The organism is Wolbachia endosymbiont of Folsomia candida (assembly GCF_001931755.2).
Lineage (GTDB): Bacteria > Pseudomonadota > Alphaproteobacteria > Rickettsiales > Anaplasmataceae > Wolbachia.
The window spans coordinates 807,399-922,741 of the sequence record NZ_CP015510.2 but is presented as its reverse complement, the minus strand read 5'-3'; the positions used below and the strand labels follow the sequence as shown (position 1 = coordinate 922,741).

The 115,343-nt window shown below is 34.5% G+C and carries 105 protein-coding genes, 1 tRNA gene and 3 pseudogenes (2 of these 109 cut by a window edge); 53 read left to right on the top strand and 56 right to left on the bottom strand.

The genetic code is table 11. From position 1 onward, the window contains the following. The 5 genes from ASM33_RS04220 to guaB all read left to right on the top strand — a co-directional run. Nucleotides 1-191, top strand: partial view of a hypothetical protein gene (locus ASM33_RS04220; protein ID WP_110410238.1) — the end only. 1,522 nt of this gene lie to the left of the window's left edge; the window shows 191 of its 1,713 coding nt (coding positions 1,523-1,713); the start codon falls outside the window, past its left edge; the stop codon is at nt 189-191. A gap of 174 nt (nt 192-365) precedes the next feature. Continuing rightward, nucleotides 366-1,547: a 2-oxoglutarate dehydrogenase complex dihydrolipoyllysine-residue succinyltransferase gene (gene odhB / locus ASM33_RS04215; RefSeq protein WP_110410239.1), complete on the top strand. Its 1,182-nt coding sequence runs from the start codon at nt 366-368 to the stop codon at nt 1,545-1,547. Nucleotides 1,548-1,555: 8 nt separating this feature from the next. Further along, nucleotides 1,556-1,628: transfer RNA gene (locus tag ASM33_RS04210), tRNA-Lys, on the top strand. 115 nt (nt 1,629-1,743) lie between these two features. Then, the gene (locus ASM33_RS04205; protein ID WP_110410240.1) at nt 1,744-2,394 is read left to right on the top strand and encodes a protocatechuate 3,4-dioxygenase; all 651 of its coding nucleotides are present in this window, start codon (nt 1,744-1,746) and stop codon (nt 2,392-2,394) included. 232 nt (nt 2,395-2,626) lie between these two features. Further along, nucleotides 2,627-4,120 carry an IMP dehydrogenase gene (gene guaB, locus ASM33_RS04200; RefSeq protein ID WP_110410241.1) on the top strand — a complete coding sequence of 498 codons (1,494 nt, stop codon included), beginning with the start codon at nt 2,627-2,629 and terminating at the stop codon, nt 4,118-4,120. Nucleotides 4,121-4,168: 48 nt separating this feature from the next. Here the strand turns inward: guaB and ASM33_RS04195 are convergent, their stop codons facing one another. Then, nucleotides 4,169-5,209, bottom strand: coding sequence for a hypothetical protein (locus ASM33_RS04195; RefSeq protein ID WP_110410242.1), 1,041 nt, complete (start codon nt 5,207-5,209; stop codon nt 4,169-4,171). A 146-nt stretch (nt 5,210-5,355) separates the two neighbouring features. Continuing rightward, entirely contained in the window at nt 5,356-6,354 is a 999-nt protein-coding gene (locus ASM33_RS04190) for a pyruvate dehydrogenase complex E1 component subunit beta (protein WP_110410243.1), read from the bottom strand. A 146-nt stretch (nt 6,355-6,500) separates the two neighbouring features. Between ASM33_RS04190 and ASM33_RS04185 the strand changes: the two genes are divergently transcribed. Beyond that, complete coding sequence (locus tag ASM33_RS04185; RefSeq protein WP_112477214.1) at nt 6,501-8,486, top strand: hypothetical protein; 1,986 nt, start codon at nt 6,501-6,503, stop codon at nt 8,484-8,486. A 41-nt stretch (nt 8,487-8,527) separates the two neighbouring features. Here the strand turns inward: ASM33_RS04185 and ASM33_RS04180 are convergent, their stop codons facing one another. Further along, nucleotides 8,528-10,153, bottom strand: a complete 1,626-nt coding sequence (locus ASM33_RS04180) for a hypothetical protein (RefSeq protein ID WP_110410246.1) — start codon at nt 10,151-10,153, stop codon at nt 8,528-8,530. A gap of 288 nt (nt 10,154-10,441) precedes the next feature. Here ASM33_RS04180 and ASM33_RS08580 point away from each other — a divergent pair, with 288 nt between their 5' ends. From ASM33_RS08580 to ASM33_RS08870, 4 genes are all read left to right on the top strand, one after another. Next, complete coding sequence (locus tag ASM33_RS08580; RefSeq protein ID WP_218937019.1) at nt 10,442-10,549, top strand: GIY-YIG nuclease family protein; 108 nt, start codon at nt 10,442-10,444, stop codon at nt 10,547-10,549. 196 nt (nt 10,550-10,745) lie between these two features. Then, nucleotides 10,746-11,393, top strand: coding sequence for an exopolysaccharide biosynthesis protein (locus ASM33_RS04175; RefSeq protein WP_110410247.1), 648 nt, complete (start codon nt 10,746-10,748; stop codon nt 11,391-11,393). Further along, nucleotides 11,386-12,759 (top strand): cysteine--tRNA ligase, encoded by a 1,374-nt coding sequence (cysS, locus tag ASM33_RS04170; RefSeq protein WP_110410248.1) that lies wholly within the window; start codon nt 11,386-11,388, stop codon nt 12,757-12,759. Before ASM33_RS04175 ends, cysS begins: the two co-directional genes overlap by 8 nt. Before the next feature lie 6 nt (nt 12,760-12,765). Next, nucleotides 12,766-13,179, top strand: coding sequence for a YqaA family protein (locus tag ASM33_RS08870; protein ID WP_110410249.1), 414 nt, complete (start codon nt 12,766-12,768; stop codon nt 13,177-13,179). 9 nt (nt 13,180-13,188) lie between these two features. On the opposite strand, the gene dnaG is transcribed toward ASM33_RS08870, so the two are convergent. The 11 genes from dnaG to ASM33_RS04115 form a co-directional block, all read right to left on the bottom strand. Beyond that, nucleotides 13,189-14,949, bottom strand: a complete 1,761-nt coding sequence (gene dnaG / locus ASM33_RS04160; protein WP_112477212.1) for a DNA primase — start codon at nt 14,947-14,949, stop codon at nt 13,189-13,191. Nucleotides 14,950-15,065: 116 nt separating this feature from the next. Next, nucleotides 15,066-16,031 carry a hypothetical protein gene (locus tag ASM33_RS04155; RefSeq protein WP_110410250.1) on the bottom strand — a complete coding sequence of 322 codons (966 nt, stop codon included), beginning with the start codon at nt 16,029-16,031 and terminating at the stop codon, nt 15,066-15,068. Nucleotides 16,032-16,171: 140 nt separating this feature from the next. Beyond that, nucleotides 16,172-17,185 (bottom strand): COX15/CtaA family protein, encoded by a 1,014-nt coding sequence (locus ASM33_RS04150; RefSeq protein ID WP_110410251.1) that lies wholly within the window; start codon nt 17,183-17,185, stop codon nt 16,172-16,174. Further along, complete coding sequence (locus ASM33_RS04145) at nt 17,158-18,765, bottom strand: glycosyltransferase family 2 protein (protein ID WP_112477210.1); 1,608 nt, start codon at nt 18,763-18,765, stop codon at nt 17,158-17,160. Before ASM33_RS04145 ends, ASM33_RS04150 begins: the two co-directional genes overlap by 28 nt. 358 nt (nt 18,766-19,123) lie before the next feature. After that, a complete protein-coding gene (locus ASM33_RS04140) occupies nt 19,124-19,600 on the bottom strand; it encodes a F0F1 ATP synthase subunit B family protein (protein ID WP_110410252.1) in 477 nt (158 codons plus the stop codon). A gap of 8 nt (nt 19,601-19,608) precedes the next feature. Beyond that, the gene (locus ASM33_RS04135; RefSeq protein ID WP_110410253.1) at nt 19,609-20,088 is read right to left on the bottom strand and encodes a F0F1 ATP synthase subunit B family protein; all 480 of its coding nucleotides are present in this window, start codon (nt 20,086-20,088) and stop codon (nt 19,609-19,611) included. Nucleotide 20,089: 1 nt separating this feature from the next. Further along, complete coding sequence (locus tag ASM33_RS04130; protein WP_110410254.1) at nt 20,090-20,314, bottom strand: F0F1 ATP synthase subunit C; 225 nt, start codon at nt 20,312-20,314, stop codon at nt 20,090-20,092. Between the two features lie 60 nt (nt 20,315-20,374). Further along, entirely contained in the window at nt 20,375-21,100 is a 726-nt protein-coding gene (locus tag ASM33_RS04125) for a F0F1 ATP synthase subunit A (RefSeq protein WP_110410255.1), read from the bottom strand. 112 nt (nt 21,101-21,212) lie between these two features. Continuing rightward, nucleotides 21,213-21,338, bottom strand: a complete 126-nt coding sequence (locus ASM33_RS08820; RefSeq protein ID WP_257790989.1) for a hypothetical protein — start codon at nt 21,336-21,338, stop codon at nt 21,213-21,215. A 33-nt stretch (nt 21,339-21,371) separates the two neighbouring features. After that, entirely contained in the window at nt 21,372-21,872 is a 501-nt protein-coding gene (locus ASM33_RS04120; RefSeq protein ID WP_110410256.1) for a hypothetical protein, read from the bottom strand. 321 nt (nt 21,873-22,193) lie between these two features. Further along, nucleotides 22,194-22,634: a hypothetical protein gene (locus ASM33_RS04115; protein ID WP_110410257.1), complete on the bottom strand. Its 441-nt coding sequence runs from the start codon at nt 22,632-22,634 to the stop codon at nt 22,194-22,196. 221 nt (nt 22,635-22,855) lie between these two features. On the opposite strand from ASM33_RS04115, the gene ASM33_RS04110 reads away from it, so the two are divergent. The 3 genes from ASM33_RS04110 (at nt 22,856) to ASM33_RS04100 (ending at nt 27,109) form a co-directional block, all read left to right on the top strand. Next, complete coding sequence (locus ASM33_RS04110; protein WP_110410258.1) at nt 22,856-23,782, top strand: hypothetical protein; 927 nt, start codon at nt 22,856-22,858, stop codon at nt 23,780-23,782. Between the two features lie 276 nt (nt 23,783-24,058). Continuing rightward, on the top strand, nt 24,059-26,152 hold the full coding sequence (locus ASM33_RS04105) for a hypothetical protein (protein ID WP_110410259.1): 2,094 nt from the start codon (nt 24,059-24,061) through the stop codon (nt 26,150-26,152). 255 nt (nt 26,153-26,407) lie between these two features. After that, nucleotides 26,408-27,109, top strand: a complete 702-nt coding sequence (locus ASM33_RS04100) for a hypothetical protein (protein ID WP_110410260.1) — start codon at nt 26,408-26,410, stop codon at nt 27,107-27,109. A gap of 68 nt (nt 27,110-27,177) precedes the next feature. On the opposite strand, the gene ASM33_RS04095 is transcribed toward ASM33_RS04100, so the two are convergent. Next, on the bottom strand, nt 27,178-28,071 hold the full coding sequence (locus tag ASM33_RS04095; protein ID WP_110410261.1) for an IS5 family transposase: 894 nt from the start codon (nt 28,069-28,071) through the stop codon (nt 27,178-27,180). A gap of 108 nt (nt 28,072-28,179) precedes the next feature. Between ASM33_RS04095 and ASM33_RS04090 the strand changes: the two genes are divergently transcribed. Beyond that, on the top strand, nt 28,180-28,539 hold the full coding sequence (locus tag ASM33_RS04090) for an IS630 transposase-related protein (protein WP_157956363.1): 360 nt from the start codon (nt 28,180-28,182) through the stop codon (nt 28,537-28,539). Further along, a complete protein-coding gene (locus ASM33_RS04085) occupies nt 28,493-28,960 on the top strand; it encodes an IS630 family transposase (protein ID WP_110409220.1) in 468 nt (155 codons plus the stop codon). Before ASM33_RS04090 ends, ASM33_RS04085 begins: the two co-directional genes overlap by 47 nt. Here the strand turns inward: ASM33_RS04085 and ASM33_RS04080 are convergent. The 7 genes from ASM33_RS04080 to polA form a co-directional block, all read right to left on the bottom strand. After that, a complete protein-coding gene (locus tag ASM33_RS04080) occupies nt 28,951-30,426 on the bottom strand; it encodes an IS4 family transposase (RefSeq protein ID WP_157956338.1) in 1,476 nt (491 codons plus the stop codon). The genes ASM33_RS04085 and ASM33_RS04080 overlap by 10 nt on opposite strands. A gap of 272 nt (nt 30,427-30,698) precedes the next feature. Then, the gene (locus tag ASM33_RS08815; protein WP_257791015.1) at nt 30,699-30,830 is read right to left on the bottom strand and encodes a hypothetical protein; all 132 of its coding nucleotides are present in this window, start codon (nt 30,828-30,830) and stop codon (nt 30,699-30,701) included. A gap of 62 nt (nt 30,831-30,892) precedes the next feature. Then, nucleotides 30,893-32,179 carry a tyrosine--tRNA ligase gene (tyrS, locus tag ASM33_RS04075; RefSeq protein WP_110410262.1) on the bottom strand — a complete coding sequence of 429 codons (1,287 nt, stop codon included), beginning with the start codon at nt 32,177-32,179 and terminating at the stop codon, nt 30,893-30,895. A 53-nt stretch (nt 32,180-32,232) separates the two neighbouring features. Then, nucleotides 32,233-32,556: a hypothetical protein gene (locus ASM33_RS08465; protein ID WP_162297604.1), complete on the bottom strand. Its 324-nt coding sequence runs from the start codon at nt 32,554-32,556 to the stop codon at nt 32,233-32,235. Nucleotides 32,557-32,600: 44 nt separating this feature from the next. Beyond that, the gene (gene rsfS, locus ASM33_RS04070; protein WP_110410592.1) at nt 32,601-32,927 is read right to left on the bottom strand and encodes a ribosome silencing factor; all 327 of its coding nucleotides are present in this window, start codon (nt 32,925-32,927) and stop codon (nt 32,601-32,603) included. A gap of 70 nt (nt 32,928-32,997) precedes the next feature. Further along, nucleotides 32,998-34,443: a hypothetical protein gene (locus ASM33_RS08515; protein WP_179947429.1), complete on the bottom strand. Its 1,446-nt coding sequence runs from the start codon at nt 34,441-34,443 to the stop codon at nt 32,998-33,000. Between the two features lie 250 nt (nt 34,444-34,693). Continuing rightward, nucleotides 34,694-37,249 (bottom strand): DNA polymerase I, encoded by a 2,556-nt coding sequence (gene polA / locus ASM33_RS04060; protein ID WP_110410263.1) that lies wholly within the window; start codon nt 37,247-37,249, stop codon nt 34,694-34,696. Nucleotides 37,250-37,488: 239 nt separating this feature from the next. Here polA and ASM33_RS04055 point away from each other — a divergent pair, with 239 nt between their 5' ends. Further along, nucleotides 37,489-38,061: a hypothetical protein gene (locus ASM33_RS04055; protein WP_110410264.1), complete on the top strand. Its 573-nt coding sequence runs from the start codon at nt 37,489-37,491 to the stop codon at nt 38,059-38,061. Nucleotides 38,062-38,557: 496 nt separating this feature from the next. Continuing rightward, nucleotides 38,558-40,303 (top strand): hypothetical protein, encoded by a 1,746-nt coding sequence (locus ASM33_RS04050; RefSeq protein ID WP_110410265.1) that lies wholly within the window; start codon nt 38,558-38,560, stop codon nt 40,301-40,303. Nucleotides 40,304-40,322: 19 nt separating this feature from the next. On the opposite strand, the gene ASM33_RS04045 is transcribed toward ASM33_RS04050, so the two are convergent. From ASM33_RS04045 to ASM33_RS04030, 5 genes are all read right to left on the bottom strand, one after another. Next, nucleotides 40,323-41,189, bottom strand: a complete 867-nt coding sequence (locus tag ASM33_RS04045) for a ParB/RepB/Spo0J family partition protein (protein WP_110410266.1) — start codon at nt 41,187-41,189, stop codon at nt 40,323-40,325. Further along, entirely contained in the window at nt 41,186-42,028 is an 843-nt protein-coding gene (locus ASM33_RS04040; protein ID WP_110410267.1) for a ParA family protein, read from the bottom strand. The genes ASM33_RS04045 and ASM33_RS04040 overlap by 4 nt, the downstream gene beginning before the upstream one ends. A gap of 134 nt (nt 42,029-42,162) precedes the next feature. Continuing rightward, entirely contained in the window at nt 42,163-42,951 is a 789-nt protein-coding gene (locus ASM33_RS04035) for an SDR family oxidoreductase (protein WP_110410268.1), read from the bottom strand. Between the two features lie 154 nt (nt 42,952-43,105). Beyond that, nucleotides 43,106-43,405, bottom strand: a complete 300-nt coding sequence (locus ASM33_RS08360; RefSeq protein WP_157956373.1) for a hypothetical protein — start codon at nt 43,403-43,405, stop codon at nt 43,106-43,108. A gap of 34 nt (nt 43,406-43,439) precedes the next feature. Beyond that, nucleotides 43,440-44,084, bottom strand: a complete 645-nt coding sequence (locus ASM33_RS04030; protein WP_110410269.1) for an alpha/beta hydrolase — start codon at nt 44,082-44,084, stop codon at nt 43,440-43,442. A gap of 176 nt (nt 44,085-44,260) precedes the next feature. Here ASM33_RS04030 and ASM33_RS04025 point away from each other — a divergent pair, with 176 nt between their 5' ends. After that, nucleotides 44,261-48,757: a collagen-like protein gene (locus ASM33_RS04025; RefSeq protein WP_110410270.1), complete on the top strand. Its 4,497-nt coding sequence runs from the start codon at nt 44,261-44,263 to the stop codon at nt 48,755-48,757. Between the two features lie 24 nt (nt 48,758-48,781). Here the strand turns inward: ASM33_RS04025 and ASM33_RS04020 are convergent, their stop codons facing one another. Genes ASM33_RS04020 through ASM33_RS04010 form a run of 3 tightly spaced genes read right to left on the bottom strand, consistent with a single transcriptional unit; the run spans nt 48,782 to nt 52,204 of the window. Next, complete coding sequence (locus tag ASM33_RS04020; RefSeq protein ID WP_110410271.1) at nt 48,782-49,714, bottom strand: tyrosine-type recombinase/integrase; 933 nt, start codon at nt 49,712-49,714, stop codon at nt 48,782-48,784. 2 nt (nt 49,715-49,716) lie between these two features. Further along, nucleotides 49,717-51,108, bottom strand: coding sequence for a dihydrolipoyl dehydrogenase (gene lpdA, locus ASM33_RS04015; RefSeq protein ID WP_110410272.1), 1,392 nt, complete (start codon nt 51,106-51,108; stop codon nt 49,717-49,719). Beyond that, nucleotides 51,101-52,204: a PQQ-binding-like beta-propeller repeat protein gene (locus ASM33_RS04010; protein WP_110410273.1), complete on the bottom strand. Its 1,104-nt coding sequence runs from the start codon at nt 52,202-52,204 to the stop codon at nt 51,101-51,103. The genes lpdA and ASM33_RS04010 overlap by 8 nt, the downstream gene beginning before the upstream one ends. A gap of 144 nt (nt 52,205-52,348) precedes the next feature. Here ASM33_RS04010 and ASM33_RS04005 point away from each other — a divergent pair, with 144 nt between their 5' ends. Then, on the top strand, nt 52,349-52,549 hold the full coding sequence (locus tag ASM33_RS04005) for a hypothetical protein (protein WP_110410274.1): 201 nt from the start codon (nt 52,349-52,351) through the stop codon (nt 52,547-52,549). A gap of 141 nt (nt 52,550-52,690) precedes the next feature. On the opposite strand, the gene ASM33_RS04000 is transcribed toward ASM33_RS04005, so the two are convergent. Continuing rightward, the gene (locus ASM33_RS04000; protein ID WP_110410275.1) at nt 52,691-53,551 is read right to left on the bottom strand and encodes a hypothetical protein; all 861 of its coding nucleotides are present in this window, start codon (nt 53,549-53,551) and stop codon (nt 52,691-52,693) included. Nucleotides 53,552-53,604: 53 nt separating this feature from the next. Beyond that, the gene (gene pdhA, locus ASM33_RS03995) at nt 53,605-54,576 is read right to left on the bottom strand and encodes a pyruvate dehydrogenase (acetyl-transferring) E1 component subunit alpha (RefSeq protein WP_110410276.1); all 972 of its coding nucleotides are present in this window, start codon (nt 54,574-54,576) and stop codon (nt 53,605-53,607) included. Nucleotides 54,577-54,643: 67 nt separating this feature from the next. On the opposite strand from pdhA, the gene hemJ reads away from it, so the two are divergent. The 3 genes from hemJ (at nt 54,644) to ASM33_RS03985 (ending at nt 55,589) form a co-directional block, all read left to right on the top strand. Further along, complete coding sequence (gene hemJ / locus ASM33_RS03990) at nt 54,644-55,072, top strand: protoporphyrinogen oxidase HemJ (RefSeq protein ID WP_110410277.1); 429 nt, start codon at nt 54,644-54,646, stop codon at nt 55,070-55,072. A 22-nt stretch (nt 55,073-55,094) separates the two neighbouring features. After that, nucleotides 55,095-55,265: a hypothetical protein gene (locus ASM33_RS08355; protein WP_157956372.1), complete on the top strand. Its 171-nt coding sequence runs from the start codon at nt 55,095-55,097 to the stop codon at nt 55,263-55,265. An 84-nt stretch (nt 55,266-55,349) separates the two neighbouring features. Further along, nucleotides 55,350-55,589, top strand: a complete 240-nt coding sequence (locus ASM33_RS03985) for a hypothetical protein (protein WP_110410278.1) — start codon at nt 55,350-55,352, stop codon at nt 55,587-55,589. Nucleotides 55,590-55,750: 161 nt separating this feature from the next. On the opposite strand, the gene ASM33_RS03980 is transcribed toward ASM33_RS03985, so the two are convergent. Further along, a complete protein-coding gene (locus ASM33_RS03980; protein ID WP_110410279.1) occupies nt 55,751-56,659 on the bottom strand; it encodes an Rpn family recombination-promoting nuclease/putative transposase in 909 nt (302 codons plus the stop codon). 149 nt (nt 56,660-56,808) lie between these two features. On the opposite strand from ASM33_RS03980, the gene ASM33_RS03975 reads away from it, so the two are divergent. Beyond that, complete coding sequence (locus ASM33_RS03975; RefSeq protein ID WP_110410280.1) at nt 56,809-57,303, top strand: ankyrin repeat domain-containing protein; 495 nt, start codon at nt 56,809-56,811, stop codon at nt 57,301-57,303. A gap of 76 nt (nt 57,304-57,379) precedes the next feature. Here ASM33_RS03975 and ASM33_RS03970 read toward each other — a convergent pair whose 3' ends face one another. Beyond that, nucleotides 57,380-57,850 (bottom strand): hypothetical protein, encoded by a 471-nt coding sequence (locus tag ASM33_RS03970; protein WP_110410281.1) that lies wholly within the window; start codon nt 57,848-57,850, stop codon nt 57,380-57,382. 191 nt (nt 57,851-58,041) lie between these two features. Between ASM33_RS03970 and rpsP the strand changes: the two genes are divergently transcribed. The 4 genes from rpsP (at nt 58,042) to tatA (ending at nt 60,296) form a co-directional block, all read left to right on the top strand. Continuing rightward, nucleotides 58,042-58,347 (top strand): 30S ribosomal protein S16, encoded by a 306-nt coding sequence (gene rpsP / locus ASM33_RS03965; protein ID WP_110410282.1) that lies wholly within the window; start codon nt 58,042-58,044, stop codon nt 58,345-58,347. A gap of 9 nt (nt 58,348-58,356) precedes the next feature. Next, a complete protein-coding gene (locus ASM33_RS03960; protein WP_110410283.1) occupies nt 58,357-59,343 on the top strand; it encodes a polyprenyl synthetase family protein in 987 nt (328 codons plus the stop codon). Between the two features lie 61 nt (nt 59,344-59,404). Then, complete coding sequence (locus ASM33_RS03955; RefSeq protein WP_110410284.1) at nt 59,405-59,953, top strand: nucleotide exchange factor GrpE; 549 nt, start codon at nt 59,405-59,407, stop codon at nt 59,951-59,953. Nucleotides 59,954-60,128: 175 nt separating this feature from the next. Next, a complete protein-coding gene (tatA, locus tag ASM33_RS03950) occupies nt 60,129-60,296 on the top strand; it encodes a twin-arginine translocase TatA (protein WP_110410593.1) in 168 nt (55 codons plus the stop codon). Nucleotides 60,297-60,506: 210 nt separating this feature from the next. Here tatA and ASM33_RS03945 read toward each other — a convergent pair whose 3' ends face one another. The 14 genes and pseudogenes from ASM33_RS03945 to ASM33_RS08705 form a co-directional block, all read right to left on the bottom strand. Further along, nucleotides 60,507-61,559, bottom strand: coding sequence for an ankyrin repeat domain-containing protein (locus ASM33_RS03945; RefSeq protein ID WP_112477208.1), 1,053 nt, complete (start codon nt 61,557-61,559; stop codon nt 60,507-60,509). A 379-nt stretch (nt 61,560-61,938) separates the two neighbouring features. After that, the gene (locus ASM33_RS03940; protein ID WP_110410286.1) at nt 61,939-62,859 is read right to left on the bottom strand and encodes an RluA family pseudouridine synthase; all 921 of its coding nucleotides are present in this window, start codon (nt 62,857-62,859) and stop codon (nt 61,939-61,941) included. Between the two features lie 119 nt (nt 62,860-62,978). Next, a complete protein-coding gene (locus tag ASM33_RS03935) occupies nt 62,979-64,613 on the bottom strand; it encodes an ankyrin repeat domain-containing protein (protein ID WP_110410287.1) in 1,635 nt (544 codons plus the stop codon). A gap of 98 nt (nt 64,614-64,711) precedes the next feature. After that, nucleotides 64,712-66,124 carry an ankyrin repeat domain-containing protein gene (locus ASM33_RS03930; protein ID WP_110410288.1) on the bottom strand — a complete coding sequence of 471 codons (1,413 nt, stop codon included), beginning with the start codon at nt 66,122-66,124 and terminating at the stop codon, nt 64,712-64,714. A 99-nt stretch (nt 66,125-66,223) separates the two neighbouring features. After that, the gene (locus tag ASM33_RS03925) at nt 66,224-67,537 is read right to left on the bottom strand and encodes an ankyrin repeat domain-containing protein (protein WP_110410289.1); all 1,314 of its coding nucleotides are present in this window, start codon (nt 67,535-67,537) and stop codon (nt 66,224-66,226) included. Nucleotides 67,538-67,638: 101 nt separating this feature from the next. Beyond that, entirely contained in the window at nt 67,639-68,487 is an 849-nt protein-coding gene (locus ASM33_RS03920) for an ankyrin repeat domain-containing protein (RefSeq protein WP_110410290.1), read from the bottom strand. A gap of 55 nt (nt 68,488-68,542) precedes the next feature. Then, entirely contained in the window at nt 68,543-70,249 is a 1,707-nt protein-coding gene (gene argS, locus ASM33_RS03915) for an arginine--tRNA ligase (RefSeq protein WP_112477206.1), read from the bottom strand. Between the two features lie 59 nt (nt 70,250-70,308). Beyond that, on the bottom strand, nt 70,309-71,136 hold the full coding sequence (locus ASM33_RS03910) for an ankyrin repeat domain-containing protein (RefSeq protein ID WP_110410291.1): 828 nt from the start codon (nt 71,134-71,136) through the stop codon (nt 70,309-70,311). Between the two features lie 86 nt (nt 71,137-71,222). Further along, nucleotides 71,223-72,371, bottom strand: coding sequence for an ankyrin repeat domain-containing protein (locus ASM33_RS03905; RefSeq protein ID WP_110410292.1), 1,149 nt, complete (start codon nt 72,369-72,371; stop codon nt 71,223-71,225). Nucleotides 72,372-72,601: 230 nt separating this feature from the next. Continuing rightward, nucleotides 72,602-73,777 (bottom strand): aspartate aminotransferase family protein, encoded by a 1,176-nt coding sequence (locus tag ASM33_RS03900; protein WP_110410293.1) that lies wholly within the window; start codon nt 73,775-73,777, stop codon nt 72,602-72,604. Between the two features lie 45 nt (nt 73,778-73,822). Further along, on the bottom strand, nt 73,823-74,860 hold the full coding sequence (locus ASM33_RS03895) for a hypothetical protein (protein WP_157956371.1): 1,038 nt from the start codon (nt 74,858-74,860) through the stop codon (nt 73,823-73,825). Nucleotides 74,861-75,057: 197 nt separating this feature from the next. After that, nucleotides 75,058-76,035 (bottom strand): quinone oxidoreductase family protein, encoded by a 978-nt coding sequence (locus ASM33_RS03890; RefSeq protein WP_110410295.1) that lies wholly within the window; start codon nt 76,033-76,035, stop codon nt 75,058-75,060. Nucleotides 76,036-76,046: 11 nt separating this feature from the next. Beyond that, complete coding sequence (locus ASM33_RS03885; RefSeq protein ID WP_110410296.1) at nt 76,047-77,516, bottom strand: leucyl aminopeptidase; 1,470 nt, start codon at nt 77,514-77,516, stop codon at nt 76,047-76,049. Nucleotides 77,517-77,887: 371 nt separating this feature from the next. After that, a pseudogene (locus tag ASM33_RS08705) lies at nt 77,888-78,181 on the bottom strand (IS982 family transposase); the annotation flags it as partial. 113 nt (nt 78,182-78,294) lie between these two features. On the opposite strand from ASM33_RS08705, the gene ASM33_RS08350 reads away from it, so the two are divergent. The 4 genes from ASM33_RS08350 (at nt 78,295) to tatC (ending at nt 81,728) form a co-directional block, all read left to right on the top strand. Next, nucleotides 78,295-78,462 carry a hypothetical protein gene (locus tag ASM33_RS08350; protein WP_157956370.1) on the top strand — a complete coding sequence of 56 codons (168 nt, stop codon included), beginning with the start codon at nt 78,295-78,297 and terminating at the stop codon, nt 78,460-78,462. Nucleotides 78,463-78,613: 151 nt separating this feature from the next. After that, nucleotides 78,614-79,600, top strand: a complete 987-nt coding sequence (locus tag ASM33_RS03880) for an integrase core domain-containing protein (protein ID WP_157956349.1) — start codon at nt 78,614-78,616, stop codon at nt 79,598-79,600. Nucleotides 79,601-79,896: 296 nt separating this feature from the next. Then, on the top strand, nt 79,897-80,976 hold the full coding sequence (locus ASM33_RS03875) for a type I glyceraldehyde-3-phosphate dehydrogenase (RefSeq protein WP_110410298.1): 1,080 nt from the start codon (nt 79,897-79,899) through the stop codon (nt 80,974-80,976). Further along, on the top strand, nt 80,973-81,728 hold the full coding sequence (gene tatC / locus ASM33_RS03870) for a twin-arginine translocase subunit TatC (RefSeq protein ID WP_110410299.1): 756 nt from the start codon (nt 80,973-80,975) through the stop codon (nt 81,726-81,728). The genes ASM33_RS03875 and tatC overlap by 4 nt, the downstream gene beginning before the upstream one ends. Before the next feature lie 220 nt (nt 81,729-81,948). On the opposite strand, the gene ASM33_RS03865 is transcribed toward tatC, so the two are convergent. Further along, nucleotides 81,949-85,410, bottom strand: coding sequence for a class I tRNA ligase family protein (locus ASM33_RS03865; RefSeq protein ID WP_110410300.1), 3,462 nt, complete (start codon nt 85,408-85,410; stop codon nt 81,949-81,951). Between the two features lie 169 nt (nt 85,411-85,579). Between ASM33_RS03865 and ASM33_RS03860 the strand changes: the two genes are divergently transcribed. The 8 genes from ASM33_RS03860 (at nt 85,580) to ASM33_RS03825 (ending at nt 92,795) form a co-directional block, all read left to right on the top strand. Beyond that, nucleotides 85,580-85,828 carry a hypothetical protein gene (locus ASM33_RS03860; RefSeq protein ID WP_110410301.1) on the top strand — a complete coding sequence of 83 codons (249 nt, stop codon included), beginning with the start codon at nt 85,580-85,582 and terminating at the stop codon, nt 85,826-85,828. Between the two features lie 115 nt (nt 85,829-85,943). Beyond that, nucleotides 85,944-86,264 carry a preprotein translocase subunit SecG gene (gene secG / locus ASM33_RS03855; protein WP_110410302.1) on the top strand — a complete coding sequence of 107 codons (321 nt, stop codon included), beginning with the start codon at nt 85,944-85,946 and terminating at the stop codon, nt 86,262-86,264. Then, nucleotides 86,264-87,871, top strand: a complete 1,608-nt coding sequence (locus ASM33_RS03850; RefSeq protein WP_110410303.1) for a CTP synthase — start codon at nt 86,264-86,266, stop codon at nt 87,869-87,871. The genes secG and ASM33_RS03850 overlap by 1 nt, the downstream gene beginning before the upstream one ends. 36 nt (nt 87,872-87,907) lie before the next feature. After that, on the top strand, nt 87,908-88,249 hold the full coding sequence (locus tag ASM33_RS03845) for a hypothetical protein (RefSeq protein ID WP_110410304.1): 342 nt from the start codon (nt 87,908-87,910) through the stop codon (nt 88,247-88,249). A gap of 18 nt (nt 88,250-88,267) precedes the next feature. Next, a complete protein-coding gene (locus ASM33_RS03840; RefSeq protein WP_110410594.1) occupies nt 88,268-88,696 on the top strand; it encodes a nucleoside deaminase in 429 nt (142 codons plus the stop codon). Nucleotides 88,697-88,796: 100 nt separating this feature from the next. Then, complete coding sequence (locus tag ASM33_RS03835; RefSeq protein WP_110410595.1) at nt 88,797-89,963, top strand: aspartate kinase; 1,167 nt, start codon at nt 88,797-88,799, stop codon at nt 89,961-89,963. Between the two features lie 138 nt (nt 89,964-90,101). Next, nucleotides 90,102-91,496: an amidophosphoribosyltransferase gene (gene purF / locus ASM33_RS03830; RefSeq protein ID WP_110410305.1), complete on the top strand. Its 1,395-nt coding sequence runs from the start codon at nt 90,102-90,104 to the stop codon at nt 91,494-91,496. A gap of 174 nt (nt 91,497-91,670) precedes the next feature. Next, entirely contained in the window at nt 91,671-92,795 is a 1,125-nt protein-coding gene (locus ASM33_RS03825; RefSeq protein WP_110409390.1) for an IS4 family transposase, read from the top strand. A gap of 178 nt (nt 92,796-92,973) precedes the next feature. Here ASM33_RS03825 and ASM33_RS03820 read toward each other — a convergent pair whose 3' ends face one another. Next, entirely contained in the window at nt 92,974-93,504 is a 531-nt protein-coding gene (locus ASM33_RS03820; protein WP_110410306.1) for a hypothetical protein, read from the bottom strand. Between the two features lie 179 nt (nt 93,505-93,683). On the opposite strand from ASM33_RS03820, the gene ASM33_RS03815 reads away from it, so the two are divergent. The 3 genes from ASM33_RS03815 (at nt 93,684) to ASM33_RS03805 (ending at nt 96,383) form a co-directional block, all read left to right on the top strand. Continuing rightward, a complete protein-coding gene (locus tag ASM33_RS03815) occupies nt 93,684-93,962 on the top strand; it encodes a YggT family protein (RefSeq protein ID WP_110410307.1) in 279 nt (92 codons plus the stop codon). Then, on the top strand, nt 93,963-96,083 hold the full coding sequence (locus tag ASM33_RS03810) for an FtsK/SpoIIIE family DNA translocase (protein ID WP_110410308.1): 2,121 nt from the start codon (nt 93,963-93,965) through the stop codon (nt 96,081-96,083). Nucleotides 96,084-96,173: 90 nt separating this feature from the next. Then, a complete protein-coding gene (locus ASM33_RS03805; protein ID WP_110410309.1) occupies nt 96,174-96,383 on the top strand; it encodes a hypothetical protein in 210 nt (69 codons plus the stop codon). A gap of 105 nt (nt 96,384-96,488) precedes the next feature. Here the strand turns inward: ASM33_RS03805 and ASM33_RS03800 are convergent. Both ASM33_RS03800 and ASM33_RS03795 read right to left on the bottom strand, forming a co-directional pair. Then, nucleotides 96,489-96,584, bottom strand: a pseudogene (locus ASM33_RS03800) (IS5-like element ISWpi1 family transposase); the annotation flags it as partial. Nucleotides 96,585-96,768: 184 nt separating this feature from the next. Continuing rightward, nucleotides 96,769-97,518, bottom strand: a complete 750-nt coding sequence (locus ASM33_RS03795) for an IS5 family transposase (RefSeq protein WP_110409356.1) — start codon at nt 97,516-97,518, stop codon at nt 96,769-96,771. Between the two features lie 62 nt (nt 97,519-97,580). On the opposite strand from ASM33_RS03795, the gene ASM33_RS08945 reads away from it, so the two are divergent. The 5 genes from ASM33_RS08945 to ASM33_RS03770 all read left to right on the top strand — a co-directional run bounded on the left by ASM33_RS08945 (nt 97,581) and on the right by ASM33_RS03770 (nt 100,301). Further along, nucleotides 97,581-97,916, top strand: a complete 336-nt coding sequence (locus tag ASM33_RS08945) for an ECH_0659 family protein (protein WP_110410310.1) — start codon at nt 97,581-97,583, stop codon at nt 97,914-97,916. Between the two features lie 223 nt (nt 97,917-98,139). Then, nucleotides 98,140-98,670 (top strand): head-tail connector protein, encoded by a 531-nt coding sequence (locus ASM33_RS03785; protein ID WP_110410311.1) that lies wholly within the window; start codon nt 98,140-98,142, stop codon nt 98,668-98,670. A gap of 30 nt (nt 98,671-98,700) precedes the next feature. Beyond that, complete coding sequence (gene gp17, locus ASM33_RS03780) at nt 98,701-99,111, top strand: tail completion protein gp17 (RefSeq protein ID WP_110410312.1); 411 nt, start codon at nt 98,701-98,703, stop codon at nt 99,109-99,111. Then, nucleotides 99,086-99,475, top strand: a complete 390-nt coding sequence (locus ASM33_RS03775; RefSeq protein WP_110410313.1) for a phage tail tube protein — start codon at nt 99,086-99,088, stop codon at nt 99,473-99,475. The genes gp17 and ASM33_RS03775 overlap by 26 nt, the downstream gene beginning before the upstream one ends. Before the next feature lie 52 nt (nt 99,476-99,527). Next, nucleotides 99,528-100,301, top strand: a complete 774-nt coding sequence (locus tag ASM33_RS03770) for a hypothetical protein (RefSeq protein ID WP_110410314.1) — start codon at nt 99,528-99,530, stop codon at nt 100,299-100,301. Between the two features lie 67 nt (nt 100,302-100,368). Here ASM33_RS03770 and ASM33_RS03765 read toward each other — a convergent pair whose 3' ends face one another. After that, nucleotides 100,369-102,420, bottom strand: a complete 2,052-nt coding sequence (locus ASM33_RS03765) for a tetratricopeptide repeat protein (RefSeq protein WP_110410315.1) — start codon at nt 102,418-102,420, stop codon at nt 100,369-100,371. A gap of 144 nt (nt 102,421-102,564) precedes the next feature. Here ASM33_RS03765 and ASM33_RS03760 point away from each other — a divergent pair, with 144 nt between their 5' ends. The 4 genes from ASM33_RS03760 (at nt 102,565) to ASM33_RS03745 (ending at nt 107,557) form a co-directional block, all read left to right on the top strand. Next, nucleotides 102,565-105,048, top strand: coding sequence for a valine--tRNA ligase (locus tag ASM33_RS03760; protein WP_110410316.1), 2,484 nt, complete (start codon nt 102,565-102,567; stop codon nt 105,046-105,048). Nucleotides 105,049-105,150: 102 nt separating this feature from the next. Next, nucleotides 105,151-105,957: a hypothetical protein gene (locus ASM33_RS03755; RefSeq protein ID WP_110410317.1), complete on the top strand. Its 807-nt coding sequence runs from the start codon at nt 105,151-105,153 to the stop codon at nt 105,955-105,957. Beyond that, complete coding sequence (gene pyrF / locus ASM33_RS03750) at nt 105,954-106,637, top strand: orotidine-5'-phosphate decarboxylase (protein WP_110410318.1); 684 nt, start codon at nt 105,954-105,956, stop codon at nt 106,635-106,637. Before ASM33_RS03755 ends, pyrF begins: the two co-directional genes overlap by 4 nt. A 98-nt stretch (nt 106,638-106,735) precedes the next feature. Beyond that, on the top strand, nt 106,736-107,557 hold the full coding sequence (locus ASM33_RS03745) for a hypothetical protein (RefSeq protein WP_110410319.1): 822 nt from the start codon (nt 106,736-106,738) through the stop codon (nt 107,555-107,557). 330 nt (nt 107,558-107,887) lie between these two features. Here the strand turns inward: ASM33_RS03745 and ASM33_RS03740 are convergent. After that, a pseudogene (locus tag ASM33_RS03740) lies at nt 107,888-108,855 on the bottom strand (IS110 family RNA-guided transposase). 418 nt (nt 108,856-109,273) lie between these two features. Here ASM33_RS03740 and ASM33_RS03735 point away from each other — a divergent pair. Both ASM33_RS03735 and ASM33_RS03730 read left to right on the top strand, forming a co-directional pair. After that, nucleotides 109,274-109,870 carry a TIGR02217 family protein gene (locus ASM33_RS03735; RefSeq protein WP_110410321.1) on the top strand — a complete coding sequence of 199 codons (597 nt, stop codon included), beginning with the start codon at nt 109,274-109,276 and terminating at the stop codon, nt 109,868-109,870. A gap of 557 nt (nt 109,871-110,427) precedes the next feature. Continuing rightward, a complete protein-coding gene (locus tag ASM33_RS03730; protein WP_110409390.1) occupies nt 110,428-111,552 on the top strand; it encodes an IS4 family transposase in 1,125 nt (374 codons plus the stop codon). A 100-nt stretch (nt 111,553-111,652) separates the two neighbouring features. Here the strand turns inward: ASM33_RS03730 and ASM33_RS03725 are convergent, their stop codons facing one another. Together ASM33_RS03725 and ASM33_RS08345 are read right to left on the bottom strand one after the other, a co-directional pair. Then, nucleotides 111,653-114,985: a glycoside hydrolase/phage tail family protein gene (locus ASM33_RS03725; RefSeq protein ID WP_112477204.1), complete on the bottom strand. Its 3,333-nt coding sequence runs from the start codon at nt 114,983-114,985 to the stop codon at nt 111,653-111,655. Between the two features lie 256 nt (nt 114,986-115,241). Next, on the bottom strand, nt 115,242-115,343 hold the 3' portion of the coding sequence (locus ASM33_RS08345) for a hypothetical protein (RefSeq protein WP_157956369.1). Its footprint extends 57 nt past the window's final position; 102 of the gene's 159 nt are visible here — the last part of the coding sequence; the start codon falls outside the window, past its right edge; its stop codon occupies nt 115,242-115,244.

Here is a 115,343-nt window from a genome sequence, read left to right as displayed (position 1 = left end):
TTATTGGTTCTATTTCATCATTATTTTCATGGATATTTTTATTAAACAAAGAGGAAGATGACTCCATACAACAACTTCGTGATGATAATCTTCCCTTATTTGAAGATGTTGATGAGCTAATTTATGATTTTGGAAGAAGTTATATGGATCTGTCCAATGACCATTATCACTCATCTGATGAGTTAATGTAGTCCCCTACCCTCTCGGTTATGGCACACTGTAAAAGTATGTCTAGCCACCCTCTTCTCTTTCGCAACTGTTTTGAGTAGATACGCATTTTTTAATGCTTCAATACATTTATTAGTTTATTAGAAACTTTTTTTCATGTATAAATTCTATAGCGAATTTGTACAGAAAATTTTTTTATGAACAAAATTATAGAAATTAGAGCGCCAAAAACTCTTGGTGGCGAATCAGTCACGGAAGGCATAGTAAAAATAAAGAAAAATATTGGCGAGGAAGTAAAGGTAGATGATTTAATTTTCGAAATTGAAACCGATAAAACAGCGCTTGAATTAACTGCAGAAGCACCGGGAAATATAACTGAATTTTTTGTGAAGGAAGATGATGTAATAAGTCCTGATCAATTATTGGCAAAACTTTCTGTTGGTGCAGCACAGACTGTGGAGGCAAAAAAAGAAGATACAAGCGAGAACGATAGCAAAAAAGATGCGCCATCTGCTCGCAAAATGATGGAAGAAAATTCAATTAATCCAGAAAATATTAAAGGAACTGGCACTGGAGAAAGAGTAACAAAAGCGGATGTTATAGGCCATATGAACAAAAGCGCAGTTGCAGAAGAGCAGCCTGCTGCAAAACAATACGAGTTGCCTATAAAAAGCGGAGAACGAGGCGAAAAACGAGTAAAAATGAGCAAAATAAGGCAAGTGATAGCTGCTCGCTTGAAGGCATCACAAAATACCGCTGCTATACTTACCACCTTTAATGAAATTGACATGAAAAATGTGATGGATTTAAGAGCAAAATATAAAGACACTTTTGAAAAGAAATACGGAATAAAACTGGGTTTTATGTCGTTTTTTATCAAAGCAGCGGTGCAAGCACTGAAAGAGATCGCCGAAATTAACGCTGAGATCTCAGGAGATGAAATCATATACAAAAATTACTATGATATAGGAGTTGCTGTTGGAACTGAGAAAGGTCTTGTAGTGCCTGTTATTCGAAATGCTGATCTGATGTCATTTGCTGAAATAGAGTTGACTTTAGTTGCGCTTGGCAAAAAAGCCCGTGAAGGCAAATTGCAGGTGTCAGAAATGGAAGGTGCAACATTTACTATTTCAAATGGTGGAGTGTATGGATCGCTGCTTTCAACACCAATAATAAATCCTCCGCAGTCTGGGATACTTGGAATGCACTCAATACAAAATAGACCGGTTGCTGTTGGCAATTCAATAGAGCTAAGGCCCATGATGTACATCGCTTTATCTTATGACCACAGGATAGTTGATGGTAAAGGAGCTGTGACTTTTCTTATTAAAATAAAAAATTATATCGAAGATCCAAATAGATTAGTTTTGGAAATATAGACTAATACGATCCCATAGCTCAGTTGGTAGAGCGGCTGACTCTTAATCAGTAGGTCGTGTGTTCAAATCACACTGGGATCATTTTATCAACAAGCCTCGAAGTAGATTAATGTTATTCAGCATACGTTATGTAGTAAGTCTAATCTTTAACAAAAAAAAAAAGCTGCTATAATGTGAAAAAAATATTACGAATAAAATGAATGTGAAAAATATCTTATTAGTATTTTTAGCGCAAGTTATGTGTAGTCTGCCATTATTTGCAGCTGACCCTGTTTTGCTCAACTGCATTGAAACCCCAGAGATATATGACATTGATGCGAGACCAAAAACTTTTCACACTTCAAATAATTTACGAAGAAAGCCTGGTTCTCCAAACAGTGCAGTTGGGGAATTAATACATATAGTTGGTAGAGTTACCGACGTAAATTGTTTACCAATACAAAATGCTGTAGTTTCTATGTGGCATGCGAATGCGTATGGTGTGAATAATTATGATGAGAATATAGAAGATAATCAACTCGATCAGGATTTCGCTGGGTCAGGAAGATCTATAGCAAATAATCTTGGATACTATAATTTTATTACTATCATGCCAGGTAAAAGTGCTGATAGAGCGCCATACGTCAACTTCTTAGTCCAACATCCAGATTTTCCGGAGTTCACAACACAGATATTTTTTAGTGACCATAATTGTGACAATTGTGTTGATCCTGTTCTTGAGGATTTCATTGATAGCGGGCTTGCAAGCCTTCTAATAGCCCCATTTACTTATAATGATCAAGTCATAAAAACCTATACGTTTAATATTACCTTGGGTGGGTATAGTAAATTCTCTGGTACAAAATAAGTATACTTCTCTCGAAACTCTACTTCTGTGGGCAATTGCGTTGTCGCTTCAGTGCTCAAATCCTCATGTATATTCAATACACTCCGGTTTTCCGCTCCGTGTGCTCCTAGCACTTGCCTCTCAAAAGCGAGTTTTGAAAGAAGTTTAGTTCCTGTAAAACCCTCTCATCAGTTAAATTTGAAGAGCTCTGTTGCAATTTAATCAATTGGTGTATAAACTTTAAATAAAGCTTATGAAAAAGATAGAAATTTGTTACTCGTTTGACGACGTTCTCTTATTACCAGCATATTCTGACATACTGCCTCGCGACGCAGACACGAAAACTTATTTAACAAATAATATAGAACTAAATATTCCTCTCATATCTTCTGCAATGGACACTGTAACTGAATCAGGTCTTGCAATAGCCATTGCTCAGCACGGTGGAATAGGCTCTATACATAAGAATTTATCGATAGATGAGCAAGTCGCAGAAGTTAGAAAGGTAAAAAAATATGAGAGCTGGATTGTTTACAATCCCATTACGATTTCTCCAGATAAAACAGTTGCAGAAGCAATCTCATTAATGAGGGAATATAGTTATTCTGGAATTCCTGTAGTTGATCAGCATAAATTGGTTGGAATTTTAACTAACCGGGATGTTAGGTTTATCGAAGACGAAAATATGGGTATAAAAGTTTCCGAAGTAATGACGAAAGATAAACTAATCACAGTGCAAGAGAAAGTAGTAGACAGTACATCCGCAATGAAATTATTGCATCAAAATAGAATAGAAAAACTTTTGGTCGTGGATGAAAATTCTTGCTGTATAGGTTTAATCACAGTTAAAGACATTGAAAAATACAATAAATATCCAAACTCATGCAAAGATAGTAAAGGACGGCTCAGGGTTGCTGCTGCAATTGGCACTGGTAAAAAAGATGGCATAGAAAGGTGTGCAGCTTTAATTAGTGAAGAGGTTGATGTAGTTATTGTAGATACTGCTCACGGTCACTCTACTGGTGTTATTAACACTATTAAAGAAATAAAGAAAATGCATAAAGACGTGCAAATAATCGGAGGAAATATCGTAACAAAAGAAGCTGCTGAAGCTTTAATTGATGCAGGTGTTGATGCAGTAAAAGTTGGCATAGGTCCAGGCTCAATATGCACTACAAGAGTAGTTACTGGTGTTGGTGTGCCACAGTTCTCTGCAATTCAAAACATTGCAGAAACGTGTAAATCAAGGAATGTTAGATTAATTGCAGATGGTGGAATAAAATACTCAGGAGATGTTGCAAAAGCTATTGCGGCTGGTGCAGATTCCGTAATGATCGGTTCGATCTTTGCAGGCACTGACGAAAGCCCAGGTGAGATTGTTATGTATAAAGGCAGAGCATATAAATGCTATCGTGGGATGGGGTCTATTGGTGCAATGAAACGAGGTTCAGCTAGCCGTTATTTTCAAGATAAGGATTCAAAACTCAAATTAGTTCCACAAGGCGTGGAAGGAAGAGTTCCATTTAAAGGTCCAGTTTCAGGAGTGATACATCAGTTAATTGGTGGGCTACAAGCTTCAATGGGGTATACTGGCAATAAAAATATAGAGGAAATGAAGGAAAACTGCAAATTTATTGCCGTTACTGCATCTGGACTAAGAGAGAGCCATGCTCACGATATAATAATCACACAAGAGGCTCCAAATTATTCTTATCAACTGTCTAGCCTATCAGCTGATTCAGAATAATCGTAGAAATAGTGTGCGTTTTAAATTACAGAATAACTCCTCCTATGGTTAAAAATACATTGAGTCTTGAACTGTACATGTTTCGCTCTCTGCAATGGCCTTCAGTGATTCTGCACTCTCGCGAAAGTTTTCTGCGCTAGCTTTTAAAATAGAAGCTTTTGCTTCTGTCATGTCATATTCAAACTTTTCTGTGATATCCTTCATAAATTGATATTTTTCATCCATAGTCTTTTTAACTTGTTCATTTATTACTTTTTCTATTTGAAATTTCATTTCTGGCTTCAGCAGCTTTATAACTTCTGGTGCTATATTTTTTACTGCTTTTTCAGCTGCATTTCTAGCTGCATTTTCCGCATTTTCGTTCACTGACTCTACTGCCTTATTAATTTGCTGTTTAACTTGTTCACTTACTATTTTATCTATTTGCAGTTTCATTTCTGGCTTTAGCAGCTTTATAACTTCTGGTACTACATTTTTTACTGCATTTTCCGCCTTTGCGTTAACTGAATCTGCTACCTTATCGACTTGCTGTTTAACTTGTTCATTTACTGCTTTGTCTATTTGAAATTTCATTTCTGGCTTTAGCAGCTTTATAACTTCTGGTGCTAGATTTTTTACTGCTTTTTCAGCTGCTTTTTCTGCACTTGCATTAACTGACTCTACTGCCTTATCAACTTGCTGTTTAACTTGTTCATTTACTACTTTTTCTATTTGAAATTTCATTTCTGGCTTTAGCAGCTTTACAACTTCTGGTGCTACATTTTTTACTGCTTTTTCAGCTGCATTTCTAGCTGCATTTCCTGCATTTTCGTTAACTGACTCTACTACCTTATCGACTTGCTGTAATATTCTGTCCTTTGTTTGCTGAGCTTTGTCATGAGCTACCACTTTAGCTATATTTTCAGCTGATCTTAATATTTTTTCCTCCATTTTACTCAATTCAATTTTAACTATTTCTCTAGTTTCTTGTCTTAAATTATTACCCATTATGTTAAGTAACTCATAAATTCCGTAGTATCTAGCAACATCTTGCTGGTCCAAATTTTGCCTAGAATGTAGATTATCTAAATTATTCCTATATTGCGCCATAATAAATTCCCTAATAATAATTACTAATATAGTAACATAATAATATTAATATTATGCTAATAAAAACATATAGTTACTTCACTGGAACAAGTTAGAGTTTTAGATAATATATGGAATGTTCTTTTTCAGGAGTCTATGCGTAAGGCTTAATTTTTCCTAAAACAAACTTTACGTACAGCTTCAACTATATCTTCCACTTGTGGTAATGCTTTTTTTTCTAGATTTGCAGCATACGGAAGTGGAATATCTTTGCCGGTTACTCGTACAACTGGAGCGTCAAGATAATCAAATCCCTGCTCCATAACAATAGCTGAAAGTTCCGCCCCTATTCCTGCAAATGGCCATCCTTCCTCTATACTAACTAATCTATTAGTTTTTTTGACAGAGTTGATAATGGTTTCAACATCAATCGGCCTTAATGTCCTTAAATCAACTACCTCAGCTTCTATACCTTCACCAGCAAGTAAATCAGCCGCATTTAAAGCATCCATTACTTTTAGTGAAAAAGCAGTAATAGTTACATCTTTTCCTTTGCGTATAACAGCGGCTTTGCCTATTTCTACTAAATAGTCTTTGTTTGATAATTCTGAATCAGAAACTTCATGCTCATGCCCATAAGCTATCTCATTTTCTAAAAATATAACAGGATTCGGATCACGAATTGCAGCTTTAAGCAACCCCCTGCAATCGGAAGCAAAATAAGGTGCTATTACTTTTAATCCAGGTATATGTGAGTACCAGGATGCAAAGCACTGAGAGTGTTGCGCAGCAACCCTTGCTGCAGCACCATTTGGTCCACGAAATACTATTGAACATCCAAGCTGTCCACCTGACATATAATTTGTTTTTGCTGCAGAATTTACAATTTGATCAATAGCCTGCATAGAAAAGTTAAAAGTCATAAACTCTACTATAGGTTTCAATCCAGCAAATGCTGCTCCGACAGCCAGACCAGCAAATCCGTGCTCGGTGATAGGAGTGTCAACCACCCTATCCTCTCCAAACTCTTTTAGTAACCCTTTAGTTACTTTATATGCACCATCATACTCCGCAACTTCTTCACCCATGATGAATACATCATGGTTACTTTGCATTTCCTCTCTAATCGCTATGCATAAAGCTTCTCTTACACTTAAGGCTGCCATTTATAAACTTCTATAGATTTGAACTTAACTAATATATCAAAATTATCAGGTGTAAGTAAAGCAGTATATCTTCATAGCAAATAGAGTTTTAGTTGCAATAGATAAAATTTTATGGTAAACTAATTTGAGCGTAAAAGTGAGGAAATATGCTTAATATTGCTAAATCAAGTTTTATACGTGCAGTTATACGGGCTTACCTAGGTAGGAGCATCGATCTATACCAGAAAGGTTTGTTATCGTTATATTCAAATGAGGTTGATTTGGGAGAGACGTATGAAGAAGCTAAGGAATACATAGAAGAAACACTGCTTAAAAGAGAAGTAAATAATTTTACAAAGATCCTAGTAAAAAAAGATATAGATATAGATGCAGACCTTTCTCACATAGTAAATAATTTATTTAGATCTTTTGATATAAAAGATGCATTAGATAACTTACGTTGTAAAATTCCATTCCTTTTACATGCCGTAGATGAACTGTTAAGCATTTTTATTACTCTAAGGTTTGATCAAACTGGAAATATAAGAAAAAACATTACATTCGAGCAAGTTGCAAAAATCACCCAGGCTATAGCTTCAAAGATGGAACATGACTGGTTTTACATTGCACCACGGAACATTTCAACTATTGTTAGGTACCTAGAGATAGTTGCAAAAGAAGTTGAGCTTTCCAGCGGAGTAATGACACTTATCAGCGAATTAAAAAGTTGTACATCTTTAGATGACATTGGTGAATTTACCATAAAAGACCTTGTTACAGCCGATATTTTGCTAAATGTAGTACTGAGTACAGAGAACCATACAAAAAAATGCGATTACTACAGACAGCTCATAGAAATAATTGCTGAAATTTTAAGCTTTTCTGATCGCAATGAGGAAACAGAGGAAATAAAGGATTTTTTTGTTAATTTACCACGAGATGGCTTAATAAAATTAGCACATTATAAAGATAGCTTTTTGAAATTACTAAAATCAGATAAACGCTTTAGTCTGAAGCAGGTGAGTAATATAATATTACAATTAGTAGATTCACATATTTTAGACTTAACATTGAGTGCCGATAGGAAGGATTCTCCTAAAGAAATAGAAAATTTTATTATAGGGATAAATGCAATACTTTCTAATTCTCCAGCAAATGTTTATTCACAAACAGACATAGATAACTTTATTAAAAAATCTCAGATAAGAAACGGAATTGTATGTGGCAATCTACCTGGTTATGTAAGAAGTTTAAACATCTATCCCATATATTATCACTCTCATCCAATCTTCTACCATTTCTTAAATAGGCTAATAGGAATAAAAGTATTATCTTTGGAACGGATAAAAAGATTCATTCAAATTATTGCTTCTAATACCACTAATATCGTCAATAACGATACGTTCACATACCGTGAGTTTTTATTTAATGATTTTAGAAATATTATCCTTAATAAGCCAAACGCAAGTTTTGGTGTGGATTATATAATATTGCAATTAATACGTCATCATGTCTCCATTGAAGAAATAGGAGAATTTTTTTCTGAACTGTTAAAGTTACGTGGCTATTGTGGCTTATATCAATTGTTATATGAAGAGTATCACTTACTAAACACATCAGTGAAGTTATATTGCTATATGAAAAATAATGTTTCTTTAAGCATAAAAGAATTTGCCATACCATTTATAAAGCAATTTATAAATGGGGCCGAAAAGTTCAATCCTGAATTCTGGAAAAGAGAATATATCCCAGGTATACTTGCAATGCCTACAGCACTTCAGCATGCGTCTTCAGATGCAATAATGAAAATGCTAATGACTCTGAAATCAGATTTGCAAGACTGTTATTCTTATAGAGATATAATTGAGCATGCATTTACTACAGAGCAAAGTAGCTCTAGGTTTTTTTCATGGCTTGCAAATCTTAGTAAAATAGATGGTTGTGCTTTAGTTCAGAAAGCTGCTCAGCAAATTTTAAACGATGAGTATGATCCTAAAGAAGTTAGAACTTTAATTGAGCTGTCTATGAACCAATTGATTAACAATATTGCATCCTTAGCTTTAAAAAAAATGATTGATAATGAGCAGCCATCATCTTCTCTCTGTGATGTAAGATTATCTAACAATGTGAATAGAGAAAAACATGGTAGGTAAACTCTAAAATATTTAAAGAGCCTACCTGTACACCAGTATCTTTAATGTAAATGTTCATGTGATTTTGATAAGTTCTGTTCTTCTATCCTATGTGCCCATGTATCATTTTTTATAGCTTGTTTATTGTTTACTTTTTTTTCTTGTTCAACAATTGCCTTACTTACCTTCTGATGAATTGCATCAATTGGATTAATCGCACCTTCTTTTTCATATATTTTCCTTTCCCCAGCAGTAATTAACTTGGTAAAAATACTTGCAACAGACTGCACTTGATTATGATTAACCTGATCTCTTATCAAAGAAGGTAAAGGGCTTAATTCCTTCAATACTTCTGATTCTGTTTTATCTTGAGTAGAAAGCCCTAGATTATCCGCTACTTCATTTATTAATAACTCTCTGCTTTCTTTATTATCTTCCAATTTAGCATAATCACTCAATAGATCCATAACTGTAGATACTCTAACTTCAACAATATCATCAACATCTTCACCTTCTAGAGCAACTCCTGACTCCAATAACTTCTCTCTGAGATCTTCACTTAATAACACCTCTTTGAGATTTTCGCTTAAAAGCTCGATAAACTTTTCATTTGCATGCGATCCTGTGGTTGATATTGTCTCATCTAATACTTTCAATGATGGACCTAAGTCATGCTCTATTTGTATTTCTGTATCAAACTTAAATCCTAATTTTGTACAGAATGTTTCAAAATATTCTTTAATAATATCAAACAAGCTTTTGCCATTATCTTTATAATTTTTTAACTGTTCAGGAACAGTAAGTGACATTTCACCATCTATGTATGTTACACCACCTTTACCACACTTAAGTGTAAATTTTAGTGAATGAGAGAGATCACAAATCTTATCGCCACGCATACCGTTGCTTTCTAAAAAGGATACCGGTAGTTCTATATCAGATCTAATGCTCACATTATCTTTGTCAATACAATCAATGTTTATTACTTTTTTAGTACCTTCTACTATGAACGACTGCCCAAGTGCAAGTTGAGTTTGCATAAAGGGACCAGCCCCATACCCTGCTTGATTACAATTTGTGATTAGCTCATTTAAAATAGCATCACTTGGGACTTCTGCTCCAACATGTTTAAATATTTTTTTAAACACTTCTTTTGCAAATGAACGGTAATCTTTGTTTTCATCTTTCTCTTTGGGTAATAGATGGATATAACTGTGGCCATCATTGTAAAATTCTTTAAATTTTTCCTTATATGACTCAGTTTTTTTATGACCATCAACCTTGGGATCTTCGCAATGTTCATTCCACACTTCATCCAATCCAACACTTACAAGTTCTTTTTCAATATCTTCAAGTACTGAAGCAATAAAAGCTTTGCCTTGATCCGTATCTATTTCTCTTGTTCCTTTTTCATGAGATATATCGTCAATCTCAGTATTATATATAGCATCACTGTTAAAAAGTTCGCTTTTGCGGTGCCTCGCTCCTTCCTTAAATGCAATAATAAGACTTTTATCTATTGCTTTTCCGTTAATAACAAAATCCATCCTTTGAAAATCTAAGAACATTGTTTTACCAGAATTTGCTAGTTCATTATCTCGACCTGCTCTTAAATTATTAAAATTAAACTTTTCAGCTCCGGCCTTTAATCTAACTACTGCACTATTATTTCCCTTTACACTTTCCATAACTCATACCCTACTATAAACATAGTGTAAGTGATATCATGTAATGATGAATAATTTGATAATATATAAAAAAATCGATAGTATATTTAAGAATCTGTCTTCATTGATAATGTTGTCATACAATGACATAGCACAACTGTACAAACGTCTAATTTAGCGAGAAAGTAAACTAAAAACATCAACCTTTGGTGTCATTCCAGTGCGTGACACTGGAATCCAGTTAATTTATTAATTACATATGAATACATATGAAAAACTATTATGTTTATATAACTGCAAGTGAGCGTAATGGATGCTGGTATAACATCAAATTTAATTAAGCGAATTTGGAAAATTGATTTGATTGAAGAAGAAAACCAAGATTGGAAAGATTTATATGATGAAATCATTAAGTAAGAAAACTGGATTCCAGCGTCACGCGCTGGAATGACACCATTTTTTACACTTTTGCCTTAAAGTTTTGCAACGTTCGTACAGTTGTGCATTACATAGTGGTGCTATACATATTGGAATCGAGAAATTTTGTTTAATGGATATTGAAATTTAGCAGTAATTGTGTTAGTTAGAGTAAGTAGTTTTTTTAAGGTTGTGTGTGTCAAAAAATGATGTGTTGAATAAACGTGATAAACTAGCTTCTGATATTTTAAAAGATGTGGCTGATACTGATAGTGATACAGTAACGTTGTTTGATATTAAGACAGCTTTGCATGAGAGAGGTTTTGGTATTTTAATAATTATATTTTCCTTACCTTTATCAGTACCTATACCTGTTCCACCTGGTTATACAACCATATTTTCGATACCTTTAATTTTGTTTTCGCTGCAGCTTCTATTTGGATTTGATTCTCCTTGGATGCCGCACTGGCTCGAAAAAAAATCTTTTCAGCGTTCAACATTAGCTCTTGTGGTAGAGAAAACCTCTCCTGCATTAAAAAAAATAGAAAAGTTTATGAAGCCAAGAATGGCTTTCATTTTTTATGGGCCTGGTGAAAAGATTTTAGCTTTTATAATGCTGCTTTCTGCATTATCGATAGCTCTTCCACTTCCGCTTACTAACTTTGTTCCTGCAATTGGCACAACTCTCATTGCGCTTGGTATTATGAGTAAAGATGGGGTTTTGTCTATACTTGGAGTGTTAATATCACTCTGCGGATTGTTACTTACTCTTGTCATAATAATCAAAGGACCACAACTTATAATTGGAGCATTTTCTTTTCTAAAAAGCTTTGTATATGGTTAGGCTTTATAACACTTTAACAAAAAAAAAGGAGCTTTTTATACCGATCGATAAAGATCATATAAGAATGTATGTTTGTGGACCAACTGTATATGATACAGCGCATATAGGTAATGCTAGATCTGTTGTTGTCTATGATGTATTATTTCAACTGCTTAAATTTTGCTATGGCAAAGTTACTTATGTGCGCAATATTACAGATATCGATGATAAGATAATCAATGCAGCAAATGAGAAAAATAGTAATATAGAAAGCATCACTACATATTACACTAAAGCCTTTCATGACGACATGAGAAGCATAAACTGCTTAGAGCCAACGCATGAGCCAAAAGCAACAGAAAATATAGATAATATTATAGAATTAATTGAGCATTTGCTTAAATCTGGTCATGCTTATGAATCCAATAAACATGTATATTTTAGTGTAGAGTCTTACCCAGAATATGGCGCTTTATCTGGAAAGAAAATTGATGAGCTGGTTCATGGTAGCAGAGTTGAAGTTGATGAAAATAAAAAGCACCCAGGCGATTTTGTATTGTGGAAGCCTGCAAGCGATGTTGACTATGAGCTTTCAAGTTATTGGGATAGTCCATGGGGAGAAGGTAGACCTGGATGGCACATAGAATGTTCAGCAATGGCATATGCTTACCTTGGTAAAGATTTTGACGTCCATGGTGGCGGTATAGATTTACAATTCCCTCATCACGAAAATGAAATTGCGCAGAGCAAAGCTGCATTTGCTGGATCAACTTTTGCAAAGCATTGGATGCATAATGGCTTTCTTACAGTAAATGAAGAGAAAATGAGTAAATCCTTATTTAATATAGTAAAAGTAAGGGATCTTCTTGATAATGGAATAAAAGGTGAAGTGATACGCTATGCACTACTCAAAACTCATTATAGAAAACCACTTGATTGGACTGAAAGCGTTATCTATGATGCGCAAGAAACTTTAAATAAATTTTATCGGTTATTACGCGGTATAGATTTGGAAAGTGTTAAAACAAGCGATGCAGAAGCTTCTAAAGATTTTATAGATGCTTTAAAAAACGACTTAAACATTCCTGAAGCTCTAGCTATCTTACATGAAATTGCTGCAAAGATTAATAAAACAAGTAACGAAGATGACAAACTTAGATTCACTCATACCTTTATCAGGAGTGCTAGGTTTATTGGCCTCCTCCAATTAACTTATCAAGAGTGGTTTAGCGTTGATGCGAGTTCTCAAGAAATAGAAAGATTGATAGACTTAAGGAGAGCTGCAAAACAGAATAAAAATTATGATACTGCAGATAAAATAAGAGACCAATTAAAAAAAATGGGAATTTCAATTTCTGATAATGAAGATGGTACAACAACCTGGTGAGTTGATATGGAAAATTATTTTCTTTTGCTCACAGATAGCTTAGTAGCATCATTAATCTTACCAATACGTCAAGGTTTTGTGTTTAAAGCTATGCTATGCTTCAGGTCGCATTACAGTCCACTACTTATGTTACTTTTTGGGGTACTCGGATCTAGTCTTGGCGGAATAGTTAATTGGTATTTAGGTAGAATGACAATCTTGATACGAAAATCATACCACAAATTAGAAAACGAATATACAACATCAAAAACTATAAGAAATTTGCTTATTTATACGGTTATATTATTTTCATGGGTACCAGCACTTGGAAGTGTGATTCAGATCTTATCGGGTTATTTTAAATTAAGCATCTATACTTTTATCCCCTTGATTATCTTATCTAATTTCTACTATTTGTTATACTTGATCATTACTGCTTAAAAACCCCAACTACTTTTGAATAAATTGCATTTGCATTTCTTGCATATCATTTTCTATTTGTTTTATTTGTTCCATTAATCTTTCTTCTAAGTCAAAGTTACCATTCAATCTTGCTTCAACTTTTTCTTTTTGTAGTGCATTTAATTCTTTTAGCAGCACTATATTATTCCACACAATTTCTGCAGACTTTCTATCTTTTAATTGGCTGTTTAATACGCTAGTTTTTTCGAATATATACCTTATGTTTTTAATAACATTAGACTGCTCAAATTCTTGCGATAAAACCTCTTTACTCAGCTTAATATCCTTGCTTATTATATCAACCATACACTGCCCTAATGCTTTCATGTCCGGATAAGTAAATTCAAAATTGGAAAATTGCTCAAAAGATATAGGATGATTCAAGATTTCAGGAAATTCCATGGCTATACGTAAAATTACAGCCTGATTTTGCTCTGCTTCAATTAGTTCTGGAGATTTGTTGTGAAGGTACTCACTCTTTGTCATTTTAGTTTTACTACTAAAAGCCTGCGTTTTAAAATTTCTTCTTAATTCGTAAGCCTTATTGTAAAAAAAATCTCTGTAATACCTTCTAATGTTACTATTACTTATAGCATCCACATATTCCATAAATTTATGCTCAATCACTGAATATCTTTCTGGAGAAAGTTTGTCGTAGTTCTGCAAATTGGTGCTAATTATGTGGTGCCATAAATATTCAGAGTGCAGCTTTGTTGAATGATCAAGCGCACTCAGTACATCTTCTTTCTTATATTCCAGCTCATCACAAATATCATATGGATCTTTATTCCTTGGTAAAGTCACAAACTTTAATGTATATCCAGGTTCTAATATCGGTAGAACTAGTTCAGCAACTCTAATAGCAGCATTATACCCTGCTCTATCACCATCCATACAGATGGATATTTCTTTAGCAAATTTCCATAGATTTTTGATCTGTTCTGCAGACATTGCAGTGCCAAGCGGCGCAACAGTGTTACTAATTCCTGTTTGATGTAGCGCTATCACATCCATATACCCTTCAACAATAAAGATATGCTGTTTTTTGCGTATTTCACTCAAAGCAAAGTTTAATCCATACAAGTTTTCCTTCTTTTTAAAGAGCTGACTTTCTGGGCTATTTAAATATTTTGGCTGTTGCTCGGAGCTGAGTGCACGTCCACCAAACCCAATCACTTTCCCTGAAATGCTGTATATAGGAAATATCAGCCGATCGTAAAAATAATCACGAAAATTTTTATTTATTAACCCAATATCAATTAAAGTTTTGTCTTTAATACCCAATGAATTTAAATATTCTTTCAACCCAAAGCTTGGTGCATAACCTATTTTAAACTTACTGATGATATCAGGTGAAATATTACGCTGCCTTAAATAATTTAAAACACTTTGTTTTTTTTGTGAAAACCAATTCGTCGCTAAGTTCAGCGTTGAAAATAGTTTATCGTTTTCTTTTGTAATGCTAAGATCCTTAGGTAATTCAACACCTGCAACAGGTGCTAATTTTTCTACCGCTTCTTTGAAACTTAGCCCTTCAGTTTGTGAAATAAATTCAAATGCATCACCATAAGCAGAGCAACCAAAACAGTAATATAGTCCCTTAGCATTACTCACCGAAAAAGAAGGAGTTTTTTCATGATGAAATGGGCATAACCCAACAAAACTGTCACCTCTTTTTGTTAATCTGACTCTTTTACCTACTATATCAGATAATAACAATTTTGATTTTATGATGTCTATATGGTCCATTTATTGGGTTAATTATGGAGATATAAAAGTATATGAAATTCAGCTAATTATGTACATCACAGATTAAATTAGGTAGAGCTGGTAACCATATTATAGCTACCAGTATTAAAGTAAGATTAACTTTTTCCAAGACCACCAAATTCTGTTACATTAGGGTTACTAAATTGAGTAGAAAGATTTGGATAAGTATCATAGCTACCATCATAAGCTGGAGCACTTGGATTATGAGGATAAGGAGGTGGTGGTGGATAATGAGTAGCACCTGGATGACCAAAATTTTGAGTAAAATCAGTATGCTGCCTTGTTCGCTGATTCTCTAGGCGTTCATCATCTATAAGTAATTTTGCTAATTTCATGTAAGGCTCAACTTCAGTTTTAAGTGTGTTATTGCGTTCATGATAAAAAAGGCAAGCTGAACCTAAGCATATAAAGGTATTAATCAAAAGTGGAAAGAAAATTTCACTTTGACTTATGCATGCTCCACCTCCAATAAGACTTGCTAGACCAAACGCTAATTGAAATATTGCTATACCAAGCTGACGATTTACTAGATAATCAATTGGTTTATCAGATTTTTCTGCTTCTTTTTTAAAATACATGTGATAAATGGCACATACAGCAAGGTGCGTAATAACACAAAGAGCTGCAAACAAGATAAACGCTTTCCTTTTTTTAGATTCATCATTTTTTTCCTGCGGAGGTACGCTATATGTAGCAGCAGGAGCATTATTGATAATTATTGGCTGTGATTTACTACCAAAAAGGCTCTGTAATAAAAGATAATCCCAAAAACTGAATCCTTTATTCTCATTAATAGTAATGTTTACATTACCACTAGTACTACTACTTCTAGTAGAGTATGTGCTTCTATTACTTGAAGAACCTTGTTGATTTGTTGTTTTTAATTTAATCCCATTTTCTAGGCAGTATTCTTTAATTTTCTGTGCTATTTCTGTTTTGCTTCTTCCAGTAAAATCTCCGATAACAGTATATAATTCGCTCTTTATTGCATTAAAATTAACATTATTATCTTGAAAGTTTTCCGTAAAATCTCCAGGTGCGTGATATCCACCGTGTTCCATAGCCATAACCTCATTTAATTAAATAAGTATTTATTCTAACAAAAGAATATGGTATTTTCAAGTTAATTATGAACTTGAGCCTTTTTGCATGGTTAATGGCTATGCAAGAGATTTAATATCTATTCAAACTTCAAATAGCCCTACTTAGCTTTATTTTTTATCAAGTAACATAAGGAGTAACTGCTTGATGCAAATAAGATAAATGAAAACACTTGATGAAATATAGCAGTGACTATTGGCACGTGGAATAATAGTGTCACTACTCCTAAAATTATCTGAATGACAACAGCGAGCAACATAACATATAAAGGTTTTATGCTAATATTTTTTATTGTGAGTATTACTGTCAGCACTAATATTAACAATGCTAATACTCTATGTATAAACTGCACTGTTGCTCTATTTTCAAAAATATTGAGCCACGCAGGTTGCAAAAAAAATAAATCGCTAGGGATAATAGCTCCATCCATTAGTGGAAAAGTATTATAAATTAAACCAGCATTTAATCCCGCAACAAATGCACCGAAAATTATCTGTATCACAACAATGGTCAAAATGATTACTAAATAATATGTAGCGCCACTACTGATTTTAAGTTTTGTTTGCTGTGGCTTTATCTGATAATCAAAAAATTGATACGATAACAGTGCAAAAACCACTAATGCTAATAACAGATGAAGTGCAAGCCTATAGTGACTCACATGAGGCTCGGCCACCAAGCCACTTTTAACCATATACCAACCAGCAATAGCTTGTAGCATGCCAAATAACAGTGCGACAAGCAGCCTTATTACTACTTTTTTAGATATTTTTCTTCTTAATGTAAAATATACAAATGGCAGTATGAAAATCAGTCCTGTTAGTCTCGCAATTAATCTATGCATATATTCTATTAAGTATATAGCACGAAACTCTTCCATGCTCATACCATAGTTAAATGCCTTATATTCAGGCGTAGCTTCATATTTTGATTTTTCTTTTAGCCAATCTTCCGCGCTTAGCGGAGGTAATGTTCCTGTGATAGGTTTCCACTCCGTAATTGATAATCCAGCTCTTGTAAGTCTGGTAAATCCACCAATTCCCACCATAAGGATTACCATGGTGCAACATATAAAAAGCCAAATAGTTACAGCTTTTGATCGCTTTTCTTCCATAAACCATGCTGAGTTTTATTCCATCTTTCAGGGTAAATAATAAATTCCCATAAAGCAAGAAAAGCTGCAATACTATGTAATAGACCATAGACCGGAAAAAATATCGATACTATATAGAAGTAAAAAGGCATTTTCTGCTGTTTGACTGATATCATTAAAAAAATCAAATTAATGATGTATACTGCTATAAAATAATACAAAAATAATTCATTTAAAACCCTTGTTAATATCAATGAAAGCAGCAAAAATGGAGTAGTAAAAAATATAAAAGATGTGGATCCAACAAAAAGGTTTAACAGCAAAATTCCCTTAAATCCGGTGTATTTATAAAGTGATTTTATATTTTTTAAATGGACCACATAAGTTTGCATATATCCCTTGATCCAGCGTGCTCTTTGCTTAATCCAAGCAAATACAGTAATTGGCGATTCTTCCAAAGTTTCTGAATCAATAATCCTAGTTTTATACCCCATTTGTGCCAGCCTCAAACCTAAATCAGCATCTTCAGTGACGTTATAAGCGTCCCAGAGAAACACTTTTTTTAAAATTTCTACTGAAAAATGGTTGCTACTACCACCGAGTGGTATTGGCATATTCATTTTTTGAAATCCTGGCAGTAAATATTGAAACCAATTCACATACTCTAAAGAAAAGCATTTTGTGAGAAAATTGTAGTTATAATTATAATAATTTAGCCTAGCCTGCACACATGCAAGTTTATCATCACTCTTATTAAATTCAATAAGCGCTTTTTTTAGCTGCAGCGGATCAGGTTTGTCATCTGCATCATATATCACTACATACTTCCCTCTGGCAAAACACATAGCATAATTGCACGACTTAGCTTTTGTTTTAGGTAAAGAATGAGGTATTTTTATTACTTCGAAATATTGTGGTAGAACATATTTTTCTACAACTGCAAGCATTTCCTGATCATCACTTTCTATCAAAAGTTTCACGTCTAATTTTGATTTTGGATAATCCAAATTTCCAATGTTTTCAATTAATTGCCCAATTACTGCGCTTTCTTTAAAAGCGGGTAATAAAACAGTATATATAGGCAAATCTCCTTCACTTAAGTTGCTAAAATCTATTTTTTTATTAGAGTTTCCACGTAAACTAAAAATTTTAGTGATAAACTTGAACAAAGAACTAGAACATCCAATTATAAATATCAACATTAGAGCAAAATATGCATATTTTTCTGCCAATGTTAAAACTGAAACTACAATAAAAAAAGAAGCATGAACCATTGAGCCCAGTTTAATACCCTTTACTGAAAGATTTGTGTTTTTATAATATAAGTAATTACTTGCAAATTCTGAAATGCCAAAGTGTGAGTTAAGAAAACTCAAAACTTTACCGTTATCTGCCTTTATTAGCACATAATCAATACAATAGTTCGCTTCAATCCAATGCTTAATATCTTGGCTTATATCTTGTACTATAAAGAAGATAGTATTATTTAATTTTTGCCAAGGGATGATATGAAATTTATAATAAAAGAGCTTTTCTTGCTCTTTTAATAAACTGGAATCGAATTTTATATTACAAGCTTGAAGTGTAGACAGTTTCTGCATTAAACCCACATCTGTATGAACGTCTAGTTTAGTGTATATAACCGTTGATGTCATTCCAGCATTCTCTTTCTGTCATCCAAGTAGCGGACTACTCAGATCCATCTTGCAGTACAATTCCATTAAAACACTATATCTTAGTATAAAAACTTTTATCCTTTCCGTTATCCATTATGCTCACTTGCAAGCAAGTTCGCTGGATCCCAGTGTCAAGCACTGGGATGACATCAAAGGTTGATGCTTTTAGTTTACTTTCTCGCTAAATTAGACGTTCGTACAGTTGTATGTCAAGCGCTGGAATTACACCATGTTTGTACTTTTGCCTTCAAAGTCGCAACATTTGTACAGTTGTGCATTAAACCTAATGCAGTTTTTTACTTAAGTCGCGTGAAAGTGAAGATACAACTTCGCTAGTACGTTTATCATCCTTACGTTCGTGCATTATTTTTTTTACAGCATCAGCAGCCATATTAGCTGTGTTAGCTTTTAAATCCTCAATAGTTTTTTCAAATTGGTCAGTTACTTTTTTTAAGTTAGAGTGAGCATTATCATCTAATGTCTGATCCAACTGCCGTCTATTGTGCTCGATTATACTATTAGCTTTATCCAGGGTTTCCTCTATCATTTTATTAACTTCTGAACTTAATTCTTGATATCTCTCAGAAGATTTTTTGTAATATTCTAGCATATCTTTTCTGAATTTCTCAGTCTCTTCACTCGAAAGTTTGCTCTTATTACGTTTATTTTTAAGGGCATTTTTTATTACTTTTTTTAGTAACTTATATGAAAGAATAAAACCCACTAAGAAAGCGAGATTAACAATCATTGTTGTAGACATAAAAACCCCTAAAATTCTTTAGACACCAAGTCAGCAACTAATTCCTCTTCAATTTTAGAATTGGTTAATTTAGTGTAGTAAATTAAAGCAATATTGGTAGCTGTTTGCTTTAACTCTTGCATATATTCACATTTAAACTTTGCTACCTTTTCTTCAACAAGCTTGTTCATTTTTTTATTTTCTTCTTCCAGTACATTCTTAACGTCAGCTCTCATTTGTTCCACCTCAGCAAGTGCATCATCCATAATCGCTTTTGCCTTTACCCTAGCTTGACTTAAAGCCGCATTATATTCAGCAACCTGGGTTTCTGTAAGCTTTAAAAGGTGAAGGGAAATATTAAAAGAATCCAATATCCCTTTACTTCTAGCATTTATTATCTCATCTAATTTTGGTAGAAATAAAGATCTTACTACAAAAAAAAGCGAAGAAAAAAAAATCAAAAACCAAAAAACTTGAGAAAAGAAAGTTGATATATCAAGTTGCGGCATACTAACTAAATATTAACAACAATGCAATTACAAGCGCAAATAACCCAATTGATTCAATGAAACCTGCACCAACATAAATATATTTCTTCATCCTATCTTCTGACTCAGGGTTTCTTGCAATACCATTTAACATAGCAGAAAACATCTTAGATAAACCTAAACTAGCTCCTAACATACTCAGTGCACTTAAACCAATCGCTATAAACTTTAAAGCTACTAAATCCATACATTAACCTTTAACTATTCCTTAACGTGTTAATTATACAATATCCTGCAAGAAAGTCAATCACTTTACTGTATCAGATAGATACACACATGTTAAAGATGTGAATATATAAGCTTGGAGAACTGCAACGAATATTTCAAACCCTATTAACATAATTATAAACAAAAATGGTACAGGTGTGAGAAATACGTTCATATTGACAATAAATCCAGCTATTACCTTAATAATTGTATGGCCGGCAACCATGTTTGCTGCTAACCTGATGGATAAACTGATTGGTCGTGCTAAGTAAGTAAACAGCTCAATAGGAAGAATAAGTGGTGCAAGCACCAATGGTACACCCTTTGGCAGCAGTATGCGTAAAAACTCCACTCCTCTTTCTTTAAATCCAACAATCGTTACATATACAAAAACCACCATCGATAAAGCGAAAGTGACTATTATATGGCTTGTGACAGTAAAGCCATAAGGAAGAATGCCTACCAAATTACACGATAAAACAAAAATAAATACTGTGAATACCAATGGAATATGCTTTAGGCCTTTGCTACCAGTGTTACTTTCTATTATTGAAATAACAAAATCATATATATATTCAACAGCAGCCTGCAAATATCCTGGTATTACCGATCTCTTCCTTATTCCAAAGAGCAAAAAGAGCATCATTAATATTACCGAAATCATCATAAAAAGTGATGAATTGGTGAAGTTTATGTCATACCCAAATAATCTGGGTAATTCTATTATTGTATACACCTTGAACTGTTCTAGCGGGTTTGATGCCATTTTAATTCGAATTACAAACAGTATATAAAATATTAATTTTATAGAGCAAAGTCAAGAGTCTATGCTTTATTTGCTTGCCAACAGTTCAAATTGTAACATTAACATATTAATATTATATATTCAAAGCATTCCCTACTATTCCAGTGCTTTTTTTCCCTTTTGCCCCAGTTCCATTCTCTATCAGCCCAGTGTTACGCACTGGGCTGGCAATATGAGCGCTACTTGAATGACAAAACAAAACCCTCCAGCCTCACACCTTAAAAGCAGTATCTTATGCGAAACTTATGTCTACATAGGACTGATTAGGTAGATCATAATCACTCCACTCACCAAATTTCAGTGAGCCAGCCGTACCGGTAAGCTCTGTAGTAAACCAACCACTATCCTTTTCTGTTACCTTATTATCAGTAGTTTTTATTAATTCAATAGTTGCTTCTTTACCATTTGCCGAGAGCGCATGAGTGGTACTATTCGTTTTGATTTGTACATCTTTAATTGTAAAATGGTTCTCTGGCCTTTCTAGGTATAATTCTAATTCTCCTTCTATTGTTTTTTTAAGAGTAGGACCTGTTCCTGTTGATTCCATATCTTTAGTAGCTTTAAAAGTTCCCTTATAATCTTGACCTGCAAAAACGATTTTCTGATCTTTGTCGGTTAAGCCATTAATTCCTTCTTTTAATAATATTTCTTCAGAAGCCTTACTAACATTTGTAACCGCCTTTTTACCGTTTACCTGAATACCAATAAGCTTTTTTAATTTAATGTGTGCCATCTTTGCTCCATAAATAATTGACTTCTACCTGTTTCTAATTGAACTTGGTTAAGTTATTGTTAAAGTGGGTGAATTTTAACTGTCATCCTATAGCTTGTGCCACAACTGTACGAACATCCAGCAAAATGATATGGCTGGTATCATCCCAGTAATGGACACTGTGACCCAGCCTTTTCATAATGGACATTATTTTTAGCATAAAATCTGTTGCTAATTGCCTGATTTGCAAATATTTTTTATCTCGATTACACTATCAAACACTGGAATGACAACGGTTATATGATAAAAACCCTCCAGCCTCACACCGTAAAAAGCAGTGTTTTATGTGAAACTTATGTCTACATAGGACTGATTAGACAGATCAAAATCGTTCCACTCACCAAATTTCAGTGAGCCAGCCGTACCGGTAAGCTCTGTTGTAAACCAACCGCTATCCTTTTCTGTTACCTTATTATCAGTAGTTTTTATTAATTCAATAGTTGCTTCTTTGCTATTTGCTGAGAGTGTGTGAGTGGTACTACTCATGTTGATTTTTACATCTTTAATTTCGAAATGGTTTTCTGGTCCTTCAAAGTACAAATCTAAGTCTCCTGTACCTTTAGTAGTACCGCTTTTAAAAGTACCTTTATAATCATTCCCTGCAAAGACAATTGTTTTGCTTGCAGCAAGACCATTAACATGAGCTTGAAAATCAGCGCTAGCTGTTGTTGTATTATCCCCTACCTTAATACCAGTAAGCTTTTTTAATTTAATGTGTGCCATCTTTGCTCCATAAATAATTGACTTCTACCTGTTTCTAATTGAACTTGGTTAAGTTATTGTTAAAATGGATGAACTTTAATTTAGACTTAAAAATAGTATAAGATATTTATTTTCTATTAATGCGCGATTCTTCTATTTAAAGTAGAAATCACATTTGATTGTACGCGAAATAGTATGGTTTTATAGTTTAACTATATTATTTAATTAATGGAGTTAATATTATGCCTAAATATACAAAAGTAAAAAACGAAAGAAAAGTTCTCACATCACCAGTTGATATTGATAGCAGTGACACAGCTCTTTTACTAGGAAATGCAATGCCTATTGATGGTCATCATGAAGAAGCAGAAGATACTGGTATGGAGTCTGATAATCCCTTTTATGTAAACGCTGAAAGGGTGGATGCAAGAATTACGGAAGAAGGATATGTATATTCAGATACAGCTAGCAATACGAAATGGTATACAAGAGTCTATAACGCAATGATTGATTGGTTTAAATCCATTGGAGGCAGAAAATATGATTTTAACAATCCTTTATCTGACACATTTTCAGAAGAAAAAGGCGCAATAGATATAGATGTAAATATTACTGGTTTTGGTAATCCATTATATGTATTTCCACAAGAAAAACTAGATCTTCAGGATGCTAAAATTTCTGACAAATCAGAATTAACAAATAAAGAGGATAGAGCTAGCAATAAGCCATGGTATAAAAGAGCCTATAGTGCAATGATTGATTGGGCTCAGTCAGCTCGGAAAGGCATAGTTAGCGGTATGGTTGGTTTGTTGCAATCAATTAGACATAAGATTGATAAAATGATCGCTAAAATTGAAAGGTTAGATAACGTTGACAATGTTGAAGTTGATACTGATGTTAAAAAGTCAGCTTATAGTATTGACATTGATATTGAGGACTTTAGCTTAACAAAACCAAAAAGTTTGCTTGTTCAGGAAGAAGAAAGAGAAATGGCAGCAGTAAACACTACTCTTAACCCAAGTTTACCACCATATCCTCTAGCATATGCATATGAGGAGATTGCTCCTTCAGGTCATGAGGTGCTTGAAGTCCCAACTAGGATTGCATCTCCTCAGCATCAAAAGGTACAACAGTCCCAAAATATAGAACAGGACTTGATAACTTTTTAACTAATAGTAAAACCAAAAGCCACCGCAACGCGGTGGCTACCTTTTGCAATCACAATCTTTCTTCAATCCAAGCTTCTTGATAGGACTAATAGTTCTCTTCCCATATCATACACTTTGAAAGTCTATCAAATAACCATCTTAAAATCAGCTTTATTAAAATATTTACTTTCTATTAATACGCGATTCTTCTATTTAAAATAGAAATTACATCTGATTGTACGCTAAATAATATAATTTATAATTTAACTATATTATTTAATTAATGGAGTTAATATTATGCATCAATATAAAAAATTAGAAAACCTTGAAATTGATAGCAATAAAGACAATACAGCTAATAATAAGCCATGGTATAAAAGAGGTGTTTTTGGGTCAGTGATTAATTGGGCTCAATTAACTGTGATTAGTTTGTTGAAATCAATAAGACATCTTATTGATATGGCGATTGCTAAAATTGTAAGTAAAGAAAGTAACGTTGGAAATTCAAAAGATCTGCTTGTTCAGGAAAGAGAAATGGAAACAGTAACAAAGACTCTTAGCCCACGTTTACCATCGTATAAGGAAGCAATAAAAGGTGGTCCTCCAACATACGAGGAAACATTAAACGATAACCCTCCAATATACGAGGAAGCTATACATCACATGTCAAGTGCTCTAGCAGCAACTGAAATGCCAAGCATGTCATCAGAAGATCATACAAGCCAGTTGGTTGAAACACAAAATTCCCAAGCTAACTCAAATAAAGGATCTTCTAGTATTGTAGGTTTAGATACAACTTTCAAGAAAATCAGAATACCTAGAGCTAAATTACAGAGTACTGGCAAAGTTAAATCAAGTGTTGGTCGATCTGTAGCAAGAAGTGAAATGTTAGGATATAAGGCAGGAGGTAAATCATCAAGCGTCATATCAAACTCCAGTAGCGTGTCAAGTGCTAGCACAGAAAGTCTTTATCTGCCCGACATAGAAAGTGTTTGTTCGTCCGAAACAGAAAATGTTGATTTGCTCGGAAAAGGAAGTAAAACGTCAGGATATGAGACAGAAGGTAAAGCAACAAGTTTCGTATCAGATTTCAGTAACATGTCAAATGTTCTTTCACATCAAGCAGTAACTAAAATGCCAAGCATGTCATCAAAAGAGCGTGTAAGCGAATGGCTAAAAACGCAACCCAACCTAAGCGAACAATTTGCTAATCTTGCTGATTCGTTCGAAACAGAAAATGTTGATTTGCGTGGAAAAGGAAGTAAAATGTCAGGATATGAGGCAGAAGGTAAAACAGCAAGTTCTGTGTCAGATTCCACTAGCATGTCAAATGTTCTTTCACATCAAGCAGCAACTAAAATGCCAAGCATGTCATCAGAAGAGAGTACAAGCAAGTGGGTTGGAATACATAATTTCCAAGCTAACTCAAATAAAGGACCTTCTAGTGTTGCTGATTCGTCCGAAACAGCAAGTGTTATTTCATTGAAAGTAGGAAGCGTTGATTTGTGGGAAACAGAAAGTATTGGCTCGTGCGAAACAGGAAGTGTTGTTTCATTGAAAGCAGGAAGTGTTGTTTCATTGAAAGCAGGAAGTGTTGTTTCATTGAAAGCAGGAAGTGTTGGCTCATGTATATCAGGTGAGGCAGAAGGTGAAACAGCAAGTCCTGTGTCAGATTCCACTAGCATGTCAAATGCTCTTTCACATCAAGCAGTAACTGAAGTGCAAAGCATGTCATCAGAAGAGCATACAAGCCAGTTGGTTGAAACACAAAATTCTCAATCTAACTCAAATGAAGGATCTTCTAGTGTTGCTGATTTATTCGAAACAAAAAGTACTGTTTCATCGAAAGCAGGAAGTGTTGCTTCGCGGAAAGCAAGAAGTGTTTTATCAGATTCGTCAAATTATCTCTCATGCAGTGCTGATTCGTCTGAAACGGAAAGTGTTGTATCAGGTTCGTCGAATTATCTCTCATTGAGTGCTGATTCGTCTGAAACAGAAAGTGTTCTAAGTTTAACACCAGAACCAGTAGAAAAAGTCTGGCTTACCGCAAGACCATTGAGAGCCTTTGTAAATTTTGTTATGAGGCCCTTTAGAGCTACTGAAGTTGTGAAAGACAGTATCGTCAGATTGGAAGAAGGTTTAATACATCTTGATTGTAAACCTTCTCAAGAAAGAGTGACTACTCCTACACCACTATACGTGGAAGTTACTCCTAACACTCAACTAAGATCTGTAGCACCAAGTGCTGGCGCTGAACGTTTACAAAAGGCTCAAGCAGAAGGTATTCCAGGTCAACATGAACGTAGTGTTTTACAAGATGTACGGCTTTCTAGACTTCGTGATCCTGAAACTGCTAAAGAATTAATTGACACTCCTTTTATGAGACCATAAAATAAAAGCCACCGCCTTGCGGTGGCTACCTTTTACGAGTTATAGATCTCTCTTCAATCCAAGCAACTTCAATAGCTCTCTTTCAGTATCATACACTTTGAAAGTCGATCAAATAACTATCTTTAAACCAATTTTATTAAAATATTTATTTTCTATTAAAACGCGATATCATTGCTGATAATAAAGATTATATTCAATTGTACGTTGAATAGTATAGTTTATAATTTAATTATATTATTAATTAATAGGAAAGATATGAAAACAAAACCAGAACCATTTTTCAGTACAATTATAAAAAATCATCAAAAGCCAAGTCTTTTGGAAAGATTGAGTAGATTCATTGCTACGCCATTTGTTGAAATTTATAATTCTATCAAGTCACGCAATGAATGTAGACAGGAAATTCCTTCTAACTTTACTGATAACTCTACATCATCTAATTTATACCTTGGTAATCCAGAGCTTATAGATGAGTATGTAATAGACATGAAAGACAACCCACTTGATAGAGACAGAGGAAGCATTCAAACAAAGCCTCGTAGTGAGGAAAAAACAAGCAATGAATTTAAGAAAGAAGAAAAAATAGATACTCCTAGCTTAACGGTACCAGAACTAAGCAAAAGGGAAAAAAGTGGATTTTTTCAAACATTTAAGAGATTTATGACAAAATTCTTTACTGCAAGAGCTAAAGAGAGTGCAACAGTGTATCATAATGCCAAGAGTGTAAGTGCATTAGGTAATGGTGACTATGTATCTTTTACTGAAATAGATTATCCACCTCTGAGTGACCAACCTCTAAGCGCTCAACCCTTTCAAGAAAGAAGGATTGCTCCTCCAACATCACACGAGGAAGCTACTCAAGAACAACCTAATAGTTCTGTGGACGGTATGAGTACTGAACATACACAAACCACACAAGGTAAAAAGCAAGAAGAAACTTTTGTTTTTTATATATAAAGGTAAAACCAGCCACCGTAACGGGCTTTGTTGCATAGCTAGTTGGCATCAGGTAGTATATGATAAGTTCATGAGGCTACCTGAAATTTAGCCATACCTATATCAGTAAATTTATTCAGCAAATAGCACTTGAGTAGCAGTTCCTTCTCACGATTAACCTCAGATTTATTCCTAAAACTAAACCCAAATATTTGCTTTAATCGCGAAAAGAATGCTTCTATGTAGGATCTTTTTCCATATCCTACCTCCTTTTTCCATTGCTTTATTTTCTCTATTGTATCTCCATCAAACGATCTTATTAACCTAACTGCAGTATTTCTTTGGGCCATATAATCCAAATTCTGATGCTCTACTGCATCAATTTTTGGTGGTATTTTCGTTTTTATTCTAAGCTTGTAACATTGCTGATAAATCATGGCTCTGTCATATGCACCATCTGCATATAACGTTTCTATTTTACCATAATCATTTTTCATCAGCTTACTAGCTGCCCAGTGGTCAGGATAATATAGTTCAGTGTATTTTAAATCCATAACTTTTTTGCTGCTTATATCTAACATTACATGCATTTTTCTTGCTTGTTCTCTCCCTCTGTATTGTCTCACTTCATTATTTTTTTTGTTATGGCCAGCAGTAGTGTTATAGATGCCAATACCAGTGCTATCTATAGCAATTTCAATGTTTTCCATATTATTTTTATCGATCCTGTTGTCATTAATCTTAATATTCAGTTTTTTAAATCTTCTTGAGGCCTGTGAATAGCTGATGACTTGTAGGCTTTTTCCTATTTGCTCGAGGTATCCTTTTATAAATCCTACCGTTTGCCTCAGGCCAATCCTAAATAGATAAGTTATTATATGAACTAAAATCACAACTTTATCGCTGTAAATGTTGTTTCCACCTGCTACTTTTGGTCTATTTTCGTGCCAATTTTCAATGGCGTCGTTAATGTAATGAAAAATATTTCCCCTTTCTTCGAGAAATTTGTTATATAGCTAACTAAAATAAGCTTTCCCTAGACTGGATTTTATGATAATAAAGGCATGTTGAATAAAAAGCAGAGGTTAAAAATGCCAAAACCATACAGCGAAGATTTACGTGAACGTGTTTTAAAAGTGGTAGATGAGAAAAAAATGAGCATGAAAGCTGTGAGTGAGATGTTCAGTATTGACAGAAAAACACTGTATTGGTGGAGAAAAAGAAGGGAAGAAACTGGAAGCGTAAAGCCAGCCTATGGCTACCAAACAGGTCATAGGAGCAAGATTAAAGACATGGGCAGTTTTTTTAAATTTCTGGAAGATAATCAAGATGTTACGACTGATAAAGTAATTGAAAAATTTGGGAATATGTGCAAAGAGACAGCATACAATTATCTAAAAAAAGCTGGCTATACATATAAAAAAAACCTTTCTTTATCAAGAGAGAGATGAAGGAAAACGTAAAGAATTCAAAGAAAAAGTAGCTAAAATAAACAAAGAAAACCTGGTATTTATAGATGAATCTGGAATTGATGACAACGAATTTTACGCATATGGATGGGCTCCGAAAGGGAAGAGATTGTTTGCTGAAAAACCTGCATTTAAGAAGAAAAGGATCAGTATTATTGGAGCTTTAAATCAGGGAAAAGTTGGTGCACCATGTGCATTTGAGGGATATTGCAACAGTGAACTTTTTGAGGCTTATGTTGAAAATATACTAATTCCTGAATTGAAAATTGGACAGACAGTCATCCTTGATAATGCAAGCTTCCATAAGTCCGTAAAAATTAGAAAACTGATTGAGAATGTAGGGTGTAACGTATTGTTTTTACCGCCATATTCACCGGATTTGAATCCTTACTTTTACCCATAACTTTGAGAAGTTATTATGTGAAGCATAACCATGCTCTCTCTAAGATTTTCATAGCCTCGCCATAGAGTCATACTTCCTGGTAAATTATCACCTTTTCTATTCATAAACCCACCTAATTTTCCTAACCAAATAATAGCTTGTTTTATGTTTGGAGGTTCTTCGGGCAATGTGGCCACTTGATGCTCACGTATGTAAAGAGCTTTCCACTCTTCATTGCTTAGAACCTTAGTGCAAGCCTCCATAGGATGCGATAAAGCCACTTTTGTTAAATATAAAATTTTAAATGTAATAATGCTCTTTATAGCAATTAATTTCTGTAGCCTTTCCTTTGTAGTTAAACGAGAGCTTTCTATTTTACATCCTGATTTTAAAATTCTAAAGTATTCTTCAATTTTCCATCGTAGCTTATACCAATTTATCCTTTCTATGGCATCTAAAGTGCTATTAACTGGTACATTAGTTAACAAAGTCCAATCGATAGCTTCAACTCCTTTAGGAGGATCCATTTCCTTTGCGCTTACCACATATACAGCGACTTTATCACTTATTTTATGTGCTGTATCTTTTGACCCATAAATGTAAGGCGCTCTGATAGGTATATAGCCTTTCATATATTTTACTTCAATATTTGCTTTTCTTGACTTCTGGTGCCCGTTTTTAGCAACTTCCAAGACGATTTTCTCTTTTACCGGAAGTTGAGCTATGCGTGTTTGCAAATCTGTTTTTCCCTCTTCAGTACAGATAAATTTTCTATTAGCTCGGTTACGGATTACATAAAAACTACCCAATGATTCAGCTATCCATAAAAATTTGAAGATATCTGCTTCCCTATCACCAAGAGTGACAAGTTGTACATCTTTGGAAACGTTATTTATGGTTTCTTTTAGTGCTGCTATCCACTTATAACTTTCTTTCTCCTCTATAGAAGTACGGTATTTCCTATTTGCTTTTTCTTTTGCTGTTTCTTCTTTTCTAGCGGGACGCGCCCAGCACTGTTGAGAAGATAAACCTAAAGGTAATCCTTCTTTACTGACCATTAAGGCACTATGCAGCAGCAAACCCTTTTTATGCTTTGTATAAGCTTTAGAAATACTGCCTAGCCCTTTGGTATTTATATGAGAGTCAAAATCCAAATAACTAGTATCTTGGATTGAAAATATAAGCTTATTTCCTTTTATCCTTTCCGCTGTTTCTTTATGATGAGAAGAATAAATTTTCTCGGCCTCAAGCTTTTCATTACTAAACAACCTGTACGCGCCCTTAGCTTCTTTCCATCCACCACAACTTTGATTAATTGATCCAGATGCCTTACGCTCTATAAGATAACTTGTTGTAATAAGCCTCTTATTAAGCCTTATATCTCCCAGATTAACATGTCTCAACTCTCTTTCTAGCCATTTGTCCCCTAAGCTATCAGTATATTGCGTATTTGTATTTACTCCGTACATTTTTAAACCCTTTATCAAATATATGAATTTGCTATTTTACTAGCTTTTTTATATTTGTGGGTAAAAGTAAGATTTGAATCCAATTGAGCATTTTTGGTTTGCAATTAAACATGCTGTGAGAAAAATACTGCCAATTTTCTGGCCAGATGTTAACGCTGCTATTGATTTTATTTTTCAAAAATCGGGGAAAGCTTATCTGTGTTAGCTATATTCGTTTTGGTTACTGACTTTCATTTTGACTGGCATCTTTTTCCTTTGTCGGTTAAATGCCTGTTTTATAATGAATTTAGTCAGTAACTTCCAGCTTTTTTCTCCCTAGCTATGCAACAAAGCCTGTCACGCACTGGAATGACACCAAAGGTTGATGTTTTTAGTTTGCTTTCTCGCCAAATTAGAAGTTCATACAGTTGTGTGCGTGACACTGGGATGACACTATTTTCTTGCGCTTTTGCCTTAAAGTTGGAATGTTCGTACAGTTGTGAATTTATTCACGGCCGGAGTTTACTTCATTTTCCTGGCTTTTCTCTAGCACAACCTTAATATGGCGTTTTTTACCAGCGGATAATTTTATAAACGACTGATCTACAAAACTCTCATGGTTTATGACATAATCAACTGTGTTTATAATATTATTGTTAATTTTACACCCATTGCCTTCTATTAAACGCTTTGCAGAACTTTTTGATGACTCCAATTCCGTTATCTTCAGTAAGTCTATTAGCAACAGACCATTTACAACATATTCTTTTTTTAAAACGTAGCTTGGTAATAGAGAATTGTCTTCACCTTCAAAAGCAGAAATTGCGGCAAACCTTGCATGTTCAGCTTCTTTATCACCATGACATATTTTTGTAACCTCTGTTGCCAAAATCTTTTTTGCCTCATTTATTTCTTGATCTTTTAAGGACTCTAATTTTTTGATCTCATCAATTGGCAGATCAGTGAATAATCTCAAGAAACGCCCTACATCTTGATCATCAACATTGCGAAAATATTGCCAATAATCGTATGGCTTTAACATCTCACCACTTAGCCAGATTGCTCCACTTTCAGTTTTGCCCATTTTTTTTCCTTGGGAATTAAGCAAAAGAGGTGTCGTAAGACCAAATAATTCAGGTAAATTCAACTTTTTTCCAAGCTCAATTCCATTTACTATATTTCCCCATTGGTCTGATCCACCTATCTGTAAACAACAACCATACTTTTTGTTCAGTTCAGCAAAATCATAAGCCTGCAATAGCATATAATTAAATTCCAGAAAGCTTAGGTTTTGTTCTCTATCCAGTCTAGTTTTCACACTATCAAAACTGAGCATACGATTTACAGAGAAATGCGCTCCTATATCACGTAAAAAATCTATATATTTTATATTATCTAGCCAATCTGCGTTATTTACTACAACCGAATCTGCATTTCCATTACCAAAAGATATCATTTTTTCCAATGTCTTCTTTATACCAAATACATTTTGATTGATATCTTGAATAGACAAGACGCTTCTTGCTTTATCTTTTCCAGATGGGTCACCAATTCTCGTTGTTCCACCTCCAAGCAAAACTATCGGTTTATAACCAAATTTTTGCAGATGACGGAGCATCATTATCTGAATTAGGCTACCAATATGAAGACTTTTTGCCGTGCAATCAAAGCCAATATACGCAATTATATGGTTATTTTGGAATAATAACTGATCTAATCTTTCAATATTTGTACACTGGTATAGGTACCCTCTCTCTTGAATAAAATTTAAAAATTCAGATTTATATTTCATTTCGTTTAAAACCCTCCCTCTCTAAGGTTCTCATCCCAGTAACCATTATCCTGTTATCTCAGTAACAATAATTCTGTCATCCCAGTGCGTGACACTGGGATCCATCTTATTTTATCTTTCATTATGGACATTATATGTTCTAGAACACATTGTACACCACCTGATTTGCAAACATTTTTATACTTAGATCCCAGTGTCACGCACTGGGATGACATGGAAAAAAAACACTGGGACAACATGTGGAAAAAACACTGGGATGACAAAGAAATGGAAAGTTTTATTAATAACTTCAAATCTTTCTGTAGCGATGCAACAAAGCCGAATGACACCTGTTGCGTTTCCAGATTACAATGTTCGTACAGTTGTGCGTCATGCATTTGAATAACGCCAATTGGTTTTTTATTAATACAATATAATAGATCTAGTTCCACAGTTCTTCTATTTTATAATATTCCCTTACTTCTGGCCTAAATATATGAACCATTATGCCTTTGAAGTTCAACACTACCCAATTACCTTCATCCATACCCTCTACATCTATCTTATCATATCGTTTAAGACTTTTTATTATATGTTCAGCTAAAGCTTTTACATGACGGCTTGAATCACCAGACGCAATAATCATATACTTCGCAATCACGGTCTTATTTCGTACATCAAAAGTAACTATGTCACGGCCTTTATTTTGGTCTATTATATTTTCAATTGTGCTTTTCATTGATTCGATATTGCTTGATACATCAGTCATCATTTAGAGATTATATGGTTTATTTATTAATTATACACTCAAAATTTCTAAATATGAACTATTTTTGATATTAGGCACATCGCGCTAAATTTCTTCCTGGACTCAATTGTACAAGTTTTGTTCCGGTTAAGCTCTTGGAGAAACCACTTTCTCTGTATTTTTCTTGGTCAAACTTTCCATTGATTTTATCACTTGCTGGACTCAATGGTACAAGTTTTATTTTAGCTAAGTTCTTGGAGAAATCACTTTCTCTGTATTTTTTTAGATCAAACTTTCCATTGAGCTTATTACTTATCAGGTAATCATGTGCTGCATTAATAAACTGGGATTTCATTTCCCTATAGTTAATATACTCTGTTGTACCATTATTATCCCATTCACAACCTAAATGTTCTTCATCGTCAATGTGAATATTTTTTTCATTTCTGCAATTTTTAATATTAGGATTATGCTGAAGCTTTACATTTAGTCTGTAAGTCTTATCAAAAATAATTTGATCGTTAAGTTTACCAGTAAGTTGTGCTGGCTCTGTAATTACAGGATCACCTTCCCTGCCAACAATTAAAACAGGACTCTTTATATTTTTTATAGTTTCTTCTGAATTAAGTTCTAATCCAAAAAATTTACGCAAAATATGTAGAGATTTGACAGCTAGCCATTTCTCAAAAGTATTTGCTACGTCATTAAGAGAGCTATAAGAATTACTATGAATTAATGTTAAATAAATTCCTTGTGCTTCAAACCTCTTTAAAACTTCCGTTGCTACACCTCCTCCCATAGAGTTAGTGTCTAGCACTATATTATTTGGACTTACACCGTCCAGAAGACGCTGATTTACCATGGCCATTCCGGCTTGAACTAATTTTTCACCATTTGTAAGAAATTTAAATAGTGCTGGAATCTTTTTTCTGTCCAAAAAGAATTGAAGAATTTCTTCTATATCCTTGTTTTTTTGTGATTCTTGGTCAATGGTTCCTTCATTTGTTGCTTGTTTTTCACCTACAAGCAGCTTTTTATATTTTTTTACTAGTTCATGATCTAAATCTTTCAGATGACTTTCAATCACGTTGGCAGCAAATTTTTCCTTAATGAAGTTAAAAGATATCCATATCAAGCACACGGTAAAAAGTACACACGCTATAATTGATAGCATTACTGATGCAGTAGCTACGCTGGCAATCACCTCTTTAGGTTTTTGATTGCTATACGATAAGTATAATAACACATAAGAAGCAGCAGATAATATTGCAGCACATAACCACAATGAAATTGCTGCTCTAGTAAATCTCTTCTCTCTATTGCTCAATTCTTCCTGGAAATGTTCTGGATTAATAATTTCAGAAAAATAAGGATAGTCAAAATAATACTCAACCACATTAAGTTTACCTACTTTTAGTGGTGTAGCTTTTCCAGGTACATTCACTTTAATACAACCAAGTATTCCAAAAAACTCAACTACATGTTTCGTATTCTTTCTTGATCTTGGGTGACCATTGATATGATAAATTACCTTCATTTTGCTATCAATATGTTTAATATATATTAACAAAAATTCACAATAAAATCAAGAATAAATTTGAAATATTAGTGCTAATCATTACTAAATTAGTATAATTAAGAATATATATTAAGCTGAATGGCAAAATGCACAACCCAAAAGGCAATGAAAGACTCATGAATATTGGCTGCGTTGTAAATTCACATGAAATTTGCTTTGGATAAGAGGTAATACGCTTAAATATCTACCAGTTCGTGTGTGTAACTACTTAACCATAATTAACTGAATTTAAACCCCAGTCATTTCCAATTTTTACTTCCACTTCAAGTGGGATAGAAATTTCTACCACATTTTCCATTACATTTTTCATTAGCTCTACTGTTTCTTGCACCCTCCCCTCCTCTACTTCAACCAACAATTCATCATGCACCTGTAATATTATTTTTCCTGCTTTTAGTCGGTCAAAAAGCTGAATCATTGCGCGTTTTATAATATCCGCAGCAGTTCCCTGCAGTGGCGCATTAATTGCCGCTCTCTCTGCAAATTGCCTTATATAAGAAATTGTATTGTGTATATCTTTTACAAAACACCTTCTACCAAACAAAGTTTCTACATAACCATTTGACCTGGCAATTGCTATTATCTCTTCCATATAGGTCTTTATTTCTGGGTAGCAGGAAAAATAATAATTAATATATTCAGCAGCTTCTGCAATGGTGATGCCAAGCTGCTTTGCAAGACCAAACGGACTAATACCATATATGATTCCAAAATTGATAGATTTTGCTTTTCTTCTTAGCTGCTCATTTACATTTGCACCTTCTTGCACTCCAAAAACTTGCCTTGCAGTAATATCGTGAATATCTTGCCCATTTGCAAAAGCTTCTTTAAATGCTGAAACATTTGCCACATGCGCCAAGAGTCTCAATTCTATTTGTGAATAATCAGCAGAAATTATCTTATGCCCTTTTGGTGCAATAAACGCCTGTCTGATAAGATTCCCTTCTTTGCTTCTGATTGGAATATTCTGTAAATTAGGATTGCTGGAGCTCAGCCTACCAGTTGCAGTTACAGTTGTTGAGAAATGTGTATGTATCCTGCCATCTTGAAGATCAACTTGCTTTATTAGCGCATCAGTGTATGTACCCTTTAATTTACTCAAATGCCTCCAATGTAAAATTTTACTTGCGATTTCCACTCCTTCTGTTTCAAGCTCTTCTAATACTTCAGAGTTTGTGCTATAAGCACCTGATTTTTTTGATTTTTTCTTTTTATTTAACTCCATCTTATTAAATAAAACGTCACTCAATTGTTTTGGTGAAGCGATGTTAAAATTTTCCCCTGCTAAGTTATGTATCTCATTCTCAAGCACAGCAATTATCTGCTGAAACCTATCCGACATCTCCTGCAATTTTTCAATATTGAGCAATATTCCATTTTTTTCCATATCAAAGATCACTTTCATGAGTGGCTTATCAAAGCGTTCGTAGATTGTGAACAATTTTTCATGAAATAATCTTTGTTCTAATCTTTTATGAAGAGCAATTAAAGTTTTTGCTGAGAAATTTTCTACATTTCCGCTTAAATTATGTGCAACTATGTTTGGAATGCTGTGATCATGTTTTCCTGTGTCTAAGCTATATGACATTATCATCAAATCATCCCATGATGTCATGCGATTGTCAGCTACTTGGATCACAGAAATTATTCGTTTTATATCATGAACTATTTTTAGTATTCCATTTGAAAATAAAGTTGAGTTAATTGTAATTAGTGCGTCTTGTATATTAGCTTGCTCTATATAGAAAACATTACTTTCGCTATAAGATAAGGAAATCTTACTTAATGTATTACTTTCAAAGTGACAATAAATTGCGATTTTACCTTCATATCTACAATGCTCCAAAAATTTCTCTAGTACCTCACTACTATATTCTGTTTTTTCTTCTGCGCTTGATACGTTATAGGAAAAAAGTTTTTCTACTTTTCCTATCAAAGAATTAAATTCATATTTCTTTAGAAAGGATAATAATTTCTCCATATTCGGAGTGTGAACTTTATATTCTTCAATATCATGCTGAAAATCTACTTTTTCACACAGCGATACAAGCTCTCTTGAAATTAACGCTTTTTCCCTATGTTCAGTGAGAATATTTCGTATTCTGGTTTGCGCTATTTTATCTACGTTTTTTAAGATGTCATCCAGTGAGCCAAATTCATCCAATAACTTAGCTGCAGTTTTTGGCCCTATTCCTGGTACCCCTGGAATGTTATCAGATGCATCTCCGGTTAAAGAAAGTAAATCAAGCAGTTTACTTGAGTTTACACCAAATTTTTCTACCACACGTTTTTCGTCTATGTATATATTTTTTATAGGATCAAATATTAAAACATTGTGATTTAAAAGCTGAAATAAATCTTTATCTGATGAAACAACCACCACTTTAAAATCTTGGGTGTTGCCATATTTTGCAGCTAGTGTTGCAATGATATCATCTGCTTCATAGCCTTCAACTTCTTCATAGCTCATATTAAAAGCTTCCACTGCTTCTCTTAGTATTGCAAACTGTGGAGTTAAATCTTCAGGAGGACTAACTCTATTTGCTTTGTATTCAGAGTACAAATCATGCCTAAAATTTTTCTTACCAGAATCAAATGCGATGATTAGATAATCCGAATGAGCTATATACTTCAGAACCATGTTCAAAAAGCCATATACACCACCTATCGGCACACCAGTTGTGGTAATTAAGTGAGGCAACACATAATAAGCTCTGAAAAGAAAACCATAGCCATCAATGATCGTGAAAGTTTTTTCTTTCATTTTAGATATTTCTATATGGTTTGATCGTCCATTATTTAACCATAAAAATCAAGTTCTTGTTTTTGCTCATCAATTTGTTATATATTGCGCTGGTTAATAAAATAATATATTTACTTTAAATTCAAAGTATATTATTTAAGTAGAGTATAAAATTTTATTAAATTACTAAAAATAATATTAATATATGGTTAGTAATTGTTGCTTAAAATGCAGTTATATTAATAAATTAAGGAATTAAAATGCCCTCAAGTAAACAACAGTTTAAAGAATATAAAAATAGACTTTTAAAGATATTACATAATATGCAAACGCAAAATGAATTGCATTCAGGACCAGCACTTGATTTGCACAATGATTTAGCTGAACTACGTTCTATTGGTATAAAAACTGATATACCTAACTTACCACCCCTAAATTTAGACAGTATATATAGGCAGAATTCTCGCTGTAAAGTAGGTTCTAAGGAATTTAAGCTTACAATCATTCTCATTAGTGAAACAATAAAAAACATTGATACGCAGATAAATAATATGCAATTTGCTAGCATTAGAAGAAGTGGTAAAAATGTGTTACAACAATCACAGTCAAGAGAAGAAGGTCCTATAAGTTTTAATGAACATATTGATGCTCTACAAAAAAAGCAAAATGATGTACAGCAAAAGCTTGTCGATCTTAAAAATCAGAAGAGGTTTATGAGTAGCAAAGATTATGAAAACCAAAAAAGTAGATTGAAAAGTCAACTTAGAGATATAATAAAAGAAAAATGGTCATCTTTTATTGCAAAGAATATAGAAAACGTAAAAGAAAAGTAGTATTAAAAGTTTATTAGATTCCCCTAACAGACATTTAGATCAACACAGTGAAAGTAAAGATATCATAGAAAAGTTAAAAATAGATACAAAGGAAAATAAAGACCTACTGAAAAACGTACTTCAGGAAATGAAGCATGACCTTAGCCCACCCAAGCCAATATTGACACAATTATTAGAGCTTTTCTTACCAAAGAATCATACACGTTAACATTTCAACCTGTAGCGAGGCTACTGCAGGTTTTTTCAAATGTAAACCATAACGTATTTATTATATTGAGATAGCAAGCACAGATAAGCTTTCCCCGATTTTTGAAAAATACAATCAATAGCAGAATTAATATCTGGACAAAAAATTGGCAGTATTTTTCTTACAGCATGTTTAATTGGATTCAAATCCGGTAAATGTGGCAGCAGTATAAATCTTAATTATTTTAATTTGCATTACTTTAATTTTTATGATATAATTTATATATTAATTTAATATATAAATACAATTATGACCAATGAAGATCTTAAAGGTAAGCTTAATCAAGCTTTAGATAAGCTTGGGTATGTTCAAGATATTAGTGATTTAGAGCAAAATCCTAGGCTTCAAAAATTTATAAATACCCTTAAAAATATTCAGGACCTTAGGCAATTACAAGAAGCAACAAATATTGTTCTAGATTTTCTTGATAGTGGTTTACATTTAGATCCATTGTATAGTCCAAAAATTTTAGAGGTTATATTAAATCATGGGCTGGATGTAAATAGCTATCCAAAAAAACTAAATTGGATAGGTAATTTTCATATGCGCAGAGGAACGCTTTTTGGACATAATACTACATTCATTAAAAAAGACAAAAAGAATGTAGTTAAAAGAAACATAGGCTATGATGTAGCTCACACTCTTACTGTTTCAATTGCAAGAATAATGCTACAAAATCCTAATTTATTGGCAAAGCAAGAATATTGGCGTGATGGCACAAAGAATTTACTGTACAGTGCTATTGAGACAATATTTGTCAATTTGAATTCACAGGGTGAATACTGCAGTTATGATGAACCATGTGCGCAAAGAGAAAGCTTTAAACATTATCTTTCGCTATTACTTACATTGATGGTATTAGTAAGTCCAAAATCGTTGGATCAAAAGTGCTATGATAGAGTTAGTATACATGCTAATCATTTAGAGCGAGAAAAGACACCAATTATGGTTTTTTCTGCTTATCTTCTTTCAAACGGTGGTAATCATCCACACATGCAAGAGCTTTATGATAACTTTAAACAGATTATAAAACTTACTCAAGACGATAATCATGTTTTAAGTCAAAAGATAAAGGAGCTGATTAATTATGTAAGCTCTATAAAACCAAATTCAAAGATAGATGATAGTAAACTACAATCTATAGTTAGTGAAATTGAAGATCAAATTAAAACACAAGGGAATAGTCCAGCTAAAAAATGCATTGTTGATGTTGGCAATTTACTCATAGAAAATTTACCTACTATATTGCTAGATAGGTATATTAGTAATTTACGTTCTCCAGATTATCAAGATGCGTTAAAAAGAGAGTTACTTACTATATACCAGAACAATGGTCAAAACGGTAAAGATGTAACAGGAAGTATTCCTGATGAAGAAAAAAATAAAATAAGTTTGATATTAGAAAAAGAAATCTTTAGGACTATTGAATTACTAAGTAAAAAATCAACTGATATTAATGATGTAGTAAATCATATTAAAGATTCTTCAGCTCAAAGATTAATAGAGAAGCATGAAGAAGACTTGCTTAAGCTTGAAGAAGACTTCCTTAAGTTTAAAGAATTTTTGGATGATAATCCAGCTCCGCATGAGCCAATACTAAAGGAACGCTTGCATAGAAAAGCACAAGGAAAAGCTTTGATGGATATCGGTGCTTTCTTCGAACGACATGAAGAAGAGTATTTAAGTAAACTTGAAAGTGAAAAAGCACAAGAAGCGGGTCTAGCTCGCATCATTGAAAGTGAAAAAGCACTAAAAGCAGTTTTAGCTGATATGAAAGCTCGCACCAGTATAATAGAAATGATAGCAATAACAATCGGAATTGCTTTCGTTAGTATTATGATAGGACTTGCCTTTGAATCTTTTATAGCTGCAATTGCCGTAGCAGCTTTTTTAACTATAGCTGCTTATTGTGTTGATCGCTATCAAAATCCTAAAGTTGACTCGCAACTTACTTCACCACAGACAGAGGAAAATACTCTTGAGTTAGCTGTTTAGTAGTCATGATTGATATGGATTAGTCTAATTCTGTATGCATCTCAGCTTTTCTACTTAAGGCTCTCAATATTAAGTCTAATTCATTAAGATTATTATACTGTATAATAACTTTGCCCTTAGAATTATTGTCACTAATTTTAATATTTAAGCCAAGTTGAGAAGATATTTCTCTTTCTATGACTGCTATATCTTGATCTTTAGTATGTTGTTGGCTTTTTTGGTTATTATTTCCATGCAAATCTTTTATCAATTTTTCGGTTTGTCTAACGCTTAAGCCCTGGGAAACTATTGTTTCAGCAATATCTTCTGAATTTTCAATGTTAATCAATGCTCTTGCATGTCCCATAGACAACTTTTTTTCATTTATCATCGCCTTCACACCACCAGAAAGTGATAACATTCTAATCATATTAGTTATATGGCTGCGGCTTTTACCTAAGGCTGAAGCTAATTCTTCATGAGTATAGGAGAATTCATCTATCAGCCTCTTATACGCCTCACCTTCTTCTATCGGATTAATATCTTGTCTCTGTATGTTTTCAATAATGGCTATTTCGAGACACGCCTTATCACTTAAATCTTTTATAATAACTGGCACACTGTTTAGGTTTGCAATTTTACTTGCTCGCCAACGGCGTTCCCCTGCTATTATTTCATAGCCATCTTCATTTGAATCTTTGCGTACCACAATGGGCTGTATAATGCCGCTTTTCTCTATTGAAATTGCAAGTTCTTTTAATGACTCTTCGTCAAAATATTTTCTTGGCTGAAATTTACTTGAATGGAGTAACGAGATAGGCAAGTGCTCCTGTTGATCTTCTTTATTATCATAATTATCACCTATAAGACCAGCAAGACCCATTCCGAGTCGTCTATCATCCCTCATGCCACACCCTCATTTACTAATTTCTTTTCTTTACAGATGCTTGTGTGCTTTCTTAAAATTTCCTTTGCCAAGTTTATATATGCTTGTGCACCTGGACATTTAAAATCATATACAATTGCAGGCTTACCGTGAGAAGGTGCTTCTGATAACCTTACGTTGCGTGGAATAATAGTCTCATAAAGTGGAATAATAGTTTTATATACTTTATCATTTAAATACTGACAAATATCATTCTTAATCTGCTCACTGAGCTTGTTACGTCTGTCATACATGGTGAGCACTATCCCCTCTATTTTTAAAGAAGGATTAAGGTTGCTTTTTTTTATCAGCTCCACAGTTTTAACTAAATGACTTAATCCCTCCAAAGCAAAAAATTCGCACTGAAGTGGAACAATAATAGAATCAGCGGCAGTGAGAGCGTTTATGGTCAAGAGCCCAAGTGATGGAGGGCAATCGATTATTATATACTCGTAATTACCACGTATTTTTTCTAATGCTTCCTTTAGCACAAACTTTCCATGCTTAAGTTGCGATAATTCAATTTCTGCAGCCGATAAATCAACCACTGACGAAATAAGCGATAAATTTGGAATTTCCTTTATATTGAAAATCGCAGATTCTATAGGCCTATTTCTGCTGCTTAGCAATATTTTATATATGTTTTTTTCTTCTCTGCTCTTATAAGAAATTCCAAGCCCAGTACTAGCGTTTCCTTGTGGATCGAGATCTACCAATAAAGTATTTTTTCCCACAGCAGCAAAAGCTGTTGACAAGTTTATACTAGTTGTGGTTTTGCCTACTCCACCCTTTTGATTGACTATTGCAAGAATCTTACTCACGCCTTTTTCTTATGTGCGAAATATTCTATTGTATATGCGCAAGGAAACTTTTGCATTAGAAAATTTTTGGATTGCAAATCATAGATACTACTAACATCAAAAATGAATGTATATAAAAAACTAGAAGATAGTTATTAATCCTTAAGTAACCCTACCTTATAGTTAGGATAAATTAGAGAGACGTTAAGGTTCCTCTTGATTTTAGCATTACTTACTTTTTTTGACCCTAAGTAAAAGCTCTGTGCGTCATCTGGTAAAGAGGTAACCTCAATTTCCTCTGGTGGATTAATATTTAAAAGTTTAGCTCCATATGCTACAACTTCAGATTGTGTTGCAGGTAAATCATCTGCGCAATTATATATTTCACCTGGTTTAATATTTTGCATAGAAGAAAATAGAATGCTTGATATATCTTCAACGTGAATACGAGAAAAAAAATGCCCTTCTTTTTTCACATTTCTTGCTTTACCCAACTGTAAGTCAATTAATACATTTCTGCCAGGACCATATATTCCAGCCAAACGAAAAATATGCACAGGCAGCCCGCTATCTAGCCACTTTTTTTCATGCTTAAGGCGATCCTTTCCCCTCCTTTCTATAGGTTTTGTTTCAGATTCCTCGGTAACCCAATTGCCAGAATGATCACCGTAGACACTAGTTGCAGATAAATAACCGAGCCATTTAATATTTTGGAGGTAGCTGCCATACCTTTCTATAACATCATCACCGTTTGGTGGAATGGAAATTAAAGCGTGAGTTACACTTTTGAATATGTCCTTGTCAATTTCATTATAATTAAATATTTTGATATTTTTTTCTGAAGAATTGATACTTGAAGTGCCACTTATCGTCCATCCTAAACTCAGTAATTTTTTTGATAAAAATTTAGCTACGTAGCCATAACCAAAGCAAAACAAATTCATATAGCTAATCCTTTTCTGTCATCCTATAACTTGATCCACAACTGCACGAATGTTGGAACTTTGAAGACAAAAGTACAAAAAACGGTGTTATGCCTGTGTTCGTTTCTTGTCATCCAAGTAACCAATCCCCTGTCATCCAAGTAGCCAACCCCTGTCATCCCAGCAGCCCTAAGGGTGTCATTCCAGTGCCCAGACACTGGAATCCAATTTTTTCATAATGGACATTATTTTTAGCATGGAATATGCTATTTTTATGGACATCAAATCTATATACTTGTTTATTAGCAATTATTAAGGGCTGGATCCCAGTGTCACGCACTGGGATGACAGGAAAAAAGAGCACTGGGATGACAAGAAGAGTGCTACTGGATAACAAATAACATACAATGACAAACAGTGGACTCGGGTGACAAATATGAGTGATGAAATCCAATCCCAATTGATTGTTAAGCATAAATCTATTTTCATTACATCTCAAGCTATAGAAATCAACTTACAAAATTCTTCTTGATAAACTCTACACCTAATTTTATTCCTTCATCATTAATAATATGCCCTAATGAATGAATAGTATGCCCTTCAACGTTTACTCCATTTTCCTTTAAAGCTTTAACTGCTAAACCAAGAGATGAAAAAGGTACCACATCATCAGCATCACCATGAATGAGGCACATATTAGGTTTTGATTTAATCTCTGGTGCTACTTTTGAAGGTGAAAGAAATCTACCAGAATATCCAACAACTGACGCACAAGGTTGCATGCGGGTTAGAGCTGTGTGTATTGCAAGCATTGCCCCTTGAGAAAATCCAACCAGTGCAAGCTGCGTATCGCTTAAATTCATTTCCTTCAATTTTACATCGATAAAATTGTTTACAATTGATGCAGCATTTTTCACTCCATTATGCAGTGCTTCTTCACTACGATCTTCCAAACTGAACCATTCATAACCATCGCCCATTTCTCTTTCAAATGGAGCATTAGGAGCTACGAAATGTGAATCAGGCAAAAACTTGCTCATAACTTTAGCAAGGTGAATGAAGTTATCTCCACTTGAGCCCCAACCGTGTAAAAACACAACCAAGTTCTTCTTGTTTTTACCTTCCCAAATTTCTGGGCCTTTAATTTCAATCATTCTATTTTTCTATTTATTCATATGCTTTTAATCTAGCACTAACTTTCAGGTTTGTAAAAACTATAAATCAATACACACCTTATGGAATGGCAGAAACACATGCCCAAAAAAGGATTTACTCATAATTAAAGCTTCCAAGTTAGAAACAATTTGTAAAAACGTTGAAAGTGTGAGTTATGAGTGGTGATAATAAATATATCCTAACACTACACTACGATCTTAGTCATGGTCTATCCAATTACAATGACTGCCATCAGGTTAGTAGAGATGTAAGCAGAGGTGCTAATACATATAATTTCATTACGTTATGTGATGAAGCATTTGCTGGCCATTATAAACCCTATTTGACAGATAATACTTCATCACTATATGGTTCGCTCACTGCTAATGGATGTTATAGTTTTGAACAAAAAACAGGACAAACAAAAGGAACATTTTCCTTTTTTATTATTTACCCTGATAAGTTAATGCCAAACGGTGGAGGATCTGGAGAAATAATAAAATTTGCAACTGGAATTATTACAAATATTGATAATGACATGTTATACCTCAAAACATCAAAAGAAGGTCTTATTCTATGTAAACAAAATGGAACTAGTATAGGATGGAATATGGTTCATTGTCCTAGTTATAACTCTAGTAGAAATTCTATTGATGGTCTGGGGATCACTGAATACGACTATACAGGCAGATTTGGCAATTCTAGTGTGCAATATAACCCTGATGCTAGTGATCACAATAGTCCTATTCAGTACTATAGAAAATTAGTTATACCTAAAAGTGATATAAAGGACAGTAGTATAGACTTTACTGATTCTTCTAAGCCACAATATGTTATAAAGGCAAATGCTACAGTTGGTGAGCAAGTTTCTATAAGTCATTATAATCATAATACAGACACTGTGGGTCAGTATGCAGGGAAACTGAACGATAAAACACTTTTAGCCTTTATTGATTCTAACGCCAAAACACACCATCTAGTTTTTGGTAATCCTTTTGACGATAGCAATAATTTAAAAGACATTGAGTTCAATGAAACCCATATATCCTTATTTAAAGATAAATCAACAGGTAAATTTAAATACTACTTTTCAGATAAAGAAGGAAATAAAACTTCTAACCCAAAATTAACGAATTACTGCGATAATTCAGATAATTGCAAAATGGAAGATTTAAATCTCTTTCCAAACATTAGAACCTATTTAAAAAGTACCTTAACATCTGCAGATATTAGTGATTTTGATAATAGTAAAGTTGGCAGTATTAATGAACTAAGTGTGGCTGCTATCTTGAAGAATGCAGTTGTTAATGAAGTTGCAGCGAATCAGACTTTGCAAAATGCTGTTTCAAAAGCATTAAGAACTGATCCTGGAAAAGCACTAAAAGGTCTTAATGGTCTTGATGGAGTTCCAGGTTCAAGAGGACCAGAAGGTCGACAAGGCATTAAGGGTGATAAAGGTGCTAAAGGTGATGATGCAGATCCTTCAAAAGTTGCTGAAAAATTGGTTACTGATCAGTTTGACAAGCTTGGAAAGATAATACTTGAGAAACCCATATCTGCAATGAATGGCAAGACACTTGTAGAACATATTCGGGAAGAAATGCCAGCGAAGATTGCACAAGATACTGATATGCAAAATGCTGTTATAGAAAATATTGGTTTAGAAATTGTGAACAGATTAGCACATAATTCTCGTTTTAAACGATCATTGAAAGGAGAAGATGGTGAAAAAGGTGATCCAGGTAAACCAGGCAAAGCTGGTGCTGATGGAGCTCAAGGGTTAAAAGGAGATGATGCAGATCCTGCAGAAATTGTGAATAGATTAGCACATAATTCTCGTTTTAAACGATCGCTAAAAGGAGAAGATGGTGAAAAAGGTGATCCAGGTAAACCAGGACTTCCTGGTCCAGCAGGAAGTCCTGGTGCTATAGGTCCAGAAGGACTACAAGGCATTCAAGGTTTTAAAGGTGATCCAGGTTCACAAGGAAAAGATGGTGCTAAGGGAGATACAGGACTACAAGGTCCTCCTGGTTTTGCTGCAACTGCAGGACAAGTTGCTGATTTATTAGTTAATCAGAAACCAAACGATTTAGGAAAAGCAGTACTTGATGCAACAGGTAGAGGTGGTGAAACTCTAGCAACTCAGGTTGCTAATAAAGTTAATCTTAGTCCGCAAGATTTTGTAGATAAAGTTGATGCAACAAAACTAACTGAAGGAGTAGTAAAGAACATAACTCCAAGAGAAGCGAAAAACATCGCAGAAGCTACTGTCAATATGATAACAAGTGATGCTACAAGGCAAAATAACCCCGATCCAGATGCCTTTAAAAAATATGAAAAATTTGCGGAAAAACTTGCTGAATTGCTTTTGCAGAAAAGTGCTATAAGTCAATCCAATGCTAACAAGCTTGTAGCAGGTAACATAAATGGATGGGCGCTAGCTAAATATCTTCTTATACATAGTGGTTTAAATACCAATGGAGCTAGAGGGCTTGTTGAAACTAAAGTGAATCAGGAAAGATTAGCTCATGATCTGCTTAAGCATGCTGGCTTAAGCACGAATGCAGGTGAAGCTAATGCAACTATTGATCATATTCTTAGCCACTTTTTCAACACTAAAGCAGGTGCTGTTACAGCAGCGTTAAGGAACAATCCTGGAAGGGCAAGAGGACCTAAAGGTGAGCAAGGTGAAAGAGGAGATGATGGCATCCAAGGTGAGCAAGGACAAGATGCAGATCCTTCAGAAATTATGAATAGATTAGCTCACAATTCCAGATTTAAACGGTCATTAAAAGGAGATGATGGTCCTGAAGGTCCAGAGGGAAAACAAGGTGACAAAGGAGAGGATGGATCCACAGGTCCACAAGGCAGAGACGGAAAACATGGTAAAAAAGGTGATCAAGGAGAAGATGGTGCGGCAGGTCTACCTGGAGGTCAAGGTCCAGCAGGGCAAGATGCAGATTCTTCTGAAATTACGAATAGATTAGCACAAAATACACGTTTTAAACGGTCATTAAAAGGAGATGATGGTCCTGAAGGTCCAGAGGGAAAACAAGGTGATAAAGGGGAGGATGGATCCACAGGTCCACGAGGTAGAGAAGGAAAACATGGGAAAAAAGGAGATGACGGTGAAAGAGGAGATGATGGCATCCAAGGTGAGCAAGGACAAGATGCAGATCCTTCAGAAATTATGAATAGATTAGCTCACAATTCCAGATTTAAACGGTCATTAAAAGGAGATGATGGCCCTGAAGGTCCAGAGGGAAAACAAGGTGATAAAGGAGAGGATGGTGTTGCAGGTCCACGAGGTAGAGATGGAAAACATGGTCAAAAAGGAGATGAAGGTCCAGAGGGAAAACAAGGTGATAAAGGAGATGATGGTACCACATGTCCACGCGGTAGAGATGGAAAGCAGGGTAAAAATGGTGATCAAGGTGATAAGGGAGAAGATGGGTCCACAGGTCCACGAGGTAGAGATGGAAAACAGGGTAAAAATGGTGATCAAGGTGATAAGGGAGAAGATGGGTCCACAGGTCCACGAGGTAGAGATGGAAAACACGGTAAAAATGGTGATCAAGGTGATAAGGGAGAAGATGGGTCCACAGGTCCACGAGGTAGAGATGGAAAACACGGTAAAAAAGGCGATCAAGGAGAAGATGGCGCAGCAGGTTTACCTGGAGAGCAAGGCCCAGCAGGACAAGATGCAGATTCTTTGGAAGTTGTTCATAGATTAGCACATAATGCCAGATTTAAACGATCATTAAAAGGAGATGATGGTCCTGAAGGCCCACGTGGTGAACAAGGTGAGAAAGGGGAGGATGGATCCACAGGTCCACGAGGTAGAGATGGAAAACATGGTAAAAAAGGAGATGGTGATGTGGAAAGTCTACTGAAAAATTTAATGGAAAATGATGTAGATATCTTAGCTTCAGATGCTAGATCAAAGAGAAGCGCGGCAGAATTTCAGCAAAAACTTCAATTAAGAGTCACGCAGGGGGAATCTTATGATCAGAATAAAAATGAGGCGAATATTGAGCTGGAAATAGAAGGAAAAAGTGTTGTTATCGCAACTTTTTTAGAAATTGGATATTTCTTCAAAAATGATGACCTATATATACGTAATCATATAACAGGCGAAAATACATTAATTCCAAAAAATTTTCACTTTCTCAAAGTGGTTGAAGATGGCCTTGACAACTACAAATTAGCTTTTTGTAATAATCTTGGAAATTTATTTTTTGACCACAAAAAGTACGATCCGGAGTATGCAGACTTACCAGAAGAGCACAAATTAATTGACTTAAAATACATAAAAAATGCAGCAAATATTGACTTGAGCAAATATTATTATCACACGCATACCCCATTATTCGCTGTAACGCAAGGCGAGCTCGAAGGGCAATCTCTTGAGGATTATAGAGCTGATGTGTATGAAATTGCAAAAGATAAGAAAATAGGCACTTTAATCGACGAATTTGGATTTTTTGAGAATGGTAAATTTCATCATATTGATCATCATCGTGGATCTAATGAACATTCTGAAGAGCTGGATGTTAGAATTCAGGACCACGAAGGTAATTTTCAAATTGAAGGCAATACCGTCTATCCAATCACATTGTATGATGGCCACCTCGACCTGGTAGACTATTTGGGTTATTCGGTTAATTTATAAATCTTATAGAAATTCCATTACTTATCACGGAGTTTTTAACTTTTGCTTCAAGCTTTTTTGAAAATTTTTATACATATTAAAAACATCCTGATCATTTAAGTGAGTGTAAATTTGAGTGGTGTCCAAACTTGAATGGCCAAGCAATAGCTGTATTGAGCTAATATCAACGTCTCCCTGAAGCAAATGTGTAGCAAAACTATGACGAAATGCATGTGGTGATAAGATTTCTGGTAGATTTAACATTCTTCTTATTTTCTGCAAACGATTCGCAATATACGTTCTGCCTAATTTTTTTCCTCTAAGACCTAAAAAAAGATGTTCTGTTTTATTATTAACGCCAAGGTGAGGGCAAGCTTTGATATACACTTGTATACAATTTTTTACTACTGGAAGAATGAATACCTGCCTTTGTTTGTCTCCCTTACCTGTAATTATTAAATTTTCAGAGCCGATATCACTAACTCTAAGATTCAGCGCTTCGCTAATTCTTAAGCCTGCTCCATAGAGCAGCACAACAATCGCAATTTCTCTTTTTACAACCCATGGTTCACCAAGGTCAGATAATTCCATTTTTTCTACCAAGGTTTTTATATCAGGTATCGATAATGCCTTTGGTAGAGTCCTTCTTTGAATTGGTCTTGACAATAAAAATACAGCCTCATTCTCTATTTCATAATTATTTTTTATATATCTGAAGAAATTTCTGATTACTGACAGTGCGCGGTTATTTGATCTTGCACCTACACCTCTTGTATAACGTGAGCTAAGCCAGCTTCTTAACTCAGGTACGCTTAATTTTTTCAGAGTGCCAACATTTACTTCTTCACCAATGTGTTTATTCAAGAAATTCATAAAATCTCTCAAATCTCTCATGTAAGACTCTAAAGTATTAGGAGAATAGGACCTATTGCACCTCAGCCATTCATACCATTTCTCAATAATTGAACCAACGTCCACGATTACTTTTTAAAGAAAGCATCGATACACGCATCTCTGAAAGCTTCATTTATATCAGGATGAGAGTGACAAATTCTATATATATCCTCTGCTGCTGCACCATATGCCATGGCAACTGCTGCCTCGTTGATTAATGTATCAGCATATGCTCCTATGATATGTACACCGAGTATCGTATCCGCCCCGCTGCAAGTCAGCACTTTCACAAACCCTTCTGCATCATCGGTAATTCTTGCTCTTCCATTTGCAGCAAACTGGCACTTACCAACTTTATACTTACGTCCAGCGCTTTTCAATTCTTCCTCAGTTTTACCGATTGAAGAAACAGCAGGGTGAGTGTAAATAACCGATGGTATTATTTCATAATCAACATGAGGCGATTGTCCTGCTATTATCTCTGCAACTGCTACCCCCTCTTCTTCTGCTTTATGAGCAAGCATTGCTCCACCAACCACATCACCAATAGCAAATATTCCTTTCACATTAGTTTCATATTTGCTATTAACTTGAACGAAGCCACGATTATCTCTTTCTACTCTTTCATCAATACCAAGACCTTCAGTGCATGGCTTGCGCCCTACTGCCACTAAAACCTTATCTGCTTCTATAGTACTTGTTTGATTATCTTTTACAGAACAGACTTTTACATTGAAAGAATTACCGCTTTGTTTTATTTCTTCAACTTTAGTGCTGAGTAAAAATTTTATTCCTTGCTTTTGCAGACTAGAAAGCAATGACTTGCTAAGTTCATTATCCATTGCTGCAGCAATCCTATCAAAAAATTCTACTACAGTAACTTCAGCCCCTAATCTGCTCCATACAGAAGACATTTCAAGTCCTATAGCTCCAGCTCCGATTACAACAAGCTTTTTTGGCACTTCAGTTAAAGATAGTGAACCGGTAGATGAAATAATATTTTTCTCATCAATATCAATGCCTGGCAAAGAACTAACATCAGATCCTGTTGCAATTACTATGTTTTTTGTTTTCAGCACCTTACCTTCAACTGAAACTTCAAGATTACCTTGATCAAAAGAAGTAATTTTGCCAACTCCACTCACTTTAGTAATTTTATAAAGGTTAAACAGGTAGTCTATTCCCTGCCCTAGCTCTTGAACTCTAGCATCTTTATAGCTCAGCATTTCTTTCAAGTCGAAATTCACATCCTTTACTTTTATGCCAAGCTTTGACAGATTATTTTTTGTATGAGAATACTGATAGGAAGAGTGAAGTAATGCTTTGGAAGGTATACACCCAACTCGTAAACACGTACCACCAAAGATACTATTTTTATCTACGCAGGCAACTTTTAGCCCAAGCTTTACAGCAGCAATAGCGCATTTATAACCACCTGGACCACCACCTATAACAATCAGATCATAATAATCAGTCATAAAGAATAAACCTATTTTCTAAAGAATAAACACCATTTTTTTCAGTTGTTACATATATCTTATCACGAGTAAATACTGGAGTATGAAATACATTACCCGGTATTTTTACCACCTTCCCTGCCCTATCTGAACCTGGAAAAGCAAACATTGAACCTTTGTTACCTACTACCCACAGCGTATGAGCATGCATAATTGGAGCAAATAATTGCGTCTTTTCTATTGAACCTGATGTCCAGACTGTTTCACCACTTAGTATATCAATGCCAACTATTTTATTATCTTTAGTAATAATAAAAACCCTGCCACCCTCTCTTTGCTCCTTAACTAGTGGACTGTAGTATGACTCAATATCCGATATACTTTTTACTTGCAATGGCTTTGACCATAAAATATTCCCTGATTTTATATCAATACCACAAACATATGAATTATTTGTAGCTACCAAAACATCACCATGTACTTTTGGCGTGGTAGTGATATCTGTGAGCTGTGTATCCAAAAGATTTGTAAATAATTTTTGGCTCCATAATTTTTTGCCATCTCCACTGAAGGCTATCAGATCCCCATTTGAAAAAGGTGCTATTATTTTGTCGCCTGAAACTGCTGGCGATACAGAATGTAAACCTCGAATCTCGTTCATACCATTTTGATGAGTCCAAACAGAGCTTCCATCTTTTATATCAAACGCATGCAGATTATTATCAATGGTTAATACTAGCAACTTGTCGTTTATTGCTACTGCTTTTCCTCTTACTGGTGCTCTTAACTCTCTTTCCCATTTAACTCCACCAGTCTTCGCATCTATTCTATATAGAATGTTATCCACTATAAAGAAAACATCTTCTCCATAACTCGATAAGCTTATGTTACCAATTTTTTTTCTATGTGATGGATGTGATCTCCAATTGAGAGCTCTTGAATTATCAATGTCAAAGGAATATAACGCCCCATGTTTATCAGCTAAAATAATGCTATTTTCCGCAAACACTGGAGCTACATGCCCTTGGGATAATTTTTTATCCACTATGTTTATTCGCTCACTTGCCGCTGCGTAACCACTACAGAGCAGCATTATAATTACAATTATTACTTTCATTCTTTACTGAAAACAAGACTCATTAATATACATCTTAAGAGCTTTAATCACAACGAAAATGTTTTTATGGCAGGCAATAATATCAATTCATAAATAAACATTGATATCATTATGAAAAATGCTAATGTGTCTAGGGGGTTAATTATGCATAGTAACAACACCAATACAAAAAGAAAAAATACATCTGATAACAACGAAAGTGCAACCAAAAAGACAAAAATGACACAAGGTCCTGGTATATATGCTGCTATTGGTAAAAATTTAAGCGGCAAAATAATCAGCCATACTGCTAATAAGCCTGTTGCTATAGTAAATCCAAGATGCCAAGATGGGAATGAAAGGTAATATACAACATCTGTGTTATCTTACAATTGATAATTTAATATTTCTGAAAGTACTTTACTTTCTTTTTCTTCGACTCCAGCGTCATGCGCTGGAATAAAAGCATTTTATCTTTAAAATTGTCAAATAATAAGAATATTACTATTAGCGCGCCACTCCCTGAGAATTTTGCACAGTCTGTGGAAACACTTGGCTAATCAGTAAGTCTTGCTCTTCTTGCGTGCCAAGTTGTGCTATATTAGGCTGTATTATATTCTCCATCGCATCGAGCAAAACTACAAATGATGCTGTTATGCCTAATATAAAAATTAAGGATCCAAACATAAAGGAATACAAAGCAGCTTGGGTATTGCCTCCTGCTATATCCTTACTTAGAACAACTGCAAAGCTAACCGATGATAATAACGCTGTAAACATGCTAGGCACCAAAAGACATCCTGCAATGAGAGATGATGAGTTTACATATAATGCTACTATTTTTTCAGATTCCTCTTCTCTTTGTGTATTATAAAGCGCTTCTATTCTGCGTAATCTTTCTTCTTGCACTACTCCACTCTTTTTAATTATTATTCCTAAACCTATGCAAGCCAATAATGCGAATATAGATAAATATCCAGCAATTCTAACATCACCTCCGCTTATGGATTTTCCAATAAAACAGAGCGCACTGCAAAATGATAATGCTGCCGTTGGAAATACTGCATAAAATGGCAATTTAGTTGAAAATCTTATTGTTGATATTTTTCCACCAGCCTTTCTAATAGCAGTTTTTAGTTCTTCTAGCGCTTTCTTATTTTCTTCATCGATAGCTGGATTATAAGATTTAGCTACATAACCTAGAGCTGTCATCTTAATATTTCCATGCTCTATCTGATCATTTATGTGTTTTTCTAATTTTATGATAATTTCTAGAGCTTTTTTCTTTTCAATTTCTAATTCATTTTTTTCATTTATAATAGGAATCAAAGCAATTATTCCAATTAACTCTTCTTGCAATTCTTTCACACTCACAACCTAATGAAATTTGACCTCATCGTATTATAATACTGGCAATGAGTTCATTTGTAAACATCAGTGTACAATTCATCAATACTTGGCTCTTTGCTGTTCTTTGCAAAATCCTCTGATTTTTTAACTAAGTCGCGTATTCCTTTATCGAGTTGTTTGCATTCTTCTTCAGAAGCAATTTTGCTATCTACCATATATTTCTTCAAAGTTTCTATAGGGTCATGATTTTGTTTTACATTTTCAACTTCTTCTTTTGAACGGTAATTTGCAGGATCTGACATTGAGTGACCGCGGTATCGATATGTTTTCATTTCAAGAAGCATAGGACCTTTCCCATTACGTGCATACTCAGCGGCTTCTTTTGTAGCCTCATAAACAGAGAAAAAGTTCATACCATCAACTTGTTTTCCAGGAATACCAAAACTTTCTCCTCTTTTATATAGCTCAGTTACTAAAGTTGACCTTTGCACGGATGTTCCCATCGCATACTCATTATTTTCTATGATGTAAATCACAGGTAATTTCCACAAAGATGCCATATTAAATGATTCGTATACTTGCCCCTGATTTGCGGCACCATCACCAAAATATGTAAGTACTATGTTATCATTTTTTTTATATTTATTAGCAAATGCCATGCCCGTACCGATTGGAACTTGTGCTCCAACTATTCCATGTCCACCAAAGAATTTTTTTTCTGTATCAAATATGTGCATTGAACCGCCTTTACCTTTTGAGCAGCCTGTTTCTTTGCCGGTAAGCTCAGCCATTACAACATTTGGATCCGAATCGCATGCGAGCATTAGGCCATGATCCCTGTAACTTGTAATAAAAGAGTCGCCAGATTTTGATGCAGCGTGAGTTCCAACTGCAACTGCTTCTTGCCCTATTGATAGGTGACAAAAACCGCCTATTAATCCCATTCCATACAATTGTCCTGATTTTTCTTCAAATCTACGTATGAGTAGCATTTTCTTGTAGAACTCAATAACCTGTTCTTTAGTGAAATTTTCCGCTTTCATATTAATTTCTTTTTCATTAAATTAACATATAATATCAGAAATTTTAAACATTTTATAATAAATCTGCATGGATTACTATCACTGGCTTGAAGCTTTTCATATTATCTCTGTCATTATGTGGATGGCAGGTATGCTTTATTTACCAAGACTTTATGTTTATCATGCAAACGTGAAGTCAGGCTCTGAAAATGATAGCTTGCTCCAAATAATGGAGAAGAGGCTTTTAAGATATATCATAAATCCCGCGATGCTCTTTTCATTTAGCCTGGGAATAACCTTAATGATTATAAGAGAGGCATATCGCGAAGGATGGTTCCACGTCAAAGCATTGGCAGTGATTTTGATGTTAATTATTCATATGCTGCTTGCAAAATATAGAAAAGATTTTGAAAAGAATTCCAACAAGAAAACTCATGTTTATTTTCGCATTTTAAATGAAGTAGTAACAGTATTAATAATAATCATAGTTATTATGGTTGTTGTGAAGCCGTTTTAAACTTTGTTGCAGCCCTTACGGCTTGCCTAAAATTTTATTCACAGGGCTAGGAGCACACGGAGCGGAAAACCGCAGTGTATTAAACATATATGAGGATTTTAGCACCGAAGCGACAACGCAATTTCCCACAGAAGTAGAGTTTCGAAAGAAGTCCATTGGATATCTTTGGCATGGAGAATACTTATATAAATAGAGGAGTGGCTGTTAAAAAGCTCTTGACATAGTTGTGAAGGCTATATATAACTCCCCCATTGGTTGATAATTGTAGGTAATTTATATGTATACATCTTGGGATATTGGTAGTAATTCTTATGAACATAATATGAATGAACTTGAAAATATAATAACGTCTGATTTTGAAGATAGCTTTCTAACAAAAGAAGTAGATAATACAGAAAAAGTAAATAATAATCCTGATAATGCACCAGCAAAACAAAATGCCCCAGGTAACAAAAGCTGTTTAAAACACATCTTTAGAAAAATTTCCTGCTTTGCTTGCTCATTACGTAATCTGTAAATCAAAATCTTATGAATTGAATAATTTTGGTATTTATAATGTCTTGAGGTGTTTTTGAGATTTTATATTTTTAGACTTTATCAATGTCATAATTATACCTTATAAACTCAACTACTATCGGCTTCTAGCCGATAGTAGTTGAGTTTGTAAGCAGCCAAACTTTAAACCAAATCTTTAATTTTATCAGTGTGGAGGCCTGTGCTTTCAGCTATGACATCAATTGGTACTCCAGATTTAAGTAGATTTTTTGCAACTTCAGTTTTGGCTTTCATTTCACCTTCTGCTCTACCACGTTCCTCACCAATTTGGATGCCTTCCTCTCTGCCTTCTTCTCTACCTTCATGAAGTTTTTGCTGAATAGAAGAGAGGTAATCATCCATATGTTTCTTAGCTTGATCGTAAGTAAAGCGCTCTTGATCAGTCCAATTATATTGATTTAATACGTCATAAGCCATACCAATAACAACGTCATTACCTATTATTTTCTGCAGATCCTCTTCGCTGGTCTCATCGGCGTATTTAAAGAAATAAATCCATTTTTCAACCATATTTTCTAGTTGATCTTCTTTTGTTTTATGAAATTTAGGTAGTTCTATGAAGGTGAAACTGAAGTCTTTTAGATCGTATTCATAAGTGATTTTATCAACAGTAACATGGTCAGACTTGTAAGCCAGTTTACCCGGAAATAAGATAAAATCAGCAATAGCAATAAAAATAACTCCTTTAAGATCTTGATACTGACCACCCTTATGGGCTTGACTTGAATAAGCTTTAGCAGCGTAGTATTGAGCGCGTTTTTCAAAGCCAGAGGTTTTAGCAACCTGCATCTCAATAATCATCTGAACCCCTGTAGAATCAGTACAGAGAACATCGACAATGCTTTGCTTTTGAGAGGCAATTTCTGGATCTTGAATTGGGCTCAAAAAGGAAACATCAGTGATTTGATCAACATCAGTAAGATTTAGTATGTCATTCAGAAAGTGAATGAGAATATCTTTATTTTTTTCAGTGCCAAAGATTCGCCGGAACGCAAAATCATTCTTCGGATCAAGAAACTTAGAAATAGCCATAAACAAAAAATCTTTAATTATACACTAACATTGATTATTATTCAATGATTCATTGTTTTTTACTGGCTTAATAGTATTTATCTTCATAAATTTGACTTTTTATCTCAATCGCGTTATTATTATGTAAAGTCTGTTTAAAAGGTAAAGTTATGGTGAATGAATTTGGAATAGATAGTGATAAGTATACATTGAGTACTTACGAAGGAGATGATGCCGTACATAGCGCTATTCGTGGTGACTACTTAAATGTATTAAGCTTATTATTAAGAACAAAAAGACTTACTAATTCAAAAAATGATGCCGGTGTTACTCCTTTACATCTTGCGGCTTCCTATGACTCAATAGAGGTAGTTAGCTTTGTATTGCGCCATGTAGAGAATACAAATCCTAATGCGTTAGATAATGAGGATAATACTCCTTTGCATATTGCTGTTTTTTACAACAACGATAATACAGTAGATGAATTATTAAAAGCTGGAGCAAATCCTGGTATACAAAATAAAGCAGGAATTACCCCTATATCCATTGCTGAGTCTCAAGGTTTTGAAGAATTGGCAAAAAAGTTGGAAACATTTGAGCAAAATCCTAGTAGTGAGATAAAACAACCCTGTTGTAGCAACTTCCAACGTTGTCAAATTTCATAAAGTTAATTATCCTATGACCACTTGCACTTATTTGTGGTCATACCTAAAGTAGAGTAGCTTTATCTATTATCCTTCATTATACACTTCCTGATCTACCTCTTGTTACCCTGAATGGTAAAGGTCTTTCAGCTAATTCCTCTATCCTTCTGTTTACTCTATCATATTCATCACCGATTTCTTGCACAGATCTGTTTGCTTGTACAGGAGAATTGCTTGTAACTACTCTTGTTCCTCCTCCTCTTGCAGGCTCTGAACGCTTCTCTAGAACCTCTTTCATTGTTCTTCCACCAGCAGCTTTAACAGCTTTTTCTATTTCTGCTAACCCTCTTTTTTCAACATAATCTGGGCTAACCCTGAAACTGGTTTGAAGGATAAGATCTAAAATAGTTTTATCATCAATTTCAGTGCTATCATTAATATGATCTTTTAGTTCACCAACAATGTTTATCGCTTCTTGTTTATAGGCTTTTATAGTCTCATTATCCTCGATTACTAGCATCTCTCCAATTATTCCAAGTAATTTTCTTTGTAATTCTTTTATACCCATGATTAACTCCTACAATTATTAATTGTATTAAATTATATAGCGCTATAGTTACTTTATCAAGAGTTATAATTGGCATATTAAACATTGCATATTGATATTGCACTGTAATGATAACGTATATTGTTGCATAATTCGTTTGACTTAATTTGCTCAGCGTATAAAATTATAAAAATATATGAATAAAGGTTAAAATGGCAGTAAAAATAAGATTGGCAAGATTTGGAGCAAAAAAACGTCCTTTTTATAGGATAGTTGTAGCTGATGCACGCGCACCAAGAGATGGGCGGTTTATTGAGAGAATAGGGCAATATGATCCGATGCTACCGAAAGACAATAAAAATCGTGTTGTAATAAAGGCTGATAGATTAAAGCACTGGCTCAGTGTTGGTGCACAAGCAACTGAAAGGGTGCTATGGTTTATCAAAAAGGGCCTGGTTACTTCAGAAACAGAAGAAAAGAAAGTAGAAAAAAAGACAACAAAAGGACAAGAGGCATAAGTCTCTTTAATGCTAAACGCTGATTTAACAAGTAACGATAAATTGGGTGGTATCATATCTTCTGATTTGTTTGCTATGAAAGAATTTATCTTCAGGAATGTCAATAGTGAGCATACTGAACTTGCCGCTAATATTATATCTCACCTTATTGAGTCAGGTGGAAAAAAAATAAGGCCTAAGCTTGTCTTTATTATATGTAAAATGCTGGACTATTCTGGCAATAATAGTATCAATGTTGCTGCAGCAGTAGAGTTTATACACAATGCAACCTTACTTCATGACGATGTTTTGGATGAAAGCGATGCGCGTCATGGTGTTAAAACAGCAAACAAAATATGGGGAAATAAATCAAGTATTTTAGTTGGTGATCTGTTATTAACTTTAGCATTCCAATGGCTTATAGAGTGTGGAAATTTAAATATTCTATCCATTTTGTCTGAAGCATCTCACTTCCTTGTGAGAGGTGAAATAAAGCAGATGACAACACTTTTTGACCCCAGCACAATGAGGGAAAATTATTTTGATATCATTGGAGAAAAGACAGCATCTTTATTTTCTGCGTGTTGCGAGGCTGCAGCTATTGTATCGGGTAGCACAAATGATGAAACAGAGAGGTTAAAGAATTTCGGTTTTAATTTTGGTATGGCATTTCAAATAATTGATGATGTGCTTGATTACACTGCTGACCAGAGCACTTCTGGAAAACAAGTAGGAAAAGATTTTTTTGAAGGTAAAGTAACATTACCTGCTATTATAGCATACGAAAAAGGCTATTCGGAAGAGAAAAAATTCTGGCAAAAATGCTTTTCTTCAGCTGAGCGTAATTTTGATCAGGCAATGGTCTATATTAATAATCACAATGCTATTCATCTTTCTATAAAGAAAGCAAAACACTATATTAATGCAGCACAAGACAGTATCAGTACTTTTTCTGATTCCATTTATAAAAATGCTTTAGTTGACTTTTTAAATATTAGCATAGAAAGACGAATGTAGCTAATGCTTGATATTTTTAGATTAATTGCTATATATTTACTAGATTCTTGAATGGAGCGATATGTCGGATAATAGCAAAGAAAAAAAGAAAAAGTTTGTTGATATGGTAAATAAACACAAAGGTGATGATCAACAAGATGATAATAATAAAGAAACTAGTGACTTCAATGAAGATCTGAACACATTAAGAGAGCGTGCAGCTCAGCTTGAAGATCATTTACGCCGTGCTGTTGCGGATAATGAAAACGTTAAACGCATAATGCAAAAACAAATTAGTGATGCAAATGACTTTGCAGTAACAAAGTTTGCACGCGATATGATCGACTCATGTGATAATTTAAACAAAGTAATGGAAATTTTGAAAGATGGTGACCCTGTTCATGAAGGAATCAAAGTAGCTCATCAAAAAATTGTAAATGATCTAAAAAAGCATGGAATAGAAGAAGTGGATCCACTGGGTGACCTTTTTGATAGTAATTTACATCAAGCTGTTCTAGAAACAGAAGACAACGAAAAAGAGCTTGGCACTATTGTTAAGGTTCTACAAACTGGTTATACGATTAAAGGTAGATTGCTTCGCCCTGCAATGGTAATTATTTCTAAAAAATAGGTGGTAATGAATAATAATATCATTACATAGTGTGCTGTACAGCTATAGCCTATTATTTTTTAACTTCTAATGTTAAAAAATCTTGCTCGATTGTGAAATAAAGGTGATATACTTTATGTTGTACTTGGCTTTAGTCAAGTATCAATATTTAAAGGTTATTTCAATGGAGGTACAAATGAGTTTAGGACCATGGCAATTGTTTCTAGTCTTAATAATAATTCTAGTTTTATTTGGTGCAGGTAGATTACCACAAGTTATGGGTGATTTAGGAAAAGGTATCAAAAATCTTAAGCAAGAACTTAAGGATTCAGAAAAATTAGCATCTAACGAACCAGATCGTTAGCTTTTTTTTACTTTGTAACCTAAATTCTGGATTAAAAAACAATAGAAAAACCGAAGATAGGGTAAACTCAGCAAATATACGAGTTTACCCATCCATGGAAATATCACAGAATTATTTTGTGTGAAAAACACTTTATGTTTTGCAATCGACAAAGCCCACTGAGATAGAGATAATAACTAGATCCAAGCGTCACGCACTTTAGTGCAAGAATTATGCAGACAAGCCTTGTTTCCCTTCATGTGCAGTTTCCTCTACATTCTGTCCTTCTATTTCAGTACTAGGCTTTAATGTCATATATGTAAGACCACCAACCGCTAGTGCTGCTGTTGCAATTGCAACTACTGCTATTATTATAGGCATTAAGCCAACTTCAACCACTCCTGTTGTGAAGAGTGCTACTGCTATAGCAGTACATAATAATGCTGTTGACCCACCATAAAAAACCCCTTTTTTAATTGCCTTTTTCTCTAAAAACTCTATTATGTACCCACTTATATTAGAATCTATTGGAGTTTTACCAAAATTATCCTTGAGTAACGGATCTGCACCTCCTTCTATTAGAGCATTTATAGTCTCTCTATGGAAGAAATGTGAAGCAGCAAAATGCAAAGGAGTAAATCCATTCTCACTTACTGCATTAACATTTGCTCCATTTTTTATTAGGACTTCAACTACTTTTTTATTATTTCTGTCAGCAGCTATATGTAATGGACTATGTCCATATTTATTTGCTAAATTAATATTTAGACCTTTCTTTATCAGAAATTCTACTATCTCTTTGTTATCCACGTAAGCAGCAACATGCAAAAGTGTATGCCCATCTTTACCCACAGCGTTAACATTTGCTCCTTTTTTTATTAGAATATTCATCACTTCCACATGACCATTACCGACAACCTCATGCAAAGGAGTCAACCCATCTTTATCTGTTGCATTGATGTCTATCCCTTTTTCTATTAGAGCTTCTACTATCTTCACATAACCAGTAATAGCAGCTAAACTAAATAGTGTTGTCTGATGAATTTCTACTTTGTGACATATGGATGGTAAGCCAAAAAATCCACGCTCTACGCGAGCTTCAGTATATTTTATTCCAAACCGGTAATTTACATCAGAACCAGCTTCTTCCCATTCTTTATACTCATCTTCGTCTTCTACTTTTAATTTTTCTTTTAATTTTTCAATTATATTATCTTTATTTAAATCTTCATCGTTGTTTATTTCACTTAATATTTTTTCCCACTGTTCATAATTCATTGTCATAATTTTACCTCTAATCTAAAACACCTAACTTAATTATTATGTATCTTATCAAAAAAGTCAATTCATCTCGTCAAGAGGCATATATTAAGATAGCAAGTTCTGAAGCCTACAGGCCACAACTGCACGAACATCCCGTAAAGCGATAGGACTGGTATTAAGTATCAACTAAGGGTGTCATCTCAGTATCTTCCTTTTGTCATCCCAGTGCGTGACACTGGGATCCAGGTATAAAAATCCTTACAAATTGTGCAATGAACAACAGATTCTGGAAGCATATGTTAAAATAATGTCTATAACGAAAAGACTAGATTCCAGTGTCGTAGCACTGGAATGACATCACGATTACACGCATTAAACTAGAAATTCGTGCATCTGTGGCCTATAGGCTCAGAATTTTAACAGACTCCACAATATGCTCAGGGAGTGGAGCATCAATAGTAATATCCTTATTATTTGGCAATTTTAAAGATAAAGAATGCGAATGAAGGTGCATTTTATTTGCTATTCCATCAATAAATACTCCTTTGCCACCATATTTACCATCGCCAAGAATAGGGCAATTTATATGGGCTAAATGTGCACGTAATTGGTGAGTTCTGCCAGTAATCGGTTGCAGTTTTAAATAAGCAACATTATGGTTCAGCCTTGCCATAATTGAAAAGCGCGTAGTGGCATTGTGAGGAGAATTTTCATCAACAACAACTTTTTCTTGGCCAGATATATATTTTTTTATTAATGGATGGTCTATTACTCCCCTACTTTTATTTGGTATACCAACAGTTAACGCTAAATAAGTTTTTTTGATTCTACGTTCTTTAAATTCCTCCATTAAATACCTTGCAACGATTGCACTCCGTGCAAATATTATCACTCCGCTAGTATCCCTATCCAGTCTATGAACAATTTTAAATGTCTCTCCCTCTATTATTTGATCAAGCAAGTCGCTGATACTGATTTTTACTTTCACACCACCTTGAACTATCACCCCTGCAGGCTTATTAATAGCTAATATGTACTCATCTTCATATAGTATATTCTCCTTTAATAACTCTATTAATCTTTCATCACATTTGTGGTCAGAATTAGCATTTTCAATATAATCCAAATGCTTCAGTGTTATTGTTTGACCAGAATTTACTCTATCACTTGATTTAGCTTTCCGATCATCAACTTTTATTAACCCTATTCTTAAAGACTTTTCAATTACAGATTGTTTCAAATTAGGAAAAATTCTTCTTATGTACCTATCAAGCCTGATATCATTTTCGTCTATTGATACAGTCTTTATACTCTGCGTCATTTTTGCTGAGATTTTGAAGTTATATATAAGATTATATAGTAAAAATCTCTGTTATTCCAGCAACTTGATATTTAAGCAAAAAGATAGATCCTATTGTCACTCAATAGGATCACAAGGAATCAACCAGGACAAGGAACTGCAGCTGCAAACTTACCTACATTCTGTTCTTCTATTTCAGTACTAGGCTTTGATTCAGTATATGTAATACCAAAAGAAATACCCCCAGATATGAACCAAGACAACGCAGCTATACCAAGAATTGTCAATACTGGTAAACTAGTGATCAAGCAAAGTGTAGCGCAAACTATCAGTGCAACTGTACTACCAACTCCAATTCCAAGTGCAATATCCACTCCCACTCTAATCTTCCACTTGTTCTTGCTAAAGAAACTTGGTTCGTTATGTTCTTCATCACTATCCATTAATTCCTCATAACCACTATCAGAGTCGTTCTGTGTAGAAGGTAAACTAATTTCTCTGTGACCTTTTTTATATTGCTTTTCTTCTGCTTCTTCTAAAAGCCTTAGTATCTTTTCTTTGCTTTCAGCACCACTAATCCACTCATTAACAAGATCTTTTGGAGTACAATTATATTTATCCTTTAAAAAAAGCTCTGCACCTGCCTTTATTAGAGCATCAACTACACCTACATTTCCATCTTTAACAGCGTAATGTAAAGGAGTACGTTTATAGCAATCTACTGCATTAACATCTGATTTGTCTAGTAGAAGCTCTACTACTTTTGCATGACCATTTTTAACGGCCCAATGTAAAGGAGTACGTTTATAGCAATCTACTGCATTAACATCTGATTTGTCCAGTAGAAGTTCTACCGCTTTTGCATGACCATTTTTAACGGCCCAATGTAAAGGAGTCCGTTTATAATCATCTGCTACATTAAGATCTGCTCCTTTTTCGAGCAAAAGTTTTATTACCCTTTCATTGCCACTTTTAGCAGCGCAATGTAAAGGAGTCAATCCATTCTCATCTACTACATTAACATCTAGTTGTTTTGGAAGTAAAAGTTTTACTATATCTGCATTACCAGCTTCAGCAGCCAAGTGCAAAGGAGTCTTCTTATGATTACCTACTGCATTAACATTTTCTCCTTTTTCAAGTAGAAGCTCTACTACCTCTTTAGAGGAATTGGTAGAAGAATTGTTAATAGCACGATGTAAAATGGTCAATCCATTACATTCTTCGTTAATATCCACACCTTCTGTGTCTAGTAGAAGCTTTATTACCTCTGTGTCCATATCAACAACAGCGGTGTATAAAGGAGTCCATCCATGTTTATATTTTTTATTAACTTCTACACCTTTTGTACTTAATAATAGAGCTATTATATCTAATCTTTTACGCGCTATGGCACATAGTAAAGGAGTATATCCACACCGATCTACTGTATTAACCTCTGCTCCTTCTTTGAGTAAACGTTTTACTGTATCTACATTGCCATTTTCAATAGCAAAATTTAAAGGAGTATTTTTATTATCATCTGCTATATTAACATCTGCTCGGTTGTCTATGAGATTTGCTACCATCTCCGTACAATCATTATCAACTGCTATACATAATAATGTCGCTTTGTACTGATATGCGCCACATTCTAAGGTAAATATGTGATTTACATCAAAAAATTTATTTTTTTTCCACTGTCCATATATAACTGGATCTTTGTGTTTGAATTCCTGTTTGAATTCCTCTAAAGTGCTTGCTGCCTTTAGTATCTCTGTGAATTTACTAAGTTCCATGATTTTCTCCAATCAAAATACATAGTTTAATTATTACATATTTTTATGAAAAAGTCAACTTATCTCGTCAAGAGGCTCTATATTAAAGATAGCGAGCCCTAAGCTTTTATTCCTTCAGATGCTTGCTGCTCTAAATTCTTTTCTGCTACTTCTGCTATTTCAGTACTAGGCTTTGATATCATATGTGTAATACCAAAAGCAATACTGCCAACTATGAACCCAGACAACGCAGCTATACCAATAATTGCCAATACTGGTAAATAATTAGTAGCAAACACAAGTGAAGTGCCAACTGTCAATGCAACTACAATACTAACTCCTATTGTAATTTCCCACTTATACTTGCTCAAGAAACTTGGTTCGTTTTGGTTATGGTCTTCTACATGGCTAGAAGATGAAGAAACAAGTGGTAATTTATCACCATCTACTAATTCCTCTTCTTCATAACCACTATCAGCGTCATCATGCATAGAATGTAAACTAATTTCTTTGTCACCTTTTTTAGATTGTTTTTGTTCTGTTTCTTCGAAAAGACGTATTACCTCTTTATTTGTTGTTAAGTTTCTTGGAGCATAACTGTAGCCGTTTATCAAGAAAAGGTCTCCTAATTCCTCTTCTTCATAATCACTATCAGCGTCATCGTCATCCTGCATAAAATGTAAATTAATTTTTTCGCCACCTTTTTTAGATCGTTTTTCTTTTGCTTCTTCTAAAAGACTTATTATCTCTTTATTTGTTGCTAAGTCTCTTGGAGTTTCAACGTAGTAGTTTCTCAAAAAAATGTCTGCTCCTTTTTCTAGCAGAAGTTTTACTACCTTTACATGGCCATTATAAGCAGCATAGTGTAGAGCTGTCGATTTATTAATATTTGCTACATTTAAATCTGCTCCTTTTGCGAGCAAAAGTTCTACAACCTTTTCGTGACCATAACGAGCAGCTAAATATAAAGGAGTACATTTGTTATTATCTTTTTCATCGTGCTTTGCTCCATTTTTGAGTAGAAGTTCTACTACTTTTGTATAGCCATTTTCAGCAGCCAAATGTAAAGGAGTATGTTCATCATTATCTACTGCATTAAAATCTGCTTCTTTTGCAAGCAAAAGTTCTACAACCTTTTCGTGGCCATGACGAGCAGCTACGTGTAGAGCACCCGATCCATTCATATTTGCTACATTAAAATCTGCTCCTTTTGCGAGCAAAAGTTCTACAACCTTTTCGTGGCCATTTTCAGCAGCTACGTGTAGAGCAGTCGATCCATTAATATTCACTATATTCAAAGATGCAAAATTCAAAAATGCAAAATATTGTGGTATTTTTTCATCTGCTTCTTTTGCGAGCAAAAGTTCTACAATCTTTTCGTGGCCATGACGAGCAGCTCTATGTAAATACGTCCATCCTTTAATATCTGCTACATACAAATTTGCTCCAGCATTTATAAATTCTTCTACTTTACTTATATCACCTTCTGTGACAGCGTTAATAAGCTGTTCGTTTGGCTCTGTTGTGCTCATGATTCTCTCTAAATTAAAATATATAGTTTAATTATTACATATTTGAGTAAAAAAGTCAATTTATCTCGTTAAGAGGCTCTATATTAAAGATAGCAAGCCCTAAGCTTTTATTACTTCAGATGCATGCTGCTCTACATTATTTTCTACTACTTCTGCTATTTCAGTACTAGGCTTTGTTATTATATACATAACGCAGCTAGATATAATTCCAGATACTGCAGCTATAAGAATTATTGGCCACACATCTGCAATGGCCTGACCAATCACTAATAATGCAGACAATGGAATTATAGCAATATCTACCAATACAGGCGACTGAGTAGCGCACAGTAGTGTAAGACCAACAACTGATGTAGCTGCAAGAAATGTAAAAACTATTTGGTTTTCCCGAACTTCTTTAAATATAGCTGCATTATTTTTTTGACCAGATTCTTCAGCTATTCTTTTACGCATAAATCTTTTCATCCAGAAGCCACTTTGTAATATTAGAGTACGGTTCTCTTTTCCTTTGTAAGTTTCTATTATGCTGTTAAATTTTTCTCTATTACCTGAAAAAGCAGCCCAAAACAAACTGTCTGATGCATGATTGAATTTCTTTTCTGCATCTTTTAAAAGTTTAGCTACTTCTTGACCATTTTGACTTTTTAAGTCAACAAGTTCTCTTGGGGTTTTAAAAGAATATTTTCCTTTTAACAAAGGATTTGCTCCATCATTTAGTAGAAGCTTCACCACTTCTCTGCAACCATTTTGAGCAGCGAAATGTAAAGCAGTTCGCCCAAAATTATCTTTTGCATTAACATTAGCACCCTTTTCAAGTAGAAATTCTACTACTTCTTTACGGTCACTACGAGCAGCAAAATGTAAAGCAGACATTCCTTTGCTGTCCATTACATGAATATTAATTTTTTTCCCAAGTAGAAATTCTACTACTTCTTTATGGCCACTACGAGCAGCAGAATGTAAAGGATTAACTTCATTTTTATATATTGCGTTAATATCTTTTATTCTATTTAGTACAATCTCAATCACATCTATATGACCATGTGCAGCAGCAATATTCAGTAATTGCTTAAAAACAGAAAGACTTTCATCAATCTTTTTTGAATTTTTTGTTATTAGAATATCTACTACCCTCTTGAACCCATTTTTAGCAGCTAAATGCAAGAAACTATTCCCTTCACCTCCTTCAATTTCAACTATTTTAACTCCAGCTTTGTTCAAAAGAGTTAACACACTTTTAGGAGTACAAAGAAATGGATAATGTACATCAAAATCCTCTTCTTCCAATTTTCTGTAGACATCAGGATACTGCTCTTTAAACTTACTTTTTATTTCATCAAATATACTATCACCTACTAGCGTTTGATCTTCTTCTACTTGGTGTAATATTTCTTCAAGTTTTTCAAACGACATAATCCTACCTTAAATCTAAAATATATAGTTTAATTATTATACATTCTTATAAAAAAATCAATTCATTTTGTCAAGAGGCTCTATGTTAAAGATAGCGAGCCCTAAGCTTTTATTCCTTCAGGTGCTTGCTGCTCTAAATTATTTTCTGCTACTTTTTCTATTTCAGTACTAGGCTTTGATACCATATATGTAATACCATCAACTGCTAGCGCCACTATTGCAATTGCAACTACTGCTACTATTATAGGCATCAAAACAACTTCAACCACTCCTGTTGTGAAGAGTGCTACTGCTATAGCAGTACCTAATACCGCAGTTAAACAACCAGCAATAAGACCTTTTACAACCGCTTCTTTTCTAAGTTGTTTTTGTTCTGCTTTTGTTGTTCCTAAAAGATTTCTTATCTCTCTACTTCTCGCTAAGCTTCTTGGAGTGTTACCATCATTATTTTTTAAAAAAGGGTTTGCTCCATTTTTAAGTAGAAGTTCTACTACTTTTGTCTTTCCACTTATAGCAGCGTAATGTAAAGAAGCAAATCCATTCACATCTACTGCTTCAATATATGCTTTGTTTTGGAGTAAAAGTGCTACTACATCTACATTGCCACTTTCAGCAACCACATGTAAAGGAGTATATCCACCCCTACCTACTGCTTTAACATTTGCTCCATTTTTGAGTAAAAGTGCTACTACATCCACATTACCACTTTTAGCAGCACTATGTAAAGCGGTACACCCAACAAAATCTACTGCTTCAACATATGCTTCATTTTTGAGTAAAAGTGCTACTACATCTACATTGCCACTTTCAGCAGCTATATGTAAAGGAGTACGTTCAGCCCAATCTACTGCGTTAACCTCAGCTCCAGCATTTATAAATTCTTCTACTTTACTTAGGTCACCTTTTTTGACAGCACTAAAAAGCTGTTTGTTTAGTTCTGCTTTGCTCATGATTCTCTCTAAATTAAAATATATAGTTTAATTATTACATATTTTTATGAAAAAGTCAATTCATCTCGTCAAGAGGCTCTATATTAAAGATAGCGAGCCCTGAAGCGATAACGTGCGCTAAAGCTTGCACGAGGAACATTCTTGCTGAAGTGAGACCCAAGTTATTCTCCTGTATAAATCGCATGTTTAAGTCGCTTTTGCCATATCCCCATAAAGCATGAAACACTTCTGCAACTTCAAGCAAATAGAAAGTAATACGATGTGGTTCACAAAGTCTTGCAGCAATTTCTACTACATCTGGCCACCTTGCTAGAGTTTTGATTAGAAATAGCTCACCATCAGTCTTTAAAAGTGATGGGTCTGCATCTGGTAGCGTTTTTGGAGCGTTACGCATTAACGAATGAGCACGCGCATGAGCATATTGTACATAAAAGACAGGATTATCTTTTGATTGTTCTTTAACCTTGGCAAAGTCAAAATCAAGAACCATATCATTCTTGCGTGTGAGCATTATAAAGCGAGTGATGTCTTTGCCTACTTCTTCGACTACATCTCTTGCTGTAAGAAAATTCCCTGATCTTTTGGACATCTTAACAGGCTTTTCATTCTCTAAAAAATTTACAATATTATGTAGTTTTACCTCTATTTTTGCTTGATTATCGCTCAAGGCAGAAACTACAGCTTTTAACCTTTTTGTATAACCACCGTGATCACTCCCAAGCTCCACTATCATGTTATTAAAGCCACGGGATATTTTATCAGCATGATAAGCAATATCTGATGCGAAATAAGTCCAACTGCCATCTTCTTTTTTCAGTGCACGATCAACATCATCACCAAACTCTGTAGCACGAAATAACAGTTCTTTCCTGGAAACCCAATTCTCACTTTCCTTTCCTTTTGGTTTTTCCAAATACCCCTCATACACTAAACCTTTATCAGACAAAATCTTCACACTCTCTTCAATTTTACCGCTTTTTTGCAGCTCATACTCTGAAGTAAAAACATCGTGATTTACTCCAAGTAAGTTCAAGTCTTCCTTTATTATCTCTAATATAGAACTTAAAGTATGCTCCTTAATCACTTGATTATCTTGAATTTCCAAAAGTTCTTTACCGTATTTTTTAGCCAGCCCCTCCCCTATTGGTTTTAGATATTCACCTGGATATAAACCTTTTTCTATGGTTATTTTTTCTCCAAGCGCTTCTTTGTATCTAAGATATACTGACTGAATCAATGTATCTATTTGTGCTCCTGCATCATTAATGTAATATTCTTTAGTAACTTTATAACCAACTTTTTTAAGTAAGTTTGCCAAAACATCACCAAATACAGCCCCTCTTGCATGACCAATGTGCAATGGGCCAGTTGGATTTGCAGACACAAATTCCACATTAATAGCCTGATTGTTTCCTATATCCAAATTTCCAAACTCTGTTTTTAATTCATTTATTTGTCTTAAAATTCCGTGCCACACTTCTGCCTTCAAATGCATGTTGATGAAACCTGGGCCCGCAACTTCCACTCTTGCAACTTCATCAAAGAGCTCAAATTCCTTTGCTAAAATCTTTGCAATTTCTATAGGATTCTTCTTTTCGTGTTTGCCAAGCACCATAGCAACATTGGTATAAACATCACCATGCGCTCTATTACTTGGCGGTTCCACAATAAAATTTTCTATACTTGTATTGATAACATTCTTCTTTTTTAACTCATTCAACTTACTCAAGATTAGGCCAGAGACTTTCTTAAAGATGTGCATCGACTAAAAATTATGAAAACTTTTAACAATATATCATACAAGTAAGGTTAATTAAAGGCTTACCTCCAATACGACGTAGATGGCTGTGTAACATCACTTACATCTATGCTTGATTGAGGCATGAGTAAATCCTTTCTACTGGCGAAGTTTTGCCTAAGCATAGTTAGTAATTCTCTGCCTCGTCCCGTACTCTCCGCAAGAGAAATCGGACTATTTCCCCGTTCATCTTTCTTGTATGAGTCAGCACAATAAAAGGTCATTACGTTTTTTATCATATTATATACTATTTTAGTTCTTTCGACATCTGTAGCATCTGTTATTAAATAAAGCTCAACTAATTTAGTTAATATACTTTTGCCATTATCATTTGCGGTACGTAAAGATTGATATTGTAAAGTACCATTAATATCTGCACCTTCATCCAATAGTTTTGCTATTTCTGTATAATTAGTTCGGAGTTTTGTTATACATAATATAAATAACTTATTATTAGCAGTCTGTTTTTTCTTTTCTGCTTCCTCTAAAAGCATTTTCGCAACTCCTACAGCAAAATCTTTTGGTATTTTCCCATCATTATTTTTCAATAATGGATCAGCTTTGTGCTCAATTAAAAGTTTTATTGCATTGTCATTTTGATACCAAGCAGCGCAGTGCAGAGGTGTGTTACCAAATTCATTTTTTTCAATGACCTTTATTTCAGTTCGTAATAGAGTCCCTATTATTGATTTATCATGGCAGCAAGCAGAATAATGCAGAGGAGTATTTCCTATATTATCTTTTTGATTAACATCTATACCATTTGCTAACAGATATTTTACATTCCATAAATTTCTATTTATAACACTATAATGCAAAGGAAATTTAGCTTTATACTCACTTTCGTTCATAACTTACTCCATAAAACTTTAATATTTAATTTTATGGAAGCTAATATTAAATATTTATAAATACTTTATTTACTATAATTAAAGGCTTACCTACAAGCACGTTCATATGATTTAGATGCCTGCTCAACGTCCATGCTTGTTTGAGGCTTCTTATAAAGTTCAGCATCTGCAAATATCATCACTCTTAACAGCTCGTTATCACATTTTTTATGAGCAAGATAAGTTGCGCTATCTCCAAACTCATCTATTTTACGAGGATCTCCACCACACTGTATTATAATTTTTATATAAGAAGATAGACGTTTCTTATAAATATTGTTAGGATTGTTAGGTCTAATATCTAAATAATCTCTCACAAGCATAGTTAGTGGACTTCTACCATTAGTATGGCCTATCATGCTCTCTCTAGCAAAACCATTAATATCTGCCCCTTTTGCTATTAACTGCATTACTTTTTTCTGATTAAATATATCTTTACAGCACAATGAAATTAATTTATTAGTGGCATCTTGATCATAAGATTTTTGATTTTTGGAAGTATTTGCTAGTGCTTGAGTATTGGTTGTAGATACATTTCTATCTATAGTAAATTCCTCTACTCCTAAATTTCCAATGTAAATTTTTAACTCAAGTAATTGATTCTTACTAACAGACGTATAATATTTGAGATTATTTTCAATAATTTTCAGTTTTTTAAGAGCTGTTTCTTTAGGCATATCCAAAAAATCCTTATTAATGCCTGAAGCTATAATATCGAGCGGTGCATTCCCTCTATCATCATCTATATCAACTTTACCTTTCATTTGTAGTAGCGCTAGAAACTGTGATATTGTTCCTAATTCAGAAATGATATGCATAGGAGTTTTTCCTTGAGTCCATGGTATTTTGTAATTTGGACCAATAATATTCCTTTTTAAGATTATATATTCTGCTATCACTTTTAATAGCTGTTTATTAATATTCTTAGTAGCAATGGAAAACATACTATTTCCATGCTTATCTTGTAAAAATGGATTTGCTCCTTTTGACAACAAGTAACCTATTATATCTAAATGACAGCACTGATCAATATAGCCTTGTGTGGCAATAGTTAGAATACTCTTGCCATTATAACTGCTTATTCCATTAATATTTGCACCTTTGTTTAAGTGACGCGCAATGAACATTTTAGTTAATGAATAAGGAAAGTCAGCAGTTAAAATATCAGTCTCTTGTTGATTTTTATTGCCTAACATAATCTTCCTCACAACCAATAATACACTCAACTATATTACAGTATTTTTAGATTATGGAAAATATTAAATTTTTTGCTGTGTAAGTTCCCATAGATAACATACGAAATAAATTATACTTCTTTCGAAACTCTGTTTATGGTGAGAAATTCTTAGGAGAGGCGCAGGCGAGCACCGCAGAATACTCAGATGTATTTGAGAAGCGTAGACAAGCTTCAACAACAAAATTGCTATCAGAAATCGAGTTTCATAAGTGATTTTGAAAGTATATGACATGCTGTATCAACATGCTCATCCTCAATTATAAGCGGAGGAGTGATTCTGATTACTTTATTGTTCAAAACTTTAGTTAATATTAACCCCATATTAAGACACTGACTGACAATTTTATCTGCCAAAGGAGTTCTAAGCTCTATTCCAATTAGCAACCCTTCTCCACGAATTTCTGAAATTAACTCTGGGAACTCTGTAGCTAACAGTGACAATTTTTCTTTTAAATATCCACTCACTCTTTTAACGTGATCAAAAAAGCCGTCTTTTAGCATGATATCAAGTACTGCATTACCAACAGTCATAGCAAGCGGATTACCACCATAAGTTGAGCCATGAGTCCCTGGAGTCATTGCTTCTGCTATATGATCTTTTACTAAACATGCGGCTAGTGGAAATCCGTTACCCATCGCTTTAGCGCAGGTTAGCATATCAGGTTCAACATCGACGTTTTGATAATGAAATAAAGAACCAATACGACCATACCCGCATTGCACTTCATCAAAGCATAAGATTATTCCTTGAGCTTTTGTTATTTCTCTTACTTTTTTAAGATATTCCGTGTTCAGCGGATATACCCCACCCTCACTTTGTATAGGCTCTAAAAACACAGCGGCTGTTTCATCGGTAATTTTTTCTTCTAGTGCTTTAATGTCATTTCTTGGAACTTTGTCAAAGCCGGAAAGCAGTGGAGCAAAACCTTCACGTGCTTTTTCGTTTCCACCAGCAGAAATAGCAGCAATGCTGCGTCCGTGAAATCCTCCTTCAATTGTAATTATGCGATTGCGTTTCGCTTGCCCTTTTGAATAAAAATGTCGGCGAATAAACTTAATCGCAGCTTCAGTAGCTTCAAGTCCACTTGAGCAAAAGAATACCTTATCTGCAAAAGTAAGTGTTGTTAAACGCTCAGCAAGTCTTTCTTGCTCTGGAATGGTAAAAACATTAGAGCAGTGCCATAATGAGTTCAATTGCTCATTCAGTTTACCAGTAATGTGCGTATGACAATGCCCTAAAGAAGTTGTAGCAATGCCTGCAGCAAAATCCAGGTATTGTTTGTTACTTTCATCAAAAAGATATACACCCTCTCCTTTAATTATGGGAATTTCAAGTCTATTATAAGCATTAACAATACAACTCATTTTAAGTATTGTGATATTACCTATATTATATCTTAAATGAGTCTATTAACCCAAGGCTTTTTCTGGTTCATGCAAAAACCTTTCAATTGTCAGATTTGTGCAATTATAATTGTTACTAAAAGGATTTGTTTCACAATTACGCCAATCATCATTATCTACTTCCTGATGAATACGATTTGTCTGTTGATTGCTACAATTTCCTACTCCTTGAAAATATGGACTAAAGGGATTTGTTGAATCTCCTCTCCAGTCGTTTTTGTAGTGATTTTTATGACTTACATTTTCAGTGACTACTTTTACCTTTGATTTTGGATTTCTTTCTTCACTATTACTTCTAACTACAACCCTTACAACTTCAACAGACTGGCTCTTTTCTAAAACACGCTCTGTATTCTCTTGAGCATATATTGATGATTTGCTCAATACAGAAAGAATTGTCAACGCAACCATAGGTACAAAAGCAACAGCTAATAATGTGCTGCTAGAAATACCTAGAAAACTACTCATACTGTTGGCAAGTTCAAGCATGGTTGGCAAAAACTGTTGACCTTTTATCAATGCCTCTATAGCAAGGCCGCAACTTAGTGTGGCAACTCCGGCTATTATACTGCAAAGTAAGACTTTTATAGCTACAGGAGCTATTTGTTTTAAAATGCTAAGTTTATCTTCTTGGCCATCAAAATTCCATTCTTGTAAATGGTTAAAATCTATCTCTAAAGGAGTGATAGACAAAATATTGTCATTTATTAAAGAAGGAGCCAAAGAAATAGATACTGGTTGACTGTTTATCAACTCACTAGAATTTATAATATCATAATCAGGCAGTTCAGCACCAGCTGCAAGGGTGGATAATGGTATATCTGAAGCTTTAGAAGCGCCGCCTTTCGTGGAGGAGCTACTACTTTGGCTACTACTTTCCTGATTGAATAATTTCTCATAAATTAGAATCAAAAATAACAATAATATGCCTGTTATAGATAAAATTTTTACTTCAGGAGAAAAAGACATAATGGAATTGATAAACTCTTCCGCGCCTGCAGGGTTATTAATTGCAGAATATCCAAACGTATATAGAATAAACATAAGAAATAGGCTAAAATAGCTTTTAACCATGGAATATAGATTTATTTTCTTACTAAATTGCTGCATTTCTTAACCTCTTACACTATTTCAACTAAAAATTGATACTATGCTACAAATTCTCACAAAAAGAGAATTAAAACATACGATATTCTAGCTGGTGTAATTTAATAAATAGTTAATTTAACTCTCTAATTTATTTAAGAAATCTTAATGACGTTTAATCCACTCACTTTTCTATTTTCCATATCATGGTGAGCTTGAATTATTTCATCAAATTTATACCTTTTATTAATCCGTACAGTTAAGAGTTTTTTTCTCAGCATTTCAAAGATTTCCATTGCTGTCAGCACCAATGTGAACCTATGACGCTTGTAATGATATATTGAAGTTCCAGTTGCAAATAATGAACGTGAACTAAGTAAAGAAAAACTCACAGGAGCGCTACCTGATATTTGTCCATAGGAAACATATATTCCAAACCTGCATAAAGATTCAAAAGAAACTTTGCCTGTAGTGTAACCTATAGGATCATACACGGCCCCTACCCCTTTATCCTGTGTGATCTCCATAATTTTAGAAACGAAGTCTTTATCATTATGGTTTATTGCATATGTGCAGCCATTTTGTAAAGCTGTCTTCATTTTTTCGTCAGAGCTTACAGAGCCTATCACTATGCCCTTTTTATTCTTTGCCCATTGACATATTATTTGCCCTAAACCACCGTTAGCCCCATGAACTAGCACAAAAGCACCAGGTTTTATTTTATAAGACTGGTTAATTAAATAGTGCGCTGTCATACCTTTAAACAGCACTGCAGCCACCACTTCATCCGGTATTTCATCTGGAACTTTTATCAGATATTTCTGGTGTATAATACGCTTCTCACAATACGCACCTGGTGGAGCAGTGCAGTATGCAACCCTATCTCCGATTTTTAAACCATCACCTATTTTTCTACCAAGCCTCTCAACAACGCCAACTGCTTCCATTCCAAGAACTGCAGGTAGGTCTTTAATTTTACGGATACCTTCCCTATGCTCAACGTCATAACGATTCAAGCCAATAACTGTATGACGTACTAAAACCTCTTCACCTTTTGGCTCGCCTATATCTCTATTTACAAGCTCTAATACTTCTGGTCCTCCAGTCTTTTTGATGAGTACAGTTTTAACCATTTGCTTGATATCTATTTTGCTTCGTAATATTTTTCAACCAGTTTATTAAGTAATCTGACACCAAATCCCACCGCTCCTCTTGGACAAATGTCAGTACCTTTTTCATGCCATGCAGAACCTGCGATATCCAAATGTGCCCAACAAGTATCATTTACAAAACGTTGTAAAAACTGTGCAGCCATTATGCTATCCCCCCCAGATCCTGCAGGAGCAATATTTTGCACATCAGCAATTGGTGAATCGATTATTTTATCATACGCTTCATTCATAGGAAAACGCCATAATTTTTCATTTACTTCATTTCCTGCATCAATCAGGTGATTAGATAATTCGTCATTATTTGAAAAAAGACCAGCATATTCGTTATTACCAAGTGCAACAACAATAGCTCCAGTTAAAGTTGCAAGATCAATCATAAATTTCGGTGAAAATCTCTTTTGTGTATACCAAAGAGCATCCGCAAGTATTAACCTTCCTTCCGCATCAGTGTTTAATACTTCTATTGTCTGCCCAGACATTGAAGTGACTACATCGCTTGGTCTTTGAGCATTACCACCCACAGCATTTTCTGCAAGCGCAACCACACCAATAGCATTTACTTTTGCTTTTCGTCCCGCCAAAGCGTGCATAACGCCAACCACAGCAGCAGAACCTGCCATATCATATTTCATTGATTCCATACCGCGCGAAGGTTTCAGTGATATACCTCCAGTGTCAAACGTTATACCTTTTCCAACAAAAGCAACTGGTTTTTGTTCTTTATCAGCTCCATTCCACTTTATGATTACTAATTTCGGTTCTTTACTACTTCCTTGTGCTACTCCAAGCAAAGCACCCATATTTTCTTTTTCCATTTGCTTTTTATCCAGGACTTCAACTTCAAGTCCTAATTTAGTAAGTTCGCTTTTAATACTATCAGCATAAGATTCTGGATATAGAATATTAGGAGGTTCTGTAACAAAAGAACGCGCGAGGAATATGCCTTCACCTTCTTGCCTTAGGCGTTCAAATAATTTTTCAGCGCTGTTTAATTGATCATCTTTTGCTAATACTGTAATTTCTTCTATCTCTGTGATTTTTTCATCCTTTTTAGTCTTGTATTTATCAAACTTAAAGCTACGTAAAAACGCACCATATGCAATATTTGCTGTAATTTCCCCACTATCCTCAACCAAAACTGCAGCTTGTTTAATTTTCAATCTATTCAGCTCGCAATATACTTTACCACCAATGTTTAATGCTTTATTTTCATTCCATTCATCTTTTTTGCCAAGTCCAACTACTATAGCGTTTTTTCCTTCTGATAAAGTGATAGAAGAAAACTCACCAAAACTTCCATTAAAGTCACTGAATTGCTTTATATTATCTACAATCTGCTTTCCTTGCAAAACTCCACAGTCACTTATGGTTTCACTTCCTTCAAACAAACCTGTGACTACTGTTTTAAAATCAGATGAAATCTTAGAAATTTTGATCTTCATTACTTATAGCTCCATATTCAATTATTGGTAATGTTTACCAGTTTGACCAAAAAACACAAGTTATTTTACTTTATTTTGTACAATTTCCTATTTTACTCACACAGCTTATTGAAAAACAAGGAGATTAAAATAAGTACATAGAACTAAGTGGAAGAAATTAAAGAAAAGGCCATTTAAAAAAGCAAACTCAACAATATTTATCAGGATTTATGATATTTATCAGGATTTATGAATAACAGAGTAGCATGGAAAAAATTGTGCTTTGGAAATTACAAGTATAGCTAAAGTGAAAATCTTAAATTTTAATATAATATATAAAAAAATATTAATATACTTATATTTTTATAAAATTAATATGATTTATATAATTATAGCATTAAATACCACAAAATCCGCGGTTTTAGCTCAATAAATCTGGTATATGAAGGCAATTTTGGAAATGCTGATTCGTATAATAACTTTAAATAATGCACATAGAAAATTTTAAAATTGTCGCACTTGGGTTGGTGGTATAGCAATACTATGGTAATAATCTCTGAATGCGCAATTTCCGGTGTCCTGGTTGGCTTTTTACTGGTTGGCAGGAGTTTTTCTGCAAAATTTTTGTCGACTGAATTGCAAAAATCATCGATTAGGAAAAATAATTCTATTATATTTTTATTCATGGGTAACCTCGTATAGTTTCAAATATTTGCCGAGTTTACCCGATCTCTTTGGCTTTTCTATTGTTTTTTAATCCAGAATTGGGGTTATAAGAGCTTATTATTGCAGATAAAAAATGGGGCTACCACTCAGTGTATTGGATTGGATAGAATTCGAACCAGTTGCAGGGCCATCGGGCTTTGTTGCATCGCTACGCAAAGGTTTAAAATTATTAATAAAACTTTCCCTTTTTTCGTCATTCCAGTGCGTGACACTGGGATCTAGCGAACTTGCTTGCAAGTGAGCATAATGGATAACGAAAAGGATAAAAGTTTTTATGCTAAGATACAGTATTTTAATGGAATTGCACTGCAAAATGGATCCCAGTGTCACGCACTGGGATTGTAAAGGTCAACTAATTCGATGACAAAAATGTTAAGATAAAAGAAACATTTTTGAGGGAGTTAGGTATGAGAAGAAACACAGAAGATAAAACTTTAGAGAGAAATTACCAAAGTAAATGGAGATTTTTGATCAAAGAATATGAGCAAACAAAGGCAAAAAAGCATCCATTTTATAGATTTGTAGGCGATTTTTATCACGCTAATGGAATCAACAGACAAACATTCTGTAAATATTATAATAGGTATAGAAATAGCGGATTAGAAAAAGAGTTTTTACCAAGAAAAAGAGGTCCAAGATGGGAAAGTAGAAGAACAGATATTGAAATAGAAAAAGCAGTTATAGAGGAGCGGAAAAAAGGGATAAATAAATATGAAATTTGTGCTATACTAGCAAAAAAGTTGGGCAACAAAACACCTTCTCCATCTGGTATATATAATATTATTAAGAGAGCCGGCATGAATAAGTTGAGCACAAAAGAAAAAGAGGTGAAGAGAAAGATAATCAGGGAAAAAGCTGGAGAACTGGCGCATATAGACTGTCATTATTTGAGTAAAGATATGATAATAAATGAGAGCAAAAGATACTATTTAGTGTGTGTAATAGACGATGCAAGCCGTATAGCATGGGCAGAAGTTTTAGAAAATATTCAGAGTCTGAATGTAATGTTTGCAGTGCTCAGATGTTTTAATTATATAAAGCAAAGTTACAGTATTCAGTTCAAAGAAGTAATGACAGACAATGGACCAGAGTTTGCATCAAGAAGTAATTTGGATGGACATCCATTTGAAAGAATGTTAGTTGAAATTGGCTTAAAGCATTTATATACAAGGCCATATAGACCACAAACAAATGGCAAAGTAGAGCGCTTTTGGCGGACTTTAAATGATGATTTGATTGAGGGAACAACGTTTGAGACCGTTCAAGAATTTAAGGATGAATTGTTTAGATATTTAATTTATTACAATGAACACAGGCCGCATCAAGCTCTTGGAGGTATTACTCCTTTGAGCTTTTTGCAAAATTTGTCAATGAATTAGTTGACCTTTACAGGGATGACAGGAGGAGAATACTGGAATAACAGCTTTAGTTAACACTTAACATCAGTACTTTACTGGATGTTCTTACAGTTGTGGATCAAGTCATAGTATAACAGAAAAACCTTACTTACGTTAGCAGTTTTTAACTGACTAAAATCTTCTCTTATTTATTTCTTTTACTTCTGATTTGTAGCAGATCTACAAAAATAATTAATATATTAAATATAGTGTAAATATTCGAAAATAAAATGAAACATTGAGTAATATTCTCTATAATTAAATTTTTGAATGAAAAAATGACAGTTCGTGTAGGAATAAATGGCTTGGGCAGAATAGGCAAAAGTGTACTGCGTGCTATTTTTGAAATAGAAAAGTACAGTAAGCAAATAGAAGTTGTAGCTGTAAATGGATCAATGAGCGTTGAGCAGCATGCACATTTGATTAAGTATGACTCTGTTCACGGTAAATTTAATGGTGAAATTGATTTTAGCGAATCTGAAAATTGGCTATCCATAAACGGCAGAAAATTTTCTTTATTTAGAGAGCGTAGTCCTGAAAATATTCCTTGGGATGTTGATGTAGTACTTGAATGTACCGGTGCGTTTAACAAGAATTCAGATGCAATGAGGCACAATGCGGAAAAAGTCATTGTTTCGGCCCCGGTTGCAGATAGCGATGTAACTATAGTTTATGGTGTAAATAATCACATGCTTAAAAAAGAGCATAAGGTGATATCAGCAGGTTCATGTACTACAAATTGCCTTGCTCCGATTGCACAAATTTTGCACTCTAATGTTGGAATAAAAAGTGGTTTTATGACCACCATACATGCTTATACGAATGATCAAAATATCCTTGATGGCAATCATAGGGATTTGCGTAGAGCCAGGGCTTGCGGGCTATCTATGGTGCCAACTACAACTGGGGCAGCAAAAACAATTGGTTCTATTATTCCAGAATTGCAAGGAAAGATTGATGGTACTGCAATCAGAGTACCGGTTAGTAATGTTTCTATGATTGATTTTAAGTTTACAACTGACAAGAAGGTAACGGCTGAAGAAATTAATGAAATATTTAAACGCTACTCTCAGCAAGTGACACTGGAATCAATAGTGGAAGAAAAAGAAAAGACTCCAGTGTCAGACACTAGAATGACAAGTAGTTTTGAAATGTCAAATGCGCTTTTTGTACTTTCTATATGTACCGAGCCTTTAGTTTCAATAGATTTTGTACATAATCCTTATAGCGCAGTTGTGGACTTAACTGGTACATACGTTATAGGTGATATCTGCAGAGTTGCAGCATGGTATGATAATGAATGGGCTTTTTCACTTAGAATGTTAGACATAGCGTTATTGTGCTATAATAGAGCATGAATGAGAAATTAAATAACAACGCTTCATTTTATGAGCACTTTGCAGAACTAAGAAAAAGGGTGATTTTTTGCTTCTTGTTTTTTTGTGTTGCTTTTGGTTTATGTTATTATTTTAAGGAAAATATATATCGATTTTTACTTTCACCTTTAATAGAGGCCACAAAAGGCAGCAATGGTTTTTCTTTAATTTACACAGATTTAACAGAAGCGTTTTTTGTGTATCTCAGAGTTGCGATAATGAGTGCAATTTTATTTTCCTTTCCTGTATTTGCATGGCAATTCTATATGTTTTTAGCGCCTGGGTTATATAAAAGCGAAAGGGCAGTATTGTTACCATACTTAATTGCAACGCCAGTTTTATTCGTAATGGGTGCCACTGTAGTTTATTACTATATATTTCCTTTAGCGTGGAAATTCTTCATTACTTTTGAACATAGTGGTAAATCTTTTGGTATACCAATAGAGTTCATGCCATCAGTGAGCGAATATTTAGATCTTGTGCTCCAATTTATGTTTGCATTTGGCACTGCATTTCAAATTCCAGTCATACTCACATTAATGGTGAGAGTTGGGTTACTTAGTGCACAAAGCTTGTCAAATAAACGCAGAATCGCAATAGTAGTAATTTTTATTCTCGCTGCAATTTTAACTCCACCTGATGTACTCAGCCAAGTAGGACTAGCAATTCCTATGTTGATTCTATATGAATTGTCTATTTTGATATGTAAGTATATCGAGAAGAAAAAAAAGTAAATAGACTTCTTTCGAAACTCTACTTCTGTGGGAAATTGCGTTGTCGCTTCGGTGCTCAAATCCTCATGTATGTTCAATACACTGCGGTTTTCCGCTCCGTGTGCTCCTAGCACTTGCCTCGCACAAGCGAGTTTCGAAAGAAGTCTGACTTGAACAACAACTGTATGAGCATTTTATTTCAAAGGTGACGTTATGGTTATAAGGCCACCAATTTTTATTGCTACTCAATTACCTTGCTGACGTATATAGAAACATTTTCATAGTTACTAGAATAATAATTATCTATTTGAGCATTTGCATTAACTTCTAAAGATAAAGAAAGAGTCTGCTCTTTTATGTATTCATTCCAATTATTTACTGCCTCCTTAATTTTTTCATCTTCTGTTTTGATTATAACTTTAACACGATCAGATATATGAAAATCCGCCTGTTTTCTGGTTTCTTGAATGAGCCTTACAACATCCCTTGCAAGTCCCTCTAGAATTAATTCATCACTTAAAGTGGTATTTAGTATCACAATTCCCTTATTATTATCAAACACGGAAGAAAATTCACTGTTTGCCTTTAATAACAACTCATACTCGTCTTTTTCTATAATGTAGTTCTCTGATTCGTCTCCCAAAAGTATGAGACCTCTTTCTGTCGTTCCAGCGTATGACGCTGGAAGCTGGATCCCAGTGTCACGCACTGGGATGACAGGAGATGGTTCTTGGGTGGCATGATGGAAGGGTTCTGGGATAACAGTTTCTTCAATTTGCTGCCATTTGCCTTGCTTCACATATTGTACTAATTTCTTGATTTTATCTGGCATCCTCTTGCCAAGTAATGGAAAATTTAATTTCAATTCTAGCGATGCAACTTCCTTTAATTCACTCGCTATTTTCAATTCTTTTACATTTACTTCGCTTTTTATGATTTCTTGGTACTCTCCAGTAAGGAAATCACATGAAGACTTATGATAGATTGTCATGCTGCCAAGCGGCTGACGCACCCTTATGTTATAAGTATTTCGAATTGATAATGCAGCGTTACATATTTCTTTTACTAAATCCATTTTTGCGGTGAGCTCATGATCAAACTTCTCCAATGGTGGAAAATCAGATAAATGTACCGATGATTTTTTATATTTAAGCCCTTGCCATATAGTTTCTGTTGTGAGTGGAAGTAAAGGAGCTGAAGCCCTCAATATATAATAAAAAACTGTGTATAAAACATTATAAGCATCGATTTTATCCTGATCTAAGCTTTCTTTCCAAAAACGCTCACGACTCTGGCGAATATACCAATTGTTTAGCACCTCAAAAAAGTCCATTAGAATTTTGCAAGCTTCTTGAGAATTATACTGATTCATAGCAGTCTGGATTTTCTGTATAGCTTCAAAGCACTTAGAAATCATGTAGCGATCGAGAGTGTTTTTATAATCCTTGCAAATTTCAGCTTTAATTCCATCTGCATTTGCATACATAGTGAAGAAGTGGTAGCTATTCCAAATAGGTTTTATCACGTTTCTCAGCACATCACGTATTGAATTCCCTTCTTTATCAAGCAGCAAGTTCCCACCACAAACAATAGAGCCAGAAAGCATAAGAAAACGCAGAGCGTCAGAACCATATTGGTCAAAAACTTCCATTGGGTCTGCGTAATTGTTCAAACGTTTGGATAATTTTTGTCCCTTTACATCTAAAACAACGCCATGACATATGCAATTTTTAAATGGTTCGCGATCAAATAGAGCGGTAGATAATACAAACAGCGTATAAAACCAACCTCGAGTTTGTGCTATGTATTCAGTGATAAAATCTGCAGGAAAATTATTTTCAAACCACTCTTTATTTTCAAATGGATAGTGGACTTGTGCAAATGGCATTGAGCCAGACTCAAACCAGCAGTCAAATACATCAGGCACACGACGCATAGTTGATTTTCCAGTTGGATCATCAGGATTTGGCCTTGTTAAAGTATCAATAAATGGTCTATGTAAATCATCCACTTTTACATTAAAATCTCTTTCAAGCTCTTCTATTGAACCATACACATCCACTCTTGGGTACTTTGCATCATCTGACTGCCACACAGGAATTGGAGTGCCCCAGAAACGATTACGCGAAATTGACCAATCATGCGCTCCTTCAAGCCACTTTCCAAATTGACCATCCCTGATATGATTTGGCATCCAATTAACTTTTTTGTTTAGCTCCATCATTCGATGCTTAAATTTTGTAACAGCCACGTACCAAGAAGGCATAGTGCGGTATATTAAAGGAGTATCAGTCCGCCAGCAGTGTGGATAATTGTGAATATATTGCTCAGTTTTAAACCAATTTCCCTGCTCTTTTAGTTTTTTTATTACTATATCATTTGTATCAAAAACGTGAATGCCAGCTAGATCTGGTACTTCAGCAGTAAATTTTGCACTGTTATCGATTGGACAAATGGCCGGAATGTCATGAATTTTGCAGAGATTAAAGTCTTCTTCACCAAACCCAGGAGCTGTGTGTACAACTCCAGTGCCGTCTTCTTCTGTAACATAATCAGCAATAAAAACGTGAAATGCATTTTTTGTGTCTTTAAAATAGTCAAACAGTGGCTTGTAAGAAAGACCTGCTAGATCATTTGCTGTAAGTTTTATGTTACAGTCTTCATATTGAATATTGCTCTTTGTACAGTGGTCAATAAACTTCTCCAAATAGCTTTCAGCGAAGATATAAATTTCATTTTGATTTGGTATCATTCCAGCGCTACTATCTGTTATCCCAACACTACTATCTGTCATTCCAGCGCTATTATCTGTCATTTCAGTGCTACTATTTGTTATCCCAGTGCTTGACACTGGGATCCATGATTCCTTTTCTCTGGATTCCAGCGTCACGCGCTGGAATGACACCGAAGAGTGGATTGACACTGCACAATACTTTATATCCTTTCCTATTGCCAAAGCTAGATTGCTTGGTAGTGTCCAAGGAGTTGTTGTCCAGGCTAACAACCTACACTTTTCTGCAATATCTTTAAGCTTTTGTGGTTCCTCTAACAGCTCAAATGCAACGGTTACGGCTTTACTGGCCTTTTCCCTATAAGCATTATCCAGTCTTGTTTCAAAATTAGATAACGGAGTTTCGCATGCCCAGCTATAAGGCACAACACGGACTGATTCATATACTAAACCTTTATCATAGAGTTGTTTAAATGCCCACATGACCGATTCCATGAACGACTTATCCATAGTTTTATAGCCACTCTGAAAATCCACCCATCTTGCTTGCCTATTTACGTATTTTTCCCATTCTGAAGCAAATTTCATCACGGAGGTGCGGCAATGATTGTTAAACTTATCGATGCCAAATTTTTCTATCTCGGTTCTACCCGATATTCCAAGCTCCTTTTCAGCACCCATTTCAGCCGGCAGTCCATGGCAATCCCAACCGAATCTTCGTTCAACTCTTTTTTGGAGCATCGTTTGATATCTTGCAAATGCGTCTTTTATGAAACCAGTAAGCAAATGTCCATAATGCGGTAGCCCGTTTGCAAATGGAGGCCCATCATAAAATACAAAGCAATTATCTAAAGAGCGCTCTTCCACTGACTGCTCAAATACTTTATTTTCTTGCCAGAATTTTATAATTTCCTTTTCCAGTGATGGAAAATTAGGGCTGCTTGTTGTATCAGGGTAATGCTTTGACTTCATGTTCACTTTAACTTCAAGTAAAACCAAAGAATATACCGCTTTCCAGAAAATTACAAATTTAAGAGGATTAAACTTTGCTTCTATAGTTATTAGTTTATCACTACTTATTTGGCATTTTTGTATATTATGACAATATATGCATTATATTTATTTTATTATGGAGTAATTTATGTGTGATGCTAGTAATGATAAAAGTTGGCCTTATCAGGAATTTCATGATTCCAATAAAAGTAGCAACGAATCTAGTAGATCTAGTCAGGTGAACTGGGGTAGTAAAATATATCACTATCTCGGTGAAGATATACAAATAACAAAAAAAGAAGGTAGAGGATTATTAAAACAACCAAGTAGTAGCATAAATGTTGTTAGGATTGACTGGAAAGGAGCAGTATGCGATAATGTTTACCGCCAGTATTAATAAATTTAAAAGTAAATAGAATTGAAGCTATAATCACTTGAGATGACAGGTGTTTATAAGAGCTTGACTTAAGCGCTTCACGCCTCTAAAATTTTTCTTTTAAGCGCTGCCCACAATGTCAATAATGATATTAAATATATTTCAAATAATACTAGTTATTGTTTTGGTGATTTTAGTTCTTTTGCAGCCACCTGGCAGTAGCTCACTAAGTGGTTTTAGTAGTTCGCAACAGGGACTCAATTCAATGGTTCCAATGAAATCTTCTGCAAATCCGCTCAGCAAAATAACGGCTATAATAGCTGGGTTGTTCATTATAAACACATTACTGTTATCGGGATTATCTTCAAAAGACGTGCATAAAAAATCGATTGCAGAGAAAATCATATTAGAAAAAAAACAAGAAAAAGAATCTACTTCCGTTCCATTTGAAAATTAATGAAAGAGGCAACTTGCACTAAATTTATCTTTGTAACAGGTGGAGTTGTATCGTCACTTGGGAAAGGCCTTGTTTCTTCGAGTGTTGGTGCGCTCCTTCAAGCCCATGACTTTAAAATACACATTAGAAAACTTGATCCTTATTTAAATATTGATCCTGGAACAATGAACCCTACTCAACATGGTGAAGTGTTTGTTACAGAAGATGGTGCTGAAACTGACTTGGATTTAGGTAATTATGAGCGTTTTACTGGTATTAACGCAACAAAAGATGACAATATAACAACTGGTAAAGTGTATCATGAGTTATTAAAGAAAGAGAGGCACGGTGACTACTTAGGCAAAACTGTGCAAGTTATTCCACATGTTACGGATTTAATTAAGTCTTTTATTTCTAATAATACGGAAGATCTAGATTTTGTAATATGTGAAATAGGTGGAACTGTAGGTGATATCGAAAGCCAACCATTTTTAGAAGCCATACGTCAAATTAGCTATAAGCTCGGAAAACAGAGAGTTATTCTTATACATTTGACTTTAGTGCCATATCTTGCTGCAGCGCAGGAATTAAAGACAAAACCGACACAACATTCGGTTCGAGAGTTAAATTTTGCAGGATTACAACCAGATATTATATTGTGTCGCAGCGAAAAAAAGATTTCCAAAGATCAAAGAGAGAAAATAGCTAATCTTTGTAATGTGCCTCTATCTAATGTTATTCCAGCTCCTGATGTAAGTCATATATACGAGTTACCAGCACTCTATAGCCAATATGGGCTTGATACACAAATTTTAGAACATTTTAATTTAAGTAAGCCAAAGCCAAGTTTGATATCATGGCAAGAAATAATAAATACCATTAAGAATCCAACGCAGAAAATTATTATATCAGTAGTCGGAAAATATACAGAATTTCCAGATGCGTATAAGTCGTTGGTAGAAGCACTGACTCATGGAGCGATTTTTAATAAAGTAAACATCAAGATACATTGGGTTAATTCAAGAGTGCTAAGTGAGAAAACTGTAGAAGAAGAATTAAAAAATTCTCGTGCAATCCTTGTGCCTGGAGGTTTTGGTGATCATGGAATCGAAGGTAAAATTTTAGCAATCAATTACGCCCGTATAAATAATATTCCATTTTTTGGAATATGTTTTGGTATGCAGCTTGCGGTTATTGAATTTGCTCGCAATGTTTTAAAACTTGAAGATGTACACTCTGAAGAGTTTTATGATTGTAAAAACCCTATTGTAAAATTACTTGATAGCCAAAATAGCAATTTAGGTGGAACCATGAGGCTTGGTGCATATAAATGTAGCGTAAACTTAGATTCAAGAGTGATGAATATATATGGCAGTTCTACCATCTCAGAGAGGCATAGACATAGGTATATTATCAATTCTGATTATAAAGATGATTTAGAGAAAAATGGGCTGATATGTAGCAGCATATCAGAAGATGGTACATGTGTAGAAGCAGTGGAACTAGAAAATCATCCATGGTTTATCGGAGTGCAATTTCATCCAGAATTTCAATCAAAGCCATTTTCTCCACATCCTCTTTTTGTATCATTTATTAAAGCAGCAGTTGATAAAGAAACAAAAGTCTGATAGAATTTAATAAATAAGGCTAACAGAGAGGGGTAGGTGTTAGATAATATTATATATCTATATGAATATACAAAGGAATTATTAGAATATGTAAACGGATCTGCGGATCAGCCTGTAAAGAATGAAATAAGTGCAATACTAGATGCAGAAGAAGCTGAGCGTAATGAAACCATAAGTCGTATTGCAATAGAACATGATTATGCAAAAAGCGACGTTAGCGACAGTGTTGATGGAAATAACAACATGTTATCATGCAATAACATTATTCATGCTCCGGCTGTAAAGGTTAAATTCAATGAGCCAAGAAGTGAGGTCTACGGCTTAAGAAAGGTAAAAAAGATTAAAGGAGAAAGCTATATTTCTTGTAATACTCAGTAAATGTTTAACAATTTCCACATGAAACTTGCCATAGAGCAAGCTAAAATTGCAAAAGAAATGGATGAGGCGCCAATAGGAGCTGTAATAGTAAGTGGAGATAATGTAATTGCTTCAGCATACAACATGACTGTTACGTCTAATGACCCAACAGCGCATGCGGAGACATTAGCAATCAGGCAAGCATGTGAATTACTTTCAACTTCAAGACTTTGTGAGTTTGACATGTATGTAACATTAGAGCCGTGCCCGATGTGCGCTCAAGCTATCTCTTTTGCAAGGATTAGACGATTGTATTTCGGGGCTTATAACCCAAAAGGCGGTGGAGTTGAAAATGGTGCTAAGATATTTCAATTTTGCAATCATGTTCCTGAAATTTATGGTGGAATATTAGAAGCAGAATGCTCTTTCTTGCTAAAGGATTTTTTTGAAGGATTGAGGGATGCATGAAGTTATAGCTGTAATATGTAAGGGCTAAATGCATCATGCCGCAAATGTCAAATTCATACAAAAACTATATTTTTCGTCAGAAGAAGGCTATATTATAACTATGGATAAAATAATCATAAAAAAATTTGGTGGAACTTCATTAACTGATTTAAACCGAGTTGCAAGTTTAATAAAAAACGATGTTGAGCAAGGTTATAACGTGGTTGTTGTTGTATCTGCTGTTGCTGGGTTTACTGATCAGATGGCTTTTCAGGCTAGACAAATCTCAAATTTAAGTTGTAGGCAAGAGAAATCAGAATACGATGTTATGCTTTCAGCAGGAGAGCAGATTTCGTGTGGGTTATTAGCAATTACTCTTCAATCTACCGGCGTTAACGCTAAATCATGGCTTGCCTGGCAGTTGCCAATTATTACTGATGATTCTCACTCTGAATCTAAAATAAAAACAATAAAAGTTGATCGTTTGAAAAGATCGTTTATAGAAGGCTATAATGTCGCAATTATTGCTGGTTTTCAGGGTGCTACGTACGATGATAGAATCACTACTTTTGGAAGAGGTGGCTCTGATATATCCGCTGTTGCATTAGCGGTAGCTTTTGGCGTTGGAATTTGTCAAATTTTTAGTGATATTGATGGAGTATATACAGCTGACCCAAAAATTGTTCCAAAAGCACACAAACTCAAATCTATTGCTTACAAGGAAATGTTGGAAATGTCGTCATCTGGTGCTAGAATATTGCATAACCGTTCAGTACAACTTGCAATGAAACATAACATTAAAGTGCAGGTATTGTCTACTTTTAAAGAAGTAGAGGGTACTACTGTGCTAGGGGAAAGGGACGTACTAGAGAAATACTTGATTACTGGGATAACTTGTAGTACTAATGAGGCTCTTGTAACTTTTACTAACATTGCTCATACCTTGCATACTTTAAAAGATATAGCAGGAGTAAATGTTAAAATTGATATGATACATGGATCAAGTTTTGTTGTTTCAAAGTTTGATGTTGATTTAGTAAGGAAATTATTGAGCGAGGATAAAAATTATACCATAAATAACAATATAGCTAAAATTTCGATAATTGGCATCGGTGTTATGTCTAACACCGAAGTTATGCATCGCACACTAAAGGTTTTAAGTGAAAAAAAGATAGAAGTGCTTGCTATTACAGCATCTGAAATCAAAATTAGTATAATCATTCATAAAGAACATGCTGAAGCTTTAGTAAGAGATTTGCATACTGAATATGAGCTTGATGCTTTTTAAATTCTTTACATATCGCTGCACAGTTTCAAGGCACTGTCTTTATTGTCAATGGTAATATTCAGAGCATAAAAGCAGATAAACAAAATGCTTGTGCTTTATATGCGCTAAAGTAAAATTAAGCTTTACTTAATAGTTATTATGCTGGATGAAATACACGAAGAATGTGGAGTATTTAGTATAAGCTGTAATAATGATGCTGCATTTAACTCTATACTTGCTCTTCATGCTTTGCAGCATAGAGGTCAAGAATCTTTTGGTATTGTAACAAGCAGCAAAGATAAAATACATTCTTATCACTTTCAAGGCCAAGTAAGCAGCGTCCTTGATGATATAGATGAGATAAAGAAATCTTTACCTGGAAATTATGCAATAGGTCATGTGCGATATTCAACAAGTGGCAGTAAATCCGGAGCACAGCCAATGCTTGGTAAAAGTGATAAATTTGGTGACTTTGCTATAGCGCATAATGGTAATTTAATTAATACTTTTCAAGTGCGTGAACAATTAATTGAGCAAGGGTGTGTTTTTCAATCGGACATAGATACGGAAGTGGTTGTACATTTGCTCGCAAGCAGTAAAAACGATAGCTTCTTAGAAAGCTTTATAGATGCATTAAAACAAGTACAAGGCGCTTATTCTTTTGTAGCGATTAATCAAAATGTAGTTATTGGAGTGCGTGATCCGGCAGGGATCAGGCCACTTGTCTTAGGAAAGCTAAATGACTCTTATATTCTTGCATCTGAAACTTGCGCACTTGATATAGTAAACGCTGAGTTTACCCGAGAAATAAAGCCTGGTGAGCTAGTGATTATTGATCAAAATGGTAAATTAACGTCAATGTTTCCTTTTTTGCAGAAGAAATCAAGTTTTTGTATTTTTGAGTATGTCTATTTTTCAAGACCAGATAGCATAATGGAAGATAGGTCAATATATGATATAAGAAAGGCAATAGGGAAGACGCTTGCTAGAGAGAGCCCTCCAATAGGCAATATAGACATGATTGTGCCAATACCTGATTCCGGAATACCTGCTGCTATTGGGTACGCAGAGCATTCAGAAATACCTATGGAGCTTGGAATAATTCGTAATCACTATATAGGAAGGACTTTTATACAACCAACTGCTGAGGTGCGTAAAGTTAGAATAAAATTAAAATTTAATGCTAATAAACATATTTTAAAGGGTAAAAATATAATTTTAATAGATGATAGCATAGTACGCGGTAGCACACTGCAAAGTATAATAGTTATGTTAAAGGATGCAGGAGTCAAAGAAATTCACCTAAAAATTTCAAGCCCACCAATTAAGCATTCTTGTTTTTATGGGATAGATACACCAGAGTGCAAAGATTTAATTGCTGCAAATCAGTCTGTAGAAGAAATTAGAAAAATTATTGGAGTAAATAGCTTAGCCTTTTTAAGTGTTGATGGGCTATACAGAGCTGTGAAAGAAGAAAAGCGTAATAATATAGCGCCGCAATATTGCGATGCTTGCTTTACCGGTGATTATCCAGTTAGCGTAGTATCTTCCTGATGATATTACCTAGATTTGATATCCACAATAGGTAAGGTTTACCATTTTTTCTGTCATCCTATGACTTGATCATAGGATCCAGTGTAAAAAAATTCCTGGATCCCAGTGTCACGCACACAACTGTACGAACGTCTAATTTAGCGATAAGATAGGAAAAAAATTAGGGTGTGAAGTGTGTTTTATTACAAAGAAATAATATCAAAATTGCCGAAAGCAGTGTTAGATGAAATAGGCAAAGCGGTTGGCGTTGATTACAAAGTGGGCAAACTTACGGGAGAAAATATATTTAATTTACTGCTGTACAGCATATTGGAGAAAAACGAGCTGAGCTTGCGGACTATCGAGGAAAATTATCGTCGGATGTTTTGCCTGAATACGCGCCATTCATCGGTGGCAAGCCGCTTAAAAACGATACCAATTAAGTACTTCGAAAGAATTTTTTCGTTCGTTTTACAAAGTTTTTGTAACCAAAAAGACCAAGAAAAGCTATTAATTATAGATTCCACAACCCTGCAGTTATCGAGCAAATTACTGCAATCTGCAATACCATGGCGTGGTGGTGCAAAGAATATGGTAAAGTGCACCGTTGCCACTGACGGCAGGTTTGCAAAGTTGCTGAACTTGTATACTCAAGCCAAGGGCTCCTCTGACAGCACATCGTTCCGGGAAATGATTTTAAATCACGGTCAAGAGTCGATTTGCATATTTGATCGAGGACTGCAAAAACGTGCAACTTTCGAGGAGTTTATAGATAAAGGCATACATTTTATCACACGTGGCAACGATAATATTCGTTATCAAATTGTGCGTATCCACGGAAAAGTTGCAGGCATGCAGACTGGAACGCTTGAGCTAATGGAAGATGTAGTAGTCAGGCTGGGGCAAAAAGGTTCAAGATTTTTGTCGTTTGAAATCAGGCTAATTAAAGCGCAAAATCGACAGAATGGCGAAGTTCTCACATTTTTGACTAATATTTATGAAATGTCTGCTGAAGAAGTCTGCGCTCTTTACAAAAGGCGCTGGTCAATAGAAGTTTTCTTCAAATTTATCAAGCAGGAGCTCAACACGAAGCATTTTCTTGGACATAGCAAAAACACAATTTTGGTCACACTATACATGATTCTTATTGCTTCGGTTTTATTAACAGAATACAGAAAACGCAGCGAAATCAAGAGTTATAAGTTTGCAAGGAGAGCTTTTATGAATGAACTCAGGCTTGAAATCCTAAAACCTGTCATTGAATATTGTGGTGGAAACCCAGAAAAAGTCTACGATTATTACCTTTTTCACTTTCCATAACAAACGTTCGTACACTTGTGTGTCACGCACTGGGATGACAACTGCTTCTTTTCAAAAATTGTTTTATAGATGCATACAGGCCTTATAATTAATTATAAGACCTGATTTGGTTATTTTACCCACACCTAGAATTGTTTTATCAAGCTAGCAATAGATCTGCTACCCTAATTATGCTGTTTTAGCCAAGTACACGTCCTATAAGGTTCCATAGATTGGTAATATTCGCATTATGAATTTGCCCACCAGGTTTCTCATTTATTTCTTCTTCTGGTAACGTGCAATCAACTTTTGTCTTTAATGGACTAAATTCTGTCATCTCTATTTCTTCTACCTGTTGTACTCTTTCTACTTGAGCGTTGAGATTATAAGTAGCCTTCTCAGTATAATTTTTGTACGTTTTTGCTAACCAAGTTCCAATATCGTATATCGTTCCATGTGTTTGTTCTTTGAATTCTCTCCACGATTGATCTAAACCAGCTACTGTGTTATTGAAAAAAGCAGTCCTACTATCTCTCTCTTTTAATTTTGTACAAAATTGACCTAAATCAGCTACTGTGTTGTTGAAAGAAACAATCTTACTATCTCTTGCATTATATTCATAGCTTTGCTTATATTCATCTGTTTTTACATGTTCCCAGTCTTGTTCATTTTCATTATATTCATCTGTGTTTATAGATTTCCAGTCTTGCTTATTATGAGATGCGGTCATTTTTAACTCCTATTTATTATTAATATACATCTATTATGTATTGATAAATTCAGATAGTCAAGAAGCTCTATTAAAAAAGCAATCAATTAAGTTAAATATAAAATCAAAAAACTCAACGCGACTTGATTTTTAATCCCTCATGCAATACAAATGTATTGATAATCAGTTAAAGTAAAAACATGCACCCAATTATATATTTAATTAATACGTTGCTTGAACTCTATAGCTTTATTTTAATAGGCTGGATCGTTCTAAATTGGCTGGTTAAGCTCAATATAGTAAACATATATAATGATGTTATTAATAGAGTGATGTACACTTTGAATCAATTGACACATCCACCGCTAAAGTTTATTAGAAGGTATATACCAAAATTTAATGGACTGGATTTATCTATAATGATATTGCTAATAGCAATTCATTTTGTAAAATATACGATAAATTACTACTTTAAGTAGATGATAAAAAGATATTTTAAGTCAACAATATATCTGTCACTCCTAATATATGTATATATATTAGTTTTTAGCTACAATTATAAGGACTCATCCTTAAACACAGCTACAGACCAGGAAGTAACAAATTTGGGTGGAATAGTAGGGTCATATTTAGCTGACATACTAGTTCAATTTCTTGGGTTAACTAGCGTCACAATAGCTACAACAGTGGCCTATTTGCTGATTTTCAGGCCACAAAAAATACTGCTGAAAATTCTCTACTTAACATTAATCAATTTAGGGATTTGTGCTGCGCTATCACAATTTTCGCTAGATATTACCGCAAAATATAGAAATGGAGGGATAGCAGGAGATGCAATAATTAGCCATTTTCCGTTTTATATATTATGGGTAGCAGCATCAATAGGCTTAGTAGGACTAATTGGTTGGAAGAGAACAACTTATTTGCTATTTTTTCTATGCAAAAAAATAATTTCCTTATTTGTGAGAATTCTATTCTTCAGATTACGTAAAACTTCTAAATACTCGGTTGCTCCTATATTGGTAGAAGAAAAATACATGGCTCAAATAACTACGAAGCAACCAAAGGAAAGAAAGAAAAAAACTACTGAAGAGGTTTTTGCACCGCACAGTGAATTTGAATTTCCAAGTGTTCAATTGCTTTCTAAGGCGGAGGAGTCTTTGCAGAGAAAGCAGTTAAATGAAATGGAAAGCAATAAAAATCTATCTCTGCTTGAGCAAGTTCTTAATGATTTCGGCGTGCAAGGAAAAATTATCAGTATATGTTATGGACCGGTTGTGACTTTGTATAAACTCGAGCCACAAGCTGGCACAAAATCTGCTAGAGTTATTGGTCTTGCGGATGACATCGCGCGTTCAATGAGTGCACTCTCAGCGCGTATCTCGATAATACGTGGGCAAAATGCTATGGGAATAGAGTTGCCAAATAAGGAAAGAGAGATAGTAATGCTGCGTGATTTACTTGAATCGCCTGAATATCAAAATTCAAATTTAAATCTTCCAATTGCACTTGGAAAGGACATAAGCGGAAAACCGATTATTGCGGATTTGACTAAAATGCCTCACTTGCTTGTTGCAGGAACTACAGGATCTGGTAAGTCAGTTGCGATTAATACTATGATTCTTTCGTTAGTTTTTAGGCTGAGCCCAGATGAATGTAAGATGATCATGATCGATCCAAAAATGCTTGAGCTTTCAATATATGATGCAATACCGCACCTAATAACACCAGTTGTTACAGAGCCAAAAAAGGCAGTTATTGCCCTGAAATGGATAGTAAAAGAGATGGAAAATCGTTATCGCATGATGTCATACCTAAATGTACGCAACGTTATCGGTTATAATCAAAAAATCACAGAAGCGATGAACAACGAAGTAGAACTAGAGCGCGTTGTACAGATTGGGTTTAACTCAACAACAGGTAAGCCGTTGTTTGAAAAAATGCCAATTAAAATGGAAACATTTCCATACATTGTAGTGATTGTGGATGAAATGGCTGATTTAATGCTTGTTGCAGGTAAAGAGATAGAGTGCTCTATTCAACGTTTAGCTCAGATGGCACGAGCTGCAGGAATACACATAATAATGGCTACGCAACGTCCATCTGTTGATGTAATAACAGGCGTGATTAAGGCAAATTTTCCAACTAGAATCAGTTTTGCAGTGACATCTAAAATAGATAGTCGGACAATACTTGGAGAGCAAGGGGCTGAACAATTGCTTGGTATGGGCGACATGCTTTATATGGCCTCTGGTGGTAAGATTATTCGAATTCATGGCCCATTTGTAAGTGATAATGAAGTGGAGGATATAGTTGATCACCTAAAAGCGCAAGGCGAGCCAAATTATATGGAGGAAATTACCAAAGAAGATGAAAATCCTGCAGATGAAGCAGATAGTGAGACAGAAGATGAAGAAAATGACCTTTATAACCAAGCAGTTTCTATAATTCAAAGAGATAAAAAAGTTTCAACTAGTTACATTCAGCGGCAACTCCGTATAGGCTACAATAGAGCCGCAAATATCGTGGAAAGAATGGAGAAAGAAGGGATAGTCAGCCCTCCGAACTACTCAGGCAAGAGAGAAATATTGATGGAATAATATAGCTGCAAAATATTCATACTAAAATTAACATAATAGTAATGATTTTATATTAAAATATTCACTATTGTTTCTTATATGGTAAATATTATGGTTAAAAAAACTAATGCTTCTGTGTATATTGATATAATAAGAAGTGCTGCGACTAAGGCAGAGTGTAAAAAATCATGTGCTGCTATTGATGATAATTGCCGTCAAGAATGTTTGGATTCTGGTGGTTCTACTAATGATGTTAACCAATGTTACATGAAATGTAACGAACAGTATCTTAGTTGTTACAAAGAATGTTGTTTATTATAGCGAAGTAGTGTTTTAGTGGCTCTGCCATTGCTCTCTTATTAATTTATTTAATCACTGCCAGGCAAATCTGGTAGTGATGTAGAAATTGTCCGCAAACTCTTAAATTCAAGCATATTCTCTCTTTAGCATGACCATGCTCATGGCCAAATATATAAAATTTTCAGTAGATATTATAAGTAAATCATACTCTTTTGATAACTGTAAAGGTTACATAATTAGATGACAAGAAGTTAGACATAGGGCAAAGCTTGCTATGTGAATTTTTTACTTCGGTAGTTTTTCATTGTCACTATACTCATAGAAGCATTTAAACTGAAAGAATATGAAAACCTTTATAAAAAATTTTAAAAGTAACGAAAGAAAGCTAGGCTCTGTGAACAAAATTTTAGAGTAGCCATATAAGTGCACCAACAAAGTTCAAAAAGCCCATAAACACTATAGCAGTCTTGTCGAACCTCGAAAAAATCCGTCGAAAATTTTTGATTTTACCGAAAAAACACTCGATCAAATGCCGCTCTTTATAAACATGTTTATCATAATCTCTTTGCACTTTTCGATTCCTTTTTGGTGGAATGGTGACCTCACATCCCTTGCTTTCAAGGCTGCCAATAAATGCGTTACTGTCATAGCCCTTATCTGCTACTACAATAGAGTTATAGACATTGTCTGTTAACGCTTCAGCCTGTGTAATATCATGTCTTTGACCGGCAGTAAGCGTAAATTTTAACGGATTTCCAAGAGCATCGACAAGTGCATGAATTTTTGTTGTAAAGCCACCTTTACTGCGTCCCAATGCCTCTTGAGCTCCAGAATCCTTCTTGTATCCAGCCGAACAAGCATGCGCTCGAACGATTGTGCCATCTATCATGTGCACCTCTAAATCTGGATCTTGTGTATATTTAAATAGCTTTTCCCAAATTCCCTTTTCGCACCACTTTTTAAACCTCCTGTGTATACTCCTGTAATTACCATATATTTCTCCTAAAAGACGCCACTGGCAACCACTTCGGACCATGTACCAGACTGCTTCCACGAACCTTCTCAGTTGCGTTTCATCTTTGCTGTGTATACCTTTCACACTTTTCAAAAATGCAAAAATTTGTTCCCATTTTGTTTCTTGTATGTAATATTCCATTCGGTAGTTTCTCCTTTTTTATTGCTTAATTGGGTTAAACTACCACTTTCTCCTCCTTTTTTATATCCTTTTTCCCATCTTATTCTTTCACAACGAAATTTTGTTCACAGAGCCTAGAGGAATTAAGTGGAGAAATTGAAGATATAGCTACTGCTACCCAAGATAAATTTGCAAATGAACTAGAAAATATTGCATATGACAGTGTGCAGAAATTTCGTGATTTACTTGCTAAAGAGCTAAATTCTATTTTCAATGATATTCACTCTCGAAATCTGAGTTCACTTAAATCTAGCCTAGTTGACTATGCTGTGGATTCAAATTTTATCAATAAAAAGGGCGAAGCAGCTTTGATGCGTTCTCTTTTGAACGTACTCGTACACACAACAAAGAATTTGTAGTACAACTTACTATCAAATAATAAAAATGCAAGAATTTCAAATGTTTAGCGCTGTATAAATAGTGTTATACTAGTTTTAATTTAATGTTAAGTCCAAGAAATGATAATGATATTGTTATAGCTAAAGTAATCTAGGTTTACTGAACAAACCTGGATCTGTAATAGGATGACAGAAATTGTACACCTTGAATTACGTTAGCTACATATAAAAAAGGAGGGTTATTATGTCGGATCTATTAAGAAGTCCTGTGATTCATGTAGAGCGTAAATCTAAGCCTGAATCTTTTCCAGTCACATTAGAAGAGGTTAAATCATTTTTACGCATTGAAAATGATCAAGATGATAAGTTAATTTCAAGCCTCATTTTTGGGGCAACAGATTACGCTGAATGGCATATGGGAAAATCCCTTGTAAAACAAACATGGCAAATCTCATGTGAGGATTATGTGCCTCGACGACTCTATTTAAGCTATGGTCCTGTAAGAGAAATAATATCTGCTACTACAAAAGAAAAGAGAAGTCTTAATTATTATTTTAGTGATATAGGAAGCTATATTGAATTTCACAATTGTTTAAATACAAAAAGAGTTGATGTTATATACGAGGCTGGCTATGAAAATATTCCTGAGCAGATAAAGTTAGGGATTATGCAGCATGTTTCTGACGTTTATAGAAATCGTTCAGAGGTGAATAGCAATTTATCTGGGATCAAGGAAGTGTATTCTCCTTTTCGCACACTAAAAGTTGTTTTGTAGATAATCTTGAAATATTTTAATGAGATAATTATGAGAAAAATTCAAGCTATACATAAACTATACAGTGAAATTTATACAGCACTGAAAGCAAATTCTGATTTAAAGCAGTGTGTCACTAACATTTATGATTACTTACCTAAGCAGGTCACTATTCCTTACCTCAGATTACGTGTAGTAAATTATAATAACCTGAATATGCTATCCAATTTTGCTGTGAAGGCTAAATTTTCATGTGATATATACACTCATCATATAGACAGTATGTTTGCCATTACAAAACATATTAACTCGACTCTCCAGAATATTAAATATTCTGATGACGAATCTGTTTCAGAAAGTAATTGTACTATGAACCAATACGACGAAATTTTACATTCAACAATTAATTTTGATGTTCTTATAAAAGGAGATAACAATGAGCAAATTGCAACTAAAGATTAAGAATAATGACAATAATTTTGTTACATTAAATAATATAAAAAACCTCAGGTTTACCTTGCGTAATAACAAAGAAGAGGTAAAAGATATTTCTTCTTTTGGCTGGAGAAGGGTATTAGACTGCGCTGGAAGCAGGTACATTACAATAAAGATTAATGGAATCTTAGACTCAGTGTTAGCTGATGGATTATTACGTAATTCTGCTATACTGAACTCTATTAATGAATATGAAATTAATTTTAATGCTAAAGAAAATATCAAGCTACGGTGCTCAGTTGAATTGTATGAGAGATATTATGACCCTGCAGCTTTTGATAGCTTCACTGTAATTTTAGCCAGTGCTGAAGTTATAAACGCTTTTCATTAACGTTAATTTAATTTTTTCATATATAATGTGATTAGTAAAGATTTTAAAGATTATGAACGACGAAGATCTTTTTAGGGAAGAAGAAAACAATGACGACGATATAAGAGAAAGAAATTTAGAAAGTGAAACCCAAGAAGAACAATATAATGAGGAAGAGAAACAACAAATCATACAGCAGATTCAAGACTATTTAAAAGACTTTGAGGATATCTTAAATCAAATTGATGAAGGAATTGATAAGTTGGATAGTTATGAAAGGACTATGCAAATAAAACGTAGCATAGATAGGCTAATAGAGACTTTATATAGTCAGGCTGCATCTGAGGATATCAATGCAGAACTTGAAACCACAAAACATACTAGTGAAAGATCAGCGTCTGTAAAAAGAATCAGGGAAAAGAGAAGAAAACGATTGATTGAAGAAATATTAAGCAGCATGTTTGCTAAAGAGCAAAATGTGACAATAGACTCTAAACACCTGGGCCATGGTCATGAAACAGCAAAAGATGGAGATGTTCACGAAGCGAAGGAGAAAGTGAAGTCTTCAATCAGGAGAGTCTTTTCAGATATTGGTAATATGATGAACCCGAGAAGGATGGCGGGAGAGACTGAGGAGAATAATGAAAAGGGTGCTAAGAGATTTGGAAGGGAAGCAGCGGGTGGGGCACTTGGTGCGTTATTAAAAGCATTTTTAACTGCTGTTAAGGATATTGTGCACGAAATTGTCAAACCGCTTCAGCAGCATACTTGCAAACAAGATACATCTTTTGCACAGAGGGTTGAAGAAAGCAGAAATGCTGATCCACAAAAAGGTCGGTCTATATAGGGTGTCAAGTAAAGCAACCTAGTAATATTTCCTTTTCTGTAATCCTGAGTACCATCCTCTAGAAATATCATCTATTGCTGTATTCAACTTTTTTTTCTGCTCTAGCAGCAGCCTGTGCAGAGATGGAATCAAGAGCACTGTTTGGTTTAACACCTAACTCACCAGCAAGCTTATTTAATCTGATAACAATAGGATTAGTAGGTCCAAAATTCTCTTCCAAAATAGGCAAAGCTTTTTTTAATACTCCCTTCTGATTCTCTAAAGATTCATTCTGATTTTTATAGTCTTGTAATTCACCGTAAGCATTAGCTAATACTCCATGAGCATCAAGTAGGTCTCTTAACGTCAGACCTACTTGAAAATGATCAGAGGAACTATTCCTTTCTTTTGCTGCTAAAGTGTCTTTTAATTGCTCTATTAAAGATTTGGTAGCCTCTATTAAAGATTTGGAAGTCTTTTTTAATTTTTCCGATATCTCATCTGCAAAAGGACTGTCAGAACCATAATGCTTTAAAGCATCTTTATATGACTTTTCTGCTTCTTGGTGATCTCCTAAAGCAAGATAAACATCGCCTAAATTATCTAAGGTTTTAGCTACTTCAATTTCACGCGATACTTTTTCTTTTTGCTGCTTTTCTTCCAGTGCTTCATTAGTCACTTTAAACATATTATTACTATAAGGATCAATCACTTCAGTAATATAAGAATTATAATGTCTTTCTCTGATTTTTAATTCTTTTTGATAGAAATCTTTTGCGTTTTGAAAATCATCCAAATTATAGTAAGCATTACCCACGTTACGTAAAGCTTCAGCTACTTCAATACTATTAATATTACGCCTCTCTTTTGTCGATAAATCTCTTATATAAATTACTAACTGTTTTTCGTATAATTCTTTTGCTTTTTGGTCATTTCCAAAAGTGAGGTAATCTTCACCTAGCTTATCTGACAGTTGAGCTACTATCACATGATTAGGGCCATAGAACTTCTTGTAAATATGCAGAGCCTTTTCATGTGAATCCTTTGCTTTCTCATATAATTCCTTTGCTTTTTGATGTGATTCCTTTTGACATGATCCATTTGCTTCATTTTTTTCCTGCAAGTCTGCTAAAGAGTAGAAGATATCACCTAACTTATTTGATATTCTGCCTGCTTCAATATGCTGAGGACCATGAACTTTTTCATAGATTTCTAAAGCATCTGTAAAGAATTTTTTTGCTTCTTCATGATTTTTCAAATCTCGATGCACATTACCAAGATTATTAAACACTATACCTACCTTAATATCATCAGAGCCATTAAACTTCTTAAAAATAGGCAAAGCCTTTTCAAGATTCTCCTTTGCTTTTTGATAGTCTCCTGAAGCATGATCAATGCTGCCAATGTTATTGTACATGTCAGCTAATATAGCACCTATGTTAATGGACTCATTGATATCTAGAGCTTTCTGATAATACTCCTTTGCTTTCTCACAATGCTCTGCTTCTCTATGAAGATCCTTCAAGCAATAATGGACATTGCCCAATTTGTGCAACGTTTTGACTGTTTCTATAGGATCATCACCTTCTTTACTTATTTCTAAAGCCTCTTCAAGCAATTTCTTTTGTTCTTGATAGCTTTTAAGCTTATCTTTATCTTGTTCTTGATAATTTCCATGCTCGCCCCAAGCTTCAGCTAAATCTCTTAATGCTCTCAGTAAAGGAATAGCTGTTTGTTGACGATCAGTATCACGAGCAAAAGTATAATGAATTTTTGTTGTTTTTAAATCCTTTTGTAATTCATCTATTGTTAATTTTGCTAAATTTAAACTTTGTTCTCGTGTAAGTACAATCTTAGTTAAAACCTTTTGAAGCCATTCCTTTTGTTTTTTATAGGTTTGAACCTGATCTTTATCTTGTCCTTGATAATTTATAAGTTCGTCACAAATCTTAACTAAATCTCTTAAGGCTTTAACTACTGGAATAATTGTTTCATGATTACGATTATGCTCATAACGACGTCTTGCCGCTATTAATGTCTTTTCCAAGTGTGTTTTTCTTGAGCATATTGCATTTAATTCCCTGTCTATTACAGGTGTTTGCTGTTGTTGAGAAGTTCCTGGTTGATTAGATTTTAACATGAAATACCCCCTATTTCACCTTGGTCCACCACTTTAATTAATTATACCGAGATAAGCAAAGTATGTCAAGGAAATACATTAAAATTGCCGTATCTGTTGAATTGTGCTAGCTTTAGCGTGAAGACAACAAATATTTCAATAGTAATGTTAACTGAAAAATATAATTTTAAAGAGATTGAGTGTAAGTACAATATATTATGGGAAGGCAGTAAAGTTTATAAGTGGAATGGAACAAAGGATAATACTTTTACTATTGATACGCCACCACCGACGATCTCAGGAAAACTGCATATAGGTCATATATTCAGTTATTGTCACACAGACTTTATTGCAAGATTTCAACGTATGCTCGGAAAAGACGTTTTTTATCCAATTGGATTCGATGATAACGGACTTCCAACTGAAAGACTGGTTGAGCAAACTTATAAAACACGTGCAAAAGAAGTTGGCAGAGAAAAATTCATAGAAATGTGCCATGAAGTGATCAACAAATCAAAACAGGAGTTCAAGGAATTATTTAAGTCTGTTGGGATTAGTTATGACTGGGATCTGGAGTATCACACAATTAGTAAAGAAACCATCACACTTTCACAGATGTCATTTCTTGACCTATATAATAAGGGATATGCATATAGAAAAATGCAGCCTATTCTTTGGGATCCAGTTGATAAAACTGCAATTGCGCAAGCGGAAATAGAGGACAAAGTTTTTGAATCATCACTAAATACAATAGCTTTTGCAACTGAAGAAGGCGAAAGAATTGAGATTGCAACCACACGACCTGAGTTGCTACCTGCATGTGTTGCAGTTTTTTGCCATCCAGAAGATACGCGTTACACTCGTCTGATCGGAAAGAAAGCTATAGTGCCAATAGTGCAGGGTAGTGTGACAATAATTGCTGATGATAAGGTAAAAATAGATAAAGGCACGGGGCTTGTTATGTGCTGCACATTTGGCGATGAGCTCGACATATATTGGCACAAAAAGCATGACCTCCAGATGAAAATTATCATTGATCAGGATGGAAAGATAAATCTAAATGATGTCATTTCTCCATACCTGTCATCCCAGTGCTCCGACACTGGGATCTATAATGAAATCAATGGACTAAAGGTTAAAGAAGCAAGGAAGAGAATAATTGAAATTCTGACTGAACAAGAGTTGCTTATTGAAAGTACTGCTATTTCCCATTCTGTTAAATGTGCAGAAAGGTCTGGTGCACCACTTGAAATATTACCGACTTATCAATGGTTTATCAAGACTTTAGATCAGAAAGCTCAAGTGCTGGATAAAGTCAAAGAATGCAATTGGCATCCCAGTAATATGCGCAAGCGCATGGAAGTGTGGATAGAAGGATTAAACTGGGACTGGTGCATTTCAAGGCAGCGTTATTTTGGCGTGCCATTTCCAGTGTGGTATTCAAAACGCAAGGGCGAAGAGGGCAAAATCATTCTACCAGAGGTAAGAAAATTACCTATAGATCCACTAAGAGATTTACCTGATGGATACAGCATAGAGGAAGTTATACCGGACAAGGATGTAATGGATACCTGGGCTACAAGCGCGATCACTCCTCAACTAAATGCACTGGCAGTAAATAATGAGTTTAGTCTACCAAATCATCGGTATGACACTATATTTCCTGCAAATCTGCGCAGCCAGAGCCATGAAATAATAAGAACTTGGGCTTTTTATACGATTTTAAAAGCACATTACCATGCAGATTCTTTGCCATGGAAAAATATTATGATCAGCGGTTGGTGCTTAGCTGATGATAAGAAAAAGATGAGTAAATCAAAAGGTAATATAATCACTCCTCATGTAATGCTTGATACGTATGGAGCAGATGTAGTGCGTTATTGGGCGGCAAATTCAAGGCTTGGAGTTGATACCGTTTATTCTGAAAATATATTCAAAATTGGAAAACGTTTAGTTACAAAACTTTGGAATGCCAGCAAGTTTGCCTCTATGTTTGTGGAAAAGCATCAAGCACTAAGCTTAGATTCTGTAAGTGAAACAATAGACAAATGGATATTGTCCAAATTGTATAAAGTTATAGAGAGAGCAACAGATAATCTTTCACAATTTGAATACTGCGAAGCTTTGAATAAAGTAGAGGAATTTTTTTGGAAGGATTTTTGTGATAATTATCTGGAATTAGTGAAAAAACGTGCATATGGAGAAACAGTAAGTAATGAAGCAAATTTAAGCGCAAAGCAAAGCCTTGCATATACACTAAACGTCATCCTGCGGTTATTTGCACCTTTTATGCCATATGTTACGGAAGAAATATATCACCAGTTATATAGTTACAATTCAGTACATAATCAGGGTAATTGGCCGAATATTGAAGAGCTTATCTACGATAAGCATTCAGAAGAAATGGGAGATGATTGTGTGCAAATATTAAATCTCGTGAGAAAAATAAAGGCAGATAATAACGTTTCAGTTAAGCATTTGATAAAAAAATTGACGATAAAAGTAAATACTCAAGAGAATAAACTTGATCAGTCTGCACAGAATGATTTGCAAACAGTCTGTAATGCAGAAGTAATAGAGTGGGATGAGACAGTTAAGTCTGGACTTAAAACTGAGGGTGAAAAATTTGTTGTAGGTGTGGAGATGTGATAACTCTAAAGTAGGAAAATTTTCAATAAATTAGCTTGATTCCCTTCAATATTCATGCTAGCGTGAAAGTCGTTGCAGTCGTTTTACTTGTGAGGGATGATAGTGGCAATTTTATATAACAAAACTAACGCATTTTACCTTATAGCTGGTTCTTTAGCTGCTCTTACATTGCTTTCATCCGTAGTTCTTGCAGTAGTTTATAGTGTGCCTATCTTTCTAGTTCTTACCTTAGCTATATTTTCTGCTCTAGTAATCAGATTTTCATATAAAATAATAAATGATCGTGCTGAAATAAACAAATTAGCATATGATTTAGCTAATCTAAAACAGCAATTGGAAGCTGAGAGAGTGAATGTAATTAATGCAGAAAGGAAGATACAAGATCAAGGAACTGAGATATCCGCTATAAAGAAGGAGATGCAAGAACAAAAACTTGTCACAGAGCAGAAAATACAGGAATTGAAAGAGTTAGAAGATAAAGTAAGGCATAAAGAAACAGAGCTAGATAGTGTAAAAAAGGAGCTGAAAGAATTAGAAAATACAGTGAAACATGGAGGAATTGATCTAGATGAACGAGAGAAGAGAATAAAAGAATTAGAAAATACAGTGAAACATGGAGAAATTGAACTAGATGAACGAAATAAGAGAGTAAAAGAATTAGAAGATAAAATAAAACATCAGGAAATCGAGATAACTCAATTGACAGAAAAAATAAAAAAATCATCATCTACATCACAAGACCTGCAAAATCAGGTCAATTTACTCACTGAAAATATGTCAAAAAAGAGAAGAGATGAATTAGAAGTTTGTCAGGCGGAAGGTCGAGGGCGTAGTAATTCTTTACCATCTTTTTCTCTATTAATCTCCACGAGAGCTTCCGGTAGCACTAATTCACTTCCAGAATTATGAATCCAATAATATGCGCACTGGACACACAAGACCTAAATAAAGCTGTTTCTTTAGCTAATACCTTACGCGATAAAGTTGGGATGGTAAAGCTAGGGCTGGAGTTTTTTACTGCTAATGGTCTTTTTGGAGTAAAAGAAGTTGCAAAATGTAATGTGCCAATTTTTTTGGATCTTAAATTACATGATATTCCAAACACCGTAGCAAAAACAGTTGAAGTAATAAAAGATCTGAGCGTTGAAATGCTAACATTGCACGTCAATGGCGGGGCAAAAATGCTTGCAGAAGCACTAAATGTAGTAAAAGATACAAAAATAAAGCTGATTGGGGTGACTGTGCTAACTAGTATGGGTAATGAAGATTTGAATGAGCTTGGAATCGAGCGAGAAGTAAAATCACAAGTGATTTTACTTGCAAAGCTTGCGAAAAAGATTGGGTTGCACGGAGTAGTATGCTCTGCATTGGAGGCTCAGGAAGTGCGGAAAGAGTGTGGTAAGGATTTTAATATTGTTACACCAGGAGTTCGCATAGGTTCTAGTAATGATGATCAAAAAAGAATAGCAACACCAAAAGAAGCAGTAGAGTTAGGGGCAGATTACATTGTAATTGGTAGGCCAATTACACAAAGTGATGATCCTGCAGGAGCTGTGGAATTAATATTACAATCCATAAAAAAATCTTAAAACTTTATTCAAAAAATAAAATGATTTTGAAATTTTAAAATTATATGAATATAATAGCTTAATTTATAAAATTATTAATATATTAATTAGGGATCAGTATGAATAATATCGACAGAATAATACGCGAAATGATTAAGGAATTTCGTTCAAAATTATCAGATAAGGAAATAGAGAAATATTCTAGTGAGTTGGAAAAGGTATATTCTGACTACGTTATTACAATAAAAGTATGGCCTTTAATAATAAAGTATTACCAAGTAAACTCTGAAGGGGAAAGTTACACTCTTAATTATCACGAGTATAATTTTATTAAGAGCCTTGAAGTTATTTTGAAAAACCAATCACAATTTTCCTTAGAGGAAGTAATTGATTTTATGAGCAAGATAGTTAATTATAATTTAAGCGGTGATTATGGAACATTTGAAACTATATTTGAATCTCGTCCTGATGTTGCAATAGATGATGTAGTTGATTTTGTAAAGGAAGTTAGCAAAGATATGTATAATAACTTACCCACTAAGCTACACAGTTTTCTTGGCAATAAGATTTTCAAAACAATGTTGGAGCTGAATCCTGAAAGCTCTCTTCAAGAAGTAGGAAAGCAGTTTAGCAAAGTAGTAGACTCTTACTTTCTTAATGTTGCTAGTCAAGAAAATGACAGAGCTTTAGACGAGGTATGTAAGTTATGTAGAGAAGGGAATATAGAAAAAATGCAGCAATTTGATTTCAGCAGTTTTGACTTAGACCAGGATAGCGCAGGAGTGTTAGAAGAATTGTTGGAGTATTGTATGAATGTTTCTAATAAAAAAGTTCTAGGTGATTTATACAATGCTGAGATAGATGAAATTAAATTTAATAATAATAGTTCAGATAGCGAATTTGATTATGAAGGTTATGAACTGAGTAATCTTTGGAATTAATCTTATGGTGCTGAGTAGACCTGCTGCTTTCCTTTCGTTCTTTACTGTAACTACTTTGCAGCAAGTCTTTTATTTTTCAGTACATCAATTCTATTTCAACCAAATTCTTTATATAAAACATCTTTCAACCCTTCCTGCTCCAAAAACTTGAGAAATGTTTTCATTTTTTCCATGATGGCCCGGCTTTGTTGCATAGCTCAAAAATACTACACGCCTTTGTCATTCTAGCGCGTGATGCTAGAATCTATTTATATATTTTCAATGCCAACAACGTATTATATGCAACCTTCGCTTGCTAGATCCCAGATACTGTCTTTGATGTCAAACAAATTATCCAACTAAATTACAATTAAATGGTTGATTGTTTTAAGAATACCAAAAAAGACATGCATTAATTTTCTCATTAACGCAAGGACTATGACTTTTGGGCATTTACCTTTACTTGCTAGACGCTGACAAAATTTTTGAAAATGATTATTATGGTTTTTGACTACTATAGCTGTCATATAAAGGGCTTTTCGGACGCGCTCAGATCCTATTTTACATATGCAACTTCTCTTACTTACAGACGATCCAGATTCATAATGTCCTGGATTTAGACCAGCAAAAGCTGTAAATTGCTTAGCATTGTCAAAATTATCAACCGCTGGCATTTCTGCAATAACAGCAACAGCAGTAAGATGTCCTATACCTTTTATAGTCTTGAGGTTTTCTACCATATTTTTTAGATGTGGATAGTGATTTATATGCTCATTAATTTCTGTTTCGAGAACAATAATTTGCTCCTCTATTGCCAAAATTACCTTAGATATAGCTTCTTTGCAGCTGGAATGCATATTTTCATTTTCCAAGCGATTTGTCTGCTGCAACATATCATCTTTTAGCGATTGCAGGCAACGGTAAAGATCTCTTAAATGCCTCATTTCAGGTGCAATTGGTTTCCAAAGAGCAGGTTTATTAGCGATACAAAATCTAGCTATCATAGCTGCATCTGATTTATCTGTTTTATTTCTGAGCAGCTCACTTTTGCCAAAAGCCTTGATTTGAGCCGGGTTTACTATACTAACATTATGCCCTAAATCGTGCATAAAAGTAGCCAAATCTTCCCCATACCAGCTAGTTGCCTCAAGACACAGATGAATAAGATTTGCTCCATGGCCATTGCACCAAACCACAAGTTTTGCAAAGCCATCCTGATTATTTTGAAAGACTTTGTGTCGTTTTTTATTGTCCATCAGCAAACAAACATCAAATTTCTTTTTTGAAATATCCACACCCAAAATAGCATTTACTTGCATAAAATTACCTCCAAGACTATAAATAAACTGAGAGTTTAGACTAACCTTGTAATACGGGATATAATTCCAAAGATACTGTTCTGTCTTTTAACTCTATGGGAGGGGAGCAAAATCTGGAATTCGGCCTTATTGGCGTTAGTGTCAAGTCGGCTTCACCCTTCCTGCGTGGTATTTTAGCTCTAATGCCTCACATCATAAAGATACAAGTGTCACGCACTGGGATGAGAACTCACTGGATGTTTGTACATCTGTGTATCGGAGCACTTGGATGACAGGGGAAGAGTTACTCAGATGATACAAGTAGTTGGTATTTAACAGCAGTTTTACGGGACACGCATACAGACGCATACATCTGCAAGTCACGTATGACACAATATTTCAATTATACTATCTCAATTTTATTTTTATAGGAGGACTTATGTCATTTACAGAAGTTAGATTTCCAGAAGATATATCTTATGGTTCCACTGGAGGACCAGAATTTTCTACTGACGTCGTCACAACCCATAATGGTCGTGAGCAACGCAATATTAATTGGTCTCATGCACGTGCTAAATATAATATAGCTTATGGAATCAAATCAAATGAGCAACTATTAGAATTAATAACATTTTTTCAAGCAAGAAAAGGTAAAGCAATAGGATTTCGTTTTAAGGATTGGTCTGATTTTATAGTAAGTAATCAAGAAATTGGTGTAGGAGATAGTCAGCAAACAACTTTCCAATTAATTAAAACTTACGTAAGCGGTGAAGACAAATATGTTCGTGTAATCAAAAAGCCCGTACGTGATAAAGTAAAAATCTATTTAAATGGCAAAGAAGAGAGTGAATGTTCGGTAAATTATGCAACTGGAGAAATAACGTTTATAAAACCACCAATAAAAGATACAATAATCACTGCAACCTTTGAATTTGACGTGCCTGTACGCTTCGATACAGATTACCTCAATGCCTCTATCGATAATTATGGAAGCAATAGTTGGAATAATATTCCATTAATTGAAATAAAGCCTTAGTAAGTTTACTAGGTATATAATTAGCTCCAGCTTCTATCAATGCATTAATGTCATCTAGATTCCATCCTATTCCATCTAAAACATCAAAAAGTTGTTTATTCAATTTACTCATAACTTTCCTCAATTTAAAAATACATTAATTTAATTATTAGATATTATAATAAAAAAATTAACTTAATAATCTCGTCATCCCACTACTTGTTAGCGGGAGCTATTGAGATACCGCGAATGAATCCACAACTGTACGAACATCCCGTAAAGCGATAGGACTGTTATTAAGTCTCAACTAAAGGTGTCATCCGAATAACCCTCCTCCTGTCATTCCAGTATCCTCTTTCTGTCATCCCAGTGCGTGACACTGGGACCCATTTTGCAGTACAACTTCACCAAAAATACTGTGTTTTAATATGAAATCAGCTATTTTTATTGTTATCTATTTATCATCCTTCTACTTGTTTGCTAGCACAGCAATTAAGGACTGGATCCCAGTGTCAAGCACACAACTGTACGAACGTCTAATTTAGCGATAAGATAGGAAAAAAATTAGGGTGTGAAGTGTGTTTTATTACAAAGAAATAATATCAAAATTGCCGAAAGCAGTGTTAGATGAAATAGGCAAAGCGGTTGGCGTTGATTACAAAGTGGGCAAACTTACGGGAGAAAATATATTTAATTTACTGCTGTACAGCATATTGGAGAAAAACGAGCTGAGCTTGCGGACTATCGAGGAAAATTATCGTCGGATGTTTTGCCTGAATACGCGCCATTCATCGGTGGCAAGCCGCTTAAAAACGATACCAATTAAGTACTTCGAAAGAATTTTTTCGTTCGTTTTACAAAGTTTTTGTAACCAAAAAGACCAAGAAAAGCTATTAATTATAGATTCCACAACCCTGCAGTTATCGAGCAAATTACTGCAATCTGCAATACCATGGCGTGGTGGTGCAAAGAATATGGTAAAGTGCACCGTTGCCACTGACGGCAGGTTTGCAAAGTTGCTGAACTTGTATACTCAAGCCAAGGGCTCCTCTGACAGCACATCGTTCCGGGAAATGATTTTAAATCACGGTCAAGAGTCGATTTGCATATTTGATCGAGGACTGCAAAAACGTGCAACTTTCGAGGAGTTTATAGATAAAGGCATACATTTTATCACACGTGGCAACGATAATATTCGTTATCAAATTGTGCGTATCCACGGAAAAGTTGCAGGCATGCAGACTGGAACGCTTGAGCTAATGGAAGATGTAGTAGTCAGGCTGGGGCAAAAAGGTTCAAGATTTTTGTCGTTTGAAATCAGGCTAATTAAAGCGCAAAATCGACAGAATGGCGAAGTTCTCACATTTTTGACTAATATTTATGAAATGTCTGCTGAAGAAGTCTGCGCTCTTTACAAAAGGCGCTGGTCAATAGAAGTTTTCTTCAAATTTATCAAGCAGGAGCTCAACACGAAGCATTTTCTTGGACATAGCAAAAACACAATTTTGGTCACACTATACATGATTCTTATTGCTTCGGTTTTATTAACAGAATACAGAAAACGCAGCGAAATCAAGAGTTATAAGTTTGCAAGGAGAGCTTTTATGAATGAACTCAGGCTTGAAATCCTAAAACCTGTCATTGAATATTGTGGTGGAAACCCAGAAAAAGTCTACGATTATTACCTTTTTCACTTTCCATAACAAACGTTCGTACACTTGTGTGTCACGCACTGGGATGACACCATTTTTGCCTTCAAATTTGCAATGCTCGTACAGCTGTGGAATGAATCACGGTATGAAGTCAGCTAAAAACCTTCGCTTCCGTATTACTCAGCGAATCACCATAAGTGACAGCTTTCAAGAAAATCTGTTTTCCTGATTGCACTTCAAAAGATATTATTGAATCATCAAGTAGAACAAATTTCCCTCCAGCAGTGAGATCATATTTTTTAGTACCTTTTTGCTCCCTAGCAAGCTTACTCAGCTTGTATTTATTTTTGTCTATGGGTTCCACACTTTGAAATTGTATCACTTCTGTCCCAATTAGTGCCAAATTTGAGCTTGAAATAGGACTGATGTTAAATAGGTTACCAGAATGTAACACTACTGTCAGTTCCTCACCTATAAACTGAGCTATATACCCGTAAGTAGATTGCTTATTTATGTTTGCAATAGGTTGATAATCCTTGTCATCACCTGAAATAAAGAGCACTGCACCCTTCCAGCCGTCTTCTTCGCCAATTAAAGTAAGACTTATAGTATTATCTTTAATATACGGTAAATCTATGATTTCTATATTAGTTTTACTGATGTGATAAGGAGAATATTCTTTGAATCTTAGTGATTTTGTTGAAGGGAAAGATAACTTATATATAGAGCTATCATAACCTACCGCGCTCACCTGAATGGACATACTTTCAAATTTTGTTCTTATAATTCTTATTGTATGTTTTCTCTTGCCATCCACAATTGTCACTATGTTGCTGGGCACAAGCCATGCATATTTTATCGGCAACTTGAAGTTATATATATTCCTCTCTTGCCATGCAGAATAAAGTAAAACTTCAGCTATATTCTGCGCCTGCCCCTCTTCCATAATTAGTGGTATTTCAACTGCTACAGCTGCGCCTTGTTTTGGAATTTCAGCGTATTTTACATCAATTGGATAGTTGAAATTGCGATTAAAATAAACAACATTAACTTTGTTATTCAAATCAAGTTGACTCACGTTTGTAAGCTGCATTTGCTTTGAATTGTTACTGAAGACGATATCATCAATGGGTATTTCACTAATGACTCCCCTACCCTTTTGAACAAATTTTAATTTGGAGTCTTGCTCAATCACATCAAAAAAATAACAACTCTGCAGCATTCTAATAATTGAATGCACTGACTGCTGATCGTTTATTACATATCCTGATAATAATCCCCTAATATCACTTGTATCAAATTGGCTGCTTTTTAAGCCCGCTCTTTGTAATAGATCGGATAAAACATCAGAAACTTCAAGTATAGAAATCTTACCCTGAATCCAATGACCAGTTTGCCAATTATGACAATCAGACCAAACATCACATAGGTTAGGAAAATACGGAAATGGCCTTGCATCCCAAGCCCAAAGAAACATTTTTTCTACCATTTCTGAATTTTGCCACTTTTTTAGCGTCCCTTCGATTGCAATTTTTTGGGAAAGAAAACTTACCTCTCCGTTTGAATAGTGCGGATATTTGCTTTCTTTACTGCTATTATCAATAAATACATTCGGTTCATTAGTAGAGCCATTTACACTTGGAAACCCATATTCAGTAAACCATATCTTTTTCATTTTTGGTTGCCATTTTGTTTGACTCCCATCTGGATTTACATGAACCTCACTCCACCATTTTTCTATGTTTTTCCATGCATATTTGCTGTCATTATACCTTGTTTTTTCAGGTTCACCTTTTGAGTAGTCATAAAAATAATCGTACCCTACTCCACTGCTCCAACCATCAATTACATCTTCCGCAGAATAACCAAACGGAGGTTCAGGGCCATCTGTTAGTGGAAAATAAGCATCTATACCAACAAAATCGATTTGCTCTGAAGACCAAAGCTCATCCATATGATACCAGCCGTCATGTGAGTGATATTCACTCCAATCTGCAGCATAGGTAAGCATTATATCCCCTACACAATAACTCTTCATTGCTGTTGCAAGGTCAATTAACTCTTGAACTACAGGATAATTACCTTGTGAATCTTTAATCTTTGTAAGCTCCACAAATTCAGAACCAATAACTAACCCCTCTGTTTGAGTTCTTTTAGCAATATATGCATAATGTTCTATAAATTTATTATAACGTTGAAAAAAAGGACTTATATCTTCTGGTGATCCTGTTAATCTTCCCCGCCACTCTTTATTTTCTGTATCAAGCAAAAGCATTGGGTACAGCATCACCTTATAACCTCTACTATGTAGTTCATCTATATATCTAATCAATGCTGTATCACTAACTGTACCACCATATCTGGGTTTTCCGTCACTATCCTTTGAAATTAGCTTAGCTTGGCTTCTATATAACGATGTTCCATGGTCTATATCCATTATTATTTTCCGGTCATCATGTAAGACTACTGATTCATCCTTATTCATTATTATTCCCCATTTATCAGGTAAGACTGTATCATCATTATCCATTATTATTTCCCAATCATCAGGTAAAACTACTGAATCATCCTGAAATTCAACTGCAGGATATATTTCACAATCTTTGATATTCAAGCTATTACCAAACCAATTCACTACTACCGACACCCATTCAACATTTGGTAAATCTTCCTTTAACTGATTTAAAGAGAGGACAGCATCACTCTTTTTAGTGTAATTATTGTGATTTATTCTTTTTGCAGGCCCATATGGAATATATTGGTTACTGCTTATTTTTTCTTGTGCAGTTTTTTTCTGTACTTTTGTATCATATACAAACTCCCCTGAGCCAGGTATTATATTAATATTCTTGATATTTTCTGCTGCTGAAAAACCTTCTGATTTTAATGCAGTTTGCACTTCAAATGTAAATGTTGGAACACGATTATTATAGTCTGCCAAAGAAAAATTCTTGATCAATATATAGGATATTCCCCTATAAGCAGGCGTGTTCCCCTCCCCTTCAATTGACAATATAAAAGGATCAGGATTTTGATCTTCTGCACCAGTATAAAACGTATAATCTATTTCATCCAAAGTTAGCGATTTTGTGTCTGCCCATACTCTCTTTAATTTTTTAACCACTCCTCTGCAGATAGCAATTGCAAGCGTTGCATAATAATTATATGTGACATTGACGTTCTTGTTCACTCTACTATTACTAGTTATCGCTTCCTCTTTAATAGGCTGCGCCCAAATAATATTTCCCGCAACACGAGCAGTTCCATAAATGGTTGGTATTGTTCTTCCATAAGTCGAAGTTTGAATTTGCAGATTTTTTAGTCTTGCATCATGTATTACTTTTTTCTCCGCATCAAGGTTAAACATAGCGCCATCGAGCTGCGCACCAAGAAGCGCGCCAAGCTCTGAACCGATAATTTGGCCAACTGGACCAAGAACGCTGCCAAACTGACCAAAAATTGATGATAAAACTATTGTAGACATAATAACCCTCCTTATTGATAGATTTTTTATTTAATAGATCTTTTTAAATTGTTAAGTATCCTATAATACAAGCAGCCTTCCTCTTGTCATCCTATGGCTTGACCCTAGGATCCAATTAAAAAAAGTCCTGGATTCCAGTGTCACGCACTGGAATGACAGAAAATGCAAAAAATTTAGCAAGTTACAATGAATAATTAAAGTGTTTCATTGATAATAATACACGAGCAAGTCATGTAACTATAAGTAGATTTTTTTGTTATTCCAAATATCTCTCTCTTGTCATCCAAGTAGCTCCCCTCCATACTGTCATCCCAGCGCGTGACAGGCTTTGTTGCATCGCTATGCAAAGATTTGAAAT

Bases quoted from the DNA above. Each gene is read 5' to 3' on its own strand.
- ASM33_RS04110 (WP_110410258.1), top strand. From the start codon at position 22,856: ATGCCTAAATATACAAAAGTAAAAAACGAAAGAAAAGTTCTCACATCA.
- ASM33_RS03860 (WP_110410301.1), top strand. From the start codon at position 85,580: ATGTGTGATGCTAGTAATGATAAAAGTTGGCCTTATCAGGAATTTCAT.
- ASM33_RS04145 (WP_112477210.1), bottom strand. From the start codon at position 18,765: ATGCAGAAACTGTCTACACTTCAAGCTTGTAATATAAAATTCGATTCC.
- argS (WP_112477206.1), bottom strand. From the start codon at position 70,249: ATGCACATCTTTAAGAAAGTCTCTGGCCTAATCTTGAGTAAGTTGAAT.
- ASM33_RS03760 (WP_110410316.1), top strand. From the start codon at position 102,565: ATGTTAACTGAAAAATATAATTTTAAAGAGATTGAGTGTAAGTACAAT.
- tyrS (WP_110410262.1), bottom strand. From the start codon at position 32,179: ATGAAATATAAATCTGAATTTTTAAATTTTATTCAAGAGAGAGGGTAC.
- ASM33_RS03805 (WP_110410309.1), top strand. From the start codon at position 96,174: ATGGTTAAAAAAACTAATGCTTCTGTGTATATTGATATAATAAGAAGT.
- ASM33_RS03970 (WP_110410281.1), bottom strand. From the start codon at position 57,850: ATGGGTATAAAAGAATTACAAAGAAAATTACTTGGAATAATTGGAGAG.
- ASM33_RS08465 (WP_162297604.1), bottom strand. From the start codon at position 32,556: ATGCATGACGCACAACTGTACGAACATTGTAATCTGGAAACGCAACAG.
- lpdA (WP_110410272.1), bottom strand. From the start codon at position 51,108: ATGACTGATTATTATGATCTGATTGTTATAGGTGGTGGTCCAGGTGGT.
- ASM33_RS04155 (WP_110410250.1), bottom strand. From the start codon at position 16,031: ATGGAACACGGTGGATATCACGCACCTGGAGATTTTACGGAAAACTTT.
- ASM33_RS08350 (WP_157956370.1), top strand. From the start codon at position 78,295: ATGGGGCTACCACTCAGTGTATTGGATTGGATAGAATTCGAACCAGTT.
- gp17 (WP_110410312.1), top strand. From the start codon at position 98,701: ATGAGAAAAATTCAAGCTATACATAAACTATACAGTGAAATTTATACA.
- ASM33_RS04185 (WP_112477214.1), top strand. From the start codon at position 6,501: ATGCTTAATATTGCTAAATCAAGTTTTATACGTGCAGTTATACGGGCT.
- ASM33_RS04190 (WP_110410243.1), bottom strand. From the start codon at position 6,354: ATGGCAGCCTTAAGTGTAAGAGAAGCTTTATGCATAGCGATTAGAGAG.
- ASM33_RS04030 (WP_110410269.1), bottom strand. From the start codon at position 44,084: ATGATTGAAATTAAAGGCCCAGAAATTTGGGAAGGTAAAAACAAGAAG.
- dnaG (WP_112477212.1), bottom strand. From the start codon at position 14,949: ATGGACCATATAGACATCATAAAATCAAAATTGTTATTATCTGATATA.
- guaB (WP_110410241.1), top strand. From the start codon at position 2,627: ATGAAAAAGATAGAAATTTGTTACTCGTTTGACGACGTTCTCTTATTA.
- tatA (WP_110410593.1), top strand. From the start codon at position 60,129: ATGAGTTTAGGACCATGGCAATTGTTTCTAGTCTTAATAATAATTCTA.
- ASM33_RS04150 (WP_110410251.1), bottom strand. From the start codon at position 17,185: ATGGAAGAAAAGCGATCAAAAGCTGTAACTATTTGGCTTTTTATATGT.
- ASM33_RS03850 (WP_110410303.1), top strand. From the start codon at position 86,264: ATGAAAGAGGCAACTTGCACTAAATTTATCTTTGTAACAGGTGGAGTT.
- ASM33_RS03885 (WP_110410296.1), bottom strand. From the start codon at position 77,516: ATGAAGATCAAAATTTCTAAGATTTCATCTGATTTTAAAACAGTAGTC.
- tatC (WP_110410299.1), top strand. From the start codon at position 80,973: ATGAATGAGAAATTAAATAACAACGCTTCATTTTATGAGCACTTTGCA.
- ASM33_RS03785 (WP_110410311.1), top strand. From the start codon at position 98,140: ATGTCGGATCTATTAAGAAGTCCTGTGATTCATGTAGAGCGTAAATCT.
- ASM33_RS08870 (WP_110410249.1), top strand. From the start codon at position 12,766: ATGGAAAATTATTTTCTTTTGCTCACAGATAGCTTAGTAGCATCATTA.
- ASM33_RS04055 (WP_110410264.1), top strand. From the start codon at position 37,489: ATGCCCTCAAGTAAACAACAGTTTAAAGAATATAAAAATAGACTTTTA.
- ASM33_RS03810 (WP_110410308.1), top strand. From the start codon at position 93,963: ATGATAAAAAGATATTTTAAGTCAACAATATATCTGTCACTCCTAATA.
- pdhA (WP_110410276.1), bottom strand. From the start codon at position 54,576: ATGAAAGCGGAAAATTTCACTAAAGAACAGGTTATTGAGTTCTACAAG.
- ASM33_RS03725 (WP_112477204.1), bottom strand. From the start codon at position 114,985: ATGTCTACAATAGTTTTATCATCAATTTTTGGTCAGTTTGGCAGCGTT.
- ASM33_RS03980 (WP_110410279.1), bottom strand. From the start codon at position 56,659: ATGGCTATTTCTAAGTTTCTTGATCCGAAGAATGATTTTGCGTTCCGG.
- ASM33_RS03960 (WP_110410283.1), top strand. From the start codon at position 58,357: ATGCTAAACGCTGATTTAACAAGTAACGATAAATTGGGTGGTATCATA.
- ASM33_RS03945 (WP_112477208.1), bottom strand. From the start codon at position 61,559: ATGACAATGAATTATGAACAGTGGGAAAAAATATTAAGTGAAATAAAC.
- ASM33_RS04045 (WP_110410266.1), bottom strand. From the start codon at position 41,189: ATGAGGGATGATAGACGACTCGGAATGGGTCTTGCTGGTCTTATAGGT.
- ASM33_RS04100 (WP_110410260.1), top strand. From the start codon at position 26,408: ATGAAAACAAAACCAGAACCATTTTTCAGTACAATTATAAAAAATCAT.
- ASM33_RS03840 (WP_110410594.1), top strand. From the start codon at position 88,268: ATGAAACTTGCCATAGAGCAAGCTAAAATTGCAAAAGAAATGGATGAG.
- ASM33_RS04130 (WP_110410254.1), bottom strand. From the start codon at position 20,314: ATGGATTTAGTAGCTTTAAAGTTTATAGCGATTGGTTTAAGTGCACTG.
- hemJ (WP_110410277.1), top strand. From the start codon at position 54,644: ATGGATTACTATCACTGGCTTGAAGCTTTTCATATTATCTCTGTCATT.
- ASM33_RS04035 (WP_110410268.1), bottom strand. From the start codon at position 42,951: ATGAATTTGTTTTGCTTTGGTTATGGCTACGTAGCTAAATTTTTATCA.
- ASM33_RS03925 (WP_110410289.1), bottom strand. From the start codon at position 67,537: ATGTCGTTTGAAAAACTTGAAGAAATATTACACCAAGTAGAAGAAGAT.
- ASM33_RS03890 (WP_110410295.1), bottom strand. From the start codon at position 76,035: ATGGTTAAAACTGTACTCATCAAAAAGACTGGAGGACCAGAAGTATTA.
- ASM33_RS03765 (WP_110410315.1), bottom strand. From the start codon at position 102,420: ATGTTAAAATCTAATCAACCAGGAACTTCTCAACAACAGCAAACACCT.
- ASM33_RS04140 (WP_110410252.1), bottom strand. From the start codon at position 19,600: ATGTCTACAACAATGATTGTTAATCTCGCTTTCTTAGTGGGTTTTATT.
- ASM33_RS03935 (WP_110410287.1), bottom strand. From the start codon at position 64,613: ATGGAACTTAGTAAATTCACAGAGATACTAAAGGCAGCAAGCACTTTA.
- ASM33_RS03795 (WP_110409356.1), bottom strand. From the start codon at position 97,518: ATGGAATATTACATACAAGAAACAAAATGGGAACAAATTTTTGCATTT.
- ASM33_RS03940 (WP_110410286.1), bottom strand. From the start codon at position 62,859: ATGACGCAGAGTATAAAGACTGTATCAATAGACGAAAATGATATCAGG.
- ASM33_RS03930 (WP_110410288.1), bottom strand. From the start codon at position 66,124: ATGAGCACAACAGAGCCAAACGAACAGCTTATTAACGCTGTCACAGAA.
- ASM33_RS03875 (WP_110410298.1), top strand. From the start codon at position 79,897: ATGACAGTTCGTGTAGGAATAAATGGCTTGGGCAGAATAGGCAAAAGT.
- ASM33_RS04025 (WP_110410270.1), top strand. From the start codon at position 44,261: ATGAGTGGTGATAATAAATATATCCTAACACTACACTACGATCTTAGT.
- ASM33_RS04205 (WP_110410240.1), top strand. From the start codon at position 1,744: ATGAATGTGAAAAATATCTTATTAGTATTTTTAGCGCAAGTTATGTGT.
- ASM33_RS04115 (WP_110410257.1), bottom strand. From the start codon at position 22,634: ATGGCACACATTAAATTAAAAAAGCTTACTGGTATTAAGGTAGGGGAT.
- ASM33_RS04120 (WP_110410256.1), bottom strand. From the start codon at position 21,872: ATGGCACACATTAAATTAAAAAAGCTTATTGGTATTCAGGTAAACGGT.
- rpsP (WP_110410282.1), top strand. From the start codon at position 58,042: ATGGCAGTAAAAATAAGATTGGCAAGATTTGGAGCAAAAAAACGTCCT.
- ASM33_RS03900 (WP_110410293.1), bottom strand. From the start codon at position 73,777: ATGAGTTGTATTGTTAATGCTTATAATAGACTTGAAATTCCCATAATT.
- pyrF (WP_110410318.1), top strand. From the start codon at position 105,954: ATGAATCCAATAATATGCGCACTGGACACACAAGACCTAAATAAAGCT.
- ASM33_RS03895 (WP_157956371.1), bottom strand. From the start codon at position 74,860: ATGTTTATTCTATATACGTTTGGATATTCTGCAATTAATAACCCTGCA.
- ASM33_RS03820 (WP_110410306.1), bottom strand. From the start codon at position 93,504: ATGACCGCATCTCATAATAAGCAAGACTGGAAATCTATAAACACAGAT.
- ASM33_RS04010 (WP_110410273.1), bottom strand. From the start codon at position 52,204: ATGAAAGTAATAATTGTAATTATAATGCTGCTCTGTAGTGGTTACGCA.
- ASM33_RS08515 (WP_179947429.1), bottom strand. From the start codon at position 34,443: ATGAAGGTAATTTATCATATCAATGGTCACCCAAGATCAAGAAAGAAT.
- ASM33_RS03865 (WP_110410300.1), bottom strand. From the start codon at position 85,410: ATGAAGTCAAAGCATTACCCTGATACAACAAGCAGCCCTAATTTTCCA.
- ASM33_RS04090 (WP_157956363.1), top strand. From the start codon at position 28,180: ATGCCAAAACCATACAGCGAAGATTTACGTGAACGTGTTTTAAAAGTG.
- polA (WP_110410263.1), bottom strand. From the start codon at position 37,249: ATGAAAGAAAAAACTTTCACGATCATTGATGGCTATGGTTTTCTTTTC.
- ASM33_RS04180 (WP_110410246.1), bottom strand. From the start codon at position 10,153: ATGGAAAGTGTAAAGGGAAATAATAGTGCAGTAGTTAGATTAAAGGCC.
- ASM33_RS04125 (WP_110410255.1), bottom strand. From the start codon at position 21,100: ATGGCATCAAACCCGCTAGAACAGTTCAAGGTGTATACAATAATAGAA.
- ASM33_RS03770 (WP_110410314.1), top strand. From the start codon at position 99,528: ATGAACGACGAAGATCTTTTTAGGGAAGAAGAAAACAATGACGACGAT.
- ASM33_RS03815 (WP_110410307.1), top strand. From the start codon at position 93,684: ATGCACCCAATTATATATTTAATTAATACGTTGCTTGAACTCTATAGC.
- cysS (WP_110410248.1), top strand. From the start codon at position 11,386: ATGGTTAGGCTTTATAACACTTTAACAAAAAAAAAGGAGCTTTTTATA.
- ASM33_RS08580 (WP_218937019.1), top strand. From the start codon at position 10,442: ATGGATGCTGGTATAACATCAAATTTAATTAAGCGAATTTGGAAAATT.
- ASM33_RS08360 (WP_157956373.1), bottom strand. From the start codon at position 43,405: ATGCTTAACAATCAATTGGGATTGGATTTCATCACTCATATTTGTCAC.
- odhB (WP_110410239.1), top strand. From the start codon at position 366: ATGAACAAAATTATAGAAATTAGAGCGCCAAAAACTCTTGGTGGCGAA.
- ASM33_RS03835 (WP_110410595.1), top strand. From the start codon at position 88,797: ATGGATAAAATAATCATAAAAAAATTTGGTGGAACTTCATTAACTGAT.
- ASM33_RS04135 (WP_110410253.1), bottom strand. From the start codon at position 20,088: ATGCCGCAACTTGATATATCAACTTTCTTTTCTCAAGTTTTTTGGTTT.
- ASM33_RS03975 (WP_110410280.1), top strand. From the start codon at position 56,809: ATGGTGAATGAATTTGGAATAGATAGTGATAAGTATACATTGAGTACT.
- ASM33_RS04105 (WP_110410259.1), top strand. From the start codon at position 24,059: ATGCATCAATATAAAAAATTAGAAAACCTTGAAATTGATAGCAATAAA.
- ASM33_RS03955 (WP_110410284.1), top strand. From the start codon at position 59,405: ATGTCGGATAATAGCAAAGAAAAAAAGAAAAAGTTTGTTGATATGGTA.
- ASM33_RS03735 (WP_110410321.1), top strand. From the start codon at position 109,274: ATGTCATTTACAGAAGTTAGATTTCCAGAAGATATATCTTATGGTTCC.
- secG (WP_110410302.1), top strand. From the start codon at position 85,944: ATGTCAATAATGATATTAAATATATTTCAAATAATACTAGTTATTGTT.
- ASM33_RS03985 (WP_110410278.1), top strand. From the start codon at position 55,350: ATGTATACATCTTGGGATATTGGTAGTAATTCTTATGAACATAATATG.
- ASM33_RS04195 (WP_110410242.1), bottom strand. From the start codon at position 5,209: ATGGCGCAATATAGGAATAATTTAGATAATCTACATTCTAGGCAAAAT.
- ASM33_RS04005 (WP_110410274.1), top strand. From the start codon at position 52,349: ATGCATAGTAACAACACCAATACAAAAAGAAAAAATACATCTGATAAC.
- ASM33_RS03905 (WP_110410292.1), bottom strand. From the start codon at position 72,371: ATGTTAGGCAATAAAAATCAACAAGAGACTGATATTTTAACTGCTGAC.
- ASM33_RS03910 (WP_110410291.1), bottom strand. From the start codon at position 71,136: ATGAACGAAAGTGAGTATAAAGCTAAATTTCCTTTGCATTATAGTGTT.
- ASM33_RS04050 (WP_110410265.1), top strand. From the start codon at position 38,558: ATGACCAATGAAGATCTTAAAGGTAAGCTTAATCAAGCTTTAGATAAG.
- ASM33_RS03920 (WP_110410290.1), bottom strand. From the start codon at position 68,487: ATGAGCAAAGCAGAACTAAACAAACAGCTTTTTAGTGCTGTCAAAAAA.
- purF (WP_110410305.1), top strand. From the start codon at position 90,102: ATGCTGGATGAAATACACGAAGAATGTGGAGTATTTAGTATAAGCTGT.
- ASM33_RS03745 (WP_110410319.1), top strand. From the start codon at position 106,736: ATGAATAATATCGACAGAATAATACGCGAAATGATTAAGGAATTTCGT.
- rsfS (WP_110410592.1), bottom strand. From the start codon at position 32,927: ATGACTGATGTATCAAGCAATATCGAATCAATGAAAAGCACAATTGAA.
- ASM33_RS03775 (WP_110410313.1), top strand. From the start codon at position 99,086: ATGAGCAAATTGCAACTAAAGATTAAGAATAATGACAATAATTTTGTT.